Annotated in this window: 105 protein-coding genes, 1 tRNA gene and 1 pseudogene (2 of these 107 cut by a window edge); 55 read left to right on the forward strand and 52 right to left on the reverse strand. The window is 69.3% G+C overall.

Translation table 11 applies throughout. The features are described from left to right. The 3 genes from AC4GY7_RS11125 to dnaK form a co-directional block, all read right to left on the reverse strand. Positions 1–395 carry the 5' portion of a hypothetical protein gene (locus AC4GY7_RS11125; RefSeq protein ID WP_491113897.1) on the reverse strand. Its footprint begins 58 nt before the window's first position, so the window shows 395 of its 453 coding nt (coding positions 1–395); its start codon is at positions 393–395; the stop codon falls past the left edge of the window. A gap of 84 nt (positions 396–479) precedes the next feature. Then, entirely contained in the window at positions 480–1601 is a 1122-nt protein-coding gene (dnaJ, locus tag AC4GY7_RS11130; RefSeq protein WP_443583259.1) for a molecular chaperone DnaJ, read from the reverse strand. A 245-nt stretch (positions 1602–1846) separates the two neighbouring features. Further along, positions 1847–3751 (reverse strand): molecular chaperone DnaK, encoded by a 1905-nt coding sequence (gene dnaK / locus AC4GY7_RS11135; protein WP_443583260.1) that lies wholly within the window; start codon positions 3749–3751, stop codon positions 1847–1849. 185 nt (positions 3752–3936) lie between these two features. Between dnaK and AC4GY7_RS11140 the strand changes: the two genes are divergently transcribed. Together AC4GY7_RS11140 and AC4GY7_RS11145 are read left to right on the forward strand one after the other, a co-directional pair. Continuing rightward, positions 3937–4422 (forward strand): copper chaperone PCu(A)C, encoded by a 486-nt coding sequence (locus AC4GY7_RS11140; protein WP_491113902.1) that lies wholly within the window; start codon positions 3937–3939, stop codon positions 4420–4422. Then, positions 4422–4850 (forward strand): annotated as a pseudogene (locus AC4GY7_RS11145) (vgr related protein); the annotation flags it as partial. The gene AC4GY7_RS11140 and the pseudogene AC4GY7_RS11145, both read left to right, overlap by 1 nt. A gap of 26 nt (positions 4851–4876) precedes the next feature. Here the strand turns inward: AC4GY7_RS11145 and AC4GY7_RS11150 are convergent. Next, positions 4877–6103, reverse strand: coding sequence for a threonine synthase (locus AC4GY7_RS11150; RefSeq protein WP_491113904.1), 1227 nt, complete (start codon positions 6101–6103; stop codon positions 4877–4879). A gap of 72 nt (positions 6104–6175) precedes the next feature. Between AC4GY7_RS11150 and AC4GY7_RS11155 the strand changes: the two genes are divergently transcribed. Both AC4GY7_RS11155 and AC4GY7_RS11160 read left to right on the forward strand, forming a co-directional pair. Next, positions 6176–6334 (forward strand): BrnT family toxin, encoded by a 159-nt coding sequence (locus AC4GY7_RS11155; RefSeq protein WP_491113907.1) that lies wholly within the window; start codon positions 6176–6178, stop codon positions 6332–6334. 82 nt (positions 6335–6416) lie between these two features. Then, positions 6417–6662, forward strand: coding sequence for a BrnA antitoxin family protein (locus AC4GY7_RS11160; RefSeq protein WP_491113910.1), 246 nt, complete (start codon positions 6417–6419; stop codon positions 6660–6662). A gap of 41 nt (positions 6663–6703) precedes the next feature. On the opposite strand, the gene grpE is transcribed toward AC4GY7_RS11160, so the two are convergent. The 3 genes from grpE to AC4GY7_RS11175 are packed head-to-tail and all read right to left on the reverse strand — an operon-like array spanning position 6704 to position 8829. After that, positions 6704–7246: a nucleotide exchange factor GrpE gene (grpE, locus tag AC4GY7_RS11165; protein ID WP_491113913.1), complete on the reverse strand. Its 543-nt coding sequence runs from the start codon at positions 7244–7246 to the stop codon at positions 6704–6706. Between the two features lie 15 nt (positions 7247–7261). Next, positions 7262–8302 (reverse strand): heat-inducible transcriptional repressor HrcA, encoded by a 1041-nt coding sequence (gene hrcA / locus AC4GY7_RS11170; protein WP_491113916.1) that lies wholly within the window; start codon positions 8300–8302, stop codon positions 7262–7264. A gap of 8 nt (positions 8303–8310) precedes the next feature. Next, complete coding sequence (locus tag AC4GY7_RS11175; protein WP_491113919.1) at positions 8311–8829, reverse strand: DUF6438 domain-containing protein; 519 nt, start codon at positions 8827–8829, stop codon at positions 8311–8313. Positions 8830–8911: 82 nt separating this feature from the next. Between AC4GY7_RS11175 and rph the strand changes: the two genes are divergently transcribed. Genes rph through AC4GY7_RS11190 form a run of 3 tightly spaced genes read left to right on the forward strand, consistent with a single transcriptional unit; the run spans position 8912 to position 10889 of the window. After that, the gene (gene rph / locus AC4GY7_RS11180; RefSeq protein ID WP_491113922.1) at positions 8912–9625 is read left to right on the forward strand and encodes a ribonuclease PH; all 714 of its coding nucleotides are present in this window, start codon (positions 8912–8914) and stop codon (positions 9623–9625) included. Continuing rightward, entirely contained in the window at positions 9622–10257 is a 636-nt protein-coding gene (gene rdgB / locus AC4GY7_RS11185; RefSeq protein WP_443583283.1) for an RdgB/HAM1 family non-canonical purine NTP pyrophosphatase, read from the forward strand. The genes rph and rdgB overlap by 4 nt, the downstream gene beginning before the upstream one ends. A gap of 32 nt (positions 10258–10289) precedes the next feature. After that, positions 10290–10889, forward strand: coding sequence for a GNAT family N-acetyltransferase (locus AC4GY7_RS11190; RefSeq protein ID WP_491113926.1), 600 nt, complete (start codon positions 10290–10292; stop codon positions 10887–10889). A gap of 4 nt (positions 10890–10893) precedes the next feature. Here the strand turns inward: AC4GY7_RS11190 and AC4GY7_RS11195 are convergent, their stop codons facing one another. Continuing rightward, positions 10894–11460, reverse strand: coding sequence for a CAP domain-containing protein (locus AC4GY7_RS11195; protein WP_491113929.1), 567 nt, complete (start codon positions 11458–11460; stop codon positions 10894–10896). Between the two features lie 12 nt (positions 11461–11472). Here AC4GY7_RS11195 and hemW point away from each other — a divergent pair, with 12 nt between their 5' ends. Beyond that, positions 11473–12651, forward strand: a complete 1179-nt coding sequence (hemW, locus tag AC4GY7_RS11200; protein ID WP_491113932.1) for a radical SAM family heme chaperone HemW — start codon at positions 11473–11475, stop codon at positions 12649–12651. 13 nt (positions 12652–12664) lie between these two features. On the opposite strand, the gene AC4GY7_RS11205 is transcribed toward hemW, so the two are convergent. Further along, positions 12665–13876 carry a penicillin-binding protein activator gene (locus AC4GY7_RS11205; RefSeq protein WP_491113935.1) on the reverse strand — a complete coding sequence of 404 codons (1212 nt, stop codon included), beginning with the start codon at positions 13874–13876 and terminating at the stop codon, positions 12665–12667. On the opposite strand from AC4GY7_RS11205, the gene rsmI reads away from it, so the two are divergent. The 4 genes from rsmI (at position 13875) to AC4GY7_RS11225 (ending at position 17218) form a co-directional block, all read left to right on the forward strand. Continuing rightward, positions 13875–14732, forward strand: coding sequence for a 16S rRNA (cytidine(1402)-2'-O)-methyltransferase (gene rsmI / locus AC4GY7_RS11210; RefSeq protein ID WP_491113938.1), 858 nt, complete (start codon positions 13875–13877; stop codon positions 14730–14732). The genes AC4GY7_RS11205 and rsmI overlap by 2 nt on opposite strands. A gap of 442 nt (positions 14733–15174) precedes the next feature. Next, positions 15175–15555: a YraN family protein gene (locus AC4GY7_RS11215; RefSeq protein ID WP_491113941.1), complete on the forward strand. Its 381-nt coding sequence runs from the start codon at positions 15175–15177 to the stop codon at positions 15553–15555. Positions 15556–15610: 55 nt separating this feature from the next. Then, complete coding sequence (gene gshB, locus AC4GY7_RS11220) at positions 15611–16591, forward strand: glutathione synthase (protein WP_491113944.1); 981 nt, start codon at positions 15611–15613, stop codon at positions 16589–16591. A gap of 24 nt (positions 16592–16615) precedes the next feature. Beyond that, on the forward strand, positions 16616–17218 hold the full coding sequence (locus AC4GY7_RS11225) for a DedA family protein (RefSeq protein ID WP_443583292.1): 603 nt from the start codon (positions 16616–16618) through the stop codon (positions 17216–17218). A 1-nt stretch (position 17219) separates the two neighbouring features. Here the strand turns inward: AC4GY7_RS11225 and AC4GY7_RS11230 are convergent, their stop codons facing one another. Continuing rightward, positions 17220–18116, reverse strand: a complete 897-nt coding sequence (locus AC4GY7_RS11230) for a tyrosine recombinase XerC (RefSeq protein ID WP_491113947.1) — start codon at positions 18114–18116, stop codon at positions 17220–17222. Positions 18117–18192: 76 nt separating this feature from the next. On the opposite strand from AC4GY7_RS11230, the gene AC4GY7_RS11235 reads away from it, so the two are divergent. From AC4GY7_RS11235 to AC4GY7_RS11245, 3 genes are read left to right on the forward strand one after another with little or no spacing between them, the layout of a single operon-like run. Beyond that, a complete protein-coding gene (locus AC4GY7_RS11235; protein WP_491113950.1) occupies positions 18193–19650 on the forward strand; it encodes a diguanylate cyclase domain-containing protein in 1458 nt (485 codons plus the stop codon). Between the two features lie 41 nt (positions 19651–19691). After that, positions 19692–21863, forward strand: coding sequence for a primosomal protein N' (locus tag AC4GY7_RS11240; RefSeq protein ID WP_491113953.1), 2172 nt, complete (start codon positions 19692–19694; stop codon positions 21861–21863). Positions 21864–21894: 31 nt separating this feature from the next. Then, positions 21895–22887, forward strand: a complete 993-nt coding sequence (locus AC4GY7_RS11245; RefSeq protein ID WP_491113956.1) for a glycosylasparaginase — start codon at positions 21895–21897, stop codon at positions 22885–22887. 237 nt (positions 22888–23124) lie between these two features. Here AC4GY7_RS11245 and AC4GY7_RS11250 read toward each other — a convergent pair whose 3' ends face one another. The 5 genes from AC4GY7_RS11250 to AC4GY7_RS11270 all read right to left on the reverse strand — a co-directional run bounded on the left by AC4GY7_RS11250 (position 23125) and on the right by AC4GY7_RS11270 (position 28058). After that, positions 23125–23376 carry an ATP synthase F1 subunit epsilon gene (locus tag AC4GY7_RS11250; RefSeq protein WP_443583297.1) on the reverse strand — a complete coding sequence of 84 codons (252 nt, stop codon included), beginning with the start codon at positions 23374–23376 and terminating at the stop codon, positions 23125–23127. A 111-nt stretch (positions 23377–23487) separates the two neighbouring features. After that, the gene (gene atpD, locus AC4GY7_RS11255) at positions 23488–24969 is read right to left on the reverse strand and encodes a F0F1 ATP synthase subunit beta (protein WP_443583298.1); all 1482 of its coding nucleotides are present in this window, start codon (positions 24967–24969) and stop codon (positions 23488–23490) included. A gap of 25 nt (positions 24970–24994) precedes the next feature. Further along, a complete protein-coding gene (locus AC4GY7_RS11260; RefSeq protein WP_491113959.1) occupies positions 24995–25900 on the reverse strand; it encodes a F0F1 ATP synthase subunit gamma in 906 nt (301 codons plus the stop codon). Between the two features lie 76 nt (positions 25901–25976). Beyond that, entirely contained in the window at positions 25977–27506 is a 1530-nt protein-coding gene (gene atpA / locus AC4GY7_RS11265; protein ID WP_491113962.1) for a F0F1 ATP synthase subunit alpha, read from the reverse strand. Positions 27507–27509: 3 nt separating this feature from the next. Then, the gene (locus AC4GY7_RS11270; RefSeq protein ID WP_491114665.1) at positions 27510–28058 is read right to left on the reverse strand and encodes a F0F1 ATP synthase subunit delta; all 549 of its coding nucleotides are present in this window, start codon (positions 28056–28058) and stop codon (positions 27510–27512) included. A gap of 219 nt (positions 28059–28277) precedes the next feature. On the opposite strand from AC4GY7_RS11270, the gene AC4GY7_RS11275 reads away from it, so the two are divergent. Both AC4GY7_RS11275 and ada read left to right on the forward strand, forming a co-directional pair. After that, positions 28278–29210 carry a hypothetical protein gene (locus AC4GY7_RS11275; RefSeq protein ID WP_491113965.1) on the forward strand — a complete coding sequence of 311 codons (933 nt, stop codon included), beginning with the start codon at positions 28278–28280 and terminating at the stop codon, positions 29208–29210. Positions 29211–29287: 77 nt separating this feature from the next. Then, the gene (ada, locus tag AC4GY7_RS11280; RefSeq protein WP_491113968.1) at positions 29288–30319 is read left to right on the forward strand and encodes a bifunctional DNA-binding transcriptional regulator/O6-methylguanine-DNA methyltransferase Ada; all 1032 of its coding nucleotides are present in this window, start codon (positions 29288–29290) and stop codon (positions 30317–30319) included. 31 nt (positions 30320–30350) lie between these two features. Here ada and AC4GY7_RS11285 read toward each other — a convergent pair whose 3' ends face one another. Both AC4GY7_RS11285 and AC4GY7_RS11290 read right to left on the reverse strand, forming a co-directional pair. Next, entirely contained in the window at positions 30351–31880 is a 1530-nt protein-coding gene (locus AC4GY7_RS11285; protein ID WP_491113971.1) for a tetratricopeptide repeat protein, read from the reverse strand. Between the two features lie 48 nt (positions 31881–31928). Further along, a complete protein-coding gene (locus AC4GY7_RS11290; RefSeq protein ID WP_491113974.1) occupies positions 31929–33428 on the reverse strand; it encodes a S1C family serine protease in 1500 nt (499 codons plus the stop codon). A gap of 127 nt (positions 33429–33555) precedes the next feature. On the opposite strand from AC4GY7_RS11290, the gene AC4GY7_RS11295 reads away from it, so the two are divergent. Continuing rightward, the gene (locus AC4GY7_RS11295) at positions 33556–35097 is read left to right on the forward strand and encodes a TadA family conjugal transfer-associated ATPase (protein ID WP_491113977.1); all 1542 of its coding nucleotides are present in this window, start codon (positions 33556–33558) and stop codon (positions 35095–35097) included. A 74-nt stretch (positions 35098–35171) separates the two neighbouring features. Next, the gene (locus AC4GY7_RS11300) at positions 35172–36365 is read left to right on the forward strand and encodes an aspartyl protease family protein (RefSeq protein ID WP_491113980.1); all 1194 of its coding nucleotides are present in this window, start codon (positions 35172–35174) and stop codon (positions 36363–36365) included. A 121-nt stretch (positions 36366–36486) separates the two neighbouring features. Here AC4GY7_RS11300 and AC4GY7_RS11305 read toward each other — a convergent pair whose 3' ends face one another. Further along, positions 36487–36672, reverse strand: a complete 186-nt coding sequence (locus tag AC4GY7_RS11305; protein WP_443583307.1) for a hypothetical protein — start codon at positions 36670–36672, stop codon at positions 36487–36489. 10 nt (positions 36673–36682) lie between these two features. Then, positions 36683–37240 carry a polyhydroxyalkanoate synthesis repressor PhaR gene (gene phaR, locus AC4GY7_RS11310; RefSeq protein WP_443583308.1) on the reverse strand — a complete coding sequence of 186 codons (558 nt, stop codon included), beginning with the start codon at positions 37238–37240 and terminating at the stop codon, positions 36683–36685. Positions 37241–37272: 32 nt separating this feature from the next. Here phaR and AC4GY7_RS11315 point away from each other — a divergent pair, with 32 nt between their 5' ends. From AC4GY7_RS11315 to AC4GY7_RS11325, 3 genes are all read left to right on the forward strand, one after another. Beyond that, positions 37273–38340, forward strand: coding sequence for an alpha/beta fold hydrolase (locus tag AC4GY7_RS11315; RefSeq protein WP_491113984.1), 1068 nt, complete (start codon positions 37273–37275; stop codon positions 38338–38340). A 68-nt stretch (positions 38341–38408) separates the two neighbouring features. After that, a complete protein-coding gene (locus AC4GY7_RS11320) occupies positions 38409–39581 on the forward strand; it encodes an acetyl-CoA C-acetyltransferase (protein ID WP_491113987.1) in 1173 nt (390 codons plus the stop codon). Between the two features lie 782 nt (positions 39582–40363). Then, positions 40364–43519, forward strand: a complete 3156-nt coding sequence (locus AC4GY7_RS11325; protein WP_491113990.1) for a TonB-dependent receptor domain-containing protein — start codon at positions 40364–40366, stop codon at positions 43517–43519. Positions 43520–43574: 55 nt separating this feature from the next. Here the strand turns inward: AC4GY7_RS11325 and alr are convergent, their stop codons facing one another. Together alr and AC4GY7_RS11335 are read right to left on the reverse strand one after the other, a co-directional pair. Then, the gene (gene alr / locus AC4GY7_RS11330; protein WP_491113992.1) at positions 43575–44597 is read right to left on the reverse strand and encodes an alanine racemase; all 1023 of its coding nucleotides are present in this window, start codon (positions 44595–44597) and stop codon (positions 43575–43577) included. Positions 44598–44645: 48 nt separating this feature from the next. Next, entirely contained in the window at positions 44646–46703 is a 2058-nt protein-coding gene (locus AC4GY7_RS11335) for a TonB-dependent receptor (protein ID WP_491113995.1), read from the reverse strand. Between the two features lie 127 nt (positions 46704–46830). Here AC4GY7_RS11335 and AC4GY7_RS11340 point away from each other — a divergent pair, with 127 nt between their 5' ends. From AC4GY7_RS11340 to AC4GY7_RS11350, 3 genes are all read left to right on the forward strand, one after another. Continuing rightward, complete coding sequence (locus AC4GY7_RS11340) at positions 46831–47688, forward strand: SDR family oxidoreductase (RefSeq protein WP_491113998.1); 858 nt, start codon at positions 46831–46833, stop codon at positions 47686–47688. A 91-nt stretch (positions 47689–47779) separates the two neighbouring features. After that, positions 47780–48055, forward strand: a complete 276-nt coding sequence (locus tag AC4GY7_RS11345; RefSeq protein WP_491114001.1) for a hypothetical protein — start codon at positions 47780–47782, stop codon at positions 48053–48055. A 93-nt stretch (positions 48056–48148) separates the two neighbouring features. After that, complete coding sequence (locus AC4GY7_RS11350; protein ID WP_491114004.1) at positions 48149–49729, forward strand: aldehyde dehydrogenase (NADP(+)); 1581 nt, start codon at positions 48149–48151, stop codon at positions 49727–49729. A gap of 193 nt (positions 49730–49922) precedes the next feature. Here the strand turns inward: AC4GY7_RS11350 and AC4GY7_RS11355 are convergent, their stop codons facing one another. The 4 genes from AC4GY7_RS11355 to AC4GY7_RS11370 all read right to left on the reverse strand — a co-directional run bounded on the left by AC4GY7_RS11355 (position 49923) and on the right by AC4GY7_RS11370 (position 54009). Beyond that, a complete protein-coding gene (locus AC4GY7_RS11355; RefSeq protein ID WP_491114007.1) occupies positions 49923–50798 on the reverse strand; it encodes an SMP-30/gluconolactonase/LRE family protein in 876 nt (291 codons plus the stop codon). Positions 50799–50869: 71 nt separating this feature from the next. Then, entirely contained in the window at positions 50870–51973 is a 1104-nt protein-coding gene (locus tag AC4GY7_RS11360; protein ID WP_491114010.1) for an NADH:flavin oxidoreductase/NADH oxidase, read from the reverse strand. 33 nt (positions 51974–52006) lie between these two features. Then, entirely contained in the window at positions 52007–53347 is a 1341-nt protein-coding gene (locus AC4GY7_RS11365) for a sensor histidine kinase (protein WP_491114013.1), read from the reverse strand. Continuing rightward, positions 53344–54009, reverse strand: coding sequence for a response regulator (locus AC4GY7_RS11370; RefSeq protein WP_443583320.1), 666 nt, complete (start codon positions 54007–54009; stop codon positions 53344–53346). Before AC4GY7_RS11370 ends, AC4GY7_RS11365 begins: the two co-directional genes overlap by 4 nt. A 110-nt stretch (positions 54010–54119) precedes the next feature. On the opposite strand from AC4GY7_RS11370, the gene AC4GY7_RS11375 reads away from it, so the two are divergent. Beyond that, entirely contained in the window at positions 54120–54731 is a 612-nt protein-coding gene (locus AC4GY7_RS11375; protein WP_491114016.1) for a hypothetical protein, read from the forward strand. Positions 54732–54774: 43 nt separating this feature from the next. Here AC4GY7_RS11375 and AC4GY7_RS11380 read toward each other — a convergent pair whose 3' ends face one another. The 4 genes from AC4GY7_RS11380 to AC4GY7_RS11395 form a co-directional block, all read right to left on the reverse strand. Further along, entirely contained in the window at positions 54775–57132 is a 2358-nt protein-coding gene (locus AC4GY7_RS11380) for a TonB-dependent receptor (protein ID WP_491114019.1), read from the reverse strand. Between the two features lie 414 nt (positions 57133–57546). Continuing rightward, positions 57547–57918 carry a winged helix-turn-helix domain-containing protein gene (locus AC4GY7_RS11385; RefSeq protein WP_491114021.1) on the reverse strand — a complete coding sequence of 124 codons (372 nt, stop codon included), beginning with the start codon at positions 57916–57918 and terminating at the stop codon, positions 57547–57549. Between the two features lies 1 nt (position 57919). Continuing rightward, a complete protein-coding gene (locus tag AC4GY7_RS11390) occupies positions 57920–58126 on the reverse strand; it encodes a TOBE domain-containing protein (protein WP_491114024.1) in 207 nt (68 codons plus the stop codon). Positions 58127–58191: 65 nt separating this feature from the next. Further along, the gene (locus tag AC4GY7_RS11395; protein WP_491114027.1) at positions 58192–61218 is read right to left on the reverse strand and encodes a TonB-dependent receptor; all 3027 of its coding nucleotides are present in this window, start codon (positions 61216–61218) and stop codon (positions 58192–58194) included. Between the two features lie 191 nt (positions 61219–61409). On the opposite strand from AC4GY7_RS11395, the gene AC4GY7_RS11400 reads away from it, so the two are divergent. Next, positions 61410–62822 carry an oligogalacturonate lyase family protein gene (locus tag AC4GY7_RS11400; protein WP_491114030.1) on the forward strand — a complete coding sequence of 471 codons (1413 nt, stop codon included), beginning with the start codon at positions 61410–61412 and terminating at the stop codon, positions 62820–62822. 21 nt (positions 62823–62843) lie between these two features. Here AC4GY7_RS11400 and AC4GY7_RS11405 read toward each other — a convergent pair whose 3' ends face one another. Continuing rightward, the gene (locus AC4GY7_RS11405; protein WP_491114033.1) at positions 62844–63101 is read right to left on the reverse strand and encodes a PepSY domain-containing protein; all 258 of its coding nucleotides are present in this window, start codon (positions 63099–63101) and stop codon (positions 62844–62846) included. A 176-nt stretch (positions 63102–63277) separates the two neighbouring features. On the opposite strand from AC4GY7_RS11405, the gene AC4GY7_RS11410 reads away from it, so the two are divergent. Further along, complete coding sequence (locus AC4GY7_RS11410) at positions 63278–63973, forward strand: MgtC/SapB family protein (protein WP_491114036.1); 696 nt, start codon at positions 63278–63280, stop codon at positions 63971–63973. Between the two features lie 287 nt (positions 63974–64260). Then, on the forward strand, positions 64261–64851 hold the full coding sequence (locus AC4GY7_RS11415; protein ID WP_491114039.1) for a cell wall hydrolase: 591 nt from the start codon (positions 64261–64263) through the stop codon (positions 64849–64851). 54 nt (positions 64852–64905) lie between these two features. Here AC4GY7_RS11415 and AC4GY7_RS11420 read toward each other — a convergent pair whose 3' ends face one another. The 6 genes from AC4GY7_RS11420 to cpdR all read right to left on the reverse strand — a co-directional run bounded on the left by AC4GY7_RS11420 (position 64906) and on the right by cpdR (position 69613). Then, the gene (locus AC4GY7_RS11420; RefSeq protein ID WP_491114042.1) at positions 64906–65250 is read right to left on the reverse strand and encodes a hypothetical protein; all 345 of its coding nucleotides are present in this window, start codon (positions 65248–65250) and stop codon (positions 64906–64908) included. A 13-nt stretch (positions 65251–65263) separates the two neighbouring features. Further along, entirely contained in the window at positions 65264–66670 is a 1407-nt protein-coding gene (locus AC4GY7_RS11425) for an MBOAT family O-acyltransferase (protein ID WP_491114045.1), read from the reverse strand. Position 66671: 1 nt separating this feature from the next. Continuing rightward, positions 66672–67919 carry a GDSL-type esterase/lipase family protein gene (locus AC4GY7_RS11430; protein WP_491114048.1) on the reverse strand — a complete coding sequence of 416 codons (1248 nt, stop codon included), beginning with the start codon at positions 67917–67919 and terminating at the stop codon, positions 66672–66674. Next, complete coding sequence (locus AC4GY7_RS11435) at positions 67916–68875, reverse strand: SGNH/GDSL hydrolase family protein (RefSeq protein ID WP_491114050.1); 960 nt, start codon at positions 68873–68875, stop codon at positions 67916–67918. The genes AC4GY7_RS11430 and AC4GY7_RS11435 overlap by 4 nt, the downstream gene beginning before the upstream one ends. Positions 68876–69097: 222 nt before the next feature. Next, positions 69098–69172: transfer RNA gene (locus AC4GY7_RS11440), tRNA-Val, on the reverse strand. 63 nt (positions 69173–69235) lie between these two features. Then, positions 69236–69613, reverse strand: coding sequence for a cell cycle two-component system response regulator CpdR (gene cpdR / locus AC4GY7_RS11445; RefSeq protein WP_443583334.1), 378 nt, complete (start codon positions 69611–69613; stop codon positions 69236–69238). A gap of 123 nt (positions 69614–69736) precedes the next feature. Between cpdR and AC4GY7_RS11450 the strand changes: the two genes are divergently transcribed. Continuing rightward, positions 69737–70615 carry an N-formylglutamate amidohydrolase gene (locus AC4GY7_RS11450; protein ID WP_491114053.1) on the forward strand — a complete coding sequence of 293 codons (879 nt, stop codon included), beginning with the start codon at positions 69737–69739 and terminating at the stop codon, positions 70613–70615. A 181-nt stretch (positions 70616–70796) separates the two neighbouring features. Here the strand turns inward: AC4GY7_RS11450 and AC4GY7_RS11455 are convergent, their stop codons facing one another. The 3 genes from AC4GY7_RS11455 to AC4GY7_RS11465 all read right to left on the reverse strand — a co-directional run bounded on the left by AC4GY7_RS11455 (position 70797) and on the right by AC4GY7_RS11465 (position 73682). Next, positions 70797–71342, reverse strand: a complete 546-nt coding sequence (locus tag AC4GY7_RS11455) for a cytochrome b (protein ID WP_491114056.1) — start codon at positions 71340–71342, stop codon at positions 70797–70799. Positions 71343–71423: 81 nt separating this feature from the next. Continuing rightward, positions 71424–72191: a SapC family protein gene (locus AC4GY7_RS11460; RefSeq protein ID WP_443583337.1), complete on the reverse strand. Its 768-nt coding sequence runs from the start codon at positions 72189–72191 to the stop codon at positions 71424–71426. Positions 72192–72248: 57 nt separating this feature from the next. Continuing rightward, positions 72249–73682: an FAD-binding oxidoreductase gene (locus AC4GY7_RS11465; RefSeq protein WP_491114668.1), complete on the reverse strand. Its 1434-nt coding sequence runs from the start codon at positions 73680–73682 to the stop codon at positions 72249–72251. 87 nt (positions 73683–73769) lie between these two features. On the opposite strand from AC4GY7_RS11465, the gene AC4GY7_RS11470 reads away from it, so the two are divergent. The 3 genes from AC4GY7_RS11470 to AC4GY7_RS11480 all read left to right on the forward strand — a co-directional run bounded on the left by AC4GY7_RS11470 (position 73770) and on the right by AC4GY7_RS11480 (position 75985). Then, positions 73770–74219 (forward strand): hypothetical protein, encoded by a 450-nt coding sequence (locus tag AC4GY7_RS11470; RefSeq protein WP_491114059.1) that lies wholly within the window; start codon positions 73770–73772, stop codon positions 74217–74219. 120 nt (positions 74220–74339) lie between these two features. Further along, a complete protein-coding gene (locus AC4GY7_RS11475; RefSeq protein ID WP_491114062.1) occupies positions 74340–75758 on the forward strand; it encodes a DEAD/DEAH box helicase in 1419 nt (472 codons plus the stop codon). 14 nt (positions 75759–75772) lie between these two features. After that, positions 75773–75985, forward strand: coding sequence for a DUF1289 domain-containing protein (locus AC4GY7_RS11480; protein WP_491114065.1), 213 nt, complete (start codon positions 75773–75775; stop codon positions 75983–75985). A gap of 161 nt (positions 75986–76146) precedes the next feature. Here the strand turns inward: AC4GY7_RS11480 and AC4GY7_RS11485 are convergent, their stop codons facing one another. From AC4GY7_RS11485 to AC4GY7_RS11495, 3 genes are all read right to left on the reverse strand, one after another. Continuing rightward, on the reverse strand, positions 76147–76767 hold the full coding sequence (locus tag AC4GY7_RS11485; RefSeq protein WP_491114068.1) for a glutathione S-transferase family protein: 621 nt from the start codon (positions 76765–76767) through the stop codon (positions 76147–76149). Between the two features lie 73 nt (positions 76768–76840). After that, positions 76841–77698: a dienelactone hydrolase family protein gene (locus AC4GY7_RS11490; protein WP_491114071.1), complete on the reverse strand. Its 858-nt coding sequence runs from the start codon at positions 77696–77698 to the stop codon at positions 76841–76843. A gap of 68 nt (positions 77699–77766) precedes the next feature. Beyond that, positions 77767–78447, reverse strand: a complete 681-nt coding sequence (locus AC4GY7_RS11495) for a DUF1013 domain-containing protein (RefSeq protein ID WP_443583343.1) — start codon at positions 78445–78447, stop codon at positions 77767–77769. A 214-nt stretch (positions 78448–78661) separates the two neighbouring features. On the opposite strand from AC4GY7_RS11495, the gene AC4GY7_RS11500 reads away from it, so the two are divergent. Beyond that, positions 78662–78928, forward strand: a complete 267-nt coding sequence (locus AC4GY7_RS11500) for a hypothetical protein (RefSeq protein WP_491114074.1) — start codon at positions 78662–78664, stop codon at positions 78926–78928. A 68-nt stretch (positions 78929–78996) separates the two neighbouring features. Here the strand turns inward: AC4GY7_RS11500 and AC4GY7_RS11505 are convergent, their stop codons facing one another. Next, positions 78997–79995, reverse strand: a complete 999-nt coding sequence (locus tag AC4GY7_RS11505; RefSeq protein ID WP_491114077.1) for an NAD(P)H-quinone oxidoreductase — start codon at positions 79993–79995, stop codon at positions 78997–78999. A 78-nt stretch (positions 79996–80073) separates the two neighbouring features. On the opposite strand from AC4GY7_RS11505, the gene AC4GY7_RS11510 reads away from it, so the two are divergent. From AC4GY7_RS11510 to AC4GY7_RS11525, 4 genes are all read left to right on the forward strand, one after another. Then, entirely contained in the window at positions 80074–80268 is a 195-nt protein-coding gene (locus AC4GY7_RS11510; protein WP_443583346.1) for a DUF1192 domain-containing protein, read from the forward strand. Between the two features lie 134 nt (positions 80269–80402). Continuing rightward, entirely contained in the window at positions 80403–82718 is a 2316-nt protein-coding gene (gene clpA, locus AC4GY7_RS11515) for an ATP-dependent Clp protease ATP-binding subunit ClpA (RefSeq protein ID WP_491114079.1), read from the forward strand. A gap of 111 nt (positions 82719–82829) precedes the next feature. After that, positions 82830–83231, forward strand: coding sequence for a hypothetical protein (locus tag AC4GY7_RS11520; RefSeq protein WP_491114082.1), 402 nt, complete (start codon positions 82830–82832; stop codon positions 83229–83231). A gap of 202 nt (positions 83232–83433) precedes the next feature. Further along, the gene (locus AC4GY7_RS11525) at positions 83434–85326 is read left to right on the forward strand and encodes an Svx/AvrXca family virulence/avirulence protein (RefSeq protein ID WP_491114085.1); all 1893 of its coding nucleotides are present in this window, start codon (positions 83434–83436) and stop codon (positions 85324–85326) included. 11 nt (positions 85327–85337) lie between these two features. Here AC4GY7_RS11525 and AC4GY7_RS11530 read toward each other — a convergent pair whose 3' ends face one another. Next, complete coding sequence (locus AC4GY7_RS11530) at positions 85338–85781, reverse strand: NUDIX domain-containing protein (protein WP_491114088.1); 444 nt, start codon at positions 85779–85781, stop codon at positions 85338–85340. 74 nt (positions 85782–85855) lie between these two features. Here AC4GY7_RS11530 and AC4GY7_RS11535 point away from each other — a divergent pair, with 74 nt between their 5' ends. Next, entirely contained in the window at positions 85856–87532 is a 1677-nt protein-coding gene (locus AC4GY7_RS11535; RefSeq protein WP_491114091.1) for a GGDEF domain-containing protein, read from the forward strand. Between the two features lie 65 nt (positions 87533–87597). Further along, positions 87598–87786, forward strand: coding sequence for a hypothetical protein (locus AC4GY7_RS11540; RefSeq protein ID WP_443583352.1), 189 nt, complete (start codon positions 87598–87600; stop codon positions 87784–87786). A gap of 42 nt (positions 87787–87828) precedes the next feature. Here the strand turns inward: AC4GY7_RS11540 and AC4GY7_RS11545 are convergent, their stop codons facing one another. Continuing rightward, positions 87829–89187, reverse strand: coding sequence for an NAD-dependent succinate-semialdehyde dehydrogenase (locus AC4GY7_RS11545; RefSeq protein WP_491114095.1), 1359 nt, complete (start codon positions 89185–89187; stop codon positions 87829–87831). Positions 89188–89262: 75 nt separating this feature from the next. Here AC4GY7_RS11545 and AC4GY7_RS11550 point away from each other — a divergent pair, with 75 nt between their 5' ends. The 5 genes from AC4GY7_RS11550 to queA all read left to right on the forward strand — a co-directional run bounded on the left by AC4GY7_RS11550 (position 89263) and on the right by queA (position 92834). Next, positions 89263–89502, forward strand: a complete 240-nt coding sequence (locus tag AC4GY7_RS11550; RefSeq protein WP_443583354.1) for an exodeoxyribonuclease VII small subunit — start codon at positions 89263–89265, stop codon at positions 89500–89502. Positions 89503–89506: 4 nt separating this feature from the next. Continuing rightward, positions 89507–90397, forward strand: a complete 891-nt coding sequence (locus AC4GY7_RS11555) for a polyprenyl synthetase family protein (RefSeq protein WP_443583355.1) — start codon at positions 89507–89509, stop codon at positions 90395–90397. A gap of 10 nt (positions 90398–90407) precedes the next feature. After that, a complete protein-coding gene (coaD, locus tag AC4GY7_RS11560; protein ID WP_443583356.1) occupies positions 90408–90914 on the forward strand; it encodes a pantetheine-phosphate adenylyltransferase in 507 nt (168 codons plus the stop codon). Positions 90915–91011: 97 nt separating this feature from the next. Continuing rightward, positions 91012–91812 carry a peptidylprolyl isomerase gene (locus AC4GY7_RS11565; RefSeq protein ID WP_491114100.1) on the forward strand — a complete coding sequence of 267 codons (801 nt, stop codon included), beginning with the start codon at positions 91012–91014 and terminating at the stop codon, positions 91810–91812. Continuing rightward, the gene (queA, locus tag AC4GY7_RS11570) at positions 91809–92834 is read left to right on the forward strand and encodes a tRNA preQ1(34) S-adenosylmethionine ribosyltransferase-isomerase QueA (protein WP_491114103.1); all 1026 of its coding nucleotides are present in this window, start codon (positions 91809–91811) and stop codon (positions 92832–92834) included. Before AC4GY7_RS11565 ends, queA begins: the two co-directional genes overlap by 4 nt. A 7-nt stretch (positions 92835–92841) precedes the next feature. Here queA and AC4GY7_RS11575 read toward each other — a convergent pair whose 3' ends face one another. Next, positions 92842–95046, reverse strand: coding sequence for a family 1 glycosylhydrolase (locus AC4GY7_RS11575; protein WP_491114106.1), 2205 nt, complete (start codon positions 95044–95046; stop codon positions 92842–92844). Between the two features lie 116 nt (positions 95047–95162). Here AC4GY7_RS11575 and glf point away from each other — a divergent pair, with 116 nt between their 5' ends. Continuing rightward, entirely contained in the window at positions 95163–97523 is a 2361-nt protein-coding gene (gene glf, locus AC4GY7_RS11580; protein WP_491114109.1) for a UDP-galactopyranose mutase, read from the forward strand. Positions 97524–97582: 59 nt separating this feature from the next. Then, positions 97583–98035 (forward strand): EF-hand domain-containing protein, encoded by a 453-nt coding sequence (locus tag AC4GY7_RS11585; RefSeq protein ID WP_491114112.1) that lies wholly within the window; start codon positions 97583–97585, stop codon positions 98033–98035. On the opposite strand, the gene AC4GY7_RS11590 is transcribed toward AC4GY7_RS11585, so the two are convergent. Next, entirely contained in the window at positions 98032–98208 is a 177-nt protein-coding gene (locus AC4GY7_RS11590) for a hypothetical protein (protein ID WP_491114115.1), read from the reverse strand. The genes AC4GY7_RS11585 and AC4GY7_RS11590 overlap by 4 nt on opposite strands. Before the next feature lie 67 nt (positions 98209–98275). Here AC4GY7_RS11590 and tgt point away from each other — a divergent pair, with 67 nt between their 5' ends. The 4 genes from tgt to AC4GY7_RS11610 all read left to right on the forward strand — a co-directional run bounded on the left by tgt (position 98276) and on the right by AC4GY7_RS11610 (position 103851). Further along, positions 98276–99424 (forward strand): tRNA guanosine(34) transglycosylase Tgt, encoded by a 1149-nt coding sequence (tgt, locus tag AC4GY7_RS11595; RefSeq protein ID WP_491114118.1) that lies wholly within the window; start codon positions 98276–98278, stop codon positions 99422–99424. Positions 99425–99426: 2 nt separating this feature from the next. Beyond that, entirely contained in the window at positions 99427–99615 is a 189-nt protein-coding gene (locus AC4GY7_RS11600) for a hypothetical protein (RefSeq protein ID WP_443583364.1), read from the forward strand. Positions 99616–99833: 218 nt separating this feature from the next. Continuing rightward, positions 99834–102674, forward strand: a complete 2841-nt coding sequence (locus AC4GY7_RS11605; RefSeq protein WP_491114121.1) for a M16 family metallopeptidase — start codon at positions 99834–99836, stop codon at positions 102672–102674. Positions 102675–102798: 124 nt separating this feature from the next. Further along, positions 102799–103851 (forward strand): cell wall hydrolase, encoded by a 1053-nt coding sequence (locus tag AC4GY7_RS11610; protein WP_491114124.1) that lies wholly within the window; start codon positions 102799–102801, stop codon positions 103849–103851. Positions 103852–103864: 13 nt separating this feature from the next. On the opposite strand, the gene AC4GY7_RS11615 is transcribed toward AC4GY7_RS11610, so the two are convergent. Next, positions 103865–105751 carry a S9 family peptidase gene (locus AC4GY7_RS11615; protein WP_491114127.1) on the reverse strand — a complete coding sequence of 629 codons (1887 nt, stop codon included), beginning with the start codon at positions 105749–105751 and terminating at the stop codon, positions 103865–103867. A 111-nt stretch (positions 105752–105862) separates the two neighbouring features. Here AC4GY7_RS11615 and AC4GY7_RS11620 point away from each other — a divergent pair, with 111 nt between their 5' ends. Beyond that, a complete protein-coding gene (locus AC4GY7_RS11620) occupies positions 105863–106024 on the forward strand; it encodes a hypothetical protein (protein WP_443583368.1) in 162 nt (53 codons plus the stop codon). 437 nt (positions 106025–106461) lie between these two features. Here AC4GY7_RS11620 and AC4GY7_RS11625 read toward each other — a convergent pair whose 3' ends face one another. From AC4GY7_RS11625 to AC4GY7_RS11640, 4 genes are all read right to left on the reverse strand, one after another. After that, positions 106462–106860: a glycine zipper 2TM domain-containing protein gene (locus AC4GY7_RS11625; RefSeq protein WP_491114130.1), complete on the reverse strand. Its 399-nt coding sequence runs from the start codon at positions 106858–106860 to the stop codon at positions 106462–106464. An 80-nt stretch (positions 106861–106940) separates the two neighbouring features. Further along, positions 106941–107414 (reverse strand): hypothetical protein, encoded by a 474-nt coding sequence (locus tag AC4GY7_RS11630; protein ID WP_491114133.1) that lies wholly within the window; start codon positions 107412–107414, stop codon positions 106941–106943. A 56-nt stretch (positions 107415–107470) separates the two neighbouring features. Continuing rightward, entirely contained in the window at positions 107471–108511 is a 1041-nt protein-coding gene (locus AC4GY7_RS11635; RefSeq protein ID WP_491114136.1) for a retroviral-like aspartic protease family protein, read from the reverse strand. Between the two features lie 50 nt (positions 108512–108561). After that, entirely contained in the window at positions 108562–108903 is a 342-nt protein-coding gene (locus AC4GY7_RS11640; protein WP_491114139.1) for a response regulator, read from the reverse strand. Positions 108904–109147: 244 nt separating this feature from the next. Here AC4GY7_RS11640 and kdgD point away from each other — a divergent pair, with 244 nt between their 5' ends. The 3 genes from kdgD to AC4GY7_RS11655 all read left to right on the forward strand — a co-directional run. Then, entirely contained in the window at positions 109148–110077 is a 930-nt protein-coding gene (gene kdgD, locus AC4GY7_RS11645; RefSeq protein WP_491114670.1) for a 5-dehydro-4-deoxyglucarate dehydratase, read from the forward strand. 120 nt (positions 110078–110197) lie between these two features. Continuing rightward, complete coding sequence (locus AC4GY7_RS11650) at positions 110198–111085, forward strand: LysR family transcriptional regulator (protein WP_491114142.1); 888 nt, start codon at positions 110198–110200, stop codon at positions 111083–111085. Continuing rightward, positions 111082–111646: the 5' portion of a carboxylesterase/lipase family protein gene (locus AC4GY7_RS11655; protein ID WP_491114145.1), read on the forward strand. It continues 980 nt past the right edge of the window; the window shows 565 of its 1545 coding nt (coding positions 1–565); its start codon is at positions 111082–111084; its stop codon lies off the right edge, out of view. Before AC4GY7_RS11650 ends, AC4GY7_RS11655 begins: the two co-directional genes overlap by 4 nt.

Here is a 111646-nt window from a genome sequence, read left to right on the forward strand (position 1 = left end):
GCGTAAGCGATTCCGGCGGCCACCACCCCCAGCGGCAGCGGCGCCCAGCCGATCCCGCGGTCGAGCGCCAGCCACAGGCCGAGCATGTGCAGCGGCAGGATCACCAGCAGCAAGGCGCCCGTCACCCAGCGGGTGCGGCCGGCACGATAGCCGTTGATGAACATGCCCATCCGCTTGCGATCCCAGCGGATGATCCACGCGATCGCTGCGAAGATGCCGACCAGCACGACGAACCGGAAGGGCAAGGGCACCGCCGGGCTGGCGACCAGCACCCCCATCAGCGCGGCAAAGGCGAGGTGGCGCAGCGGCGGGGTGTCCGCTGCCGCCGCCAGCTTCACGCGGGATTGTTCGATGAATGCCAGCGCCTGCGCTGCGGCTTCGCTATTGGGTTCCACGACGTCACTCCCTTTCCGATATGGAAAGAGAGTGACGCCGACTTTCCAATTCGTCAAGTTATAACTTTCCGCTGTGGAAAGTCGTCACTCGCCGGCGAATACGCCCTTCAGCTTGGCGAAGAAGCCCTGGCTCGCCGGGCATTCGTCGCCCGTCTCGGTCTCGCGGAACAGTTCCAGCAGTTCGCGCTGGCGCGTCGTCAGTCTGGTCGGCGTCTCGACGTCGATCTGGATGACGAGATCGCCCTGCCCGCGCCCTTGCAGCACCGGCATGCCGGCGCCGCGCTGGCGCAGCTGCTTGCCCGACTGGATGCCGGCCGGGATCTTGATCTCATGCGTGCGGCCGTCGAGGCCCGGGATCGACAGCGCCCCGCCCAAGGCGGCGGTGGTGAAGCTGATCGGCGCCCGCGCGAACAGCGTCGTGCCTTCGCGTTCGAAGATCGCGTGCCGTTTGACGTGGAGGAAGATGTAGAGGTCGCCCGGCGGTGCGCCACGCGGCCCCGCCTCGCCCTCACCCGACAGGCGGATGCGCGTGCCCTCGTCGACGCCGGGCGGCACGTTGACGGCCAGCGTCTTGGTCTTGTCGACCCGGCCATCGCCGCGGCAGTCGGGGCACGGATCGGCGATGATCTCGCCCGACCCCTGACACACCGGGCAGGCGCGCTCGACGACGAAGAATCCCTGCTGCGCACGCACCTTGCCGTGGCCGTTGCATTGGCGACAGGTCGAGGCATGCGTGCCGGGCTTCGCGCCCGAACCGTGGCAGGTGTCGCATTGCGCGGAGACGTCGACGGTGATCTCGGTCTGCTTGCCATGGAACGCCTCTTCCAGGCTGACCTCCATGTCGTAGCGCAGATCGGCACCGCGGCGCTGCGGCTGGCGCCCGCCGCCGCGGCCGCCCATGAATTCGCCGAACACCGATTCGAAGATATCGGAAAAGCCGCTGAAATCCTGCGCGCCGCCGCCACCGCCGCCGCCATTCTGGAAGGCGGCATGGCCGTAGCGATCATAGGCCGCGCGCTTCTGCGGGTCCTTCAGGACCTCATAAGCTTCGCTGACCGCCTTGAACTTGGCTTCGCTGTCCTTGCACCCGGCATTCTTGTCGGGATGATACTTCATCGCAAGCTTGCGGTACGACGATTTCAGCGTCGCGCCGTCCGCATCACGCTCGCATTCGAGCAGTTCGTAATAGTCGACTGTGGTGCTCATGCCCGTCCTCTAGCGCGAGACGATATGACGGTCGCACCAAAATCCCGTTCGTGCTGAGCCTGTCGAAGCACGGCTCTCCGCAAGCGGCCCGCTTGGGGCACACGCCCTTCGACAGGCTCAGGGCGAACGGGTTCGGGGTTGGTTACCGTCATATCACCCCACGTTCCACCCCGAAGTCCCCCTGCCGGAAAGTCACAAAAGTCACGCCGAAGCATGTGTTGTGCGGCAGGGGGACGGGGTCGTCCTTACGCCTTGTGGTCGTCGACTTCCGAGAATTCGGCGTCGACCACATCGTCCTTCGGCGCTTCGCCCGCCGCATCACCCTGGGGTGAGGCTTCGGCAGCCTGCGTCTTTTCATAGATCGCCTGGCCGAGCTTCATCGCGACCTGCGCCAGCGCCTGGCTCTTTTCGGTCATCTGGTCGGCATCTCCGCCTTCGACCGCCTTCTTGGCTTCATCGATCGCCGCCTGGATTTCCGACTTGAGCGACTCGTCGACCTTGTCGCCATTGTCGGCAAGCTGGCGCTCGGTGGTGTGGATCAGCGATTCGGCGTTGTTCTTCGCCTCGGCACCGGCACGACGCTTCTTGTCCTCTTCCGCGAACTTCTCCGCGTCGCGGACCATCTGGTCGATGTCGGCATCCGACAGGCCACCGGAGGCCTGGATGCGGATCTGCTGTTCCTTGCCGGTGCCCTTGTCCTTGGCGGACACGTTGACGATGCCGTTGGCGTCGATGTCGAACGTCACCTCGATCTGCGGCACGCCGCGCGGCGCCGGCGGGATGCCGACCAGGTCGAACTGGCCGAGCAGCTTGTTGTCCGCCGCCATCTCGCGCTCGCCCTGGAACACGCGGATCGTCACCGCGCCCTGGTTGTCGTCGGCGGTCGAATAGGTCTGCGACTTCTTGGTCGGGATCGTCGTGTTGCGATCGATCATGCGGGTGAACACGCCACCCAGCGTCTCGATGCCGAGCGACAGCGGCGTCACGTCGAGCAGCAGCACGTCCTTGACGTCGCCCTGCAACACGCCCGCCTGGATCGCGGCGCCCATCGCGACGACCTCGTCAGGGTTGACGCCGGTGTGCGGGTCCTTGCCGAAGAAGTTCTTCACCGCTTCGCGGACCTTGGGCATGCGGGTCATGCCGCCGACGAGGACGACTTCGCTGATGTCGCCGGTCTTGACGCCGGCGTCGGCCAGCGCCTTCTTCATCGGCTCGATCGTGCGCTGGATCAGGCTGTCGACCAGACGCTCCAGATCGGCGCGGCTGATCGTCTTGACGAGGTGCTTCGGCCCGTTCTGGTCGGCGGTGATGAAGGGCAGGTTGACCTCGGTCGAGGCGGCCGACGACAACTCGATCTTCGCCTTTTCCGCGGCTTCCTTCAGGCGCTGGAGCGCGAGCTTGTCCTTGGCGAGGTCGATGCCCTCGTCCTTCTTGAAGCCCTCGGCGAGATATTCGACCAGCTTGTTGTCGAAGTCTTCGCCGCCCAGGAAGGTATCGCCGTTGGTCGCCTTCACCTCGAACACGCCGTCGCCGATCTCGAGGATCGAGACGTCGAACGTGCCGCCGCCGAGATCGTAGACCGCGATCGTCTTGCCGTCCTGCTTTTCGAGGCCATAGGCGAGCGCCGCCGCGGTCGGCTCGTTGATGATGCGCAGCACTTCGAGGCCGGCGATCTGGCCGGCATCCTTGGTCGCCTGGCGCTGCGCGTCGTTGAAGTAGGCCGGCACGGTGATGACCGCCTGCGTCACCGTCTCACCGAGGTAGGATTCGGCGGTTTCCTTCATCTTCTGGAGCGTGAAGGCGCTGATCTGCGACGGGCTGTAATCCTTGCCGCCCGCCTGCACCCATGCATCACCGTTGCCGCCGCGCACGATGTGGTACGGAACCAGCTCGGTGTCCTTCTTGGTGATCGGATCGTCGAAGCGGCGGCCGATCAGGCGCTTCACCGCGAAGATCGTGTTGTCACCATTGGTGACGGCCTGGCGCTTCGCCGGCTGGCCGACCAGGCGCTCGCCATCCTTGGCGAAGGCGACGATCGACGGCGTGGTGCGCGCGCCTTCCGCATTCTCGATCACCTTGGGCTTGCCGCCCTCCATCACCGCGACGCAGCTGTTGGTGGTGCCGAGGTCGATACCGATTACTTTAGCCATGTGTGCTTGCTGAGCCCCTCACGTACGAAAAACGAATAGCAAAAAAGCCATGGAACCTTTGCCCCGTTACGGCAGCGAAAGTTCCCGTGCATGGCGGCGATATAGGAGGGGTTCCGCTTGCCGCAAGACGGCGAGACCCATAGGGCTGATGCGAGAAGGATCCCGTTTCGGGAAGGAGAGCGGCGATGCGGGTAACGGGGCGGGTGACGGGACGCGTGACGGGGCGGGTGGCGGGGCGGGTGGCGGCGCTGGGACTGGCGGCGATGCTGTCGGCGTGCAGCAAACCCGACCGGGTGACGGTGGACGATGCCTGGATCCGCCTGCCCGCCGTCGCCGGGCGTCCGGGCGCGGCCTATTTCACCCTGCACGGCGGCCCCTCCAACGCGACGCTGATCGACGTCGGCGCCGACATCGCGATCCGCGCCGAGATGCACGAGAGCATGACCGGGGCGGGCGGCATGGCGGCGATGAAGCCGCTCGCCAGCGTCGCCGTGCCGGCGCGTTCCGACATCGTCTTCGCCCCCGGCGGGCGCCATGTCATGCTGTTCGACATCAACCCCAAGGCGAAGGCCGGGCGCATCTACAACCTGACGCTGAACTTCGCCAACGGCGGCCGCATCTATGCGCCGGTGACGGTGGTGGGACCGAGCGATCCCGCGCCGGATTTCTGATGTCCCCGCCCCCGTCGCGCGGCCTGACCGAGGGCGAGCGTGCGCTCGCCGCGAGCGTCTTCCACGACGCGATCGACTATGACGCGGTGCGCATCGCGCGGCGGAAATGGGCGTTCTTCCAGCCGCGCGATACCGTGATGGCACCGACCGGCTGCATCCATTTCCACCCCAAGGGCCAGGGCTATCGCGAGGATTTCGCCGCCGCGGCGCTCGCCGACCAGGGGCTCTTCATCCACGAAATGGTGCATATCTGGCAGCATCAACGCGGCATATGCCTGCCGCTCGCCCGCCACCCCTTCTGCCGCTACACCTATGCGTTGAAGCCGGGCCAGCCGCTCAACCGCTACGGCATCGAGCAGCAGGGTGAGATCGTGCGCCACGCCTTCCTGCTCCGCCACGGCGCACGTGTGCCGGGCGCGCCGCCGGTGCCGCTTCCACGTCAGTGGATCAAGCTTCAAAGCGCGGCGAAATCGATCGGGGCGTGGCGGTCGAGCGTCTGCGGGGCGGGCGGCATCGGGTATTTGAGGCCGGTGGCGCAATTGAACAGCACGACGCGCTCGTCCTCGTCGACCTCGCCGGTGCGCAGCGCCTCGCGATAGGCGGCCAGTGTCGCGCCGCCTTCCGGGCAGAGCAGCAGGCCGTCCTTGCGCGCGGCATCGTCCACCGCCTGCAGGATGGCGGGATCGCCGACGCCCAGCGCCTTGCCGCCGCTCTCGCGCACCGCGCGCAGAATCAGGAAGTCGCCCACGGCCCTGGGCACGCGGATGCCGGCGGCGACGGTGTGCGCGTCCTCCCAGCGCTCGGCATGCTCCACCCCCGCCTCGAACGCGCGCACGATCGGCGCGCAGCCCGACGCCTGCACCGCATACATGCGCGGCCGCTTCGCACCGATCCAGCCGAGCCGCTCCAGCTCGTCGAACGCCTTCCACATGCCGATCAACCCCGTGCCGCCGCCGGTCGGGTAGAAGATCGCATCGGGCAGCTCCCAGCCGAGCTGCGCGGCGAGTTCGAGGCCCATCGTCTTCTTGCCCTCGATCCGATAGGGCTCCTTCAGCGTCGAGAAGTCGAACCAGCGCCCCTCGGCGGCCCCCTTGCCCACGATCGCGCCGCAATCGTCGATCAAGCCGTTGACCCGCCACACCCGCGCGCCCTGCATCGCGATCTCGCGGACGTTCACCTCCGGCGTATCCTCGGGGCAGAACACGATCGTCTCGATACCGACGCGCGTCGCATAGGCGGCAAGCGCGGCGCCGGCATTGCCGTTGGTCGGCATGGCGATGCGACTGACGCCTAGTTCCTTGGCCATCGCCACCGCCATCACCAGCCCGCGCGCCTTGAAGCTGCCGGTCGGCAGGCGTCCTTCGTCCTTGACCAGCACGTTACCGCTGCCGGCGCTTTTGGGGATCGGGATCAGCGGCGTCTCGATCTCGCCCAGGCTGACGACATTGTTCGTGCCTCGCACCGGCAGCAGCTCGCGCCAGCGCCACAGGTCGGTCGGCCGCGTCTCGAGCAGGCGCTTGGGCAGGTTGGCGGCGACCGCATCAAGGTCGTAGCGCACCAGCAGCGGCCGTCCGGCGCGCGACAGCCCATGCAGCCGGTCCGCCTCGTAACGCTCGCCGGTCAGCGAGCATTCGAGATGCGTGACGAAGGTCGGGCGATCGGTGGTGAGATTGGGGTTCATGCGACATCCTCTAGCCTTGTCAGAGAGATAGCGTCCACTTGATTAGATGGCTGATTGTAGTTACAATCAGATATGGAGATCGCGTTCGATACGGTGAAAGACGCGATCAACCGCGACAAGCATGGCGTGTCATTGGCTTTCGGCGAGCGGATCATGACCGACCCAAGCCATATCGTTGTTCCTACCGTTCGGCTGGAAGACGAAGAACCCCGTTTCAAGATGATCGGTTAGGTCGGAGGACGATTATGGACGGGCGTTTTCGTATACCGAGAGTCGACGATACGCTTTATCTCAGTTCGAAGGAGTAACGGCAGTGAACGACGGATCCATCATAGCGATTAAAGCAGATCCCCATGATCCCGAGGATCGGGATGTCACGGCCGAAGCATTGGAGCACGCACTCGCCGAACGCCGCGCACGGCTGCGCGGTTTGCAACGCTCACCCACCAAGAAGCAGGTGACGCTGCGCCTCGATCCGGAGGTCCTCGACAAGTTCCGGGCGACCGGTCGCGGCTGGCAGGCTCGGATGAACGACGTGCTGAAGGCGGCCAAGGTCTAGCCGCGGCGAGCGAGGGGAGCCGAGCGGCTCCCCTCGCAGGATCAATCCGGCTTCTTCGCCACGCCAACCAGCGCGGGGCGGAGCAGGCGGTCCTTGATCATATAGCCTGCCTGCATTTCCTGCACGATGGTGCCGGGCTCGGCATCGCTCGGCACTTCCATCATCGCCTGGTGCTTGTTGGGGTCGAGCGCCTGGCCCATCGCCTCGATGCGGGTGATGCCGTTGCGGGCGAAGACGCTGTCGAGCTCGCGGCCGGTCGCCTCGAGGCCGGTGACGAGGCCCTTGAGCTTCTCGTCGCCGCGCAGGTCCGCCGGGATAGCCGACAGGCCGCGCGACAGGTTGTCGGCGACCGACAGGATGTCGCGCGCGAACGAGGTGGTGGAGTAGTTGCGTGCGTCGGCCACTTCCTTTTCGGCACGGCGGCGGACGTTCTGGATCTCCGCCTGCGCGTAGAGCGTCTGCTGCTTCGCGTCGGCCAACTGGTTTTCCAGATCGGCGACGCGATCGTGCTCGGCCACCTCGGGCGCAGCCTCCGCCGTCTCGTGACGCAGGTCGTCCGCGCCGGTCTTCGTCTCTTCGGTCATTCGATTCCCTGTGTTTCAGCCCATCAGTCGGGCGAGCGTTGCCGCCGTGAAATCCACCATGGGCACGACGCGCGCATAGTTCAACCGCGTCGGGCCGATCACGCCGACCACGCCGACCACCCTGCCGCCCGGCCCGCGGAACGGCCGCGCGATCACCGACGAGCCGGACAGCGCGAACAATTTGTTCTCGGCGCCGATGAAGATGCGCGTCGCGTCCCCTGCCCGCGCGCTGTCGAGCAGCTCGGCGATCTCCTGCTTGCCTTCGAGGTCGTCGAGCAGGTCGCGCACCCGGTCGAGGTCGGCGGCCGCCGCCGCATCGATCAGCCGCCCCTGCCCGCGCACGATCAGCACCGGGCGGCGCGTGCCGTCCTCGCTCCACACGGCGAGCCCCGCCTCGACCAGCGCGCGGGCGACGCCGTCGATCGCCGCCTCGCCCTCCGCCAATTGCCGGCCGATCCGTGCCCGCGCCTCGGCAAGGGTCAGGCCGGAGAGGGTCGCGGTCATGTAATTGCCCGCCTCGACCAGGGCGGACGGCGTCATGCCGGCGGGCAGGTCGATCACCCGGTTCTCGACCGAACCATCCTCGCTCACCAGCACCGCCAGTGCCTGCAACGCCGACAGCGGCACGAAACCGATCGAGCGCAGCGCCAGTTCGCGCTTGGGCACCATCACGAGTCCCGCGCAGGCGGACAGGCCGGACAGCGCCGCGGTGGTCGCCGCCAGCGCCTCCTCGACCGGGCCATGGCGGCCGGCGCGCGCCTCGATCGCGGCGCGTTCCTCGGGCGAGGGCTCCAGCGCCTGCATCATGCCGTCGACGAACAGGCGCAGGCCGCGCTCGGTCGGCACCCGCCCGGCGCTGGTGTGCGGACTGGCGAGCAGGCCCAGTTCCTCCAGCTCCTGCATCACGCCGCGGATCGAGGCGGGCGACAGCCGCAGGCCGGCGGCGGCGGCGATCGTCTTCGATCCCACCGGCATGCCGCTTTCGACATAGCCATCGACCACGGCACGGAAGATATCGCGCGCGCGGTCGGTCAGTTCGGTGACCGGCGGTCCCATGATGCCGATTATCTAGGGCGTTGGGGATCGCCGATAAAGGCCGCGATCGGCAGCGCGTCCGGTGCGGATCGCAGCGCATCGCGCATCGCTTGCGGGCCGCAGCCGTAATAGAGGTTGAGATGCTGGCTGGCGCCGCTCGCCTCGCTCCAGACGACATCGACGCTGGGCATGTCCGACACCATCGGGCCGCCGCACAGGGGCGTGCCCATCTGATAGAGCTTCTCGCCCTCGGCCGGTCGATAGGGCGCCAGCCTGGCAGCGAAGCTGTGGTAGGCGGCAGGCGTCGCCTGGAACCGCCTGATCCCGCTCACCGCCGTGAACCTCTTGCCCTCGAACGTCCCGCTGCCGTCCGGCGCGATGGTGACGGCATAGACCGGGCAGGTGCCGAAGCAGGGCGCGGTTTCGTAGCGGATCGTTTCGCTTTCCAGCGCCACCGGGCGGCCGTTGCGCGATGCATCCACCACCACGCAGCCGGACAGCGTGCCGGCCAGTGCCACGGCCGCCAACCCCACGATTACGCTCTTCATGTTCCTGTCCCCTTTGCTGAACACTGGCGCGCGCCAGCGGTGCCGTCTAGGGCTTGGGCTATCGAACCTTGAGGAGAGTTGAATGCGCCCCAGCGGCCGCGCCCCCGACCAGATGCGCACCATCACGATCGAACCGAACTTCACGCGCCATGCCGAAGGATCGGTGCTGGTCGGCTTCGGCGATACCAAGGTGCTGGTGACCGCCAGCCTGGAAGAGCGCGTGCCGCCGTTCCTGCGCGGCAAGGGCGAGGGCTGGGTGACCGCCGAATACGGCATGCTCCCCCGCGCGACGCACACGCGCGGCAGCCGTGAAGCCGCCAAGGGCAAGCAATCGGGCCGCACGCAGGAAATCCAGCGCCTGATCGGCCGCTCGCTGCGCTCGGTGGTCGACATGAAGCTGCTCGGCGAGCGCCAGATCACGCTCGACTGCGACGTCATCCAGGCGGACGGCGGCACCCGCACCGCCGCCATCTCCGGCGCCTGGGTCGCGCTGCGCCTGGCGGTGAACACGCTGCTGGCAAACGGCAAGCTGACCGTTGATCCGATCCGCCAGAAGGTCGCCGCCGTCAGCTGCGGCATCTACCAGGGTACGCCGGTCCTCGACCTCGATTACCTCGAGGATTCGGGCGCGGATGCCGACGGCAACTTCGTCCTCCTCGAAAACGGCAACATCGCCGAGGCGCAGGCCACCGCCGAGCACGCGACCTATGACGAGGAAGCGCTGCTGCGCCTGCTGCGCCTCGCCCGCATCGGCTGCGGCGAAATCTTCGCCGCACAGGATCGCGCGGTCCGATGAGCGGCCAGGACGAACGCGGAGAAGGCCGCCAGGCGATCCGCAAGCTCGCCCCCGGCCGGATCGTCATCGCCAGCCATAATGCCGGCAAGGTGCGCGAGATCGCCGAACTGCTCGGGCCGTACGGCATCGAACCCGTCTCGGCGGGCGAGCTCGACCTGCCCGAGCCCGAGGAGACCGGCACCACCTTCGTCGCCAATGCCGAGTTGAAGGCGTTGCAGGCGGCGGACCTGTCCGGCCTGCCCGCGCTCGCCGACGACAGCGGGCTGTGCGTCGATGCGCTGGGCGGCGACCCCGGCATCTTCTCGGCGCGCTGGGCCGGCGAAGCCAAGGACTTCGACCTCGCCATGCGGCTGGTCGAGGATCGGCTGGGCGAGGAACCCGGCAGTCCGCGCGATGCGCATTTCGTCTGCGCGCTGGCGCTGGCCTGGCCCGACGGTCATGTCGAATGGTTCGAGGGGCGGGTCGACGGCACGCTCGTCTGGCCGCCGCGCGGCGCCAACGGTTTCGGCTATGACGCGATGTTCCTGCCCATCGACGGCACGGAGACGTTCGGCGAGATGGAGCCCGCCGCCAAGCATGCGGTGAGCCATCGCGCCGACGCCTTTCGCCAGCTGGTGGACGCCGTCCTCTGATCGAACCGGCCCCGCGGATCGACGCCGGCCTGGTGCGCGGCTGGCTGGCCGCGCGCTCGCTGTCGCGCGGCCTGCCGATGCCGGTCGCCGACAGCGGCGGCTGGCGGGTCGATACCGGCAGCGAGGCCGAACGCCGCCGCTACGTCTTCGCCGACGCCGGGCCGGGACTGACGCGCCTGCTCGCTACGATCACCGAGCCGCGCGTGTTCGTGAAGCTGTGCGCCGATGCCGCCACCTACGGCGCACTGCTGCCCGCCGGCTGGGCGATCACCGATGCCAATGGCATGATGGTGACCGATGCGGTCGTCGGCGCCCAGCCCCTGCCCGCCGGCTATCGGCTGACGGTGGATAGCGCGGGCGACGTGACCCATGCCGTCATCATCGCGCCCGACGGCGGGCAGGCGGCGAGCGGCTATGCCGCCGCGCTCGACGGTATCTTCGTCTACGACCGGATCGTCACCGACGAAGCGCACCGCCGCCGCGGCCTGGGGCGAGCGCTGATGGCAACGCTCGGCGCACGACGCCCGGCGCATGCCCGCCAGGTGCTGACCGCGACGGCCATGGGCGAGGCGCTGTACGCGACGCTCGGCTGGCGCCGCTACACGGCCTATACCACCGCGACGCTGGCCTGAGCGGTCAATAGACCTTGACGCCGAACAGGTTGCCGGGCGGCGCATAGCGGCAGACCAGATAATCGTCGGTGGCGCTGCTCGCCAGCGCGCAGCCGACCTCCGTCGTGCGGCGCGAGACGATCTGGCCATAATGGCTGACGTCCTGCCAGCGGCCGGTGCGGCTGAACTGCGGCACCGGCAGGTTGATGAAATCGGGCCGTTCCCCCAGCCAATGGGCGACCATCTCGTCATAGCGATAGGCGCCGCGGGTGCCCGTCCACAGATTCTCGCCTTCGCGATCGAGGCCCATCGACTGCGGCGCATGTTCGAAGCGGCCGGTGCGCGCCATCGTCTCGGCATAGGTTCGGGCCGACGCGGCGAGGCGATCGCTCCACGCCAGCGGCGCCAGCCCGCGGTCGGCGCGCTCGCGGTTCTGCGCCGAGAGCATCGCGGTGCGCAGCAGCACCGATCCGCGCGGCGCCGGTTCCGCGCTCGTCCGCGCCTCCACGACCCGCTCCGGACCCTGCGTGCAGGCGGCGAATGACAGCAGGAGGGCAAGCCAGCGGTGGCGTTTCGGGATCATCGCCGCCATATCGGCCACATCATGATCCCCGACAAGTCGCCGCTCGCCCTGTACGTCCATTGGCCGTTCTGCGTCTCCAAATGCCCTTACTGCGACTTCAACAGCCACGTGCGCGACCATGTCGACCAGCAGCAATGGCGCGACGCGCTGCTCGCCGACCTGGCGCACGAGGCGCGCGCGCTGCCGGGTCGCACGCTGGGATCGATCTTCTTCGGCGGCGGCACGCCGTCGCTGATGCCGCCCGCCACCGTCGCGGCGATCCTGGAGGCGGCGCAGCGCCACTGGACGCCGGCGCCGGACATCGAGATCACGCTGGAGGCGAACCCGTCGTCCGTCGAGGCGGCACGGTTCGCCGATCTGGCCGCGGCGGGGGTCAACCGCGTGTCGCTGGGCCTGCAGGCGCTGGACGATGCCAGCCTGCGCTTCCTCGATCGCGCGCATGACGTGCACGAGGGGCTCGGCGCGCTGGCGGTGGCGCAGCGCCATTTCGCGCGCGTCAGCTTCGACCTGATCTACGCGCTGCCTGCGCAGAGCCTTGCCGCATGGGAGGCGGAGCTGGCGCAAGCGCTGGCACTCGGCACCGAGCATCTGTCGCTCTACCAGCTGACCATCGAGCCCGGCACGCGTTTTGCCACCGAAGCGGCCAGGGGGCGCCTGACCATCCCCGACGAAGATACCGCCGCCGACCTGTTCGAGGCGACGCGGGCGATGACCGCGGCGGCGGGGCTGCCGGCCTATGAAACCTCCAACCACGCCCGGCGTGGCGCGGAGAGCCGGCATAACCTCACCTATTGGCGCTACGGCGACTATGCCGGCGTGGGGCCGGGGGCGCATGGCCGCCGCGACGGGCTAGCCACGCAGCGCCACCGGAAGCCCGAGAACTGGCTCGCCGCGGTGGCGCGCAACGGCCACGGGTTGCAGGTGGAGGATCCGCTTGCGGCGCATGACCGGGGAGCCGAGGCGCTGGTGATGGGGCTGCGGCTGGTGGAGGGTGTCGACCTTGCCCATGTCGCGGCGGTGGCCGGCGGCAGCGCGCCGATCGACTGGGCGGCGGTGGCGCGGCTGGAGGCGCAGGGGCTGGTCGCGCGCGCGGGCGAGCGGCTGCGCGTCACCGAAGCGGGCGCGCTGCTGCTCGATGCGATCCTGCCGATGGTGGTGCGCGATGCCCCTGCCCCTTCCGCCACGCCGCAGGTGACGTGACGGCAGGGGCCGCTTACCCGCCGAAGCCGGTCGGGGCCGGCGACACGGTGACGATCGTGCCGTTCTGGATCTCCTGCACCTCCAGCGCGCGTTCGGCGACGCCGTCGCGGCCGAAGCGGAAGGCGCCGTCGATGCCGGCGAAACCGTCCGCATCGCGTAGCCGGTTTTCGGGGAAGCGCCGCCCCACCGGCCAGTCGCGCGCGATCCGCACCGTCAGCAGCACCGCATCATAGCCCAAGCTGGACAAGCGGTAGGGCGCGGCATTGTAGCGCGACCGGTATTTCGCGGCATATTGGCGGTAGAGCGTGTTGCCGACGCTGGCGAACCAGGCGCCGTTCAGCGCCGGCTTGGCCGCGAGGTTGCTTTCGGAATTCCACAATTCGGTGCCGAGAATGTGCGTCGAGGCGCCGCTGCCGCGCTTGATGAGCGGTGCCGCGACCGCAGCCGGGGTGCCGGCATCCGCGACCAGCACCGCGCCATAGGGCGCCTTGGCATTGAGCCGCGTCACCGCGCCGGTGATGCCGCCCGCGGTGCGGCCATAGGTCTGCAGCGATACGACCGATCCACCCGTGCCCTCCACCGAGCGCAGGAAAGCGGTGGAGGCGCGCTCGCCGTACAGGCCGTTGGGGATGAGCCCGGCAAAACTGGTGACGCCGCGGCTGCTGGCGTAGCGCACGACGCGGTCGATCGACTGCGCCGGCGCATAACCCATCAGATAGACGCCATTGCCGGCGACCGAGGCGTCGTTGGAAAAAGCCAGCACCGGCACGCCCGCCGCCCGCGCGATCGGCGCGACCGTGCGCACGTCCTCCGACAGGAGCGGGCCGAGGATCAGCTGCGCGCCCTCCGCGATGGCGCGCTGCGCGGCGGCGGCGGCACCGGTGGCGGTGTCGTAATTGGTGATGCGGACCTTGTCGGTGCCGGTGTCGAGCACCGCCAGCATGGTCGCATTGGCGATCGAGCGGCCGACGCCGGCATTGCTGCCCGACAGGGGCACCAGCAGGGCGACACGGTTGCGCTGGGTATCGCGCGGCAGGCCGGTCTCGACCGGCTCGGGCCGTTCGGCCTGCGGACGCTGCGGGCGGGTCGGCGCCTCGACGGGACCACGCGGCACGACGGTGGAACAGGCGGCGAGCATCGCCGCGGCGGCCAGCGCGGCCCAGCGCCGCACGCCTGGCCACGACCGCCCCGTCCACGGCTGTCCAAATGTTGCTGCCTCTGCCATGACGTCCCCCGTGGCCATTACCGAACCTCTCGCACCCGGACTCTATATCGTCGCGACGCCGATCGGCAATCTTGCTGACCTATCGCCGCGCGCCGCCGACATCCTCGGCCGCGCCGACGTGATAGCGGTGGAGGACAGCCGCGTCACCGCCGGACTGCTCCGCCATATCGGCGTCAAGCGCCCGATGCTGCCCTATCACGACCATAACGCCGAAGGGGTGCGGCCGGGGCTGATCGCCCGGATGGCGGGCGAGGCCGTCGCGCTCGTCTCCGACGCGGGTACGCCGCTAATCTCCGACCCCGGCTACAAGCTGGTGCGCGACGCGCGCGCCGCCGGCCATGCGGTGGTGACGATTCCCGGCCCGTGCGCCGCGGTCGCCGCGCTGACGCTGGCCGGGCTGCCGACCGACCGCTTCCTCTTCTGCGGCTTCCTGCCGAGCAAGGCGCATGCGCGCAGCGCCGCCATCGCCGAGATCGCCGCGATCCGGGCGACGCTGGTCCTGTACGAATCCGGTCCGCGCCTTGCCGCCTGCCTGGCGGCGCTGGCGCAAGGCCTCGGCGACCGCGAGGCGGCGGTGACGCGCGAGATCACCAAGCGGTTCGAAGAGGCGGTCACCGGCACATTGTCCACCCTCGCCGCCCGCTATGCCGACGCTGCCCCCAAGGGCGAGATCGCCATCGTCGTCGCCCCCCCCGGCGAGGCGCCGCCGCCGGCGATCGAGGATGCCGACGCCGCCCTCGCCGAAGCACTCACCCGCCTGCCGGTCGCCAAGGCGGCGGGCGAGGTGGCGAAGGCGTTCGGGCTCGACCGCAAGACGCTGTATGCGCGGGCGCTGGCGATGAAGGGCGAGGGGTGATCGTTTCGAGAGCGATCACATCCAAGGCTGCTTCTTCCTTCCCTCTTTCCTTGGACAGAAGCGAGGAAGGCGCAGTCGGTTCAGCGAGACAACCTTCTATTCCAACGACGACCGATGATTAGCAACGCTATCGGTGTGATATAGAACCACGCCGCGATCACAGCCCAAGTTGCGATACCCTCAGCAGTGCTATCTGCACTGGAATTCGGCCAAAAAGGCAGCTCCAGAAGCAAAACGCTCAGCAAGACGATCGGGATTGCGGTCGCAATCCAGACAGCTGCAATGAACCGGAACAACCAGAGTTTGGCTTTTGCGAAATCCTGAACCACCACGATAATATGTCGGCGATTGGGCTCGGAGTCCACCAATCCTGATGGCCGTCTGTTGAATGACTATGCCTTATCATCTTGCCTCCCCGCTCCACGCAACGCACACTCGACCCATGCCCCGCCCGCCCCGCCGCCCGACCACCCACGCCCGCCAGGCCGCCGATGCCGCCGGGCGTCGGGGCGAGCGGCTGGCGGGGTGGTGGTTGCGGTTGAAGGGGTGGAGCATCCTCGATCGGCGGGTGCGCACGCCGGCGGGGGAGGTCGACCTCGTCGCGCGGCGCGGCAGCCTGATCGCCTTCGTCGAGGTGAAGACGCGGGCGCGGGCGGGCGAGCTCGACTTCGCGATCGACGAGCGGCGGCTTGCCCGCGTCGCGGCGGTGGCGGAGATGCTGATGCCGCGCTATGCCGGGCCGGGTGACGATATCCGGATCGACGTGATCCTGCTCGCCCCCGGCACCCGGCCGCGGCACATCGAGAATGCGTGGATAGGGTGACTTTGCGGCGGTCACGCCCTACGTCCCGCCGCATCTTGCCAATCGGAGCGCGCCCATGTCCCTCACCGTCGCCGTCCAGATGGACCCGCTCGAGAGCATCGCCATCGCCGGCGATTCCACCTTCGCGCTGATGCTGAGCGCGCAGGCGCGCGGGCACCGGCTGTTCCACTATCTTGCCGAAGACCTCAACTATCGCGACGGCCGCGTCTGGGCGCAGGCACGCGCCGTGACCGTGCAGCGTGTCGCGGGCGATCACTTCCGCGCCGAAGCGCCGGTCAGCCTCGATCTGGGCACGGAGGCGGACGTGGTGCTGATGCGGCAGGATCCGCCGTTCGACCTCGGCTATATCACCGCGACGCACCTGCTCGAACGGATCGCCGAACAGACCCTGGTGGTGAACAACCCGCGCAGCGTGCGCAACGCGCCCGAAAAGGTGTTCGTGCTCGACTATGCGCAGTTCATGCCGCCGACGCTGGTGACGCGCAGCCTGGACGAGGCGCGCGCCTTTTTGGCGGAGCATGGCGAGATCGTGGTGAAGCCGCTGCACGGCAACGGCGGCAAGGCGATCTTCCGCGTCGGCAGCGACGGCGCCAACCTGTCGGCGCTGATCGAGGTGTTCAACCAGACCTGGCGCGAACCGCACATGATCCAGGCGTTCCTGCCCGCGGTGGCGGAGGGCGACAAGCGCATCGTGCTGGTCGACGGCGAGGTCGCGGGCGCGATCAACCGTCTGCCCGGCGCGGGCGAGATCCGGTCCAACCTGGCGGTCGGCGGATCGGCGGTGAAGACCGAACTGACGGCGCGGGAACGCGAGATCTGCGCCGCGCTGGGGCCGGAACTGAAGCGCCGCGGGCTCCTGTTCGTCGGTATCGACGTGATCGGCGGCGAGTGGCTGACCGAGATCAACGTCACCTCGCCCACCGGCATCGTCGCGATCGAGCGGTTCGACGGCACCGATGTCGCCGGCCTCATCTGGGACGCGATCGAGCGGCACATCGGGGAGCGGCAATCCCAAGGCGCGGCGGAACGGGGCTGAGGCCCCCGCCGTTACCAATCCCGCATGACCGACTTCATCCTCAACGGGATCGCCTGGGGCGGCTATGTCGGCATCTTCCTGCTGATGGCGCTGGAGAACATCGTGCCGCCGATCCCGTCGGAGGTCATCATGGGCCTGGGCGGCATGGCGGTGGCGCGCGGCGACATGGCGATGGTGCCGCTGGTGCTGTGGGGAACGGCGGGCACCACCGCGGGCAATTACTTCTGGTACTGGGTCGGCCGGCACCTCGGCTACCAGCGCTTCCGCCCCTTCGTCGAGCGGCACGGCCGCTGGCTGACGATGGAATGGGAGGATGTCGAGAGGCTGCATCGCTTCTTCGTCCACCACGGCGGCTGGGTGGTGTTCGTGTTCCGCTTCATGCCGACCTTTCGCACGATCATCTCACTGCCCGCCGGCATCACCTGCATGCCCCTGTGGCGATTCCTCGTCTGGACGTTCGCGGGCAGCCTGATCTGGAACACGATCCTCGCCGCCGCCGGCCTGTATCTGGGTTCGCGCTTCGGCGAACTCGACCGTTATGTCGGACCGCTGGCGGTGGCGATCACGGTGCTGATCGTGCTCGGTTATCTGTGGCGGGTCGTCACCTGGAAGCCGCGCGCCCGCTGATTCACGCCCGCGGGTGCGCGTTGCGATAGACGTCGAGCAGATGCGCGGCGTCCACTGCGGTATAGACCTGCGTCGAACTGAGGCTGGCGTGGCCGAGCAGCTCCTGCAAGGCGCGCAGGTCGGCACCGCGGCCGAGCAGATGCGTCGCGAAACTGTGGCGCAGCGCATGCGGCGTGGTGCGGTCGCCAAGGCCCAGTCGCCCGCGCGCGCCCTGCACTGCGCGGCGGATCAGGCTTGGCGCCAGCGGGCCGCCCTTCGCGCCGCGGAACAGCGGCGCCGCCGGATCGAGCGCCCAGGGTACGGCGCGCGCATAGGCCTCGATCGCGGCGCGCACCTGCGGCAGCAGCGGCACGATGCGCGTCTTGTCGCGCTTGCCCGTCACCACCAGCGTTTCGCCGAGCGGCAGGATGCGCGCGGGGAGCGCGATCGCCTCGCCGATGCGCAGGCCCGCACCGTAGAGCAGCAGCAGCACCGCCCAGTCGCGTGCGCCGATCCACGGCTCCACCGCCTCGTCCGCCACCTCCTGCGCCAGCGCCACCGCCTCGGCCGGAGCGATCGGTCGCGGCACGCCGGTCTTCACCCGCGGACCGCGCAGTCGCGGGCGATCCGCATCCGGCGCGGCGAAGGCGAGGAAACCGCGCACCGCGGACAATTCCCGCGCCGCCGAGACGTTGGTCAGCCCCTCCGCCCGGCGAACCGCCAGGAACGCCCTGAGGTCGGCCGCGGTGACGCGCGCCAGCGCCGCGGCATCGGCCGGGCCGCCCCAATGGCCCTGCAGAAAAGCGGTCAACCGCTCCGCCGTCGCCTGATAGGCGCGCACGGTGTGCGGCGAGCGCCGCCGGTCACGTGCCAGATGCGCGGCCCATTGCATCGATAGCGGGAGGGGGGCGTCGCTCATTCCACCGCATCTGTGCACCTGCCCATCGGTACGGAAAAGCCAATTTTAACGTCTTTTCCGGCATGAGGGCGCCGCCATGAGTGATCCTGCGTCCCCTGCCGGCCTGCCCTATGACGAGACGAGCCGGCTTGCCGCGCTGCATGCGCTGGCCCTGCTCGACAGCGAACCGGAACGCGAATTCGACGCGGTCGTCGCGCTCGCCGCGGACCTGCTCGGCTGTCCGACGGCGATGCTGACGCTGATCGACCGCGACCGGCTGTGGATCAAGGCGAGTACCACGCCCGGCGCGCGCGAACTCGATCGCGACATCGCCTTTTGCGATCGGACGATCCGCCAGCAGACGCCGCTGATCGTCGACGACCTGAGCGACGATCCGCGCTTCCGCGACAATCCGCTGGTGACGGACAGCGGGCTGCGCTTCTACGCCGGCACCGCCATCCATGTCGCCGATGGCGCGGGCGTGCGCCAGCCGATCGGCACCCTGTGCGTGCTCGATTCGAGCCCGCGCTCGCTCAACGCCGCGGGCGATGCCGCGCTGAAGCACCTCGCCAGCCTCGCCGAGGCGCTGATCGCCGCGCGGCGCACCGCGCTGGAGGCGATCCGCATCGCCACCACGGGCGAGGAGCTGGTCGGGCAGCTCGCCCGCAAGGATCGCATCTTCCGCCAGGCGGAACGGATTGCGATGATCGGATCGTGGCGCGTGTCGCTCGACGGGCCGACGCTGGAATGGTCCGACAACGTGTTCCGCATCCACGGACTGCCGGTCGGCGAGGTGCCGCCGCTGGAGCGCGCGCTCGATTACTACCCGCCACATGCGCGCGACATGGTGTCGGAAACGATCGCCCGCACGATCAGGACCGGCGCCCCGTTCGAATTCGAGACCGACCTCGTCACCGCCGATGGCCGCCACCGCCGCGTGCGCGCCGCCGCCGAGGCGGAGATGGTCGACGGCCACGTCCACGCGCTGGTCGGCGTGTTCCAGGACATCACCGAACGCCATGGGCTGGAGACGCAGCTGCGTCGCTCGGCAGATACCGATGCGCTGACCGGCATCGCCAACCGCGCCGCCTTCGACCGCGAACTGGACATGGCGATGCGCCGCGCCCGCAGCGAAGGCACGCCGCTGATGCTGGTGCTGATCGACCTCGACGGGTTCAAGGGGATCAACGATTCGCTCGGCCACGATGCCGGCGACGAGGTGCTGCGCCTGACCGGCGCGGCACTGACCCAGCCCTGGCTGCGCGATTGCTTCGCCGCACGCATCGGCGGCGACGAATTCGCGATCATCGTCACCGATCCCGCCACGATCGCCCGTGGCGAACAATTGCGCTGCGATATCGAGGCGGTGCTGCGCGTACCGGTGGAGGCGGGCGGCATCACCATGACCAGCGCCGGCTCGGTCGGCATGGCGCTGTTCGACGCGAGCTACCGGTCGCTGCGCGATTTCGCGCGGGCCGCCGATTCGGTGCTCTATGCCGCCAAGCGCGCCCGCGTCGGCATCCGACAGCCCGAGGCGTCGCGCAAAGCGGCATAACGCTTCACGCCGAGTCGCCGAGCCCCCATATGGGGCGTGTCATGTCTTCGCGCGCCCGCGTCCTCGTCCTCAATTCCGCGCTCGGCCCGCTCGACTATCGCGTGCCGGCGGGCATGCACGTCGAGCCCGGATCGATCGTCATCGCGCCCTTGGGGCCGCGCCAGCTGCTCGGCGTCGTCTGGGAGCCCGAGCGCCTGCCGTCGGATGCCGAGGTCGGCGACAACCGTCTGCGCCCGCTGCTCGGCACGGTGGACGTGCCGCCCCTCGCCGCCCCCTTGCGCCGGCTGGTGGAATGGACCGCGGATTACTACCTCGCGCCGCCCGCCGCGGTCGTGCGGATGGCGCTCGCCTCCACATCGGCGCTGGAGGGGGCGCGCACCGCGACCGAATATCGCGCCACCGGCACCGTGCCGCCCCGCCTCACCCCGCAGCGCGAACAGGCGCTGGAGCGGATCGGCGACCGGCAGGGGCTGATCCGCGAACTCGCCGGCATCGCCGACGTCTCCGACGCGGTCATCCGCGGCCTCGTCAAGAGCGGCGCGATCGAGGCGGTGGAGGTGGATATCGACAGCCCCTATCCGCATCCCGATCCCGCCTTCGGCGCGCCGACGCTGGCCGGCGAACAGCAGGCCGCCGCCGACACTTTGGTCGCGCACGTCGCCGCCCGCGCCTTTCACCCGACGCTGCTCGACGGGGTCACCGGATCGGGCAAGACCGAGGTGTATTTCGAGGCGGTGGCGGAGGCGATCCGCGAGGGGCGGCAATGCCTGGTGCTGCTGCCCGAGATCGCGCTGACCGAACCGTTCCTGAAGCGGTTCCACGACCGCTTCGGCTGCGAACCCGTCGCATGGCATTCGGGCCTGCGCTCGACGCAGCGCCGCCGCGCATGGCGAGCGATCGCGAGCGGCGAGGCGCTGGTGACGGTCGGCGCGCGTTCGGCTTTGTTCCTGCCCTATCGCAACCTCGGCTTGATCGTCGTCGACGAGGCGCACGAGACGAGCTTCAAGCAGGAAGAGGGCGTCCATTACCACGCCCGCGACGTCGCCGTGATGCGCGGCAAGTTCGAGGGTTGCCCGGTGATCCTCGCCAGCGCCACCCCGGCGATCGAGACGCGCCAGCAGGTGGCGCTCGGCCGGTACGAGGAATTGAAGCTGCCCGGCCGCTACGGGCCGGCCGAGATGCCGACGATCGAGGCGATCGACCTGATCCAGGCGCCGCCCGAGCGGGGGCGCTGGATCGCGCCCAGGCTGGTCGCCGCGCTGGAGGAGACGCTGGGCAAGGGCGAACAATCGCTGCTGTTCCTCAACCGTCGCGGCTATGCGCCGCTGACCCTGTGCCGGACCTGCGGCCACCGCTTCCAATGTCCCAATTGCACCGCTTGGATGGTCGAGCACCGGCTGACCCGGCGGCTCGCCTGCCACCATTGCGGCCATGTCATGCCGACGCCGCGCGCCTGCCCGGAGTGCAAGGAAGAGGACAGCCTGGTCGCCTGCGGCCCTGGCGTCGAGCGGATCGCCGACGAGGTGACGGCGCTGTTTCCGAACGCCCGGGTCGCCATCGTCACCTCCGACACGATCTGGTCGCCGGCCAAGGCGGCGGAGTTCGTCGGGCGGATGGAGGCGGGCGACATCGATATCGTCGTCGGTACGCAATTGGTTACCAAGGGCTATCACTTCCCCAACCTCACCCTGGTCGGCGTCGTCGATGGCGATCTGGGGCTGGAGGGCGGCGACCTGCGGGCGGCGGAGCGCACCTTCCAGCAGATCCGCCAGGTGTCGGGACGGGCCGGGCGCGGGAGCAAGCCGGGCCACGTCTTCATCCAGACCCACAGCCCCAAGGCGCAGGTGATGCAGGCGCTGGTGACCGGCGATGCCGATGCCTTCTACGAAGCGGAGACGGAGGCACGGCGCGATGCCGGCGCGCCGCCGTTCGGCCGCTATGCGGCGATCGTCGTGTCGTCGGAGGAGCAGACCTGCGCCCATGAGGTCGCACGGCTGGTCGCCCGCACCGCGCCGCAGGTGGAGGGCATGGCGGTCTATGGCCCCGCCCCTGCCCCGCTCGCGATGCTGCGCGGGCGCCATCGCTATCGGCTGCTCGTCCATGCCCGCCGGGCGCTGGACGTGCAGGACGTCATTCGCGACTGGCTGGGCGATCTCGACTGGCCGGCAAAAGCGCGCGTGACGGTGGACGTGGATCCCTATAACTTCCTGTAGCAGACCAATTCAGGTCCAGGAGGTTTCGGACATGACGACGCGGCGCGGCTTTCTGGGGGGCATGGCGGCGGCCGGCGGGGTGGCGACGGTAGCCGGCGCGGCGGCGCCCGTGCGCGATCCGGCGATGATCGTCTCGACCTGGGATTTCGGCGCCGCCGCCAACGCCGCCGCGTTCGCGAAGCTCAAGGCGAGCGGCAGCCTGATCGATGCGGTCGAGGCGGGCGGCATGGTGCCGGAGGCGGACCCGACCAACCATTCGGTCGGCTATGGCGGCTATCCCGACCGCGACGGGCATGTGACGCTGGACGCGGTCATCATGGACGATCGCGGCGGCGTCGGCGCGGTAGCGGCGCTGGAGGATACGGTGCACGCGATCTCGGTCGCGAGGGCCGTGATGGAAAAGACGCCGCACACCTTCATCGTCGGCGAAGGCGCGACGCGATTCGCGCGCGATCAGGGCCTCCCGAAGGTCGATCTGCTGACCCCGGAGGCGGAGAAGGCGTGGCGCGACTGGCTGAAGACGGCGCAGTACAAGCCGGAAGCCAATATCGAGAACCGCCGCATGCCGAGGGGCGGCGCGCTCGACCACGACACGATCGGCCTGCTGGCGCGTGATGCCTCCGGGCGAATGGCGGGGGCGTGCACCACGTCGGGCATGGCATTCAAGATGCGCGGCCGGGTCGGCGATTCGCCGCAGGTCGGCAGCGGGCTGTATGTCGAGGCGGGCGTCGGCGGGGCGACCTCGACCGGGCTCGGCGAGGAGGTGACGCGGATCGCCGGCACGGCGCGGGTCGTCGCCTCGATGCGGGCCGGCCTGTCGCCGCAGGCGGCGTGCGAGGAGGTGGTGCGGCATATCGCCCGGCTGCGCGGCGACGCGATCAAGGGCGTGCAGGTCGGCTTTCTGGCGCTGTCGCCGCAGGGCGAGGTCGGCGCCTTCTGCCTGCTGCCGGGGTTCACCTATGCGGTGACCGATATGGCGGGGCGGACGGTGGTGAAGAAGGGGGCGTCGCTGTTTGCGGCGTGAGTGGGTTATCTGGCCCCGTTCGTGCTGAGCGTGTCGAAGCACAGGTGAGATTCATGCCCTTCGACAGGCTCAGGGCGAACGGCGAGGCTGGGTCGAGCTGACGTCAGCCTGTCGTTGGCAAGGATGAGAAAGAGCCGGATAACTCCGGCTCTTTGCTCGTTTGGGCGGATGTAGGACAGACCGGCGCGATTTCGCCGGGCTGCTCAACCCGTTACCGGGCTGACGATCCAATCGGCATCAGGCGGCGCGTTCCGCCAATACGGTCAGGCCTTTGGCGTTGACCTCCGCGAAGCCGCCCTGGATCGCGATCGTTTCCGGCTGCGCGCCCTGCGTGCGGTAGACCGACAGTGCGCCGTCGCGCACCGTCGACATCAGCGGCGCATGGCCCTCCAGCACGCCGAAGTCGCCTTCGGTGCCGGGGACGACGACCATATAGACCTCCTCCGAGCGGACGAGCTTTTCGGGCGTGACGAGTTCGAAGTGGAGCATCGTTCTTTCTCCCCCCTCCCGCTTGCGGGAGGGGTCGGGGGAGGGCCTGTAAGGAGAGCGCCGGTTCAGGCCCTCCCCTAACCCCTCCCGCAAGCGGGAGGGGAATAACCGTTACGCCTCTGCGGCCAGCTTCTCGGCCTTGGCGACGACTTCGTCGATGCCGCCGACCATGTAGAAGGCCGCTTCGGGCAGGTGATCGTATTCGCCGTCCACCACCGCCTTGAACGAGCGGACGGTGTCCTCGATCTGCACGAATTTGCCGCTGATGCCGGTGAAGACCTCGGCGACGTGGAACGGCTGGCTGAGGAACTTCTGGATCTTGCGCGCCCGCGTGACCGTCAGCTTATCCTCCTCCGACAGTTCGTCCATGCCGAGGATCGCGATGATGTCCTGCAACGACTTGTAGCGCTGGAGCAGCGACTGGACCGCGCGGGCGGTGTCGTAATGCTCCTGGCCGACGACGCGCGGTTCGAGCACGCGGCTGGTCGAATCGAGCGGATCGACCGCCGGATAGATGCCGAGTTCCGAGATCGCGCGGTTGAGCACGGTCGTCGCGTCGAGGTGGGCGAACGACGTCGCCGGGGCCGGATCGGTAAGATCGTCCGCGGGAACGTACACGGCCTGCACCGAGGTGATCGAGCCCTTGTTGGTCGAGGTGATGCGCTCCTGCAGCGCGCCCATGTCGGTCGACAGCGTCGGCTGATAGCCCACCGCCGAGGGGATACGGCCGAGCAGTGCCGACACCTCTGCGCCCGCCTGGGTGAAGCGGAAGATGTTGTCGACGAAGAACAGCACGTCCTGCCCTTCCTGATCGCGGAAATATTCGGCGATGGTCAGGCCCGACAGCGCGACGCGGGCGCGGGCGCCCGGCGGCTCGTTCATCTGGCCGAACACCAGCGCGACCTTCGATCCTTCGCTGATCGGATTGCCCTCGGCATCCTTGGCGATGACGCCGGCGTCGAGGAATTCGTGATAGAGGTCGTTGCCCTCGCGGGTGCGCTCGCCGACGCCCGCGAACACCGAGGTGCCGCCGTGGCCCTTGGCGATGTTGTTGATGAGTTCCTGGATCAGCACGGTCTTGCCGACGCCGGCGCCGCCGAACAGGCCGATCTTGCCGCCCTTGGCATAGGGCGCGAGCAGGTCGATCACCTTGATGCCGGTGACCAGGATGGCGCTCTCGGTCGACTGGTCGACGAACAGCGGGGCGGAGGCGTGGATCGGCGCGCGCAGATCGGTCTGCACGGGGCCACGCTCGTCGATCGGCTCGCCGACGACGTTGAGGATGCGGCCGAGCGTCGCCGGGCCGACGGGCACGGAGATCTGCGTGCCGGTGTCGCGCACCGTCTGGCCGCGGGTCAGGCCCTCGGTCGCGTCCATGGCGATGGTGCGCACGGTGTTCTCACCGAGGTGCTGCGCGACCTCGAGCACCAGGCGGTTGCCGTTGTTGTCCGTCTCCAGCGCCGACAGGATGGCGGGCAGGTTATCGGGGAAATGCACGTCGACGACCGCGCCGATGACCTGCGCGATGGTGCCGGTGGTGTTGCTGCTGCCCGTCGACTGGGTCGGGCGGATGTCGTCTGCGGCGGTTGCCATGGCGGTTCTTCCTGCTTCGGATTCGTTAGAGCGCTTCGGCGCCGGAAATGATCTCGACCAGCTCGGTCGTGATCGCGGCCTGGCGGGTGCGGTTGTACTGGATCGACAGGCGGTTGATCATGTCGCCCGCGTTGCGCGTCGCATTGTCCATCGCGTTCATGCGGCTGCCCTGTTCGGAGGCGCCGTTTTCCAGCATCGCGCGGAAGATCTGGATCGCGACGTTGCGAGGCAACAGGTCGGCGAGGATCGATTCCTCGTCGGGCTCGTATTCGACCACCGCGCCCGCGCCGGAGCCTGCGGAAGTTGGCGAAGTTGCCACTACGTCCCCCTTGGAATCGCCCACCGCGACCGGGATGATCTGCTGGCCGACGGGCTCCTGCACCAGGGCCGAGACGAACTTGGCGTAGAACAGGTGCGCGACGTCGAACTCGCCGGCGGCATAGCGGGCGAGCAGGTCGTCGGCGACCTCGCGGGCCTGGGTGAAGCCCAGCGCCTTGTGGCCGCCCAGCTCATGGTCGGCGAGGATCGCGTTCGAGTAGAAGCGCTTGAGCACGCGCCCCTTCTTGCCGGCGAGATAGAAGCGCACGGTCTTGCCCTGCGCCTCCAGCTCCTCGGCCTTGCGGCGGGCGGCGCGGACGATGTTGGTGTTGAACGCACCGGCAAGGCCGCGCTCAGAGGTCGCGACGACGAGCAGATGCACCTGGTCCTTGCCGGTGCCCGACAGCAAAGGCGAGACGTTGGCGCCGCCGGCGAGCTGACGCGACAGGCTGGCGACGACCGCCTCCAGCCGCTCGGCATAGGGACGGCCGGCCTGCGCCGCCTCCTGCGCGCGGCGCAGCTTGGCGGCGGCGACCATCTTCATCGCCTTGGTGATCTTCTGGGTCGACTTGACCGAGTTGATCCGAACTTTGAGGGCCTTCAACGACGCCATTGTGGTCCTTCATGTGTCCCCGCGAAGGCGAGGACCCAGTACTGGGCTCCCGCCTTCGCGGGAGCACATTGCACGGTTACGCGAACGTCTTCGCGAATTGGTCGAGCGCGGCCTTCAGGCCGGCCTTCGCCTCGTCGCCGAGATCGCGCGTCTCGCGGATCTTGGTCAGCACGCCGGCGTGATTGGCGCGCAGGTCGGCGAGCATCGCCGCCTCGTAGCGCACCACGTCCTGCACCGCGACGGTATCGAGATAGCCGTTGGTGCCGGCGAAGATCGACGCGGTCTGCTCCTCGAAGGGCATCGGGTTGAACTGCGCCTGCTTCAGGAGCTCGGTGAGGCGCGCGCCGCGGTTCAGCAGCTTCTGCGTCGAGGCATCGAGGTCCGAGCCGAACTGCGCGAACGCCGCCATCTCGCGATACTGGGCGAGCTCGAGCTTGATCGAGCCCGACACCTTCTTCATCGCCTTGGTCTGCGCGGCCGAGCCGACGCGGCTGACCGACAGGCCGACGTTGATCGCCGGGCGGATGCCGGCGAAGAACAGGTCGGTTTCGAGGAAGATCTGGCCGTCGGTGATCGAGATCACGTTGGTCGGGATGTAAGCCGACACGTCGCCCGCCTGCGTCTCGATGATCGGCAGCGCGGTGAGCGAGCCCGAACCGTTCGCCTCGTTCATCTTCGCCGCGCGCTCGAGCAGGCGGCTGTGCAGGTAGAAGACGTCGCCCGGATAGGCTTCGCGGCCCGGCGGACGGCGCAGCAGCAGCGACATCTGGCGATAGGCGACCGCCTGCTTCGACAGATCGTCATAGACGATCAGCGCATGCATGCCGTTGTCGCGGAAATATTCGCCCATCGCGCAGCCGGTGTAGGGCGCGAGGAACTGGAGCGGCGCGGGGTCCGACGCGGTCGCGGCGACGACGATGGAATAGTCCATCGCGCCATTCTCTTCCAGCGTGCGGACGAGCTGCGCCACCGTGGAACGCTTCTGGCCGACCGCGACGTAGACGCAGTAGAGCTTCTTCGATTCGTCCGACCCGGCGTTGACGCCCTTCTGGTTGATGAAGGTGTCGATGGCGACGGCGGACTTGCCGGTCTGGCGATCGCCGATGATGAGCTCACGCTGGCCGCGGCCGACGGGAACGAGCGCGTCGATCGCCTTGAGGCCCGACTGCATCGGCTCGTGCACCGACTGGCGCGGGATGATGCCCGGCGCCTTCACCTCGACGCGGCTGCGCTGGTCGCTGACGATCGGCCCCTTGCCGTCGATCGGGTTGCCGAGACCGTCGACGACGCGGCCGAGCAGGCCCTTGCCGACCGGCACGTCGACGATGGTGCCGGTGCGCTTGACGGTGTCGCCCTCGCGGATCTCGGCGTCCGAGCCGAAGATCACGACGCCGACGTTGTCGGCTTCGAGGTTGAGCGCCATGCCCTGCACGCCGTTGGCGAATTCGACCATCTCGCCCGCCTGGACGTTGTCGAGGCCGTAGATGCGCGCGATGCCGTCACCGACCGACAGCACCTGACCGGTTTCCGAGACCTGGGCCTCGGTGCCGAAGTTGCTGATCTGGTCCTTGATGACCTTTGAGATTTCTGCGGCGCGGATATCCATGGATTAGCCTTTCATCGCGCTGGCAAGCGCATTCAAGCGGGTGCGGATCGAGGAATCGATCATCTGGGAACCGATGCGGACGACGAGGCCGCCGAGCAGCGAGGGATCGACGGTGAGGTCGACCGACACGTCGCGGCCGACGCGCTGGCGCAATTGCTGCTTCAGCTCGGACACCTGATCGTCGGTCAGCGGATGGGCGCTGGCGACCTCTGCGGTGGTTTCGCCGCGATGGCGGGCGGCAAGCTGGCGGAAGGCGCGGATGATCGCGGGCAGCTGGCCAAGGCGGCGATTCTCGGCGAGGACGCCGAGGAAATTGCGGGTGGTAGCGTCGAGCCCGAGCGTATCGGCGGTGGCGAGCACCGCCTTCACCGCGGCGCCGCGCGCGACCAGCGGGCTGACCGTCAGCTCGCGGAAGTCGGCGCTGCCGGCGAGCGCATCGCGGACCTGCGCCAGGCTCGCCTCGACCGTGTCGATGCTGCGGGCGTCGCGCGCCAGCTCGAACAGGGCGAGCGCATAGCGTCCGCCCAGGCTCGCCTGGATACCGCCGCTCAAATTACCGGTGGATGTCTCCACGGAGTCGAAGTCCTCGTGCCGAATGTTGGCCCATGGGGAAGAGGGCGCGCAAACGCGCACCTTTTATGGGTGGCGGGCGGCTAGCATGGGGGGGGCGGGAAGGCAAGTCGAGCGAGTCGAGGGGACGCACGACAGTTTGCGCAGGACTCGTTCAGGATCGGGGGCGTAACGATGATGGCGGCACGAGGAGAGGCGATCATGCGGTGGTGGCTGGCGTTGGGGATCGGTGCGATGCTGTCCGGCCCGGCGGCGGGCGAGACGCTGCGGGTCGAGGGCGTGTTCGCGGCACAGGCGCGCGAGGCGAGCTTCCTGCCGACGATCGCGGTCGGCCCGATCGGCGGGCGCGAGGGCGAGGCGCTGGGCGAGGCGATCGAGCGGCAGCTCGGCAAAATGGGGGCGGACGGCCTGCCGCATGTGCAGCTGGTCCCGCCGTCGCTGCGCCCGGACGGGCTGCTGACCGGCGATACGGGGATCGACGTCGACGACAGCGACTATACCGAGGCCCGCGAACGCTGCACCGAGAAGAAGGACGGCAAGTGCGTGGCGAAGCAGAAGTATCGCGTCGCCTGCGTACGGCGGACGATCGCGTTGCACGCCGACCTGCGCATCGCGCGGACGGGCGGCCCCTCCCCCTACAGCACCACCAAGACTCGCGAGGACCGGTCCGACTGGTGCGCGGATCGCGGCGTCGCCACCGATGTCGGCTTCACCGCGGGATCGATGACCGAATCGATCGCCGCGGAGGTGCGGCTGGACCTCGCACCGCACGCCGAACGCTACACGATCCGCGTGCAGGAATCGCGCGACGGCCTGCCGCCCGATGCGGCGGCGCGGTTCCGCGAGGCGGTGCGGCTGACCAAGCACGATCCGCAGGCGGCCTGCGCCGCCTTTGCCGAGGTGGACCGGATGGCGCCCGACCATGGATCGACGATGTTCAACCTGGCGCTCTGCGCCGAAGCCGCCGGCCGCTATGCCGAGGCCGGCGACCGCTACGCCCGCGCCCGGCTGTTCGCGCCCAAGGCGGGCAGCGAGGTGAGCAAGGGGCTGGGCCGCGTCGGGGCGCTCGCGGCAGGGGCGGAGGATGTCGCCGCCCTGCGCAGGCGGCCGCCGGTGCGCGGCACCGGCTTCTGAGCCGCCGGCGCGGGGGGAAAGCTTTTGAACGCAAGACGCGGGATGAGGCGGCCGCGGCGGCCTGCTAATCACGGGGCATGAGCGAGATCGATCAGGATGCGGCCTGGGCCGCCTTCGCCCGGCGCGACCGGGAACGCGACGGCAGCTTCGTCGCGGCGGTGCGGACCACCGGCATCTATTGCAAGCCGAGCTGCCCCGCCCGCCATCCGCGGCGCGAGAACGTGCATTTCCTCGACGATGGCGCGGCGGCGCGGGCGGCGGGCTATCGCGCCTGCCTGCGCTGCCAGCCCGATGCGGTGGCGCGCGACAGTGCGGCGGTGGCGCGCGCGGTGGCGCTGATCGAGGCGGCCGACGGCGGCGTCGCGCTCGCCGACCTGGCGGCGGCGGTCGGCTATGCGCCGCATCATTTCAGCCGGCTGTTCAAGCGCGCGACCGGCGTGACGCCGGCCGCCTATGCGCGCGGCCAGCGGGCGGCGCGGGTGGCCGATGCCCTGGGACAGGAGGGAAGCGTGACCGATGCGATCTACGCCGCAGGCTATGGCGCGGCGAGCCGCTTCTATGCCGATGGCGCGCGGCGGCTGGGGATGAGCCCCAGTGCCTGGGCGGGCGGCGGCGCCGGCGTGACGATCCGCTGGACGATCGCCGCCACCAGCCTCGGCCCGCTGCTGGTCGCGGCAACCGACAAGGGGCTGTGCCGCGTAGCCTTCGACGAGGATGACGGCGCGCTGGCGGCGCGATTCCCCCGCGCGACGATCGTGGCGGGCGATCCGGCCCTGGAGGCCTGGGCCGCGGCGGTGGTGGCGCTGGTCGAGACGCCCGGCCGCGATGCCGCGCTGCCCCTCGACGTGCGCGGCACCGCCTTTCAGGAGGCGGTGTGGCAGGCGTTGAAGACGATCCCCGCGGGTGAGACGCTAAGTTATGCCGAGCTCGCCGCCGCCGCCGGCCGCCCGGGTGCGGTGCGCGCGGCGGGAACGGCGTGCGGCGGCAATCCGCTGGCGGTGGTGGTGCCGTGCCACCGCGTGACGCGCGGCGACGGCGCGGTCGGCGGCTATGCCTGGGGGCCGGAGCGCAAGCAGGCGCTGCTGGAGCGGGAGCGGACGCGGGGGTAGCGCACCGGCGCTGACGGACGGAGAGGTGCCGTCAGTCCCCCGCGTCGGTCGGCCGTTTCATGCCCGCCGCACTCATCGCGGCGGTGCCCGACTTGCCGGCATCCAGCTGCTTCAACAGCCTGACCGCGGGATTGTCGGCGCCGCTGTGCGCCGAATAGGCGAGCGGGCGCAGCGCGGTGCGCGCCTGTTCGGTCTTGCCGTCGACGAGCGATTGCATGGCATAGGCATAGCCGACGCTTTCGTCCTGCGGCACCAGTTCGTGCGCGCGGGCGAGCGCGGCCTTGGCATTGTCGGTCGGCACCACGCCGGCCATGCCGAAACTGGAGTAATAGAGCAGCAGCGCATAGGCGTCGTCGGTGTCGAGCTTGTTCGCCTTCAGCAGCCAGCTGCGCGCTTCGCGCCAGACCTCCGGGTCCTTCGCCTTGGCCGCGCGCGCGCGGCGCAGGTGCACCTGCGCCTTGTAGACTAGGGCCTGCGCCGAATTGGAATCGAGCGCCAGCGCCCGGTCGGCGGCAGCCTCGGCCAGGTCGTTGCGCCCCGCGTCCAGCGCCATCTCGGCAAGCCAGCCCTGCACCACCGGATCGTCGGGATAATGGTCGCCGATCGGGATCGCCTTGGCGAGGATCGGCTGCGCCGTCTCGCGGTTGACGCCGCGATCGGAGCGCATGCGCAGGCCGATCATCTCCTTCTCGCCCGGCCGTAGCGGGCGCATCGTCACCTGCGGCGCGGGCAGGCGTTCCAGCGGGATCCTGTAGGCGGGCAGCGTTGACTTGCCGAGATAGCCGTCGAGCGCCTTGTTCAGCGCGCGCAGGTCGCCGAACGCGGCGGTGGCCGCCTCGGCGCCGGGTTTCCCCTGATTGAGCGCCTTGAGGTACGTCATGAATTGGGCGCGCCGCTCGGGGTTGAGCGTGATGTAGTGGGTGAGCAGCCAGCCGCGCGCATAGAGCGACGAGACCTGATCCTCCGACATCTTCGCCCGGTCCATCGCGAACAGCTGCTGCGCGGACAGGCCCCTTTGCTGGAGCAGGCTGTACGCGCGATGCTGCGCGGCGGCGCCGACCCAGACGACGTCCTTGTCGAAGCGCGCCGTCGACAGGAACTCGGCATAGCCCTCCGCATACCAGGCGGGCAGCGCGGTGTTGCTGTTCCCAAGCAGGATGTGATGGGTATATTCGTGGAACAGCACGATCTGTGGCTTGAGATCGTCGTCGCTACCGCGCGCCGGCGTAAAGGCGACCGAGCCGCTGGCGCGGCCATCGTAGAAGCCGGCGATGTTCTGCCCCCCTGCCCCGAACAGGCGCTGCACCGCCGCGTCGTTGCCGACGACATAGACGGTCAGCTTGTTCGAGCCGTCCTCTTCCCGATCGGGCATGGCGTGGAAATAGCGGATCAGGCTGTCGAACCGCTCCAGCTGCTCGGCTTGGCGGCGGACGGAGCCGGCATCGCCGTTGGCATAGAGGACGAAATGCTTCGACGATGCCTCATACCATTCCGCATGCCCCGGCGCCGCCATGGCCAGCGCCGCTGCCGCACCCGCGATTCGCCACCCCTTGAACCCCATGCAACCCCTCCCCCAATTCGGACAGGTTAGCCGCAGGCGTGAAGGCTGTCAGCCCGCCGGGCGGCAGGCGTAGACGAGTTTTTCGTTGGGCAGCGGCGGCAGGGCGGCGCGGATCGCCGCCTGGGTCTGGGCGAGCCGGTCGATCGTGGCGGGATCGATGCTGCAGCGGTCGGCGGCGGGTTTGCCGGCGAGGTCGCGCAGCTGCCGCATCGCCTGCGCGCCGAGCATGTAGCGCGTGTCGGTGTAGCGGCGCGTGACCGGATCGAAGACCTTTACCGACACCGTCTGTTCGTCCTGCGGCACGCTGATCCGTTCCCACGTCTCGCCGGCGGGGCGATATTGCACCCGGCCGTCCGCGCAGCCGCTGCGCCCCCAGCGCAGCGGCACGTCGCCGGTCGACGACACGGTGACGCGGCTGCTGTCCGGCTGGAACACGCAGACCAGCTTGCCCAGCGGGGCGTTGGGCACCGCCTGGCGGGTGACGGAGGCGGCCGGCGGCAGTTCGGGCTCGCCCGAGGGGCGCAGCACGAACACGATCACCGCCACGACCATGCCGAGCCCGCCGGCGCTCGCCGCCCACAGCGCATGGCGGCGGCGGCCGCGCGATTCGAGCAGTCCCGCGCCGCCGACGCCGAGCGCGCCGAGCACCAGCAGCACGCCGGCGATCGCCATCACATTCTCGCGCCGGGTCTGCGCCGCATCGCGGGCGCGCGACAGCGCGGCCTCGCGCAGCGCGGTCGCCTGCGCCGCGGCATCGCGCTGGCGGCCGAGGGCATCGGCGCGCGCTCGCGCCTCCGCCTCGCCATCCTCGCGCAGCCGCTCCTCGATCGAGGTGCAGGGGGTGCCGACCGTGGCGAAGGGCTGCTTGGCTTCGCGCAGGAAGGCGGCGAGCTGGGTGTCGGCGATCGCGAAGCCGAACGGGCTGTCGCCGTCCTCGCCGCGCGTGATCGCCGAGTTGATGCCGATCACCCGGCCGCAGCGGTCGAGCAGCGGCCCGCCCGAATTGCCGCGCGCGATATTGGCGGTGTGCAGCAGCACCTCGACGCCGGTCAGGCTGCGCCGGCCGGAAAAGACGCCCTCCGATCGTACCGGCGAAGTCGGCCGGATGTAATCCGCGGCCGATCTGGCGGTGGCGAGGTCGACGTTGCCCGGATAGCCGAGCGCCACCACCGGATCGCCCTCGCTCACCGGCCCGGTATAGAGCGTCGCCGGCGGCAGCGTCGCGCCGGTGAATTCGATGAGGGCGAGGTCCGCATGCGAATCATAGGCGATGACGCGCCCCTGGTAGCTCTTGTCGCCTTCCGACGGCACGACGCCGACGACGACATTGTCCGGATAGCGTTCGGCCAGGTCGACGACATGCGCGTTGGTGACGATGCGGTTGGGCGCGATCGCGACACCGCTGCCGTGGCCGAAGCCCACCACCTGCCCGTCGACCACCGCGATGGTGACGACACGCACCACGCCGCGCGCGGTCGCGCCGATATCGTCGGCGAGCGCCGGACCGGCCCAGCATAATGCGAAAAGGAGAAGCAGGAGCCGCCGCATGGCGTGCCCTCCGAACGGCAGCGCGTCGCCGCTGTCAAGCCGGGCCGCACCGGCCGCGGGCGGGTTTGGTTAGGAAAATGTCAAACTCTGCCCCGTACCCCTCCGCACAAGGTTTGCGAGGTAAGGCATGAGCGCGTTCGGACGCCGCAGCAACATGGGCAGCAATATCGGCGGCGCGCAGCCCGCGCGTCCGGCGTTCGGCGTCGCACGCCCGATGCAAGGCGGCGGCATCCAGCGCCCCGACGAGCCGGCACCCGGCAGCCAGTTCCCGCCGATCGAGGCGCTGCCGCTGCCCGGCGAGGACATGCTGCCCGGCACGATGCCCGCCGGCACGCTGGACGCGATGCAGCGCCTGACCGACCGCCAGAACGCCAGCGGCGAGGCGGGCAACAGCCGCGGCGAGGGCTTCGAGGCGTCGATCCACAAGATCAAGGAACAGGTGCTGCCGCGCCTGCTCGAACGCGTCGATCCCGAAGCCGCCGCGACGCTGGGCAAGGACGAGCTGGCCGAGGAATTCCGGCCGATCATCGGCGAGGTGCTCGCCGAGCTGAAGCTGACGCTGAACCGGCGCGAACAGTTCGCGCTGGAAAAGGTGCTGGTCGACGAACTGCTCGGCCTGGGGCCGCTTGAGGAGCTGCTCGCCGATCCGGCGGTCAGCGACATCATGGTCAACGGCCCAGACCAGACCTATGTCGAGCGCAAGGGCAAGCTGGAGCTCGCGCAGATCCAGTTCCGCGACGAGGAGCATCTGTTCCAGATCGCGCAGCGCATCGTCAATTCGGTCGGCCGCCGCGTCGACCAGACGACGCCGCTCGCCGACGCCCGCCTGAAGGACGGGTCCCGCGTCAACGTCATCGTGCCGCCGCTGTCCCTCAAGGGCACGGCGATCTCGATCCGTAAGTTTTCCGCCAAGCCGATCACGCTCGACATGATGGCGGGCTTCGGCAGCATGTCGCCCAAGATGGCGACCGCGCTGAAGATCGCGGGCGCCAGCCGGTTCAACGTCGTCATCTCGGGCGGCACCGGCTCGGGCAAGACGACGATGCTCAACGCCCTGTCCAAGATGATCGACCCGGGCGAGCGCGTGCTAACGATCGAGGACGCGGCCGAACTCCGCCTGCAGCAGCCGCACTGGCTGCCGCTGGAAACCCGGCCCGCCAACCTCGAAGGGCAAGGCGAGATCAGCATCCGCGACCTCGTCAAGAACGCGCTGCGTATGCGCCCGGATCGCATCATCCTGGGCGAAATCCGCGGCAGCGAATGTTTCGACATGCTCGCCGCGATGAACACCGGCCATGACGGATCGATGTGTACGCTCCACGCCAACTCCCCGCGCGAGGCATTGGCCCGCATGGAGAACATGGTGATGATGAGCGACATCAAGGTGCCCAAGGAGGCGATCAGCCGCCAGATCGCCGATTCGGTCGAGCTCATCATCCAGGTGAAGCGCCTGCGCGACGGATCGCGCCGCGTCACCAACGTCACCGAGGTGATCGGCATGGAAGGGCCGGTGATCGTGACGCAGGAACTCTTCAAGTTCGAATATCTCGACGAGAGCGCCGACGGCAAGATCATCGGCGAATACCGCTCGATGGGCTTGCGCCCCTATACGCTGGACAAGGCGAAGCAGTTCGGATTCGACCAGGCGTTTCTGGAGGCGTGCCTGTAGGGGCGCACGCGCCCTCTCCCACCCCGGAAGCCGGGATGGCCCTGCGGCCGTGAACCAGTCTAGGGATGGACGCGATGCGTTTCCTCCTGCCGCTCGCCCTGTTCGCCAGCCTTGCCGCCCCCGCCGTCGCGCAGGGGCAGCGGGAGGGCGTCGTCACGCTGTCGGCCGACAGCGAGGCGCGCTGGGTGCCGTTCGACCTGACGCCCGGCAACCAGATCCGCTTCGCCGCGACGCTGGATGGCCGGCCCGTCACCGCGATCCTCGATACCGGCGTCAGCTATTCGGTGCTCGCCAAGGGCTCCGCCGCCGCCGATGCCGCTCGCACCACCGCCAATGGGCAGGCGACCGCGATCGGCGGGGCCGGCAACGGTGCCGTGGCGATCGGCTGGCAGGCGACGCGCACGCTCGGCATCGGCGGGCTGACGCGGACCGGCGGCGGGGTGACGGTCGCCGACCTGCCCGCACTCGCCACCGGCAGCGCGCGGGCGGTCGACCTGCTGATCGGGCGCGACGTCACCGGCGGCCAGGCGCTCGACATCGATTATGCCAACCGCCGGTTCCGGCTGATCCCGTCGGGCCGGCTGCCGTTCGTCGGTGCGCTGGCGCCGCTGTCGGTGTCGGCGGGGCGGCGCGTGTACGAAAGCGCGGTGTCGATCGGCGGCAGCCGGGTGGCGCCGGTGATCGTCGACACCGGCGACGGCTCCGCGCTGACCCTGTCAGCCGCGGCGGCGAAGACCGCGGGCGTCGACCGGCTGCCGGCCACCACCACCGTGTCCTTCGGGCTTGCCGGCGAGACGGTGAGCACGCTCGCCATCCTGCCGGCGGTGACGATCGGCCAGCAGACGATCCGCAACGTCGAGACGCGCGTCGAGCCGGCGGGCGGATTTTCGGAGATGATCGGCGTCGCGGGGCGGATCGGGTCGGGACTGTTGCAGAATTATCGGGTGCTGCTCGATCCCGCGGCCGGACGGATGGTTTTGCAACCCGGCCCCAAGGCGGACGAGGCGCCGCTGCGTTCGACCAGTGGCCTGCTCGTCGGGCTGGAGCGCGATCGGCTGAAGGTATTGCACGTCATGCGCGGCGGGCCGGCCGCTGCGGCGGGCTGGCGGCCGGGCGACCTCATCTGTCGCATCGACGGCCAGCCGATCGGCGCCGATTATCCGACCAGCGCGCTCGCCAAATGGTCGATCGGCGCGCCGGGGACGGTGGTGCGGCTGGGCCTGTGCGACGGATCGACGCGGCTGCTGACGCTGGCGCGGTTCTACTGAGCAAGCTTGGTTGACGCGAAGACGCGAAGAGGCTGGGGCGCGAGAGCTGCTCGTCCACCTCTTCGGTCGACGAGACGCTTCGCGCAGCAAAACCTCTCTGCGCCTTCGTGCGATCTCGAAGCTACCGCGTATGCAGCCCTATGCTCACCAGCAGGATCGTCGCGAGCAGCGCCGCCATCTGCACGGTGCGCCAGTCGACCCAGCCGACCCGGTCGGGATCGTGCCGCAACCGGCGGCGGCGATCGGCAAGGGCCGCGACGACCGCCAGCAGCAGCGCCGCGCCGGCGCTCCAGAACATCACCGGCATCGGGTGGTGCTCAGCCGAGCTTCTCGACCTTGTCCTGCAACCGCGTCAGCTCGGCCTTCAGCGCGGCGATCTCGTCGTCCTTGCTGGCGGCGGGTTGCGGCGCAGCAGGCGCGGCAGGCACGGTCGGGGTCTGGAAGGCATGCGCCGCCGCCTCGAACATCTGCATGTTGCGCTTGGCGATCTCGGCGAAGGGGGAATGGGCGAAGGCACCCTCGACCGCGGACTTGAACTGTTCCTGGTTGCGGCGGAAACTGTCCATCGACGCTTCGAGATAGCCCGGCACCATCGCCTGCATCGAATCGCCGTACATCGCGATCAGCTGGCGCAGGAAGCTGACCGGCAGCATCGTCTGGCCGCGGCTTTCCTCTTCCATGATGATCTGGGTGAGCACGTTGTGGGTGATGTCGTCGTCGGTCTTGGCATCTACGACCTTGAAGTCGCGGCCTTCGCGGGTCATCGTCGCGAGATGCTCGAGCGTGATGTAGGACGAGGTTTCGGTATTGTAGAGGCGCCGGTTGGCGTATTTCTTGATGATGACGACGCCGTCGCTCGGCTGCTGCTTCTTCATACGGCTCCCCTACCCGTAACGGTATCCGGTCCATGACCGATCCCGATGCTACGCCTCAATTTTCTGCACCGCAACACGGGCCGCGGCCGCTGCCCCTGTTCCTCGACATGCTGCGCAGCGAAACCGCAGCAGAACCCGACCGGATGAGCGCGGCGATGGCGGGGCTGCGCGCGTATCAGAACGCCCCCCGCCCCGCCCCGCCGGCACCGATGCCGGCGCTCGCCACTGCCGGCCGTGCGACCTTGCGCTATTATGGCGGGCGCGGGCGGATGGTGGTGTTCGTGCCCTCGCTCATCAACCCGCCCGCGATCCTCGACCTGGGCGAGGCATCGCTGGTCCGGTGGATGGCGGCGCAGGGTTTCCGCGTCGCGCTGGTCGATTGGGGCGCACCGGGCGCCGCCGATCGCGACATGGACATGACCGCGCATATCGAGGCGCTGCTGGCGCCGCTGATCGAGCAGCTGGACGCACCGCCCGTGCTGGTCGGTTATTGCCTGGGCGGCACGATGGCGCTGGCGGCGGCCGCGGCGACGCCCGTCGCGGGGCTCGCGACGCTCGCCGCGCCGTGGCATTTTGCCGGCTATGGCGCCGCCAGCGGCGCGATGCTGAAGATGTGGGAGGCGGCGCGACCGACCGCCGAGGCGCTGGGCGTGCTGCCGATGGAGGTGTTGCAGGCCGGCTTCTGGCGACTCGACCCGGCGCGCACCGTGGCCAAGTACGAATCCTTCGGCCGACTCGATCCCGACGGTGCGGCGGCGCATGCCTTCGTCCGGCTGGAGGATTGGGCCAATGCCGGCGAGCCGCTGCCGCTGGGTGCGGCGCGCGACCTGTTCGATCGCTTCGTTGCCAGCGATGCGCCGGGAAAGGGCGCCTGGACGGTGCGCGGAACGGCGGTTTCGCCGCACGTGCTCGCCTGCCCCGCGGTGGAATTCGTCTCCGCCACCGACCGTATCGTTCCCGCGGCCACCGCCGCCGGCCTCGCCGACCGCCGCGACCTGGCGCTCGGCCATGTCGGCATGATCGTCGGCGGCCGGGCACGGGCGATGCTGTGGGAGCCGCTGGCGCACTGGATCGCGAGCCTGCCCGCGGCTAGGGTCTGATCCACTGACGTGGAAGATCCAGCTGAGCTGGATCGGACCTACGAATCGCCCCGCACAAGGAGAGCATCATGACCGAGATCGTCGTCACCGCCGCCAAGCGTACCCCTGTCGGCAGCTTCCTGGGCGCCTTTGCCGCGACGCCGGCGCACGAGCTGGGCCGGATCGCGATCCAGGCGGCGCTGGAGCAGGCGGGCGTCGCCGGCGAGGACGTGTCGGAGGTGATCCTGGGCCAGGTGCTCACCGCGGCGCAAGGGCAGAACCCGGCGCGCCAGGCATCGATGGCGGCTGGCATTCCCAAGGAGGTGCCGGCCTGGGGCGTCAACCAGGTATGCGGGTCGGGCCTGCGCGCGGTCGCCCTCGCCTGCCAGGCGATCCAGACCGGCGATGCGACGATCGTCGTCGCCGGCGGGCAGGAGAGCATGTCGCTGTCGCCCCACGCGCAGACGATGCGCGGCGGCACCAAGATGGGCAACGTCAGCCTGGTCGACACCATGGTCAACGACGGCCTGACCGACGTCTTCAACGGCTATCACATGGGCATCACCGCGGAGAACCTCGCCGAGCAATATCAGGTGACGCGCGGCGAGCAGGACAGCTTCTCGGTCGCCAGCCAGAACCGCGCCGAGGCGGCCCGCGCCGCCGGCCGCTTCAAGGACGAGATCGCGCCGGTCACGATCAAGGGCCGCAAGGGCGACACGGTCGTCGCCGATGACGAATATATCCGCGCCGGTGCGACGCTGGACAGCGTCAGCGGCGTGCGGCCCGCCTTCAAGAAGGACGGCACCGTCACCGCCGCCAATGCCAGCGGCCTCAACGATGGCGCCGCGGCGCTGGTGCTGATGAGCCGCGAAGAGGCCGAGGCGCGCGGCGCCCCCGTGCTCGCCACCATCCGCAGCTGGGCGAGCGCCGGCGTCGACCCGTCGGTGATGGGCATCGGCCCCGTGCCCGCCAGCAGGAAGGCGCTGGAAAAGGCGGGCTGGGGCGTCGCCGACCTCGACCTGATCGAGGCCAACGAAGCCTTTGCCGCGCAGGCGCTGTCGGTGTGCAAGGAACTGGGCCTCGACCCCGACAAGACCAACGTCAACGGCGGCGCCATCGCCATCGGCCACCCGATCGGCGCGAGCGGCGCGCGCGTGCTGACCACGCTGATCTACGAAATGCAGAAGCGCGATGCCAAGAAGGGCCTGGCGACGCTGTGCATCGGCGGCGGCATGGGCATCGCGATGTGCGTGGAGCGGTAAGAGGCGCGCTGCCCCGTCCTGTCCTGACCGCCGCCCGATGACGGCGGATCGGCAGGCCGGCCTTACCGCAACCGTTTGAAATGCTTCGGGCAAGACCGGCATCGGGGATGCCCGTCTTCCCGTTTCGATGCACCCGATGGCGGCCGCGCCGGAATGCCGCGGCCGCCGTCTCGCCCGATCGGGCGGCATCAGCCTCGACCGGGCTTCGACAGACTCGGCATGCATGGCTGCCTGTGCGTTGCGGGGCAGCCGCCGTGCGGCACGATCGTGCGCAGCATTGATTTGAGCGCATGAGCGCCGACCGGCCCCGACGCTTGCCTATGCGGTACGGCTGAACGGCTTCGCGATCCGTAGCGCATTCGCCGCCTTGGCGCGTCGCGCCGACCAGCAGGAATTTCACCGTTCTTCGACCGTCTCGCCGCGGCCACGGGCTGAGGTGGTTGCCGGCCTCAGCCGCCCGCAACCTCGCAGCCGCTAAACGACGGATTATGACAATAGCCCTTCTGTAATGTTGCAGTGCGAACACAACCGACGGGAAAAGTGTATTTTTTTATTGCACGGCCGGGTTAGAACGTTGCGAATTAGGTCAATATCCGGTCAGATGCCCTTCTTGGTAGCGCGCGAACAATGTGCGCCCCAACAGGGGGATATCCATGATTTCTAGGTACCTTACGGCCACGGCGCTCGCGTCCCTGACGCTCCTGGCGGCGCCGACGTTTGCGCAAGAAGTACAGACCCAATCCGGCACGGCAGCAACCTCGCCGACCTCGCCGGACGCAGGCGTGGATCAGCAGCAGAGCGATCAGGCGACCGAACAGACGAACGACAAGGAGATCATCATCACCGGCTCGCGCATCCGCGTGAGCAACAAGTTCGATGCGGCGATCCCCGTCGAGACGGTGACCACGGCGGAACTGCTCGGTACGCGCGGCGACATTTCGCTGGGCGACGCGGTCAGCCAGCTGCCGCAGCTGCGCACCACCTTCACGCAGGCGAACTCGACCGGCAGCATCGGCACCGCCGGCCTCAACCTGCTCGACCTGCGCGGTCTCGGCACGTCGCGTACGCTGACCCTGGTCAACGGCCGCCGCGTCGTCACCGCCGTTCCGGGCAGCTACACGCCCGACGTCAACACGCTGCCGTTCGATCTGGTGGATCGCGTCGATCTCGTCACCGGCGGCCAGTCGGCCGTTTACGGTTCGGACGCAATCTCCGGCGTCGTCAACTTCATCCTCAAGCGCGATTTCGAGGGCACCCGCGTGCGTGCGCAGGGCGGCGCCACCGGCTATGGTGACCGCGGCACCTACCTGCTCAGCGGCATCACCGGCTCCAACTTCGCCGACGGCCGCATGAACCTCACCGTCTCGGCCGAATATTCGCGGTCGAACCCGGTGTTCTACGAGGATCGCCCGTACCTGGGTGCGTACGGCGGCACGCCCGGCTTCATCACCACCCAGTCGACCGCCGCGCCCAACCGCAACTTCGACGGCGTGCCCAACACCGGCTTCGTCAACCGCGGCATCGTGTTCGGCAACCGTTCGATCGGCGGCACCGTCGTCACCACCTGCCCGACGACTGCCACGGCGGCCAATGCCGCGCAGCGCGCCGCCATCTGCACCGGCCAGACGTCGCCGACCGGCGGCGCGATCGCCTACAACTATCTGTTCCAGCCCGACGGTTCGCTGCTGCGCGATTCGCCGTCGACCACCGGCCTCGTCGACAATCGCGCGATCGGCGGCGGCGTGCTCTTCGGCGGCACCGCGACGGGCGTCGAGGGTGCGATGCTGCTCCCCGGCCTGGACCGCTTCCTGGCCAACATCCTGCTCAACGGCGACTTCTCGCCTGCGTTCAAGCCGTTCGTCGAGTTCAGCTTCGCCAACATCAAGGCGACGCAGCAGTCGACGCAGCCGAGCTTCACGGGCGGCACGCTGACCAGCACGTTCAGCGTCAACAACCCGTTCCTGTCGCCGGCCGCACGCGCGACGCTGGGCACGATCCTGGCACCGGGCGCGACTTCGTTCACGCTCAACCGCTTCAACAACGATCTCGGCACCCGCGCCGAGTTCCACACCCGCCGCACCTATCGCGGCGTGATCGGCGCGCGTGGCGACATCAGCGAATGGGGCAACATCGCCTACGAGGTCGCGGCCAATTACGGGCGGACCGAAAACTATTACCGCACCGGCGGCAACGTGCTGCTAGCCAATTACGGACGTGCGGTGAATGCGGCGCTGGCGCCGGCGGGCTACAGCGGCTCCAACTTCGTGCTCAATTCGCAGAACCAGCGCGTGGTCTGCGCGGTCAACGCCAATGCCAGCACGGCGGACGACGATGCGAACTGCGTCCCGCTCAACCTGTTCGGCCAGAGCGCGGCCGATCCGCGGGCGACCAACTACATCCTCTATACCTCCAGCCGGAACCAGTGGGCCGAGCAGATCGATGCGACCGCCTTCATCTCGGGCGACACCAGCGGCTTCCTGAGGCTGCCGGGTGGTCCGATCTACTTCTCGGTCGGTGGTGAATACCGTCGGGAAGACGCCTTCTCGGGCCAGGATCCGGTGACCGCCTCCGGCGCCACCTTCCTCAATCCGGCGGCGACCTTCGATCCGCCGGCGGTGAACATCAAGGAAGCCTATGGCGAATTGCGCGTGCCGCTGCTCGCCAACATCCCCTTCATCCACGAACTGACCCTCGAAGGGGCGGGTCGCGTCTCGGATTACGGCGGTCAGACGGGTTCCGTCTGGGCGTGGAACGCCGGCGCGATCTGGGCTCCGGTGCGCGACCTGCGCTTCCGCGGCACGTTCTCGCGTTCGGTGCGCGCACCGAACCTGACCAACCTCTACGCCTCGCAGGCGCAGACGTTCGTCAGCGTCGCCGATCCGTGCGACCAGCCGGGCGGCACCAATTCGGGCAACAACATCACCGCCAACCCGAACCGCGCCCGCAACTGCGCCGCCGCCGGCATCCCGACGACGATCACCTTCACCGATCCGACCTCGGGTGCGCAGCTGATCCGGCCGTGGACCAACCAGTCGCCGTCGACGATCCCCGGCGTCAACCAGGGCAACATCGGCCTGGTCCCGGAAATCGGCTACAGCTTCACGGCCGGCATGGTCTATCAGCCGCAGCAGGTTCGCGGCCTGACGTTCAAGGTCGATTACTACAACATCCGGATCAAGAACGTCATTTCCGGCCTGACCGGGCAGCAGATCATCAACCGCTGCTATGACGACGCGAACGGCATCAACAACTCGTTCTGCGCCGCGGTCTTCCGCCGTCAGTCGTCCGACCCCGTCCAGAACAACACGTTCCTGGGCCAGACCGGCCGTACGATCGACCAGTCGCAGTTCACCTTCGACCGGGCAGGCAACGGCATCAGCTTCATCAACCAGCCGTTCAACTTCGCCCAGCTGAAGACCAAGGGTATCGACTTCGACACCAGCTATTCGCATCGCTTCAACGAAAGTGCCTCGCTGAACGTCAACCTGACGGTCAGCTATGTCATGGATCGCCTGAACTATGCGTATATCGCCGAACCCAACCGGTATGATCGCCTCGACAGCACGCTGGGCGACCCGAAGTGGCAGGGCCGCTTCAACGTCAACGGCAAGCTGGGCATCATCGATTTCGGCTACACCGCGCGCTACATCGGCAAGCAGATCGTCTCCGGCCTCACCTACGAGACCTTCTTCGCGTCGCAGGGCCGCCCGGCGCTGAACCCGGATGCCCGTCCGTTCGTCTATTATGATCCGGTCATCTATCACGATGCCCGCATCGGCCTGAACGCGACGGACAAGTTCCGCTTCTACTTCGGCATCGACAACATCTCGAACGAGCTGCCGCCTTACGATGCCACGGGTATCGGCTCGATCGCGGGCGACGGTGTGTTCCCGAACATCGGCCGCTTCTTCTACGCGGGCGTCGAAGCACGCTTCTGATCGATCCGATCATCGACCATCAACTGGAGCCGCCTCGCAAGAGGCGGCTCTTTTTCTATCCCCACACCCGCGCGTAGCGCTGGCCCAGGCCGGTCAGCAGCTCGTATTGCGAGAGGCCGCTCGCCGCCGCCGCGGCCGGCAGGGCATAGTCGATTGCCACCCAGTCGCCCTCGGCGAGCGAAGGGGCGGCGCTCACGTCCAGCGCTACCAGGTCCATCGAGACGCGACCGATCACCGGCAGGCGCCCCCCTTCGGCGGTGCCCCGGTCGGAGAACGCGCGCAGGTAGCCGTCCGCATAACCCAGGTTGACGATGGCGACCGCCGTCTCGCGCGGGGCGGTCCAGGTGGCGTTGTACCCTACCGTCGCGCCGGCGGGCACGGTGCGGCGCTGGAGGATCTGGGTTTCGGGCACGACGACCTGGCGGATCGCCGCCATGCCCTCGCTGCGCGGCACGCCGCCGTACAGCGCGAGGCCCGGACGGGTGAGATCGAAGGCATAACCGGGGCCGAGCGCGATGCCGGCGGAATTGGCGAGGCTCATCCGCTGCGCGCGCGTGACGCCGGCGAGGCTCGCGAAGGCGGCGCGCTGGGCCGCGTTCATCGGGCTGTCCTCGTCGGCGCAGGCGAGGTGGCTGAGCAGCGTATGCATCGCCAATCCGTCGAGCAGGCCGGCGCGCACCCCGTCGGGCGACACGCCCAGCCGGTTCATGCCGGTATCGACCATCACGTCGCAGGCGCCGCCGCCCGCCGCGCGCCAGCGCGCGACCTGCGCGTCGGTGTTGAGCACCGGGCGGGCGATGCCGGCAAGCGCGAGCGGCATGTCTTCCGCGCGGACGCCGTGCAGCACCGACAGCGGCAGGCGCAGCGGCGCGAGCCGCTCGGCCTCGGCCCAGGTGGCGACGAAGAAGTCACGGCAGCCTGCGGTGGCGAGGTGCTGCGCGACCTCGGTGGCGCCGAGGCCATAACCATTGGCCTTGATCGCCGCGCCGCAGGCGGCCGCCCCGCTCATCCGGTCGAGGGTGCGCCAATTGTCGGCAAGCGCGGCGGCGTCGAGGCGGAGGCGGAGAGGTGCGGTCACGCCCACGCGCATAATCGCGCCGACGCTGCACGTCGATGCTTGGCGGGATCAGTCGATCCTGGCGTTCAGTCCGATCCACAGGGTGCGCGGGCTGGCGCGCTCGACGATGCCGTTGCCGCTGATCCCCGCCTCGATCCGGGTATCGGTGACGTTCTCGGCGCGCGCCTCCAGCGTCAGCCGGTGGGTGAGCGGCAGGGCGGCAAAGCCGTCGAGCGTCGTCGCGGGGGCGAGGCTGCGGCTGTTCTGGTCGTCGTCGAACTGGCGGGCGACGTGGCGCAGCGTCGCCGACAGGGCCGCCCGCTCGCGGCGCCAGCCGAGCGTCGCCGACACGATGTCGCGCGGGCTCTGCGCCGGGCGGAGGCCGTCGAGCGCGGCGGCCGCGCCGCTTGCCCGAACCCGCGCATCGACGTGGCTCCACGAGGCGAGCGCCTCGATCGCGCCGAGGGTGTAGCGCGCATCCACCTCCAGCCCGGTCGAGCTGATCGCATCCAGGTTGCGCCGCACGCGCGAGGCGCTGGTCGGCGTGGTCGAGAGGGTGACGTTGGCGATGCCATCCTCCAGCCGGTCGTGGAACACGGTGGCGGCCAGGCTGACGCGCGCGGCGGGCGCCAGCGTCAGGCCGGCTTCGATGCCGGTCAGCCGCTCGGGCGCGAGCGCGGCATTGGCGGCGGTGACGTCGTTGCCGACGCGGAACGGGCGGTAGAGTTCGTTGAGCGTCGGCAGCCGCCAGCCGCGGTAGCCGGCGGTGCGCAGCGTCACGCCGGGCGTCACCCGCCATGCCGCGCCGATCCGGCCGGTGAAGGCGCTGCCATTGCGGTTCGCGAAGCGGGTATCGGTAAGCGCCGCCCCGCCGGCGATCGGCGTTTCGCGCAGGAAGCCGTTATCGATCCGCCACCGGTCGACGCGCGCGGCACCGGTGAGCAGCAGATCGCCGATCGCGACGCTGCCGTCGGCGAACAGGCCCTGCGTCAGCGTCTCGCCACCCGCGATACGCAGCCGGGTCGGGGTGCCGGCGACGAAGGTGAAGCGCTCCTGCGTCCGCCCCGACACCGCGCGCGTATCCGCACCCAGCCGCAGGTCGACACCGCTGCCGACCGGCGGGCGCAGTTCCAGCCGGGCGCCCGATCCGGTCGCCGGGGTATTATACTGGTCGAGCGACTGGCTGACGGTGGTCCGGCTCGCGTTGACGCTGGCGAAGCTGGAGGCGAAGGTGCGGGTCTGGAGATAGGCGAGCGCCGACCAGCCCCAGCGGCCGCGCCCGACGAGGCGCAGGCTGGCATCGGCGCCCTCCGACCGGTTTTGCGTGAAAGCGGTGCCGCGTTCGCGATTGTCGGTGAAGCCGCTGACATTGGCCTGCAATTCGGTGGCGGGGGCGATCGTCACCACCGTGCGCAGCGCGGCAGACGCCTGTTCGTAGGGTGCGCGCCGGTCCACCGGGCCGCGGCTCTCGGCCACCGTCGGCACGAAGCCGTCGCCGCGGGCGTAGGCCGCCGACAGCGTCGCGAAGCCGGCATCGCGGACCAGCGCGGCGGAGCCCTGCGCCTCCACCGAATCCCGGCTACCGTAGAACAGCCGTGCCTCCAGCGGCGCAAGATCGCCGGGCGCGGCGCTGTCGAGCTCGACGGTGCCGGCAAGCGCGCCCGGCCCGAAATAGCCGCTGCCGCCGCCGCGCGTCACCCGCACCTGCCCCAATCGCCCGGTCGCATAGGCGGGGAAGGCGACCCAGCCGCCGAACGGATCCGCCTGCGGCACGCCGTCGAGGATCAGCAGCGCCCGGCTGGACGCGTTGCCGCCGAGGCCGCGCAGGTTGATCCCCTGGCTGGTGGGATTGGCGCTGCGGCTGTCGGAGCGGCGGAACTGTTGCAGGCCGGCGATATCGGCGAGGACGCTTTCCAGGCGGGCGCTGGCATTCGCCTGCAACCGGTCGCGATCGATCGTGACGACGGCGAGCGCGCGTTCGCCCGGCGACGCGGGCAGGCCGCGTCCGGTGACGACGATATCCGGCCCGGCGGGTGCGGCCGTGGGCGCGTCGGTCTGTGCCGCCGCGGGTACGGCGATGAGGATGACCGGGGCGGCCAGCAGGGCGGCGGGGAGCGGAGGGCGCATCGCGCCTCCCATGCCGCTTTTGCCTCGCGCCGCAACCGGAAGGCTGCAAAAACCTCGTTAACCCATATCGATGCCGGGAACGGGGCGGCACGCGATCGGTTGGCGGGGCGTACCCCAGGAGCTTGCCATGACCGATCGCCCCACCCCGCCCTATCCCGAGCAGCAGCAGGCCATTCCCGGCCGCACCGATGCCATGGATCCGCGCCCGGACCATGGCGAGACGAGCTACACCGGATCCGGCAAGCTGACGGGCAAGGCGACGATCGTCACCGGCGGCGACAGCGGCATCGGCCGCGCCGTCGCACTCGCCTTCGCAAGGGAAGGCGCCGACGTGCTGATCGCCTATCTCGACGAGCATGACGATGCCGCCGAGACGCAGGCACTGATCGAACAGGCGGGGCGGCGCGCGTTGCTGGTGCCGGGCGACCTGTCGGACGCGGCGCATTGCCGCAACGTCATCGACCAGGCGGCCGACGCCTTCGGGAGGATCGACGTGCTGGTCAACAATGCGGCGCACCAGCGCACCTTCGAGAAGCTGGAGGACATTCCCGACGACGAATGGCAGCTGACCTTCGCCACCAACATCCACGCGATGTTCTATCTCGCCAAGGCAGCCGTCGCGCACATGGGCGAAGGCGCATCGATCATCAACACCACCTCGATCAATGCGCAGGATCCAAGCCAGCAGTTGCTCGCCTATGCGACCACCAAGGGCGCGATCTACAATTTCACCGCCGGCCTCGCCCAGATGCTCGCCGATCGCAAGATCCGCGTCAACGCGGTGGCACCGGGGCCGGTATGGACGCCGCTGATCCCGTCGACCATGCCGCCCGAGGCGGTGAAGACCTTCGGCCAGAATACGCCGCTTGGTCGCGCCGCGCAGCCGGCAGAACTGGCGCCCGCCTATGTGCTGCTGGCGAGCGACGAGGCGAGCTACATCACCGGCGCGACGATCCCGGTCACCGGCGGACGCCCGTTTCTGTGATCGCGATCGGGCCGGAGCGGGAACGATCCGGCCGCTGCCGCGCTTGGATCATGGTCAGGAGACGCCTGCCCATGACCCCCGCGATGCCCCGATGAGCCGCCCCACCCTCGGTCCTGCCGCCCTGCGCGACGAACTCAACCAGGCGGCACTGCGGCTGTCGATGGATAGCGAGGGGGCGAAGATCGAGTTCATGCTGCCGACCATCGCCGACCTGGGCGGCGGGATCGGGCATAATTGGGACGTGCAGGCCTATTGTCCCGAGCCGCTCGACGGCATCGCGCGCAAGGCGGTGGAAGAGGTCGCGGCGGTGTGGGACCTCGACCCGCATGCCACCGACGGCGAGGCGGCGGACCAGCCCGAGGGATAGGCCGCCGGCCCCTCGCCGCGGGCAGAGCCCCTTGGCACCCTGCGCGCCAGCGCCTACTATTGGTCAGACATTTTCCCCGAGAGAGGTTGAGACATGATCGACGGCGCCCTGCTGATCGGCGGCGAAGCACGCCAGGCCGCGAACCGCTTCACCGCGGTGAACCCCGCCAGCGGCGAGACGCTGACCCCGGACTTCTCCTCGGCGGGCACCGATGCGGTGGCCGAGGCCTGCGCGCTCGCCGACGCCGCCTTCCCGATCTATGCGGCGACCGACCCGGCGACGCGCGCCGCCTTCCTGGAGGCGATTGCCGACAACATCGTGGCGATCGGCGACCCGCTGATCGAACGCGCGATGGCCGAGAGCGGCCTGCCGCGCGCGCGGCTGGAGGGCGAGCGCGGCCGCACCGTCGGCCAGCTCAAGCTGTTCGCCGGCGTCGTGCGGCAGGGCGACTTCCTCGATGCGACGATCGATCCGGCCCAGCCCGATCGCGCACCGCTGCCGCGCCCGGACCTCAGGCGCATCAACCTGGCCGTGGGGCCGGTGGCGGTGTTCGGCGCCTCCAACTTCCCGCTCGCCTTTTCGGTGGCGGGCGGCGACACCGCCTCGGCGCTCGCCGCCGGCTGTCCGGTGGTGGTGAAGGGCCATCCCGCGCATCCCGGCACCGGCGAACTCGTCGCCCGCGCCATCCAGGCGGCGGTGAAGGCCGCGGGCCTGCCCGAGGGCGTGTTCTCCTACCTGCCCGGCGAAACCAACGAATTGGGCGCTGCACTGGTGTCCGACCCGCGCATTCAGGCGGTGGGCTTCACTGGATCGCGCGGCGGCGGGCTGGCGCTGGTCCGCATCGCGTCGGAGCGGGCCGAGCCGATCCCCGTCTATGCCGAAATGTCGAGCATCAACCCCGTGGTCCTCTTCCCCGCCGCGCTCGCCGCGCGGGGCGAGACGCTGGGGCGCGAATTCGTCGCCTCGCTGACCATTGGTGCGGGCCAGTTCTGCACCAATCCCGGCTTGGTTCTGGCGATCGACGGCCCCGACCTCGATGCCTTCGTCACCGCCGCGGCGGCGGCGCTGACCGACAGCCAGCCGATCACGATGCTGACGCCGGGCATCCACGCGAGCTTCGAGCAGGGCGTCGATGCGCTTGCCAGCCACGATGCGGTGCACACCGTCGCGCGCGGCAAGGTGGGTGATGGCGTCAACCAGGCCGTAGGCGCGATCTTCCAGACCGATGCGCAGGCGTTCCTCGCCGACACGGCGTTGAGCCACGAGGTGTTCGGGTCGTCGTCGGTGGTGGTGCGCTGCCGCGACATGGCCGAGATCGCGGCGGTGATCGCCGGACTCGAAGGCCAATTGACCGCGACGCTGCAGATGGACGCCGCCGACGAAGCCGATGCGGCGAAGCTGGTGCCGGTGATCGCGCGCCGCGTCGGCCGCATCCTGGCCAACGGCTGGCCGACCGGTGTCGAGGTGGCGCCGGCGATGGTCCATGGCGGCCCCTTCCCCGCGACCAGCGACGGGCGCACGACATCGGTCGGTACGCTCGCCATTGCCCGCTTCCTGCGGCCGGTATGTTTCCAGAACCTCGGCGCAGCGCTGCTGCCGGCGGGGCTGGGTGACGACAATGCGTGGGGCATCGCGCGGCAGGTCGACGGCCGGCGCGAGGCGAGCCCGCGGTAACGGCAGGCTGCGGCATCACACTCCGGGAGGCGATCCCTCCCTGGTTCTCCCAGAGAAGGAAACCCCTGCGGGGTAACGACAATCCAATCCGTCATTGCGAGCGTGGCGAAGCAATCCAGAGTTGGACCAGGACGCCCTGGATTGCTTCGCTACGCTCGCAATGACGGCTGAATATGCCTTCTGTGATCCCGTTCTACCGGGCCACCGGGGTCACCGGCAGGCCGGCGACGCCGGGGTCGAAGGCGAAGAGGTTGCCCGCCTCCGGCTGTTCCGCCAGGGCCGCGGCGTCCAGGCCCTTGCGGGCGCTGGTCGCGTAGGCGGTGCGCAGGTCGGCGCCGCCGAACGCGATCTTGGTGATGTTGGATGCCGGCAGCGTGACGGTGCCGATCAGCTTGCCCGCGGGATCGTAGCGGCGCACGCCCCATCCGCCCCATAGCGCGATCCAGACGCAGCCTTCCGCGTCGACGACCGAGCCATCCGGATGACCGGCGCCGTCCTCGATCGTCACGAAGCGTTCCTCCGGCCCCAGCGTGCCGTCGTCGCGGATCGCCGCGCGCCACACCGTCTTGCCGAGGGTGTCGGTGTGATAGAGCGTCGCGCTCGGCCCGTGGATCGCCGGGCCGTTGGTGATGCACACCGGGGCAAGGCCGCTGTCCGCGACCGCGCCGCCCCCGAAGCGGAACAGCCGGCCGCTGGCCTCGCTCTCGGCATCGTCCATCGTCCCGAACCAGATGCGCCCGGCGCTGTCGGTCGCCGCATCGTTGAGCCGGTTGCCCTGCGGATGCCCCTCCGGCTGCGCGACGAAGGTGAAGCGGCCGTCGGCGGGATCGAAGCGGTGCAGGCCGGTCTTCAGCCCGGCGATCAGCCCGCCGTCGGCCGCGGGCAGCACCCAGCCGACCTGATCGGGCGCATCCCAGCGCTGCGCCGCGCCACCGGCGGGATCGAAACGGTGGACGTGGCGCTGCTTGATGTCGACGAACCACAGCGCGGCATCGCTGCCGATCCACACCGGCCCCTCGCCCAGCGTCGCCTGGACGGGCAGGACGGTTCGCACGTTGTGATCGGTCATGGCAGCGCTCCTCTCGAATTCGTCGCGCTACATCCCCCGTCCGGGCCGCGCCGTCTAGTCCGACAAATGGATCACACGTCGAACAGGTCGCGGTATCGGCGCGGCTGCGAGCGCAGGTACTGGTCCGGCGCCTTCACCCGCGCGCCGAGATGCGCCGCGGCGTGCCACGGCCAGCGCGGTTCGTAGAGGATGGTGCGGGCGAGCGCGATCATGTCGGCATCGCCCGTGCCGACGATCGCCTCGGCCTGCTCGTAATCGGTGATGAGACCGACCGCCACGACCGGCAGGCCGCAGCCCTGCTTCACCGCGCGGGCGAGCGGCACCTGATAGCTGGGGCCGACCGGGATCGACTGGCGCAGATCGAGGCCGCCGCTCGACACGTGGATCGCGGCGCAGCCCCGCGCCTCCAGCGCGCGGGCGAAGGCGACGGTCTGTTCGGCATCCCAGCCGCCCTCCACCCAGTCGCTGCCCGACACGCGCATCGTCACCGGGCGATCCGCCGGAAAGGCCGCCCGCACGGCGTCGAACACCTCGAGCGGGAAGCGCATGCGGTTGTCCAGGCTGCCGCCGTAATCGTCGTCGCGGCGGTTGGAGAGCGGCGACAGGAACTGGTGCAGCAGATAGCCGTGTGCGCCGTGGATCTGCACCGCATCGATGCCGAGCCGCGCCGCCCGCCGCGCCGATGCGGCGAAGGCGTCGCGCAGCGTCGCGAGGTCATCGATCGACAATTGGGTCGGCGCGTTCTCGCCTTCAGCGAACGGCAGCGGCGAGGGCGCGACCGTCTGCCAGCCATCGGCGTGATCCGGCGCGATCTGCTTGCCGCCGTGCCACGGCAGGTCGGTCGACGCCTTGCGGCCGGCATGGGCGAGCTGGATCGCGATGGGCATGTCGGAATGGCGGCGGATCGCCTCCACCACGCGCGCCATCGCCGCCTCGGTCGCCTCGTCCCACAGGCCGACGTCGGCATAGGTGATCCGCCCCTCCGGCACGACAGCGGTCGCCTCGATCGTCAGCAGCCCGGCACCCGACAGCGCTAGATGGCCGAGGTGGATCAGGTGCCAATCGGTCATGCAGCCGTTCTCGGCGGAATATTGGCACATCGGTGCGATGACGATGCGGTTGGGCAGCGTCAGTCCGCCGACGCTAACGGGTTGGAACAGCGCGGGGTTGCTCATGGCGGCCTCCTGGCAAGCGACTGGGAGGACGCGTTACGCGCGGGCGCCGTTTTGGTGCCGTGCCGGCAGGGTGACGCGTGCTTCCAGCCCGCCGCCCTGCCGCTCGGCGAGGGTCAGGCGGCCGCCGTGCAGCTCGACGAGTTCGCGGACGATGGCGAGGCCGAAGCCATGGCCCTCGCCGCGCTCGTCGAGCCGCACGCCGGGCCGGGTGGCGCGTTCGCGCTCTTCGGGGGCGATGCCGGCGCCGTCATCGGCGACGACCAGATCGAGCCAGCGCGCGTCCGCCGCCGGCGCCACCGATACGATGACCTGCGCTGTCGCGTGACGTGCGGCATTGTCGAGCAGGTTGCCGAGCAGTTCGTCGAAATCCTGCGCATCGAGTGCGGCGACGGGATCGCCCGCCACCGTCTGCCCGATGGCGACGCCGCTGTCGGCGTGCAGCCGGCCGATCGCGGCGACCAGATCGGCGACGGCGGGCACGACGCGGGTGCCGGCACGCACATCGACCGCCCCCGCCCGCGCGCGACCGAGATGGTGGCGAATCGTCGCATCGATCCGCGCGACCTGCCCCGCCGCCGCGGGATCGTCGCGCACCGCCAGCGCCAGCGTGGCCACCGGCGTTTTGAGCGCATGCGCGAGATTGGCGGCGGACTGGCGCGCGGTGGCCAGCGCCGCGATGCGATCGGCGGCGAGGGCGTTGAGTTCGATCGCCAGGCCGCGCAGCTCGGCGGGCTGATCCTCGTCCACCCGCTCCGCGCGACCGGCACGGATGGCGGCGACCGCATCGCGCATGCGGGCGAGCGGCCTGAGGCCGAGGTGCAATTGTATCCAGGTGGAGGCGATCAGCAGCACGCCGAGGATGGCGAGCGCCACCTGCAACGGCACCAGCGCCTCCCGCAGCGGCCGATCGATCACCGCGCGCGGTGCGGCGGCGGTCAACGTCACCGGGCCGCCGGCGGTGGCGAGCGTCACCCGCCGGGCGTGGGCGTCGCGGCCGTCGAGCGCCTCCGGCCCCTCGTCGTGCCGGTCGCGATCGGGATCGGGCTCGGGGTGGGGATGCGGACCTTCGTGCAGGTCGGGCAAGTCGCCCGAGCCGATCGTCCCGCCCGGCGCCTCGATCCGCCACCGCCAGCCGCGCCCCGCCTCCAGCGCCCCGCGCCGGTCGGCCAATGCGGTGCGATCGACGCGGCCGTCGCGATCCACCGTACTGGCGAGCAAGGCGATCTGCGCATCGAGCCGACGATCGATCCCCTCCGTCACCACGCGTTCCAGCACGCCGGCGATCGCCCAGCCGGCGATGGCGAGGGCGGCGAGGATCGCGACCAGCGCCAGCAGCAGCATGCGCCGCTGGATCGATCCCGTACGCCCGCTCATCCCGCCCCGCAGGTCAGGCGATAGCCGCGGCCGCGCACCGTCTCGATCATCTCCGCGCCGATCTTGCGGCGCAGCCGGCCGACGATCACCTCCAGGCTGTTCGAATCGACATCGGCATCGCCTTCGTAGACGCGTTCGAGCAGGTCGAGCCGCTCGATCACCGCCTCGCGGCGCAGCATCAGTGCGGACAGCACGCGGAATTCGAAGGCGGTGAGCTTCAGCGGCAGGCCGTCGAGCTCGAAATGGCCGATCTGCGTATCGAAGGCCAGTCGCCCGCAGGTCAGCACCGGCTGGGCGTGGCCGGCGGCACGGCGGACGAGGGCGCGCAGCCGCATCACCAGTTCCTCGACGCGGAACGGCTTCACCATGTAATCGTCGGCGCCCGCCTTGAAGCCTGCCACCTTGTCCGACCAGCCATCGCGCGCGGTGAGGATCAGCACGGGCAGCTGGCGCCCCGCCGCGCGCCATTCGCGCAGCACGGTGATGCCGTCCTTGCCGGCGAGGCCGAGGTCGAGCACCGCCGCGTCATAGGCCTCCGTTTCGCCGAGGTGGCCGGCATCGACGCCGTCGGCGACGAGGTCGACCGCGCAATGTTCGCCGCGCAGCGCGCGGGCGATGGCCGGTCCCAGTTCGTGATCGTCCTCGACAAGCAGGATGCGCATCGCCGTCGCCTAGCCCTTGCCCGTAAACCGAAACTGAACCGCGCGGTTCAGCGGGCATCGGGTGCCGGGGTGTAGATCGGCTTCATCGAACCACCAAATGGAGAAGACAGATGAAACGGATCCCCTTCGGACGGCGCCAGCAACTGGGCCTCGGCGCGGCGGTGCTGCTGGCGGTCGGCGCGGCGGGCGGTGCGGGCGCGGTGGCGCTGACCCGGCCGAGCATCGAGATGGCGCCGACGATCGCCACCCCGATCGCCAGGCTGCCGGCGAGCAGCGGCATCGTGACGGTGAAGGGCCGCGTCGCGGAAGTCTATGGCGACCGCTTCGTGGTGCAGGACGGCAGCGGCAAGGCGATGATCGACGCAGGGCGCGACGGCGCCGGCACGGTGACGCCGGGCAAGGCGGTGCTGGTGCAGGGCCGCTACGACGACGGGCAGCTGCGCGCGCACTTCCTGGTCGGCCCGTCGGGCCAGGTCGAGGCGGTCGGCCCGGCGCATGGGCCGCGCGGCCCCCACGGCCCGGCTGGACCAGGTGGCCCTGGTGGTCCGGGCGGACCGCGGGGTCATGGGCCGGACGGCCCTCCCCCGCCGCCGCCGCCCGGCGGCCCCGATGGCGCAGCGCCGCCGCCGCCGCCGGCCGGTGCCGGCCCGGACCGGGCACCGCCGCCGCCGCCCGCGGCAGGTGCTCCGGCGCCTGCCCCGACGGCGACGCCGGCCCGCTGAAGGCATGACGGGGACCGGCCGCACCAGCGGTCGGTCCCTTCGTTTAGCGGCTGAAGCGCAGCGTCACGCCGATCGTGCGCGGGTCGCTGGGCGTCGCCAGGATCAGGCCGGAATTGCCCGCCTGCACCGTCACGTTCTGGATGTAATCGGCGTCGAGCAGGTTGCGCGCGAACACCGCCACCTCCAGCCCGTCCTCGAAGCGGTAGCCGAGGTTCGCGTTGGTCAGGTTGTAGCCGCGGATATAGGTGGCGCGCGACAGGCTGGGATCGCCGTTGAAGCCGCTGCGCGAAGCGGTGTCGACGTGCAGGAACACCGGCCCGCGCCGGTAATCGAGCCCCCCGGTCACTGCGAAGCGCGGCAGCGAGGCGAGCCGGCGGCCGGAGAGGTCGCACGCCGCGGTCGTCGCGGTCTGCACCTCGAGCGGGCACGGACCCGCCGGATAGTCGCTGTAGCGCCCGTCGGCATAGGCGAGGCCGGCGCGCATGGTCAGCCCGCGCAGCGGGATCAGGCTGGCATCCGCCTCGATCCCCTTCACCGTCACCTGCGGGATATTGGACAGATAGCCGCGCAGCGCCACCGTCTGGCTCGAATCGACCAGCGTCGCCTGGAAATCGCGTACTTGCGTCCAATAGCCGTCGATGGTGAAGACGAGCCGGCGATCCCAGCCCTGCGCCTTCAGCCCGACCTCATAGGTCGTGTTGCGCTCCGGCCGGACGACGGCGGTGGCGAGCACCGGCCGGTTCTGGTTGTCGAGCGGCAGGCCCGACATATTGATGCCGCCCGATTTGAAGCCGCGCGCAAAGCTCGCATAGCCGAGCATGCCGTCGGTGATCTGCCACGCGATATTGCCGCGTCCCGACAGGCTGCCGTCGCTGTCGTGCGCGGTGTAGCTTTGCGGGCGCAGGATCGACAGCTTGGCAGCGACCAGCGCGGCGTTGGTCGTGGCGAGGCCGCCGGCGACGGTGGTGGCGTAGGACCCGTCCTTGTCCTCATGCGTGTAGCGCAGGCCGCCGGTCAGCGTCACGCGCGGCACGATCCGCCAGTTGACCTCGCCGAACGCGGCATAGCTCTGGGTGCGGAAGTCGGTGCGGCCGTCCTGCCCATAGCCGTCGAGCAGGCCCGCGGGCACCGGCGTCGCATTGGCTCCCGTGGTCGGCCCGATCAGCCAATAGGCGGCGGCGGGGCCGTAGATGCTGATCGGCCGCCCAGTGATCCGCTGGCGAAAGCCGTAGAGGCCGACGACATAGCTGAGCGCCCGGTCGCCGTCCGAGGCGAGGCGGAGTTCCTGGCTATATTGATCCTGCCGCGATGGGATGTGCTGCGACAGCTGGATGGGCAGGCCGATATAGTCGCGGTCGTTCTCCGCATCCCAGTTCCAGAAGCGCCAGGCGGTGACCGAGGTCAGCGTGCCGAACGGCAGCTTCACGTCGGTGATCGCGCTCACCCCGCCTTCGTTGGTGTCGGAGCCCAATGGCCCGTCGACATCGGTCACCCGGTCGTAGGGGTTCGTGCTCGGCACGCGATAGCCGATCCCCGCCGCCAGCGCCGCATATTGCCGCGCGACGGGCCGACGGCTCGCCGACACGCCGTAATAGACCTGGGTGCAGCAATAGGCCTGGAAATTGGTGATATCGGCGCTCAGCCGCATGCTGATCGTATCGTCGGGCTTGAACAAGAGCTGCCCGCGCACCGCCTGCGTGCCGAGCGTGTTGGCCTCCCGCCCGGTGCGGACGTTGTCGATCACCCCGTCGCGGCGGGTGGAGACGAGCGACAGGCGATAGGCGACGGCGTCGCTGATCGGCCCGGATACCCAGCCGCGCGCCTGCACGAAGTTGCGCTCGCCATAGGACAGCTCCGCGAAACCTTCCGGCGTGAAGCTCGGCGCGCGCGTGGTGATGCTGATCGCGCCTGCGGTGGTGTTCTTGCCGAACAGCGTGCCCTGCGGGCCGCGCAATTCCTCGACCCGCTCGACATCGGCGAAGTCGAACGCCGCCGTCGCCGGCCGCGCATGGTAGACCTGATCGACGTAGAAGCCGACGCCCGGCTCCAGCCCGTCGTTGGACTGGCTGACCGCGACGACGCTCGACCCCAGGCCGCGGATGGTGAAGGCGGTGTTGCGCGGATTGGCGGAGCTGTAGTTGAGGCTGGGAATCAGCGTCGTCAGCCCCTGCGTGTTCACCGTGTAGCTGCGGTCGAGCAAGGCCCCGTCGACCACCGACAGCGAAGTCGGGATCGACTGCGCGCTTTCGGGACGGAGGCGCGCGGTGACGATCACGTCGGGGACGGCATCGTCGTCCGTAGCCGCGGCTGGGGGCGACGTGTCGCGCTGCTGCTCCTGCGCCAGGGCCGGCGGGGCGGCGAGGAGGGCGAGCGCCATCGCGGTGGCCGTGTCGATACGCATGTGCAGGTCCCCTGTCAGGCCGTTCGGCCGATTCTCTATATCCTGTGATATACACAGGGGCAGATGCAGGGATAGCTGCGATCTACGGTGGCGAGGCGAAGGGTGCGGTTGCGGTTGCGGTTGCGGTCAGAATTGGTGGGCACGTCTCCGCCAAGGAGACACCGCTACGAAAGTCCACTCCGTCATGCAGGACGTGTTCCGGCATCCACCGTGCCGCGTGCTCGCCAGCCGTTGATTGCGCGGATCGGTGGACCCCGGAACAAGTCCGGGGTGACGGATCAGATGGGATTCGGCGAAGGATCTTTCACGCAGGCATGAGCCCGCCCGAGGCTGCGCCTCATCCCCAGTTCGACACCGGCGGCGGTTCGCGTTCGAAGAAAGCGGCGGTCAACCCGACCGAAATCGACGTGCCGCTCAGCCCGGATCGAGCGGCACGTCGCGCAGGGCGGCAGCGAGGCGGCGGTAGGCGGGGTGATCGGCGACGGTGGCGGTCACCGCCTCCAGTTCGCGATAATCGGCGAGCATCGCCGTGCCCGCCGCGGTCAGGCGCGCGCCGCGCTCGCGGCCGCCGCCACGCAGCGTCTCGACCAAAGGAGTCGCGAAGCAGCGGTTCATTTCGTCGACCAGCAGCCAGGCGCGACGATAGCTCATGCCGAGCGCCCGCCCCGCGGCGGAGATCGAACCATCGCGCCCGATCGCGTCGAGCAGGTCGGCCTTGCCCGGCCCGAGCGCGAAACTGTCGCCGCAGGCCAGCTGCAGCTTCAGCTTGAGCGCACCGACCTGCATGTCACTTGCCGATCAGCACGTCGCTCGCCTTGACGACGACGGTGACGCGGTCGCCCTCCGCCAGCGCGAGGTCGGCGATCGCCTCTTCGGTGATGCTGGAGGTGACGATGATGCCGTTGCCGATATCGACCTTGACCGTCCCGTTGACCGCACCGGGCGTGATGCCGACGACGGTACCGGGGATCTGGTTTCGTGCGCTGAGCTTCATGATGTTTCCCTCCGATGCGGGCGACGATAGGCGCTCGCGCCCCTGTCGCCAACATCGGACGGGCATCAGAATTTGTAGCGCGCGCCGATGAAGAACTGGCGGCCGGTCGAGCTGTAGACCTGCTGGTCGCGCAGCGCGGCACCGTCCCAATAGCTGGTCGGCTGGTTGGTGAGGTTGATCGCGTCCACCGTCAGCGTCAGGTGGTCGCCGATCTTGTACGAGGCCGAGGCATCGAGGTTCGTGGTCGAATAGGACCCCGTGGTGTCGGCCAGTCCCGACCGCAGCGGCACCTGGCGCAGATACTGGTCGCGATAGGCGAGGCTGGCGCGCACCGAGAAGCGCTTGTCCTCGTAATAGAGCGTCGCGTTGGCGGCGTTGGGCGACACGTTGACCAGCGGCGCGATCAGCGTCGGGCCGGCGGCGTTGGTGGTCAGGATGTAGCTGATGTTCGACTTGATGCGCGTGTAGTTGAGCAGCGTGCCGAGGTTCTTGAGGAACCCAGGCAGGAAGGTGAAGGGCTGCTGGTACTGCACCTCGAAGCCGTTGATCTTGCCGCCCTTGGTATTCGCATAGGAGGTGATCGAGGTCAGCGTATTGGGGTCCTGCGAGGCGGTGAGCAGGCTCAGCGGCAGGCCGGCGGCGGCATAGGTCGTCTGCGTCGACAATTGCTGGACGAAGCTGTCGACGTCCTTGTGGAAATAGGCGATCGACAGCACCGCGCCGGGCTGGAAATACCATTCCGCCGTCGCGTCGATGTTGGTCGCGCGATAGGGATTGAGGTAGGGATTGCCGACCGTCGCGGTGAACGGCGGGTTGGCGGTGCCGATCGACCCGCCCGGCGTCAGGAAGCCGAGCGAGGGACGCGACATCACGCGTGCGGTCGCCACGCGCAGTGTCACCCGGTCGGTGACGTCGAGCGCCATGTTGAGCGCCGGCAACCAGTCGTCGTAATCGCGCTTCACCTGCAACGCCGTGCCGATGCCGACGAAGCCGTTGGAGGTCTGGTTGGTTTTGGCATAGCGCACGCCGGCATCGCCGCGCAGCGTCATGTCGCCCAGCGGCACCTTGAAATCGAGCTGGATATAGGGGCTGATATCCTGTTCGATCACCGAACGGTTGTCGCCCTGCGAACCCGTGCCGATGCTGCCGATGCGGAAGTCGCCATATTGGTTGACGCAATAGCAGTCGACGCCGAACGCGCTCATGATCTTGTCGATATCGGGCACGATGAAGCTGTTCGACGCGCCGCTCGGCAGACCGATCGTGTCGATGGTGATCGGCTTCAGGCTGACGTCCGCGATCGTCAGCCCGGCCGACGCCAGCGACGGGATCGACGCGGTGGAGGCGATACGCTGCTGGCGGGCGGAGATGAAGTTGAAGCGCTTGGCGGCGATACCCGCCTTGATCGTATATTCGTCGTTGAGGTCGTATTTGAAGTCGACCTTCAGGTTGCGCAGGCGGTTGGTGACCTTGGCCGTGAATTCACGGATCTGGTCGTAGCCGTTCTGATATTGCCAGTTGTTGGGATTGGTCGCGTCGAAGCCGTAGAGCAGCGAGGGCCGGTTGCGATCCTGGCGCGCGTCGAAGACGAAGCCGTCGCTGTCGAAGCGGCTGAAGGTGACGAGGCGCGAATAGGGATTGTCGAACACCGAATCCGACTGGCCGTACAGCACCTCCAGCTTGCCGCGGTCGCCCAGCTGCTGCTCGATCTTGATATCCGCCTGGTAGAAGGTGGTGGTCGAGATATCGTGGCTGTTGGTGACCGAGAAATCGGTGTCGTCGAACACGCCGTAGACGAGATAGCCGTTCGCATCGACCTGCGCGTCGCGGATCTTCATGTTCGGCCGGCCCGACAGCTGCGCCGCGGTCAGCCCCGCCGCCGCCGCGCCGTTCGCGCGGTTGAGGCTGATCGGGTTGGTGGCGAGGTCGTTGCGATCCTGGCGGAAGCGCGAATAGGCGCCGTCGATGGTGATGATCGACGTATCGGTCAGCTTCGCCTGGAAGGTGCCGGTGAGGCCCAGACGCTCCTGCCGGTTGGTGAAGCGGCCATAGCCCGGCAGCTTGGCGACGAACACGCCTGGCTGGTTGACGGTGTTGTAGGCGGACGGCGTCGACCCCGGCACGGCGCCGGGCGCGGGGATGCAGAGCGTCGCGCGTGGCGCGGTGCCGACCAGCGGGTTGACCGGTGTCGTCTGCGATCCCGGCACCACCGGGCAGAAGCCATTGTTGACGTCGCTGAAGTCGGCGAGCGCGGTGTTGGAATAGGCGTCTTCCTGCACCGTGCGCTTGTTGTAGGCGGCCGACAGCAGCAGGCCGAAACGATCATCGTCCCACGTCTTGCTGATGAGGCCGACGAGGCGCGGCGCCGTGCTCTTGTTGATGTCGTAGTACGCGCCCTGCGCCGAGATCGCCGCCTGGAAGCCGGGATTGTCGAACGGCCGGCCGGTCTGGAGGTCGATGGTCGCGCCGAGCGAACCTTCGTCGACCTCGGCCGACTGGGTCTTGCGGACGACGATCGAGTTGAACAGTTCGGAGGCGAAGACGCTGAAGTCGAAGCTGCGGCCGCGGTTGACGCCGGCGCCGAGCGTCGAGCCGGTGGTGGCGGAAATCGCCTCCAGCCCGTTGAAGCGCGTGCGGCTGAAATCGCCGCCGAGGCCGCGGACGGTGACGGTGCGCCCCTCGCCGCCGTCGCGCTCGATCGAGATGCCGGGGATGCGCTGCAGCGAATCGGCGAGGTTCGCGTCGGGGAAGTCGGCGATGTCCTGCGCGTTGATCGCATCGACCACGCCCGCCGACTGCTTCTTGACGCTGAGCGCTGACTGAAGGCTGCGGCGGAAGCCGGTGACGACGATGTCCTCGCCCTGATCGCCGGTGGCGACCGGCGCCGCGGCGGCGGCATCCTGGGTCGTGGTCGTCTGACCGCCCGGCTGCGCCGCGGCCGGCGTGACGGGCGCGTCGACCGGGGCGGCCGGAGTCTGCGGCGCCGTCTGCGCCGTCGCGATGCCGGGCAATGTCGCAGCCGCCGCGAGCGCGAGCAGCGAGGTACGGATCAGCAGCGAGTGCGCGCGCGGGATTGGCATGGGGCCGGGCATCGACATCCTCCATCGTCCACATTGTGGGACTGGTTCTTGCGAATTGAAACTGTCCGCTTTGGCGGTCGGTGTCAAGAAGGCTGACGTTTTTTACTGGCAAATTATGGATCATCGCATCAGGATATGAAACATAAAGTCGAACGGCTGCGACGAACCGAGTGGCGGCGCCCCGACGCAATGAGAGGATCGCGATGAAGACCGCCCTGTGGACCGCCCCGTGGACGCTGGCTGCCCTGGCGCTCACCCCCGCCGCTGCAACCGCGCAACAGGCTCCGCCTGTCCTCGCCGCCAAGCCGAATGCGCAGGCGACGCCGCCCAAGGCGTGGATCGACGCCACCACCGGGCACCGCATTGTCCGCATTTCCGACGAGCCGGGCAGCAGCAGCAACTATTTCAACGTCAACAGCTACACGCCCGACGGGCGCTGGATGGCCTATAGCTCGCCGAGCGGCATCATGGCGCTCGACCTCAAGACCTTCCGTTCGAAACTGATCGTGCCGGGCAAGGTCAGCCTGCAATTCGTCGGCCACCGCACCGGCACCGTCTATTATCTCACCGCCCTCGAACAGACGCAGGGCCACGACGCCAATTCCGCCTTCGTGCCGGGCGCCAAGGCACGCGCCGGCGCGGAGGCGGCACGCGGGCTGCGCGCGATCATGGGCTATGACATCGCGAGCGGTAAGAGCCGCCGGATCGCGACGCTGGAGCCCGGCTATTCGATCGCCACGATCAACGCCGACGAAACGCTGTTCGCCGGCGCCCGCAACACCGACGCAAACGCGGCCATCAGTCCGTCGAGCGTGATGGCCAACCGCGATCCGGCGAGCGAAACCGGCCCCAATGGCGAGAAGCTGACCTATGCCGAGGGGCGGGAGGTCCAGATCAACCGGCGGCTGATGATGAAGATCCCGATGGAGATCTTCACGATCAACATCGCCACCGGCGCCAGGAAGACGATCACCGCCTCCACCGACTGGCTCAATCACCTGCAATTCTCGCCGACCGACCCCAATGTCCTGCTGTATTGCCACGAGGGCAATTGGCACGTCGTCGACCGGCTATGGCTGGTCCGCGTCGACCGGCCGGATACGCCCAAGCTGCTGCACAAGCGGACGATGAACATGGAGATCGCCGGCCACGAATGGTGGAGCCACGACGGCAAGACCGTGTGGTACGACCTGCAGACCCCGCGCGGCGAGGATTTCTGGGTGGCGGGCTATGACATCGGCACGAGCAAGCGCCGCTGGTATCACCTCGACCGCAATGCCTGGGGCGTGCATTTCAACAGCTCACCCGACGGTGCGCTGTTCGCCAGCGACGGCGGCGATCCCGAGATGGCCGCGCACGCCCCCGACGGCAAATACATCCAGCTGCTCAGGCCCCGTGCCATCCCCGATGTCGCGGGCATCCATGCCGCGAACAGCACCGACCTCATCACGCCGGGCGCATTTGACCCCGAACGACTCGTGGACCTCAGGAACCACGATTATCGTTCGGAGCCGAACGCGAGCTTCACGCCAGACAGCAAATGGCTGGTATTCCGGTCGAACATGTGGGGGCCGGGCCACGTCTATGCCGTGGAGATCGCCAAGGCGGCGCGGTGAACCGGGCGAGCGGCGCGCTGCTCAGTGCCGATCGTGATGCTTGGGCTTGACGCTGGTCAGCTTGCCCGAGCGCGGATCGGCGTGGAATTCGTACAGGGCACCGCGCTTGGTCATCTCGCCTTCCCAATGGCCATCGTCGGCCTCGACCTTGGTCATGCGATACCCCTGCTTCGCCAGCGCGGAGCCGAGCTTCGCCTGGCTGATCCAGCCGCGGCCCGGCTGATCCGCATAGGCCGGCGTCGCAACCAAGCAGATCGCCGCGATCATCAATCGTTTCATGACAAACTCCTCGATAAGGCCATGAAAACTCCCGGCCGCAAGCAAGGGTTGCAGCCTCACAATTCGAAACAATCGACAGGTATTTCATTGCCTTAACTGTGCAACTCGCCGAATCGGCGACGATTGTCGCTGTCCTGCGCGCGGAACACGGTGGATGGATCGCGGGTTGCCCAGCCATGATCTCGGACGGCGACATCGTTCTTCGCCTGCTCGCCGCCGCAGCGGTCGGCAGCGCGATCGGCTTCGAACGCGAACGGCTGCTGTGGGCGGCCGGGATCCGCACGCACATGCTCGTCTGCGTCGGCGCATGCCTGGTGATGATCGTGTCGGCCTATGGCTTCGAACACGCCACACAGGCGCCGCATGTCGTGCTCGACCCTTCGCGGGTAGCGGCGCAGGTGGTGTCGGGGGTCGGCTTCCTCGGGGCGGGCGCGATCCTGCTGCGCGGCAACACCGTCCGCGGCATGACCACCGCGGCGAGCATCTGGGTCGTCGCCGCGCTCGGCCTGGCGGCAGGCGGCGGGCTGTATTTCGCCGCCGGCGTGGCGACCGTCGTCATCCTGGTGATCCTCGCCGGGCTGAAGCCGATCGAAGAGGCCTATCGCGCCCGTATCCAGAGCTATGCGCTGCGCGTCCGTGCCGAACGCAACGCGCTGACGCCGGAGGACGTGAAACGCCTGTTGCGCGTGCGTGGCGGGCAGATCAAGCGCCTGACCCAGACTCTGGCCGAGGACGGCATGGAGGATCACACCATCCAGCTTGCGCGCGTCTCGCGTGCCGATGTCGGGCTGGGCGCCAAGCAGCTCGGCAAGCATCCGGGCGTGCATTCCGTCAACGTGCGGCGGCGCGGCGGGGGCGGCGAAGCGGGCTGAACCGGCCCGCCTCGACTCGCCGGCGGCGCCTGTGATCGCCTGCGTCTATCGATACGAGTCCCGTCATCCGGTGCCTCCGATCGACCCGGCCGCGTAACGGTTGGTCGATTCCGACTGGCGGCGAACCGCGGGATGCGTATGCGGCCGCATCGGTTCAGTCCTGGACCGGGCGGCCGCGTGCCGTGCCCGAGCATCCGGACGAGACGTGGGAGGAAGACGGCAAGCCTTTTCTTCAAGCGTTCCCCAGCGCTTGTCGTGGCCCTCTTGCGCATTGGTGAATGTGATGAATGACGAAGTACGACGGTAAGTTGCTGTCGCGGGCCGTGGCTGCGGGTGCAGCCTTGTTCTGCACGCACATGGCCTTCGCCGCCGGCCCGGCCATGCCGCAGGAGCAGCAGCTTGCCCCGCTCGGTGCGCAGATCGCACCGACCCTGATGCCGGCGGTCCTGTCCTCCGGCCCGACGATCCAGCCCCTTCCCGCCGCGCCGGCCGCAGTCCCTGTCGATGCCCCTGACGCCGCGATCGACCCCCGCCAGATCGAATGTATCGCCAAGGTCATCCGGCACGAGGCGGCCAACCAGCCTGTCGACGGCCAGGTCGCCGTTGCCCAGGTCATCGTCACCCGCATGCAGGATGGCCGCTTCCCCACCACCCCCTGCGGCGTCGCCCGCCAGCGCGGCCAGTTCTTCGACATCGACGCCTATGACCCGCCGCGCAACGATGCGCGCTGGGCGCTGGCGGTCCGCATCGCCACCGACACGCTGGAAGGCGACAGCGACAACCCCGCCGGCGGCGCCTTGTTCTTCCACTCGGGTGGCGTCGGCATGCCGGGCCGTACCCGCGTAACGCAGATCGCCGACCACACCTTCTACCGCTAACGCGCGCCGGCTGCCGCCGGCCTGCCCCCGTTATCCCGTGAGGCGGCGGGATCGTCAGCCTGCGCCGGGTTCGCCGGGATGTTCGTCGCCGAAGCGCGCGGCGCGGGCGGCGTCCCACCATCGGTGCATGCGCGTGCGCAGCGCGTCGAGGTGGAGCGCCGCCGTCGTCCGCTGCCACTGCTCGATCGGCGCGCGCAGCCGCTCGGTGGTGGCGGTCGGCGTGCGCTCGTCGAGCCAGCCGGTCAGTGCCACCGCATTGCAGAGCGCCAGCAGCGCGGCCGCGATGCCGATGGCGATTGTCGTCCAGCGCCACGCATGGCGCCGGTCCACCGGATCGGCGGGAACCATCACCGGCGATCCGACCTCGGCGATCTCGCCCTGCTCTGCGCCCGTCGTCATGCGGCCCTCATGCTCAGAACTGATAATAGATGAAGGGGGCGACCCCTTCGGGCCGCATCGCATCGACGATCAGGATCAGCGCGCCGAGCGCGATCCCCACGGCCGGCGCCGGCCAGCGCCGCACCCGTACCGCGATCGCCGGCAGCAGGTTCGGCGGCACGAAGTGGATGGCGAGGCCGATCACCACCAGCCCCAGCGACAGCGGCGTCACCAGGGTGTTGTGCCAGCCACCGGTGGCGAGCGCATGCAGATAGGCGAATGCCGAGGCGATGTCCGGCGCGCGGAAGAAGATCCAGCCGAGCACGACGATGTGGAAGGTGACGAGCCCCGCCGCCCAGACGGGCGCCAGCGGCCAGCCCGCCGGACGATGCCGCGCCCAGAATCGCTCGATCCCCAGCCACAGCCCGTGCAGCGATCCCCACACCAGGAAGGTCCAGTTGGCGCCATGCCACAATCCGCCGAGGAACATGGTGAGGAACAGGTTGAGATAGGTGCGCGCCGGCCCACGCCGGCTGCCGCCGAGCGGGATGTAGAGATAGTCGCGCAGCCAGCTCGACAGGCTGATGTGCCAGCGCCGCCAGAATTCCTGCAGCGAGCGCGACCGGTAGGGCTGATCGAAATTGCGCGGGAAGCGATAGCCGAGCAGCGCGGCGAGGCCGATCGCCATGTCGGAATAGGCGGAGAAATCGCAGTAGATCTGCATCGCATAGCCATAGGCGCCGAGCAGCAGGTCGAAACCGGTGCGGCTGGCGGGATCGAAGAAGGCCGGATCGACCAGGCTGCCGGCGAGTTCGGAGGCGATCACCGCCTTCTTGAACAGGCCCCAGACGATCAGCAGCAGCGCCGCCGCCACCGCGCCCCGTTCCAGCCGCGGCGCGTGGCGGAACTGCGGCAGCAGGTCGGAGGCACGCACGATCGGCCCGGCGACGAGATGCGGGAAGAACGACATCAGCAGCATCAGGTCGAGCAGCCCCGCCGCCGGGACGCGGCGTTTATGGACGTCGACCAGATAGGAGATCGCCTGGAAGGTGAAGAAGGATACGCCGACCGGCAGCAGCACCTGCATCAGCGGCAGGTCGCGCGCGAAGCCGAGGCCGCGTAGCAGGAGCGCCATCTGTTCGAAGAAGAAGCCGGCATATTTGAAATAGCCGAGCACGGCGAGGTTGGCGGCCACGCCCAGCGCCAGCAGCCCGCGCCGCCGCCCCTCCGCTTCGCTTGCCGCGATGCCCCGCGCCAGCGCCCAATTCACCGCGGCGGAGGCGAACAGCAGCGCGACGAAGCGTCCGTCCCACGCACCGTAGAAGAACCAGCTCGCCATCAGCAGCGCGATCTTGCGCCATTCGTTGGAGCCGTTGAGCGCCCAGATCAGCGCATAGACGACGAGAAAGAACAGGCCGAAGCCGAGGGTCGGGAACAGCATGTCAGGGCAGCGGCTGGATGGTGGCGGGCGCGATGGACGGTGTCGTCAGCCCCGCGGCAAGGTCGAGGTCCTGCTGGAGCAGGCCCGCGATCACGTCGGCACCCGGACGCGTGAAATGGACATGGTCGCCGCGCATCCGCCCGGCGCGCGACCAGCCATCCGCGGTGCAGCGGCCGCCCATCCTGGTGCCCCAGTCCCAATAGGCGATGCCCAGGTCGTGCGCGCGGCGGCGCTGGATCGCCTGCACCTGTGCCAGCGCCGCGGGCGGCGCCCAGCCCGACTGCCCGGAACAGCTCGACAGCTCACCCGCCTCGCCACGCTGGAGTGCGGGCATGCTGGTCGCGCTGTCGGGGGCGCCGAGCAACAGGATCGGCACGCCGGGCGCCAGCCGACGGATGCGGCGGATGCCGCGTTGCAGGGTGGCGTCGTAATCGGCGGCGGAAAAGTTGGGCTTGAACGCCTCGTTGGTTCCGAAGGCGACGACGATCAGGTCGGGACGGGCGACTGCCAGTTCGCTCGCCAGCAGTCGCTCGTCGGTACGCTCGAAATGCACGAGTTGCGCGCCGACCACGCCCAGGTTGGAAAGCGTCACGCCGCCCGCCGCACGGCGCTCCACGGTCCATGACGTCAGCGTCACCGGGCCGCGCGTCACCTTGATCTCGGCATTGGTCGTCACGCTGCTGGTTTCGACGGTGTGGCAGGCGGGGCGCGGCACCAGCGCGTCGAGCGACCAGCTGACGCTGGTGGCGCCGACCGTTATCTGCACCGCCCCCGCGCCGGGCGCCGCCCAGCCGCAGAGCGTCAGCCGGTCGAACGCCTGCGTGGGCGTGTCGGCCGACAGCGCCAGCCACGCGCCGGGTGCAGCGGCACTGAGCGCATAACCCGACAGCCCGAGCGGCACGGTGGAGGCGGAGGAATAGCTCGAGCCGAAGATGCCACGCACCGACCAGTCCGGCGATTGCGCCGCGGTGACGCCGCGGGTGAGATAGCCCTGATACGGCCGGCCGGGCGCCAGCATGCCGCGCCCGGCACTGCCGTAGCGCGCCTGCAAGATGGCGCGCCACGCGCCGGTCACCTGATCGCCCGCAGTGTGGCTGTCGCCGATCTGCAGGATGCGCACCGGCTCGCCGCCCTGCCGGGCCGCCGCCAGCCGCGCGAACACCGGCCGCAGCCGGTCCGCGTCGCACAGGGCGGCCGTGCAGGGCGTCGCGGCCTGTGCCGCGGCGAGCGCCAGCAGGCCGGCGATCATGCGCCCTTCCCCTCGCCGGCGGGCGTGCGATGCGCCGCAGCGAACGCGCGTTTCGCGTAATCGCGGATGCGGGTCACCACGTCCGGCACGATCCGCTGATAGCCGATGCCGATCATGTGGATGCCATCGCCGGTGCGCACCAGCCGCGGCGTCCCCGATACCGGATCGGGCAGGTGGCTGGCATAATGCCCCTCCGCATCCACCGACCGCGCGCGCGTCGGGATGAACGGCACGCCGAGCGCCTTGGCGCGGGCGGCGAAGAAGGTGTTGAGCGCCTGCACCTTCGCATCCAGCGCCGGATCGCGCATCGCCGGCAGGCCGACCCAATAGACCTGCGCACCGGTGGAGCGCGCCACCGCCACGAACGCATCGACCCGCGCGCCGATGACGCGTTTCCAGTCATCGCTCATGAAGGTGTAGAGCTTGCCTTCCCACATGTCCTGCGCGTCGTTGACGCCGATGCTGATGACGGCGACGTCGATCGGATCGGCCGCCACTTCGTCCTTCGCGTGGGCGGTGAGGTCCATCACCCGGTAGCGGGTGAAGCCCGTCGCCTCGCGGCCGAAACGCAGCACCTGATAGCCTTCGGATTCGGGCAACAATCGGTAGAGCGCATCCCACACGCCGATACCGAAGCTGTCGCCGAAGACGCCGACATGGATCTTGCCGGTCCGGGCGACGCGGGCGACGACGCGCGGGTCGATGCCCTGCGGCGCAGCGGCCGGCGGATCGGCCACCGGCGCTTCGGCGGGAGCGGTCACCGCGGTGGACGCACCGGCCCCACTACCCGGCTGCACCGCGACCGGCGCCGGCGCGGGCGCGAAGCACAGGCCGACCGCGAACCCCGCCGCCAGCCCGACGACCAGCACCGCGGTACGATCCGCGATCAACCGCAGCGGTCCGGATGCGGCGACAGGTTCGGCGGATGGGCGAGCGTGATGATCGATGTCGGCCATGGTTCGTGCGATTCGCGTAAGGATGACGCCGGGCGGCCAGCGGTTGCGCGGAGGATCGCTCCGTCCGATGCTGTCCTGTCGGCGCACATACACGATGGCCTTCGCCGCACAACGTGGATCAAAGCGGCGATGGATCAAAAGTGCCGAACGGCCGACGGATGCCGCTCCAGGACGACCAGACAGCAAAAACCCCGCCAGCCCAAGGACTGGCGGGGTTTTCGATGGTGGGCGTGGCAAGGATTGAACTTGCGACCCCTGCGATGTCAACACAGTGCTCTACCACTGAGCTACACGCCCGCCGGAGGTGCGCCATTAGCCGGGCTTTTCAGGCCATGCAAGCGGTCAATTGCGCGAGGGCCCTCAATTCAGCCCGCTGGCGTTGCCGACCTCGAACACCCGATCCACCTCGGCGACGAGATCGCGCAGGTGGAAGGGTTTCGACAGGACGCGGGCATTGGGCATCTCGCGCCCCGCCTTCAGCGTCACCGCGGCAAAGCCGGTGATGAACATCACGCGCAGGCCCGGCACCATCTCGGCGGCGCGGCGGGCGAGTTCGATGCCGTCCATCTCGGGCATGACGATGTCGGTCAACAGCAGGTCGAACCGCTCCGTCTCCAGCAGCGGGATTGCCGCGGTGCCGCGATCGACCGGCGAGACGGCATAGCCGGCCCGCTCCAGCGCCCGCGTCAGATATTCGCGCATGACCTGATCGTCTTCGGCCAGCAGGATTCGGATCATCGCTCAATCGGTCCCTTGACGCGGAGCCCGACCGGTCGCGGCACCGCTGCGGCGACTTATGACGACGAGGGGTAAAGATTTCCAGCGCGCCCACCGTGCAAAACCGGTAAGGCGTATTCGCAGATGGACGCTTCGTTCGACCGGATCGACGATGCGGCGCCCGGCGGCGCAGCGGCCGGCGTGCCTGCCAGCCCGGTCGTGCTGTCGGTTCCCCACGCCGGCCGCGACTATCCGCTGGCGCTGCGTGCCGCGTTGCGGCTGCCCGCCGCCGCGCTGGTCGTGCTGGAGGATCGCTACGTCGACCTCGTCGCCATCGCCGCCCGCGGCACGCAGACGATGCTGGTGCAGCGCCGCGCCCGCGCGTGGATCGATCTCAACCGCGGCGAGGGCGAACGCGACCCCAAGGTCGACGAGGGCGTGCGACCCCAGGCCCAGCCCGCACCATCCACCAAGCTGCGCAGCGGCCTGGGCCTGGTGCCGCGCCGCGCGGGTGCGGCGGGCGATCTGTGGTCCCGCCGGTTCAGCGATGCGGAAGTGACGGCACGGATCGCGGCGGATCATCGCCCCTACCATCTTGCGCTGGAGCAGGCGCTGGCGGCGGCACGGGCACGTTTCGGCATCGCAGTGCTGCTCGACGTGCATTCGATGCCGCCGGTCGGCGACCATGCGCGGATCGTGCTTGGCGATCGCTTCGGCCGCTCGGCCGCCAGCCGTTTCGTCGCGCGGCTGGAGGCGGCGGCGGCGGACGCAGGGTTCTCGACGGCGCTCAACACCCCCTATGCGGGCGGCCACATCCTCGAACGGCACGCCGCCCCCGCCCGCGGCATCCACGCCGTCCAGATCGAGATCGATCGCACGCTCTACCTGGATCATGCGCTCGACGGTCCCGGACCGGGGCTTGCCCGCACCACCGCATTGCTGCGGCGGATGATCGCTGCGGTGGAGGATGAAGCGCGCCGCGCCTCCGATTGGCCGGACGGCATCGCACTCGCCGCCGAATAGCACAAAAAAACCACCCCGTGCTGAAAGCACGGAGTGGCCAAGGTTCAGGGAGGAGATACACCCGAGGGTGTATCATACGGCCTCGCGAAAGGGGGGACACGACGCCGTACAGAATACAAAATAGGCGAGCGGAGATTTGGTTCAACCCCCGCCCCGCCCGGAGGTGAATTTTTTCTTGCCGTCAGCGCCGCAGCACTGGCGCCATCCTGGCAAGAACCGTGTCGCGCAGGATCAGATGGTGGCGCAGCGCGGCGGCGATATGCAGCACGACCAATGCCGCCATCAGCCAGCCGAGCAGCCCGTGCGCATCGTGGCCCAGGTCCGCCAGCCGCTTGCCGACCGGCAGCCTCGGAATGTCGAACAGCCCGAACCAGGTCAGCGGCCGCTGCGGGCCGGGCGCGGACACCATCGCCCAGCCGGTCAGCGGCATGGCGATCATCAGGAGGTAGAGCGTCCAGTGGGTGGCGTGGGCGGCGCCCTTTTCCCAGGCGGGCGTGCCGGCGGGCAGCGGCGGCGGACGATGCGCCACCCGCCAGGCGACCCGCCCGGCGGTGAGGACGAGCACGGTGATGCCGATCGCCTTGTGCGCACCCATCAGCGCGCGCAGCGCCGGAATGCCGTCGTGGCCGATGCCGATGACGAGGTTGACGATCACCAGCAGCGCGATCGTCCAGTGAAAGGCGATCGCCACGCCCGAATAGCGGGTCCCGTAATCCAGCCGTGCCATGCCCGTCCCCCCATCGTGAGGACGGGACAGTCGGCGCGGGCGGGCGGGGGGTCAAGCCCCCGCCTCACCCGCCTGGCCGGCTCAGCCGAACTGCGGCTGCGGCTGCACCACCTTGCCCTGCTGCGCCTGGCGGCCGAACAGCTCGCGCATCAGCGACAGCGAGAAGAGGTGCGCATAGAGCAGCGGCAACATGCCCGACTGCGACATCTTGCGCAGCTGGTCGCCGCGCAGGCCGGCGAGTTTTTCCTCGTTGATCATCTGGAAACCGCGATAGACGAAGGGCTGCTGGTTCTCCTCCATCTGGATGGTCACCTCGCCATCCATCAGCAGTTCCTGCTCGCGCAGCTCGTTCATGAAGTTCTGCGTGCGGGCGCCAGCCTGTTCGAACTGTTCGGCGAAGTCGAGGATCGCCTTGGTCACCTGGCTGGGCTGGCCGTTCTCGAACAAGGCGTCGCCTTCGTCGAACGGGCCGATCGCCTCCGACGTCGGGTCGAAGCACAACGACAGCTCGTCGGCATCGGGACGCAGGCGGGCAAGCATATAGGGATAGCGGCGGACATAGGCCGGAACGTAGAAGTTCGGCTCGACCAGCTTGCCGTCGTCGCCGATGAAGACGTTGACGCCTTCGTTGAGGCCCATCAGCGCGAGCGGGATCGCATCGTCGCCGACCGAGAAGACGATCGGCATGTGACGCTGCACCAGCGGGAATTCGTCGGTGGTGATCGGGATGGCATGCTGGCCGACCAGGAAGGGCGCGCTGTCCTGCTGGCGGATGCGCCAATTGGCATGCGTTTCGCTGGAGAGCGGCTCCAGGCCGTTGTAGAACAGGGGAAGCGGCGCGCTGGCCATGGGAACTCTCTCCGTGGTCATGGGTTTCGCGGCGCAGCCGCGGGTTGGCGCGCTGCTCTATTGGCCCGGAGCGGCAGGCGCAAGCGCGACGAGCTTTCCAGGATTGAGGATGCCGAGCGGGTCGAACGCGCCCTTCACCGCGCGCAATGCCGCAAGCCGCGCCGGCGAGGACAATCGCTCCAGCTCGCCCAGCTTCATCTGGCCGATGCCGTGCTCCGCGGCGATCGAGCCGCCCGCCGCTATGACGAGGTCGTCGACGAAGCGGGTGACCACCGGCACATCCTCGGCATACCAGCGCGCCGGGTCGGTGCCGGGGGCGGCGCGGACGTGGAAATGGACGTTGCCGTCGCCCAGGTGACCGAAGCCGCTGGCATGCGTGCCGGGGAAGCGCGCCTCGCACGCCGCCGCCGCCTCGACCATGAAACGCGGCATCGCCTCGACCGGCACCGACAGGTCGTGCTGCGAGGCCGGACCCAGCGCCCGTTCCGAATCGGAGATCGATTCGCGCAGGCGCCAGAAATCCGCGGCCTGCGCCTCGCTCGCCGCGATCGTCGCATCGGCGACCAGCCCATCGGCGAGTGCATCGGCCAGCACCCGTTCCATCAACGCCGTGCCCCGGTCATCGGTATGTTCGATCAGCAGCTGCCAACGGTGATCGCCCGCCAGCGGCGCACGGCTGCCCGGCACATGCGCCAGCACCGCGGCGAGCGATTCGCGCGGCAGGATCTCGAAGCTTTCCAGCGCCTCGGTCGCCGCCTGGAAGCGGCGCAGCAGCGCCAGCGCCGCCTGCGGGTCGGCGGTGGCAGCCCAGGCGGTGGTCCACCCCGCCGGCAGCGGCACCAGACGCAGCGTCGCCGCGGTGACGACCCCCAGCGTGCCCTCCGCGCCGACCAGCAGCTGGGTGAGGTCGTAGCCGCGATTGTCCTTCTTCAGCGCAGCGAGGCCGTCGTGCACCTGGCCGTCGGCTAACACCACCTCCAGCCCGGCGACGAGGCCGCGCATCGAGCCGAAGCGCAGCACCTGCGTGCCCCCGGCGTTGGTCGACACGAGTCCGCCGACCGTCGCATTGCCCTTCGCACCCAAGGTGAGGGGGAAGCGCCGCCCCGCCGCCAGCGCGGCATCGTGCAGGTCGGCCAGGATCACCCCGGCCTCCGCCACCACCAGCCCGGCGGCGGCATCCATGCGGCGGATGCGGTTCATCCGCCGGAGCGACAGGATCAGCGCCGAACCATCGGCAGGCGGCGTCGCGCCGCCGACCATCGAGCTGTTGCCCCCCTGCGGCACCAGCGGCACGTGGTGCCGCGCGGCGGCGGCGACCACCGCGGCGACCTCCGCGGTCGTCGCCGGCGCGAGCAAAGCGGGGGCATCGCCGTGGAAACGACGGCGCCAGTCGGTTTCCCACGGGGCAATATCCTCGCGCGCGGTGACGATCCCCTTGGGGCCGAGCATCCCGGTAAGCGTTTCGAGCATGGCGGTCTGGGCGGGCGTCATCACGGCCGCCGCGCTACCCCGAGTTCATCGCCTGTTCAACGAGCGCACGTATGCGCAATGCCTGTCATGCTGCAATCCGCGCTTCCCATGTCGCTGCTCGCCCTCGCCGCGCCCGCCGTCGCGGTGGCCGGCGATTCGTTTGGCCAGCTGGACGGCGTCGAGCTGGCGCAGATGACCATCCACGAACGAATCGTCATCCGCGTGCCGCGCATGGCGCCGGCCCGCGCCGCGGCGAGGACGCCGATCGTCCCCGCCACGGTCCGCTTCAAGGAGAAGAAGGGGCCGAAATGCGTCGCCGTTGCCGACATGGGTGGCGCGCTTGTCGCCCAGCAGGGGGCGATCGACCTGATCCTCACCGGCGGCAAGCGGCTGCGCGCACGGCTGGACGACGATTGCGGACCGATGGATTTCTACAACGGTTTCTACCTGCGGCCCGCGGCGGACGGCAAGGTCTGCTCAGGACGCGACGTGATCCGCATGCGATCCGGCGCGAGCTGCCAGATCACCCGTTTTCGGACGCTGGTCGCAGCGCGCTGAGCGCGGCTTTTCAAACGTCTTCGCGCCTTTTCTTGACTTTCGCGAGGGAATCCGCAAGCGCCAGAACGCCGTCGCCGCGTGCGGCCGCATTGATCCGGACCCTTGCATGAGCCTTTTGGCATGAGCTTCGCCGACCTCGGCCTCTCCGACGAACTGCTGACGGCGGTCACCGACGCCGGCTATACGGAGCCGACGCCGATCCAGGCCTCCGCCATCCCCAGCGTGCTGATGATGCGCGACCTGATCGGCATCGCCCAGACGGGCACGGGCAAGACCGCCGCGTTCGTGCTGCCGATGATCGACATCCTAGCCCATGGCCGCAGCCGCGCGCGCATGCCGCGCAGCCTGATCCTGGAGCCGACGCGCGAACTCGCCGCACAGGTCGCGGAGAATTTCGAGAAATACGGCGCCGGCCACAAGCTCTCGATGGCGCTGCTGATCGGCGGCGTGTCGATGGGCGACCAGATCAAGGCGCTGGAAAAGGGCGTCGACGTGCTGATCGCCACGCCCGGCCGGCTGATGGACCTGTTCGGCCGCGGCAACATCCTGCTCACCGGCTGTTCGATGCTGGTGATCGACGAGGCCGACCGGATGCTCGACATGGGGTTCATCCCCGATATCGAGGAAATCTGCACCAAGCTGCCCAAGCAGCGGCAGACGTTGCTGTTCTCGGCGACGATGCCGGCGCCGATCAAGCGGCTCGCCGACAAGTTCCTGGAAAACCCCAAGACGATCGAGGTCGCGCGGCCCGCATCGACCAACATCAACATCAAGCAATGGCTGGTCCCCGTCGCCGGCACCGCGTTCAAGAAGCGCGAGGCGCTGCGCCGGCTGCTGCGCGGCGACGACGTGCGCACCGCGATCATCTTCTGCAATCGCAAGACGACGGTGCGCGAGCTCAACAAGAGCCTGAAGAAGCACGGCTTCCAATCGGGCGAGATCCATGGCGATATGGAACAGCCGCAGCGGCTCGCCGAGCTCGACCTGTTCAAGTCGGGCAAGATCAATATCCTGGTGGCGAGCGACGTCGCCGCGCGCGGGCTGGACATCAAGGGCGTCAGCCACGTCTTCAACTTCGATGCGCCCTGGCACCCCGACGATTATGTCCATCGCATCGGCCGCACCGGCCGCGGCGGCGCAACCGGCGTCGCCTATACGCTGATCACCGCCGAGGATGCCGAGAACATCCAGAATATCGAGAAGCTGACCGGTCAGACGATCGACCGGCTGGACCTGGGCGATGCGCCGGAGGCGGAAGCCCCCACCGCCGTCGCCGAGGAACCACGCCGCGCGCGTCGCGAGCGCAGCCGCAGCGACCGTCCGCGCCGCGAGCGCGAACCCGAGCGGGAGGCCACGGCCGACCAGCCGCGCAGCGAGGCACGCGGTCGGCCGCATGCCGCCGCCGAGCGCAACGACGATCGCCGCCGCCCCCGCCACGCCCCGCGCGACCAGCAGGACGGGCCGGACGAAGGCTGGAACGGCCCGATCCCCGACTTCCTGTCGGTGTCGTTCGGCCTGCGCGAGCCGGCCGACGCCTGACCGGCGACGCGTCGATGATCGAACGGGTGCCGCCCCAGCCTGCGAGCCTGGCCTCGCCCTGCGTCAACGTCTGCACGCTCGACGCGGCGACCGGCTGGTGCCAGGGCTGCGGCCGCACGATCCGCGAAATCTCCAACTGGAGCGCCAAGCCCGCCGACGAACGCCGCGCCATCCTCGCCGCGCTGCCGCCGCGCATGGCGATGCTGCGGGAGCGGTTGGCGGGCTGAAGCACGATGCTTCCGGGTTGATCCACGCGCGCCGTTTGCCCTGAGCTTCGAAGGGCTTGAGTCGCACCGTGTTTCGACAAGCTTAGCACAACAGCGCCCGACGGCATTACGCGCCGCCAAGGCTCCTGGGCGGCCGCAATCCCCAGTTCCCGTCTGGCCGCTTACCCTTCCTGCGCCGGGATCAGCGCATCGTCGATCGCACTTGCCCGTGCATAAGCCGGGCGGTCGGCGAGGCGGGCGATATAGGCCATGACTGAGTCGCTCTTCGGCAGCAGGCCGAACTGGGTGTACCACATCGCCGACGAGCCGACATACACGTCGGCGGCGGTGAAGCGGTCGCCGGCGATATAGGGGTGACGCGCCACCGCCTCGGCAAAGACGCCTGCGACGAGATCGAAATGGCCGTAGCCCGCCATCTGCTGCTGCCGCGCATTGGGTTCGACGCCCATCGACTTGTTGACAATCGCCGCCTCCAGCGGCCCCGCCGCGAAGAACAGCCAGCGATAGTAATCGGCGCGCTCGTCCGCCGTGGGAGCAAGGCCGGCGTCGGGGAACGCGTCGGCCAGATAGGCGCAGATCGCCGCACCTTCGGTCACCACATGCCCGTCGTGGCGGATCGCCGGCACCTTCATCATCGGGTTGATCGCGCGATAGGCGTCGCCCTTCATGCTGGTGCCGTAATCGAGCACCACCGTGTCGTAGGGCGCGCCGACTTCCTCCAGCATCCAGCGGGCGATGCGGCCGCGCGACATGGGGTTGGTGTAGAAGGTCAGGTCCGCCACGGCATGTCTCCCTCGATTCGCTACGAACAAAGGTGGAACATGACGGCGGCGGCGGGTCAAGGCCCGTGCCGGATCAGAGCGTCCGCTTGAACAGGTCGAGCATCCGCCCCCATGCGCGTTCGGCCTGCGGCGGGTTGTAGACCTTGCTGTCGATCACGCACCAGCCGTGCATCGCTCCCTCGTACACCTCGATCTCGGCGGAGCGCTTGGCGGCGGTGAAGGCGTCGCGCAGCGCCGTCTTGTCGCCGGGGCTGCGCGCATCGTCGTTGGCGGCGATGGCGATGAAATAGCCGCCGCGCAGCTGCGGCACGAGGCGGTGCGGACTGTCCGGCTGGTCGGTCACCAGACCGGCGCCGTGGAAGGACGCACCGGCATGGACCCGCGCCGGCACGGCCGCTGCGGTGCGCAGCACCATCGGTCCGCCCATGCAATAGCCGGCGCTGCCCATCGGCCGCTTGGCGTCGACCTCTTTCTGCGCGTCCAGGAAGGCGGCGAACGCCTTGCCGTCCCTCACCGTCGCGGCCGGCGTCAGCGCCGCGCGCCAGGGCATGATCCGCTCACGCACCGCCGGCTGGTCGAACGATTCGCCCGGCTGGACGATCGGCGATGGGGCGGAGCGGTAGAATTGATTGACCACCAGCACCGCATAGCCGCTCGCCGCCAGCCGATCGGCCATGGTGCGGAACGCGGGGCGCAGGCTCATGATGTCAGGCCACATCAGCACCGCAGGGTGCCGGCCATCCGCGGGCGCGGTGAAATAGGCGTCGCAGCGGCCATCCGGCGTCACGATGGCCACATCGCGGCCCTGCACCGGCTTGGCGTCGGCGGCGACGGGCAGCATCATGCCGACACCGACGGCGCCAGCGGCAGCGCCGAACTGGCGGCGCGAGAGATGCGCGGCCGTGTCCTCAGCGGTCAGTTCGTCGCACATCGCCTAGTCTCCCAAAGCTGTGTCAGGAGGTTAGCCGAGCGAAACGCCGACCGCCAGAGGGGGCGGGATCAGCGCTTGAACGGATCCTGGAACAGCGCCGCCGCGGCCGCGGCCGGGTCCTGCTCGCCCGCGTCCACGTCGCGGCTCGCCGCCTCGCGCTCGGCACGCAGCGACGCGATCAGCGCCTCGCGATCGCCCTCCAGCCGGCTGTCGGTGGCGACCGCCTCGTTGCCGCTGCCCTTCGATGCCTTGGCCACCGCCGCGTCGAGTTCGCGCTGGGTGGTAAGGCCCAGGGTCACCGGATCCTTGGGCGTGATGTTGCCGATGTTCCAGTGGCTGCGATCGCGGATCGCGGCGATCGTGGTGCGGGTGGTGCCGATCAGGTTGCTGATCGCGCCGTCGCTGATCTCCGGGTGGTTGCGGATGATCCAGGCGATGCCGTCGGGCTTGTCCTGGCGCTTGCTGACCGGCGTGTAGCGCGGCCCCTTGGTGCGGCGGACCTGCTCGGGGCCCTTGATCATCTGCAGGCGATAGGCGGGGTTCGCCTGGCCCTTGTCGATCTCGTCCTGGGTCAGTTCGTGCGCGCGCACGGGGTCGCGCCCGGTCAGCTTGGTCGCGGCGGTATCGTCGGCGATCGCCTGCACCTCCAGGATGTGGAGGCCGCAGAAATCGGCGATCTGGTCGAACGAGAGCGAGGTATTGTCGACCATCCACGAAGCGGTCGCATGAGGCATCAGGGGCTGGGCCACGGGGGAACTCCGTCCGAAATAAATAGGGCCGCCCCTTACCGGAGCGGCCGTGTCATAGCCTACGATGTACCGTGCGTGTTGCCGAAGGGCAACCCGCACGGCATTTTCCATGGGTCACGTTGACGCAACTGTCACAAATCCTGACTATGGCCGCCGTTCGATCCCCCTAAGCCGTTCACGCTTGGGCGGTTTCGCATGAAAAGGGAGATTTTCGATGACCAAGTTCAAGGGCGCGCTCGCCGCCCTGTCCGGCGCCGCGCTGCTCGTCGCGCCGATCGCTGCCCAGGCGGCGCCGACCGCCGCGCCGGCCGCCAATCCGGCCGCGTCGCTGTCGGTCGCACGTGCCGCCGCGCCGAGCGCGGGCAAGAACAACCTCGGCGCGTCGGTGCCGGGTACCACGCTGATCAGCATCGGCATCCTCGCCGCCCTGGTCGTGGGCGTGCTGGTTGCCACCGGTGGTGACGATTCGGACAGCAACTGATCGTCGTCGCTCCGGCGTCAGGGGAAGGGCCTCGTCACCCAAAGTGACGGGGCCCTTTTCCGTTGGGGTCACACCGTCAGCACGATCTTGCCGACATGGTCCCCCTCCTCCATCCGCGCATGCGCCGCCGCCGCCTGGCCAAGCGGGAAGGTGCGGTCGATCACCGGGCGCAGCCGCCCCGCCTCGACATGCGGCCAGACGGTGCGCGCGATCTCGTCGGCGACCAGCGTCTTGAACGCGGTGTCGCGCGGGCGCAGCGTCGATCCGGTCAGCGTCAGCCGGCGGCGCATCACCTCGAACACCGGGATCGTCGCGGTCGCGCCGCCCTGCACCGCGATCGAGACGTGGCGGCCGTCGTCCGCCAGGCACTGGAGGTTGCGCGCGACATAGTCGCCGCCGACCATGTCGATCACCGCCGTGACGCCCTTGCCGCCGGTGATCGCCTTTACCCGTTCGACGAAGTCCTCGCTGCGATAGTTGATCGCATGCGTCGCGCCGAGTTCCAGCGCACGGGCACATTTCGCATCGGAGCCCGCCGTGACGATGATCGTCAGCCCGAACAGGCCGGCAAGCGCGATCGCCATCGTGCCGATGCCGCTGGTGCCGCCATGCACCAGCACGCTGTCCCCCTCCGTCGCGAAGGCGCGTTCGAACAGGTTGGTCCAGACGGTGAAGAGCGTTTCGGGGATCGCCGCCGCCTCGACCATCTCCAGCCCCTCCGGCACCGGCAGGCACTGGCCGGCGGGCGCGACCGCATATTCCGCATAGCCGCCGCCGGCGAGCAGGGCGCAGACCGGCTGGCCGAGCATGGTATCCTCGACGCCTTCGCCCAGACCGACCACCGTGCCGGCGATCTCCAGCCCGGGGATCGAGGGCGCACCCGGCGGCGGCGGATAGCCGCCCTTGCGCTGGAGCACGTCCGGCCGGTTGACGCCCGCCGCGGCGACGCGGATCAGCACGTCGCCGGGCCCGGGCTGCGGCACCGGCCGCTCGACCAGGCGCAGCACCTCTGGCCCGCCCGGCGCCTCCGGGTCGATCGCCTGCATGACAGTCGGCACTTCGCTCATCCGCAATGCTTCCCCGTTCGTCGCCCGCCCCGCGCGCCTTATTGACATCGCCGGGGCAAGGGTCAACGTTGCACCGCAATGGATGCGGACGACACCCCCTCGCGCGGCCATGACGCTCTGGCCGAGCTGCTGCGGCAGGACCTCGATCCGCTGTCGGTCGCCGAGCTGGAGGCGCGAATCGCCGCGCTGGAGGGCGAGATCGCCCGCACCCGCGCACGGATCGAACGCTCGGTTAACCACCGCGCAAGCGCCGACGCGCTATTCAGGCGATGATCCGCCACCGTATCGGAGGGGCGACACGCCCGATGCCTCCGATGCGCGGCGCGGTGCTTGATGCGGGCGGCCCGGATACCGACATAATCGGCAAGGGCGGCGCATCGCGACCCGGCCCGACTGGAGTAATCTGAATGCCATCCTTCGCACCCGCGCTCGAGACCACGCTGCACAAGGCGCTCGAGGCCGCGTCCTCGCGTCGGCACGAATATGCGACGCTCGAACATCTGCTGCTCGCGCTGATCGGCGACGAACACGCCTCCAAGGTGATGGAGGCGTGCCATGTCGACCTCGGCGAACTCAAGACCACCGTCGCGCATTATCTCGATACCGAACTCGACGCGCTGAAGGTCGCCGCCGCCACCGATCCCTCGCCGACCAGCGGCTTCCAGCGGGTGGTGCAGCGGGCGATCCTGCACGTCCAGTCGTCGGGCCGCGACGAGGTGACCGGTGCGAACGTGCTCGTCGCCTTGTTCAGCGAGCGCGAAAGCTATGCCGTCTATTTCCTGCAGCAGCAGGACATGAGCCGCCTCGATGCGGTCAGCTTCATCAGCCATGGCGTCGGCAAGGGCAGCGCGGCCGCCGAAGCCGCGACGCCCAAAGGCGCCGAGGAAGAGAAGCCGGCAAAGGGACAGGAGAAGGGCAAGACGGAAAGCGCACTCAAGCAGTTCACCGTCGACCTCAACGAAAAGGCGAAGATCGGCAAGGTCGATCCGCTGATCGGCCGCGGGCCGGAGGTGGATCGCACCATCCAGATCCTCTGCCGCCGCAGCAAGAACAACCCGCTGTACGTGGGCGATCCCGGCGTCGGCAAGACGGCGATCGCGGAAGGCTTGGCGCGCAAGATCGTCGAGGGCGAGGTGCCCGACGTGCTCAAGGAGGCGGTGATCTACAGCCTCGACATGGGCGCGCTGCTGGCCGGCACCCGCTATCGCGGCGATTTCGAGGAGCGGCTGAAGGCGGTCGTCAACGAACTCGAGAAGCTGCCGCATGCGGTGCTGTTCATCGACGAGATCCACACGGTGATCGGCGCCGGCGCGACCAGCGGCGGCGCGATGGACGCGTCCAACCTGCTGAAGCCCGCGCTGTCGGGCGGCACGATCCGCTGCATCGGCTCGACCACCTACAAGGAATTCCGCAACCACTTCGAAAAGGATCGCGCGCTGCTGCGCCGGTTCCAGAAGATCGACGTCAACGAGCCGACGATCGAGGATACGATCAAGATCCTCGCCGGCCTGCGTTCGGCCTTCGAAGAGCATCACAGCGTCAAATATACGCCGGATGCGATCAAGTCGGCGGTGGAACTCAGCGCGCGCTACATCAACGACCGCAAGCTGCCCGACAAGGCGATCGACGTGATCGACGAAGTCGGCGCGATGCAGATGCTGGTGCCGCAGAACAAGCGCAAGAAGACGATCACGGCCAAGGAGATCGAGGCGGTGATCGCCACCATGGCGCGCATTCCGCCGAAGTCGGTATCGACCGACGACAAGGCGGCGCTCGAAAGCTTGGAAACCGATCTGAAGCGCGTCGTCTTCGGCCAGAATGCCGCGATCGAGAAGCTCGCATCCGCGATCAAGCTGGCGCGCGCCGGCCTGCGCGAACCCGAAAAGCCGATCGGCAATTATCTGTTCACCGGCCCGACCGGCGTCGGCAAGACGGAGGTCGCCAAGCAGCTGTCGTCGATCCTGGGCATCCCGCTCCAGCGTTTCGACATGTCCGAATATATGGAGCGCCATTCGGTCAGCCGGCTGATCGGTGCGCCGCCGGGCTATGTCGGCTTCGACCAGGGCGGCCTGCTGACCGACGCGGTCGACCAGAACCCGCATTGCGTGCTGCTCCTGGACGAGATCGAGAAGGCGCATCCCGACCTGTTCAACATCCTGTTGCAGGTGATGGACAACGGCCGCCTGACCGACCAGCACGGTAAGACGGTCGATTTCCGCAACGTGATCCTCATCATGACCACCAATGCGGGCGCGTCCGACATGGCGCGCGAGACGGTCGGCTTCGGCAACCTCACCCGCGAGGGCGAGGACGAGCAGGCGGTGCAGCGGATGTTCTCGCCGGAATTCCGCAACCGGTTGGATGCGATCGTGCCGTTCGGCTATCTGCCGACGGAGGTGGTCGCCCGCGTCGTCGACAAGTTCATCCTCCAGCTCGAATTGCAGCTCGCCGACCGCAACGTCCACATCAACCTGGACGATGCCGCCAAGGCGTGGCTGACCGAGAAGGGCTATGACAAGCTGTACGGCGCGCGTCCGATGGGCCGCCTGATCCAGGAGAAGATCAAGCAGCCGCTCGCCGAGGAACTGCTGTTCGGCAAGCTGGTCCATGGCGGCGAGGTGACGGTGAAGATGAAGGACGGCGCGCTGTCGTTCGCGATCGAACCCGCCGCACCCAAGAAGCCGCGGAAGAAGGGCAAGGCGGAACCCGCCGGCGCGGAATAAATCCATAACGGACGGAAAATGGTGCCTTTAGGTCCGTTTCCGTGTTAGCTCGGGTGCGTGACGACACCCGAGCTTCCCCTTCAAAGCAGCGATGATGACGACGGTGACGCCTTGGCGGCGCTCGCCGATGTGCGTGCCGGCCGGCTGGTCGACAGCGACCAGGTCGCAAGGCGCCTCGGCGGATGGCCGTTGGCGATGCTGGACAGCACGGCGGCACCCGGCGCCGCTGCGTTCCGCGCAGCCCGTGATGGCGTCACCCCGGTCACATGGACCGAAAGTGCCGTCGCCGAATGCGAGCGTATCCGTGCGATCCTCGCTGGGATGAACGACGAGGCGGGACAGCGCTTCGCAGCGGTGCTGCTCGCCACGCTCATCCGCCTGATCGTCGATGGTCACTACGGTCCGCCCGGCATCGCGACGATCCCGGTCTTTCCGACGCTGTCGCTGCGCCTTCTCGCCCGGGACGGGCGGCTGATCGTGCTCGATCTGCATCCGACGGCGGCGATTACCTGAATATCCGCCGCCCGCCGTCGGTTCGGCGGCGTACGCGCTCCGGGCTCAAGCCATGGCGCGGGACGGTCGCCTGGAAAGCCGGCGCGACGCTCCGACCCGCATGGCAACGATATATCCATTATTGACCATCATGGTGCCGGCCCGGTAACGCATCGCGTTGGGAGAGCGGCGAATGTTCGGGAAACGGTGGACGGCGGCGGCGATGGCCATCGCGCTGACGGGATGCGGCGGGGGTGAGGCGCCGGTCAGTGCTCCCGCGCCGACTCCGTCGCCCGCGGCTCAGCCGTCGCCTTCGCCCGCCCCGACGTCGAGCGCCGCCTATCCTACGTCCAACGCGCAATGCGTGGCAGGCAGCTGGGCGGTCGTCGCGCCCGATCCCAACGACGGCGTCAACCGCGACATGCCGGTCCGCTATCAGACGGCGCATTTCACGTTCCGCTGGTACGACGGCGTGGCCGACGAGGCAGCGGCCAAGGCGGCCGGTGACCATCTGGAGATGGTCTGGGGCCAGTTCATCACCACGCTCGGCATGCTGCAACCCTCCTGCACGCTGACCGCGAAGCGCAAGGTCAACGTGTTCGTCGGTGCCGGCTACGGCCTGTCGGGCGGCATCGATGGCGCCGGCAATCCCGGCATGTGGCTGGGGCCGGGCGGGCTGCGCGATCATTGGGGGCTGGCGCATGAATTCGGCCATGCGCTGCAGGGCGGCACCGGCGGATTGCAGGATTCGCCGTTCACCGGCTGGCTGTGGGAGGATCATGCCAATTGGATGACCCACCAGCTGCCCGAATTCCGTGGCGACACGCATTGCTCGGTCTTCCAGGTCAACTACCCGCATCTGTATTACGGCACCACGCGGATGCGCTACTGCAGCTGGCAGTTCCTCGAATATATCAAGGACCTGTACGGGTATCAGGCGGTCGCCGACATCTGGAACAAGGCGCCGCGCCATGGCGACGCCGGCCAGCGCACCGCCGATCCGCTCGAAGTATTGATGACGAATCAGGGCTGGACGCTGGCCCGGCTGAACGACGCGTTCGGCGACTGGGCGATGCGCAACGCCAATTGGGACTATACCAATCCCGACGGCAGCGATCAGGGCATCGTCTATCGCCGCAACTATGGCGGCTACGAGCCGCAGGCGAACGACCGCCTGTTGCGCTCGACCATCCTCGATCCCATCGATCTCGCCGCCCGCCGCTTCGCGGTGCCCGCGGAATGGGCGCCGCAACGCTGGGGCTACAACATCGTCCGCCTGCACCGCGATGCCGGCGCCACGAGCGTGACCGTGGATTTCCGCGGCGTGGTGCAACAGGCGCCGGCGACGACGACGCTGCCGGGCTTGGACAACGAGCCGGCGGCGGTCGACCAGCCTTCCTCCGACTGGCGCTGGGGGATGGTCGCGGTCGGCAGCGACGGCCGCAGCCGCTACACGCCGCTGCAACGCGGCGCGGACGGCCGCGCGACGCTGGCGGTGCGCAGCGGCGATACCGGTCTGTACCTGATCGTGATGGGCACGCCGACCAGCTTCCACCACATCCGCTGGGATCAGCCCTATTACTCGCTCTATCGCTATCCCTGGATGGCGCAGTTCACCGGCGCGTTGCCCGAGGGGTATCAGCCGAACGCGCCGACGCTGGTCGCCAACGGGCACCGGCATGCCAACGGCGGCGGCTGGGTCGCCGCCGATGCCAGCGTCGATGCGAGTGCATACGTCGGCCCCTATGCCCGCGTGCTGGCCGGCAGCGTGCGCGGCAATGCCCGGATCGAGGATCATGCCGTCGTCTATGGCGGCACGGTGCAGGACCGCGCGCGTGCGTCCGGCCTGTCGGTGATCCGCGGCAACACGCTGCTGCGCGACGATGCACGTACCGCGACCACCTTCCTGGGGATCGGCGAATACGAGCAGGGCATCGTCCTGTCCGGCACCGCCCGCTTGATCGGCGATGTCGAGGAACGCGGTGTCTCCGCGGCGAAGGGCGTGTTCTACGGCATCGTCCTGGGCGACACGGTCACCAACCCGCGGGCCGGCGCCGACCTGACCGCGCCGGTGCCGGAGGTGACGGCGGCGCCGGACTATCGCTGGCGGCCGTAGCGCCGCCGGCGTCAGCCCCGGGCGGCCGGGAACCGCGGCGCACCGGCCAGCGCCGCCACGGCGACCCGCGTCGGCGTCGTCAGCCGGTCGGGCAACGCATCGAGGGCGAACCAGACGGGACCTTCATGCTTGTCGGGCTCGACGTTGCGCGGGCTCCCGGTGAAGGAGCGGACCAGATAGACCGGCGCCACCCAATGCGTGCCCGCGCTCCGGTCGATCTGGTCGACGAAGCACAGCAGCTCGGCCGCACCGACGACGATGCCCAGTTCCTCCGCCACCTCGCGCCGCATCGCCGCTTCGGCGGTTTCGAACAGGTCGATCTTGCCGCCGGCAAGGCCCCAATGGCCCGCCTCCGGCTCACGCAGGCGGCGCAGCAGCAGGATGCGTTCGTCGGCGACGATCGCCGCGCCGCAGCCCGCCCGCGGTTCCGTCCCAGTCGCCGTCCCAGTCGCCATGATGCCCCCGCTCGCCCGGATGGCTGCGATAGCGTTTACCAAAGCTTTGGACAAACCGCGCTAAAACCAACGTCATGCCGAACGGGTCCATCGTCGGGCGCGGCCTTGCCGTCCTGCTGCTGCTGCTGCTGGCGAGCCTGTGCGCGACGCCGGCCGCCGCCGTCGGCACCCCGCTCGCCGTCTGCATCCTGCCCGCCGCCGCGGGGCAGGCCCCTGCCGCATTGTTCGCCGCCCCTGCCCGCTTCGATTGCACGCGCAAACAGACCGATTACGGCACCGGCGATTTCTGGGTGCTGTCGCAGCCGCTGCCCGGCGGCGTCGGCCAGGACACGCTGCTGCGCCAGGCGAGCCTGTGGCAGGATCGGGTCACGCTACACGTGCTTTACGCCGATGGCGCCATCCGCCGCACCGGCTTCGACAGCGTCACCGCCGGCCGTCACCTGCAACTGGGCGCGGTCGTGCAATTGCCGCTGCCACGCCACCATGCCCGCGCGGTGCGCCTGCTGTGGCGGGTGGAGGGCTCACTCAACCGCCGCGGCATCCTGATCGGCCCGACCATCGCCAGTCCCGCCGCCGCCGCACGTGCCGAGATCGAGATGGCGGCGCTCTATGCGGCTTTCACGGGCATGTGCCTTGCACTGCTGATCTACAATCTCGCGCTCTGGGCGGCGCTGCGCCAGGCGTTCCAGCCGGCCTATTGCCTGATGGTGCTGAGCCTGCTCGGCTATGCCTTCACCTCGTCGGGGCTGCTCGGGCAGCTGACGGGAATCGACAACAACGACCGCCAGCGGCTGAACTACGTGCTGCTCGCCTGGTCGGCGGCAGCGGCGGTGGTGTTCGCGCGCGCCTTCCTCGAACGGCGCGTGTTCGACGGCTGGCTGCGCCCATACAGCACGGCGGTAATCGCCTGCCTGCTCGTCGCGACGGGCAGCTATGCGCTGTTCGCCCCGCACTTCGCCGCGATCACCGATACGCTCAGCACCGCCGGCTATCTGCTGGTGCTGACGCTGCTCGGGCCGGTGCTGTTCCGCGCCTGGCGGCGGCGCAGCAACTTCCTGTGGGTATTCGCGCTCGCCTGGGGCGCGCCCGTCGCGATGGCGGGGGTACGCGTGCTCGCCGCGTTCAACCTTATCGGCTGGCAGCTGTGGATCGACAATTCCACCCTGCTGGCGATGGCGCTGGAGGCGGCGCTGTCGTCGCTCGGCGTCGCCTATCGTATCCGCCTGCTCAGCGTCGAGCGCGACGTGGCACGCGAACAGGAGATCGCCGCCCGCCTGCTCGCCGCAACCGATCCGCTGACCGGCCTGCTCAATCGCCGCGCCTTCCTGGACGATGCGATCGGCCGGGCGGGCGAGCATCAGCTGGTCCTGGTTGATATCGACCATTTCAAGAGCATCAACGAAACCATCGGCCATGACGGCGGCGACGAGGTGCTGCGCGTGATCGCCCGCGCGCTGCGGGCCTCCGCGGCACCCGATGCGCTGGTGGCGCGGGTCGGCGGCGAGGAATTCGCCATGCTCGCCCCGCGCGAGGCGCCGCTCGACGCGCGTGCCGTGCTCGACCGCTTGCGCATGGAGCGCATGCCCTTCGACCTCACCGTCACCGCCAGCATCGGCACCTGCGTCGGCCCGCTCGCGCGCGAAACGGACTGGAAGGCGATGTACCGCTGCGCCGACCGCGCGCTGTTCGAGGCCAAGGCCGCCGGTCGCGACCGCGTGCGCAACGGCGAGACACTCGCACACGCCGCCTGACCGGTTGACCGCCACTGGCGGGGCGAACCGGTATATGCTACTGGGTCGCCACGAAAGGGAGCGGCATGACGGACCGTCGGAAATGGGCAATCGCGGCGCTGACCGCCGTGGCCATCGTCGCCATGCGTCACCCGACGCCCAATATCCGCCTGCTTACCCATGACATCGGCGATCCGCGTCCGCACCGCGTCCAGGCGGCGGTCGACCTCGGCCTCGTCGGCGTGTCGGTGCTCTACACCTGGACTGCACGATAGGGAACGCACGATAGGGACTGTGCGATAGGCTCAGCCTCACCGTCAGCCGAACACCGTCTTCAGGTTCATGAATTCGTGCAGGCCATAAGGCCCCAGTTCGCGGCCGTGGCCTGACCGTTTGATCCCGCCGAACGGCGCCTCGGGGCTGGACGCGAGCATCGCGTTCACCGCGGTCATCCCTGCCTCGATATCCCGTTCGAACCGTTCGCGCTCGGCGGGGTCGTTGGTCCACACCGACGATCCCAGGCCGAACGGCACGTCGTTGGCGAGCGCGATCGCCGCGTCGATGTCCGCGGCCCGGAATACCATCGCCACCGGGCCGAACACTTCCTCCTGCGCCGCCGGATGATCGATCGGCACGTCGACCAGCACGCCGGCCGACATATAGGCGCCCTTCCCCGGCAGCGCCTCGCCGCCGAACAGCAGCCGCCCGCCGGCCTGCTGGATCGCCGCCAGCTGGTCGAGCGTCGTCTGCCGCTGCTCCTCGCTCGACAGCGGCCCCATGTCGGTGTCCGCCGCCATCGGATCGCCCGCCTTCACCGCGCGCATGGCCGTGCAGAACCGGTCGAGGAAGGCGTCGTAGACATCGGCATGGACGATCATCCGCTTGGCGCAGATGCACGATTGCCCGCTATTCTGGACGCGTGCCGTCACCGCCTGCTCCACCGCGCGGTCGAGGTCGGCGGAGGGCATGACGATGAACGGATCCGATCCGCCGAGCTCCAGCACCACCTTCTTGAGGTGGCGCCCGGCGGCCTCGGCGACCTTGATCCCCGCGCCTTCGCTGCCGGTCAGCGTCACCGCGACGATGCGCGGGTCGGCGATCAGCGCATCGACCTTGTCCGACCGGATGGCGAGGTTCTGGAACAGGCCCGCCGGCGCGCCGGCGGCGACGATCATCCGCTCGACCGCCGCACCGCAGCCCTGCGTCAGCGAGGCATGCTTGAGCATCCCGACATTGCCGGCGAGGATCGTCGGCGCCGCGAAGCGCACCACCTGCCAATAGGGGAAGTTCCACGGCATCACCGCCAGCACCGGCCCCATCGGCAGCCAGCGCGCGGTGGCCGGGCCGGCGGGCGTGTCGAAGGTGGCAGGGGCCAGCATCCCCGGGCCGTTCTGCGCATAGTGGCGGAACGCGGCGGCGCATTTCTCCACCTCGGCCAGCGCGGACTTCAGCGTCTTGCCCATTTCGCGCGTCGCGATCTCGGCCAGTTCGCGGGCGTTCGCCTCGAACTGTTCGGCGATCCGTTCGAGCAGCGCGGTGCGCTCGTCCAGCGTCGTCGTCCGCCACGTGCGATAGGTGGAGGCGGCGCGCGCCAGTCTTTCCTCTATCTCGGCGGCGGTGAGTTCGGGGATGCTGGCGCCGGGCCGGCCGGTCGCGGGATCGATACTGGTGAACATCGCGCCCGAACGCATGGGCGGGGCCGCGCGATCCGCGTTCTTGCGCCTCGGCAGCCCGTGCCGCATAGCGCGCACATGGATACGCCGATCGAGAGCCTGTCGTTCGAAGACGCACTCAAGGAACTGGAACGCATCGTCAGCCGGCTGGAAAGCGGCGAGGCGACGCTGGATGAATCGATCGGGCTCTACGAGCGCGGCGACCGGCTGCGCCAGCGCTGCGCCGAACGGCTCGATGCGGCGCAGGCGCGGATCGAGGCGATCCGCCTCGACGGCGAGGGCAAGGCCGCCGGCACCCGCCCCTTTGCCGCGGGCTGAGCCGGTGACGACGCCGCTCGAAGACGCCCTCGCCCGCATATCGGGCGATATCGACGCCCGCTTCGACCGGTTGCTCGCCGTTCCCGACGATCCGCGTGCCGACCTGTATCGGGCGATGCGCCATGCCGCGATCGGCGGCGGCAAGCGGCTGCGCCCGCTGCTCGTCTGCGCCACGGCCGACCTGTTCGGCGTTGCGCGCGATTGCTCGGGCGATGTCGCCATGGCGGTGGAGGCGATCCACGTCTATTCGCTGGTCCACGACGATCTGCCGGCGATGGACGACGATGACCTGCGCCGCGGCAAGCCCACCGTCCACAAGGCGTTCGACGAGGCGACCGCCATTCTGGCGGGCGATTGCCTGCATGCCCTCGCCTTCGAGATCCTGGCCGATCCCGCGACGCATCCCGACCCGTTCGTCCGCGCCGATCTCGTCCTCGAACTGGCGCGCGCCTCCGGCCCTTCGGGCATGGCGGGCGGGCAGATGATGGACCTCGTTGCCGAGCGTACGACGTTCGACCTCCCCACCGTCACCCGGCTCCAGCAGATGAAGACGGGCGCGCTGATCGGCGTGTCGGTGGAACTGGGCGCGATCCTCGGCCGCGTGCCGCCGGAGGGGCGGCTCGGCCTGCGCGGCTATGCGCACGACCTCGGCCTCGCCTTCCAGATCGCCGACGACCTGCTCGATGCCGAGGGGGACGAGGCGGTCGTCGGCAAGGCGCTGCGCAAGGACGGGGCGGCGGGCAAGGAAACGTTCCTGTCGCTGCTCGGGCTCGAGCGCGCGCGCGAACAATGCCGCATGCTGGTCGACCAGGCGGTGCAGCACCTGCACGGCTACGGGCCGGAGGCGGACGTGCTGCGCGCGGTCGCCCGCTACGTCGTCGAACGGGATCGATAAGGGGGCAGCGATGGCAGAGCGGATCGGCGTCTATCCCGGCACTTTCGACCCCATCACCCTCGGGCACATGGACATCATCCGCCGCGGCGCCAAACTGGTCGACCGGCTGGTGATCGGAGTCACGACCAATCCGTCGAAATCGCCGATGTTCAGCCTCGACGAACGGATGGCGATCGTCCGGCGCGAGGTGGCCGATATCGCCGGCGCGGTCGACGTCGTCGCCTTCGATTCGCTGCTGATGGACTTCGCCGAGCGCGAGGGCGCGCGGGTCATCATCCGCGGCCTGCGCGCCGTCGCCGATTTCGAATACGAATATCAGATGGCCGGCATGAACCAGCAGATCAATCCGCGGGTCGAAACCGTCTTCCTGATGGCCGACGTCGCGCTGCAACCGATCGCCAGCCGGCTGGTGAAGGAGATCGCGCTGTTCGGTGGCCCGATCGGCAAGTTCGTGACCCCGGCGGTATGCGAGGAAGTGGTCGCCCGCGTGGCGGTGCTGGGCCGCAAGGGAAGCTGAGCGTCCGCTTGCTGCCGGGTGGCCCACCCAACGTTCAGTTTGGTGCAATCGCGGATTTGCTCTAAGCCCGCGCGGCATCACCTTGTTTGGGAATCCCATGCGCCCGTTCGCCCGTCTGTTCGCGTTTCTCGTCTGCCTGACCGCCACGCCGGCGCTCGCCCAAACCGCCCCGGCGCCCGCACCTGCACCTGCCCCGGCCGAAGCGCCTGCCGCGCAGACCTCCCCCGCTCCCGCGCTCACCGAGGCGGCAGCACCTGCGCAGGCCGCACCGGCGGCGGCGACCGATCCCGCAGTGCGCGCCACGCCGCCGCTCATCACCGACAAGGAAAACCTCTGGCTGCTCGACCTGTCGGACGGCGGACGGGTGACGATCTGGCTGCGCCCCGATGTCGCGCCCAAGATGGTGGAGCGGATCAAGACGCTGACGCGCCAGCATTTCTACGACGGCCTGCTGTTCCACCGCGTCATCGACGGCTTCATGGCGCAGGGCGGCGATCCGAAGGGCGACGGCACCGGCGGCTCGACGCTGCCCAACGTGCCGGCCGAGTTCAACTATCTGCCGCACGTCCGCGGCGCCGTATCGGCCGCGCGTGCCGATGACGAGAACAGCGCCAACAGCCAGTTCTTCATCGTCTTCCAGCCGCGGCTGAACCTCGACAAGAAATACACCGTCTTCGGCCGCGTGCTGGACGGCATGCCCTATGTCGACGCGATCCAGCGTGGCGAGCCGCCCTCGGACCCGACGCGCATCCTCCACGCCTATATCGCCGCCGACAATCCGCCGCCCTACACGCCTGCCGCCGCGCCAGCGCCGGTGACGCTCGGCGCGCCGGTGACGCTGCCGGGTGCGGGCCCGGCGGGCAAGGCCGCGCCCAAGAAGGCGCCTGCCAAGAAGTGAAGGTCGATCTATTCGATTTCGTGCTGCCGCCGGAGCGTATCGCGCTTCGGCCGGCGGTACCGCGCGATTCGGCACGGCTGCTGGTGCTCGACGGCGCGGCGACGCGCGACCTGACGGTAGGCGACCTGCCCGGCCAATTGCGCGCGGGCGACTGCCTGGTCTTCAACGATACGCGCGTCATCCCGGCGCAGCTCGAAGGACGGCGCGGCGATGCCACGATCGGCGCCACCCTGCACAAGCGCGAAGGGCCGCGGCGCTGGCGCGCCTTCATCCGCAACGCCAAGCGGCTGCGCGACGGGGACCTGGTGGATTTCGGCGCCGGCGTCACCGCAACGGCGAGCGACCGTGCCGAGGATGGCAGCTTCGCGCTCGATTTCGCCGGCGACGAGTCGGTCGAGCTGCTGCTCGAACGCGCCGGCCGCATGCCGCTGCCGCCCTATATCGCCGCCAAGCGCCCGACCGATGCGCAGGATGCCGACGATTACCAGACGATGTTCGCCGCCGAACCGGGGGCGGTCGCCGCCCCCACCGCGGCATTGCATTTCACGCCCGATCTGGTCGCCGCCCTCGCCGCCGCGGGGATCGGCCACGAGACGCTGACGCTGCACGTCGGCGCCGGCACCTTCCTGCCGGTGAAGGCCGAGGATACCGCCGATCACCGCATGCACGCGGAATGGGGCCGCATCGATGCCGCCACCGCCGACCGGCTCAACGCGGTGCGCGCCCGTGGCGGCCGGGTGATCGCGGTCGGCACCACCTCGCTCCGCCTGATCGAAAGCGCTGCGCTCCCCGACGGCACGATCGCGCCGTTCGAGGGCGACACCGCCATCTTCATCACGCCCGGCTACGCCTTCCGCGGCATCGACGGCCTGCTCACCAATTTCCACCTCCCCAAATCCACCCTGTTCATGCTGGTATCGGCGCTGATGGGGCGGGAGCGGATGCAGGCGGCCTATGCCCATGCCATTGAGAATGGCTACCGTTTCTACTCCTACGGGGACGCCTCGCTGCTCTTGCCGTGACGGGTCGTCAGGCGGCCCGGCGCGGCCGTCGTCGTTCGCCGAGGTCACGTGCGAAACGGGCGATGGCGTCATCCAGCGGCAGCAGCGGTGCGCAACGCGTGCTGGCGAGCCCGGCATAACGCGGGCGCGGCGCGGCGAGCCCCAATGAGGCCGTCGGCACCGCCTCGATCGCGCAGGGATCATGGCCGAGCGCCACCGCGACGCGGGTGGCGAAATCCGACCAACTCACGGTGTCGGCGCCGGCGAGGTGACAGATGCCTTCCATCCCGTCGATCAGCAGGTCGAGCGCGGCATCGACTAGCGCCGGTACGAAGCTCGGGTTGATCATCTGGTCCGCCGCGGCGCGGAACGGGTGCCCTGCCGCCAGCGTATTCGCCACCGCCATCGCGAAATTGTGGGGATCGTCGGCGGAGAAGAAGGCGGCGGTGCGGATCACCAGCGCGCCAGGCAAAGCGGCGCAGCCTGCCTCCATCGCCGCCTTGCTGCGGCCGTATACATTGCATGGCGCGGGCAAATCGGCCTCCACGTGCGGCCGGGCTCCGTCGCCGTCGAAGACGAGGTCGCTCGAAAAGCCGAGGCTGGCGATCCCCGCGTCGGCGCAGGCACGGGCGAGCGCGATCGCACCCACGGCGTTGACGCGGTGGCACGCCGCCTCCTCCGCCTCCGCTTCGTCCACCCGCACCCAGCTGGCGGCATTGACCACGCCCCAAGGCCGCAGTGCGCCAAGCGTCGCGGCAATCGCCGCGGGCCGTTCGAGATCAATCGTCTCGCGCCCGACCAGGCGATGGACGATGCCGCGGCGCTGGCAGGCGCGGGCGAACGCCCGGCCCAAGGTGCCGGTGACGCCGCAGATCAGCAACGGCCGGTCCTTCCCCTCCCCGCGCAACCCGCCAGGCGATCGGGCCGGATGGGGCAGCGGCGGATAGGACAGCCGATCGGGTCGCCGCCACCATCCCGCCGCCCGGACCACCGGATGCCGCGCCGCCTCCACGGGCAGGCCCTGCCATAATCCGGCAAGCGCCGTGGCACGGGGCACGCCGGTGGCGACATCGAAGACGCCGGGCTCGTAAGCGCCGGGGCGGGTCAGCAGGGTATCCCAGCCGTGGCTGCCGAGCAGCGACCAGGCCGTCACCGCCCGCACCTCGACCCCCTCCGCGCGCAGGGCGATGCAGCTATCCCACGCCTCCGCCGCCCAGCGCAGCTGTTCCTCGCGGGTGCAGCCATTGTGCACCTCCGTCACCGCGAGCGGCGTCCCGTAGCGCTGCCACGCCTCGCGCAGTGCGCCGGCGAGGCCCGGCGGCGGCGGGTCGAGCACGCGCACCGCCTCCACATCGGCATAGGCGCGGCGCGTATTGCCGCCGTGGGTATGCGCGGGATAGCGCTGCAGCCGGTGATCGAGGAAGCGGTCGCTGGTGAGATAATGGTTCACGCCCACCACATCGGGCGGGCACGGATCGTCGGCGATGGCGCGCAGGCGGTCGCCGAGCCCGTAACCGGCAAGGCGCTGCCAGAGCGGATGGTGCGGCGTCACCCGGCCGAACAGCAGGTCCCAGCCTGCCCAGCGCCGCAGATTGTCGAACGCTGCCTGCTCGCCCAGCATCGTCGTCGCATAGGTGCGGCCGAGATCGTCGGTCTGGATCAGGCGCGCGGCGGGCTGCACGTGCCGGATCGCCCGCATCGCATGCCGGGTGCCGTCCACCTGGTTGAGCAGCGTGCGCCAGAACAGCCCCTCGTCGCGCGCATGCGGATACCAATGGCCGTACAGCGCCGCGAAGCGGGCGGTGGTCAGGGGTTCGTTGACCGGGGTCCAATCCTCGATCCACGGATAGCGCGCGGCGACCTGCGCGGCGTAATCGCCCAGGCCGCTCGCGAAGCCGTCGTCGAGCAGATGGGTGTGCGCCGGCCCGCTGCCGTGGTGGACCAGCCCGGCGATCGGCCGGATGCCCAGCGCGCGCAGTCGATCGAGCCGCGCATCGGTCCAAGCCCAGTCGGGCGTGACGCCGTCTGGCATCACCCGTTCCCACACTATCGGGTAGCGCAACGCCGCCAGTCCCATCTGCGCGAACAGGTCGAGGTCGGCGATCCGATCGTGGTGGCCGCTCAGCCGCACCTGATCGCCGAAGCCCGCGGCGGTCCGGTTGACCGTGCATTCCACGCCGCCCCACAGTTGCAGATCGTCCATCCGCGCCTCCCGCCCGGTCAACGGCCCCATCCCGGCAACGTTCCCGGGAAGTGACTAATTTACATTGTAAATCAATATCTTATGCGGAACTTGCCAAAGCGGCGGTGTGTTTCCCCTTGGTAAACAGCGATGAAGAGGGAGCATCCGTGACCGCCCAGCAGCCGACCGCCGCCCACCCGGATACGCCCGTCTACCATCATCGCGCGCGATCGACGCTGATCTGCTTTAGCCATCTGCGCTGGGCCTTTGTCTTCCAGCGTCCGCAGCATCTGATGACGCGCTTCGCCGCGAGCCAGGACGTGCTGTTCTGGGAAGAACCAGAATACCGTCCCGGCCCGCCCGCATTGCAGCACCGCACCTGCCCCGACAGCGGCGTGGTGGTCCTTACCCCGCAGCTCGATGCGGCCGCGCGGGAAGATGAGGACATCGTACTCGCCGCGCTGCTCGATGCCGAGCTGGCGGGCGTGAAGGGCGATGTGATCCGTTGGTACTACACGCCGATGATGCTGCCCTTTTCGGACCATGTGCCGGCCGCCTGCATCGTCTACGACTGCATGGACGAACTGGCCGCGTTCAAGGATGCGCCGCCCGAACTGCTGTCCCGCGAGGCGCGCCTGCTCGAACGCGCCGATCTGGTCTTCACCGGCGGCACCAGCCTGTACGAGGCGAAACGCAACCGCCATTCCAATGTCCACGCCTTTCCTTCCAGCATCGATGCCGCCCATTTCGGCCGCGCGCGTGGCATGCCCGCCGAGCCGGAGGATCAGGCCGCCTTGCCCCGCCCGCGGCTGGGCTTCGCCGGCGTGGTCGACGAGCGGATGGACCTCGACCTGCTCGCCGCGCTTGCCGATGCGCATCCCGACTGGTCGCTGGTCGTGATCGGCCCCGTGGTGAAGATCGCGACGAGCGACCTGCCGCGCCGCGCGAACATCCATTACCTCGGCGGCCGCCCCTATGCCGCGCTGCCCGACTATATGGCGGGTTGGGACGCCGCGCTGATGCCGTTCGCGATCAACGCGGCGACCCGCTTCATCAGCCCGACCAAGACGCCCGAATATCTCGCCGCCGGCCTGCCCGTCGTCTCGACGCCGATCGCCGATGTCGTACGCCATTACGGCGACCTTGCCGGCGTGACGATCGCCGACACGGCGAATGCGTTCGTCGCCGCCTGCGAGGCGGCGCTCGCCCTGCGTGCCGGCGATACCGGCTGGCGCGATGCGGCCGATGCGCAGCTGGCGCGCGGATCGTGGAGCAGTACCGCGCTCGAGATGACGGCGCTGATCGAGGCGGAGATCGCCGGCCGCCACCGCCACGAGCCCGTCGTATCCCCGGTCACTTGGCCGCCGCAGCGGGCGCATTATGACGTGATGGTGGTCGGCGCGGGCTTTGCCGGCGCGGTGATGGCCGAGCGCATCGTCGCCGATGGCGGCAAGCGCGTGCTGGTGGTCGACCGGCGCCCGCACGTCGCCGGCAACGCCTACGACCGGCACGATGCGGCAGGCATCCTGATCCACCAATACGGGCCGCACATCTTCCACACCAATTCGGGCGAGATCTTCGACTATCTGTCGCGTTTCACCGCGTGGCGGCCCTACGAGCATCGGGTGCTCGCCGATGTCGACGGCAAGCGCGTGCCGATGCCGATCAACCGCACCACGCTCAACCTGCTCTACGGCCTCGACCTGGCCAGCGATGCCGAGGTGGAGGCGTTTCTGGCGAGCCGCGCCGAGCCGGTCGATCCGATCCGCACCTCGGCGGACGTCGTCGTGTCCAAGGTCGGGCGCGAACTCTACGAAACCTTCTTCCGCGGCTATACGCGCAAGCAATGGGGCATGGACCCGTCGGACCTCGACAAATCGGTCACTGCGCGCGTGCCGACCCGGACCGGCACCGACGACCGCTATTTCACCGACAGCCATCAGGCGATGCCGGCGGACGGCTTCACCCGGATGTTCGAGGCGATGCTGGATCATCCCAACATCGACCTGCTGCTCGGCGTCGATTATGCCGAGGTGCGCGAGGCCTATCCACACGACCATCTCGTCTTCACCGGCCCGATCGACGAATATTTCGGCTATCGCTACGGTCGCCTGCCCTATCGCTCGCTGCGCTTCGAGCATCGTACGCTGGACGTCGCGCAGCACCAGCCGGTCGCCGTCGTCAATTATCCGGACGAGGCGGTGCCCTACACCCGCGTCACCGAATACAAGCATCTGACCGGCCAGGTCGCCGATCGGACCAGCGTGACCTACGAATATCCCAGCGCCACCGGCGATCCCTATTACCCGATCCCGCGCGACGAGAACCAGGCGCTCTACAAACGCTACGAGGCGCTGGCGCTGGCCGAGCCGCACGTCAGCTTCGTCGGGCGGCTCGCCACCTACCGCTATTACAACATGGACCAGGTCGTCGGGCAGGCGCTGGCCACCTGGCGGCGGCTGAAGGCGAGCTGGGCAGAGGCCGCGCCGTCCGAGGCGGTGATGGCGGCCAGCCCGCACGCGGCTTGAACCGGCGCGGCTGATTGCGCCCACTGGCGGTCGGGCGGCCATGCTGGCACACCGGTGCCATGCTGCTCGCCCTCCTCCTCCAGGCTGCCATCCCCGCGACTCCCGCCGTCCCCGGCCAGCCGCCGGCGACCTTCGTCGTCGAGCCGGTCGGCATGGCCATCGCCGGCTTCGACAGCGATGGCGATGCGCGCACCAGCCGCGCCGAGCTGGAGGCGGGCGTCCGGCGCAGCTTCGCCGGCGTCGATCCGGGCAAGACCGGCGCGGTCGGCTATATCGCCTTTGCCGACTGGGCGGAGCGCTGGCTGGGGGACCGCAACGCGCTGCCGAGCCCGTTCGAGGTGGATGCCGACGGCGACAATCGCATCACGCTCGCCGAACTCGAAGCGGCTTTCGCGCGCATCTTCGCCAGACTCGATGTGGATCGCGACGGCTTTGTCAGCCGCAAGGAACTGCTGACGATCCGTGCCACGGCCGGCCGCACGCTGGGGCCGCCGGGCAAGCGCAAGCGTTAGCCGCCGCCGATCCCCTCGATCACGATGCCCGTGCCGTCGCAGGTCGGGCAGCTGCCATCGTCGATCCGCCCGCTGCCGTTGCAGCGCGGGCAGACGTTCTCGCCGGTGCCGGGCGTGCCGGCGGGGGCCTGATCCCCCGGAACCATCGAAGGGCTCGCCATAGGCTGGGTCATCGTCTCATCTCCTTCGCGCGTCCAACGCTCGACACCGCCCCCAGGCTTCGCCAAAGCGCGGCGGATCATGTCCGTATCCTCATCCCCGCGCTTCGCCTTCACCATCGCCGCCACCGACGGCCGCGCCCGCACCGGTCAGATCGCCATGCAGCGCGGGGTGATCCGCACGCCCGCCTTCATGCCGGTCGGCACCGCCGCGACCGTGAAGGCGATGAAGCCTGCCGACGTGGCGAATGCAGGTGCGGACATCATCCTCGGCAACACCTATCATCTGATGCTGCGCCCCGGCGCGGAGCGGGTGGCGCGGCTCGGCGGCCTACACCGCTTCATGGGCTGGGATCGGCCGATCCTCACCGATTCGGGCGGCTATCAGGTGATGAGCCTCGCCGACCTCACCAAGCGGTCGGAAGAGGGCGTGTCGTTCAAGTCGCACCTCGACGGCACGCGCCACCTGCTCAGCCCGGAACGCTCGATCGAGATTCAGCGGCTGCTCGGCAGCAACATCGTCATGGCCTTCGACGAACTGGTGCCGACCACCTCGACGCGCGAGGTGCAGGCGGCGGCGATGGAGCGGTCGATGCGCTGGGCCAAGAGGTCGCGCGACGCCTTCGATGCAGGCGGCGCCCATGCCGCCGACAATGCGATCTTCGGCATCCAGCAGGGTGCGCTCGACGAGGGATTGCGCAAGGCCTCGGCCGATGCGCTGATCGATATCGGCTTCGACGGCTATGCCGTCGGCGGGCTGGCGGTCGGCGAGGGGCAGGCGGCGATGTTCGGCTGCCTCGACTTCGCGCCGGGCCAGTTGCCCGCCGACAAGCCGCGCTACCTGATGGGCGTCGGCAAGCCCGACGATATCGTCGGCGCGGTGGAGCGCGGCATCGACATGTTCGACTGCGTGATGCCGACCCGCTCCGGGCGGACGGGGCAGGCCTTCACCCGCGACGGGCCGATCAACCTGCGCAATGCCAAGTTCGGCGAGGACCAGGGGCCGCTGGATCCCGAATGCGGCTGCCCGGTGTGCGGCACCTGGAGCCGCGCCTATATCCACCACCTCGTCCGCGCGGGCGAGATCCTCGGCGCGATGCTGATGACCGAACACAACATCTGGTTCTACGAAGCCTTGATGGCGGACCTCAGGAGCGCCATTGCAGGCCAAGCGTTGACCTCGTTCGCCGACGCGTTCCGCGCGCGATACCAACGGGCCAAGGGAGAGTGAGCATGTCGGACCAGCCCAACGAGATCCTCGAAGCCGCCGCCGCCGCCAAGGCGCAGCAGGACGCCGTGGCCAAGACCAAGGACCCGTCCACCAAGAGCCACTGGCCGATGCGCATCATCGGCGTCGGCATCGGATCGGCCGCTGTGGCGGCGGCGGTGCTGTTCGCCAATTCGGGGAAGAAGAAGGACTAAGGGAAATAACGCCCTTCTTCCGTCATCCCGGCGTTCGCCGGGATCCATGGAGGGGATGGGACAAGCGTCGGCGCGCGCCACTGGTCGCCCGCATCCGTGAATACCGGCGTTCGCCGGGATGACGATATCAGGATGCGCAGGTCGTAACGATTGACACCACCTCCAACCTCCGGTTCAACCGCGCGCATCCTTTCCGCCAGAGCCGGAGCCGAAAACCCATGCGCCTCGTTCGTGCCGCCCTGATGCTCGGGGCCGCGCTGCTGCCTCTCGCCGCCACCGCCCAGACGGCGCCTGCACCCGCTCCGGACGCCGCCACGGTGAAGCCGATCGCCTATACCGAGCGCACGCTCGCCAACGGCCTGCGCGTCTATGCGCTGCGCGACACCAGCACGCCCAACGTCGCCGTGCAGGTCTGGTACGATGTCGGGTCGAAGGACGATCCCAAGGGGCGTTCGGGCTTCGCCCACATGTTCGAGCATCTGATGTTCAAGGCGACGCGCAACCTCGTGTCCGAACAGATGGACCGGTTGACCGAGGATGTCGGCGGCTACAACAACGCCTCCACCGGCGACGATTACACCAACTACTACGAGGTCGTGCCGGCCAACCACCTGCAACGGCTGCTGTTCGCCGAGGCCGACCGGCTGGCGAGCCTGGTCGTCGAGCCCAAGAGCTTCGCCAGCGAGCGCGACGTGGTGAAGGAGGAACTGCGCCAGTCGACGCTGGCGCGGCCGTACGGCAAGCTGTTCTCCACCTATCTCTCCGCCGCCGCCTACACGACGCATCCCTATGCGCGCTCGACGATCGGCAGCATCGAGAATCTGGAAGCGGCATCGATCGATGACGTGCGCGCCTTCCACGCGACCTATTACCGGCCCGACAATGCGATCCTGGTGGTCGCCGGCAATTTCGATCCCCAGCAGCTCGACGCCTGGGTCGACCGCTATTTCGCCGGCATCAAGCGGCCGACCACGCCGATCCCCCGCGTGGCCGTGACCGAACCCAAGCGCACCAAGGCGGTGAGCTACACCGTCTACGAACCCAACACGCCGCTGCCTGCGGTCCTGATGAGCTGGCACGTTCCCGCCGACCGCAACGCGGACATCCCGGCCCTCACCGTGCTCAACACCATCCTGTCGACCGGCGAGAGCAGCCGGATGTACGAAAGCCTCGTCTACCGCGACCAGCTGGCGCAGGATGCCTCCTCGTTCCTCGACAGCAAGCAGGGGACGGGCAACCTCGTCGCCTATGCGATCCTGGCGGGCGGCAAGACGGTGGACCAGGGCGAGGCGGCGCTGAAGCGTGAGATCGCCCGCTTCCGCGACACGACCGTCAGCGCCGCCGAACTGGCCGAGGCGAAGAACGAGATCCTGACCGCGGCGATCAAGAGCCGCGAAACGGCCGAGGGCAAGGCGCGCATCCTCGCCCAGTCGGTCATCATCGATGGCGATCCGCGCGCCGCCGATCGTCAGCTCGCCGAGATCGCGCGGGTGACCGCCGCCGACGTGCAGCGCGTCGCGCGCACCTATCTGCAGGACAGCGAATCGGCGACGATCCGCTACCTGCCCGACAGCGCCAAGCCTGCCGGCCAGAGTGGCGACACGATCGCCGTCGCGCAAACGGTCCGCACCGAGCCGCTGGCCGCGCCGGCGAACATCGCGATCGTCACGCCCGCGCCCGAGGGCGAGCGGATCCAGCCGCCCGCGCCCGGCGCGCCGGTCAAGGCCAACCTGCCGCAGCCGGTCGAGACGCGCCTCGCCAACGGCCTGCGCGTCATCACCGTCGAACGGCACGACCTGCCGATCGCCACCGCCTATCTGGTCGCGACCGGCGGCGAGGTGCTCGATCCGGCGAACCGTTCGGGCGTCAGCAGCCTCGCCGCGACGCTGATGACCAAGGGGACGACCACACGCTCGGCGACGCAGATCGCGCGCGAGGTCGAAAGCCTCGGCGGATCGATCGGCGCGGATGCGGCGAGCGAGGGCGGCAGCGTTGCGGTGACGGTGAAGTCCGATCAACTCGCGCCGGCGATGACCATCCTCGCGGACGTGGCGACGCACCCCGCCTTCGCGCCCGAGGAACTGGAGCGCGCCCGCGCGCAGCAGGTCGATGCGGTCACCGTCGCGTTCAAGAACCCCGCGCAGCTAGCCGCGCTGGTCGCCGATCGTGCGACCTTCGGTGCCTCGCCGTTCGGCGCGCCCGGCAGCGGCACGCCCGCTTCGCTGAAGGCGATCACCCGCGGCGACGTGACCGCCGCTTATGCCCGCACCTGGCGCCCGGATCGCGCGGCGCTGATCCTGGTCGGCGACGTGACGCCCGCGCAGGCACGCAGCCTTGCCGAGGCGCAGCTCGGCAACTGGCGGGCGCCTGCCGGTGCCGCCGCCGCACTGCCCGCCGCCGGTGCCCTGCCTACGCCCCGAACGGTGGTGGTCGACATGCCCGGCGCGGGCCAGGCCGGCGTGGTGGTCGAGCGGCCGGCGATTCCGCGTTCGGACGCGCGCTATTACCCGTTCGCGGTCGCCAACACCGTGCTCGGCGGCGGCTTCTCCTCGCGCCTCAACCAGGAGGTGCGGATCAAGCGCGGCCTCGCTTACGGCGCGAGCAGCGGCATCGACGCGGCCCGTACAACCGGCAGCTTCGCCGCGCGCACCCAGACCAAGAACCAGACCGCGGCAGAGGTGGTCGCGCTGATGACCGCTGAAATGGCGAAGATGGGGGCAGCGCCCGTGCCGGAGGCGGAACTGGCGACGCGCAAGGCGGTGCTGGTCGGCAATTTCGGCCGCACCGTGGAGACGACCGGCGGCATCGCCGACATCCTCGGTGAGTATGTGCTCGATGGCGTGCCGCTGGGCGAGTTGCAGAGCTACACTGCCAAGGTGGAGGCGGTGACTCCGGCAGCGGTCCAGTCCGCCGCTGCGACCTTGCTCGATCCCAAGGCGGCGAGCGTGGCGGTGGTCGGCGACGCCAAACAGTTCATCGCGCCGCTGAAGGCCGCCCGCGCCGATGCGGAGACGCTGACCGAATCGCAGCTCAACCTGGATAGCCCGACGTTGCGGTAACGGGCGATTGCCTGCCGGCCCGCAACGCGCCGCTAAAATCCTAACTACGCCCCGCTCCGTCCCACGCCGGGACGGGGCGGAATCCCCGGCGGACGGTATGTCGCGTTTGCGCTATGCGGCGGCCATGCGGGTGCCGATGCAGACGATCCGGACGATGACGCGCGTGTGGCTGTCGCTGGTCGGGCTGGGCCTGATCCTCATCCTCGCCCTGTCGACCGCCGCCGCCTGGCGGGCGATCGTCGCGCACGATGCACCCGGCGGGCCGCCGCTGCCGGCCGCCACCGGCTACGAGGTCGAGGAGCACTTCCCCGGAGCGGCGCTGCTCTACGCGAACGCCGCGCCCGACCCCGCCGTCGACACGGCCGCGCCCGCACAGGGCGTCACCGGCACCGCCGCGCTACCCGCGCTGCCGGTGTCGGCGGCCGCCGCGAACGCCGCGATCCGTGCCGATGCCGGCATCGCCGCCGCCGCGCCCTTCGCCACCCGCTTGGCCAGCACGCTCGATCGCGACCGTGCGCTCCAATGCCTGACGGCAGCGATCTATTACGAGGCGGCGTCCGAGCCGGATGCCGGCCAGTCCGCGGTGGCGCAGGTGATCCTCAACCGCGTGCGCCACCCCGCCTTTCCCGCCACCGTCTGCGGCGTCGTCTATCAGGGATCGGAGCGCGCCGGCTGTCAGTTCAGCTTCGCCTGCGACGGGGCGATGGCCCGCATCCCGTCGCGCACCGCATGGGCACGCGCGGCACGCCACGCCGCGATGGCGCTCGCCGGCTATGTCTATGCGCCGGTCGGTCTGGCGACGCATTACCACACCTATGCGGTGACTCCGGCCTGGAACCGCGGCCTGGTGCTGACCGACGTGGTCGGCGCGCACCTGTTCCACCGGTGGAAGGGCTTCTGGGGCACGCGTGCCGCCTTCGCGCAGGTCTATCGCGGCGGCGAGCCCCTGCCCGGGCCGCATGCTCCTCCCGCCGCACCGGCTGTCACGCCCGCAGCCACGCTGATCGCCGCTGCCGCGCCTCTGCCCGTCGCATCGGCTCCGGTGACCCGCGCCCCTGACATGCCTCCCGGCCATGCCGACAGCGGCAGCCCCCTCACCAAGCCGCAGCCCGACAGCCTGCCCCCCGCCGCGACCGTGCTCGACAAGTGGAAGGATTCGGGCAAGCCGCTGTTCTGACCCCACGCGGGATCTATCGCGCGTTCTTCACATAGCGATCGAACCACGCGACGGTCCGGCGCCGCACGTCGGGTTCGCCGGGCACGCAATGGCCCGCATCCGGATAGATCACCAGGCTGACCGGCACGCCATTGTCCTTCAGCGCGTGCCACCATTCGATCGATTGCGTCGGCGGCACCTCGATATCGCGTTCGCCGACGTAGATGAAGGTCGGCGTCTTCGCCTTCTTCGCCTGATACACCGCCGACACGTCCTCATAGGCCTTCATGTCGTCGTACATCGTCTTGCCGAAGAACGGCAGCATCCACTGGTCGATGCCGTTGGTGCCGTAATAGCTGACCCAGTTCGACAGGCCGGCACCCGCGACGATGCCCTTGAAGCGGTTGGTCTGGGTGTTGGCCCACATCGCCATGAACCCGCCATAGCTGCAGCCGCTGAGGCCCAGGCGATTGTCGTCGATCGGCGCGATCCGCTCCACCGCATCGATCCCGGCGAGGATGTCGCGCAGGTCGCCGCCGCCGAAATCGCGCTTGTTGGCGGCGGTAAACGCCTCCCCCTGACCGAAGCTGCCACGGGGATTGGGCATGAACAGATAATAGCCCGCCTTCACCATCTCCGCGATGCCCGATTCGGGTGCCACATAGGTCGGCATCGACACCGCCGACGGCCCGCCGTGCACGACGGTAATCATCGGTGCCTTGCCCTGCGCGGCCTGCGATGGCGCGATCAGCCAGCCCTGGACGTCATAGCCCTCGTTCTTCCAGCTGACGCTGCGCGCATTCACCAGCGCGGGCGCGGCATCGTTGTCGTGGGTGACCTGACGCACACTGGCGATCGGCCCGGCGTAGATGGCGGGGGCGTGGCTGAAATCCTGCACCACCGCCGCGGCGATGCGCCCGTCGGCGGAGAACACCGCGCGGCCATCGCCGGCGGAGGCGGTCGCGGGCTTGGCGAAGCCGGGGACGACGGGCTGCCCCGGCGTCAGCGTGCCGAACTGCACCCGGTCGCCCGCCACGGTGACCGTGCGCAGGCCGCCCCGTGTCCAGGCGATGGTGGTGACGGTGGATTTCGCCCCCTGGGTCACGTTGCGCGGATCGCCTCCGGCGAGCGGCACGGTGAACACGTCGCCGCCGATCGAGCCGAAATCGCTCATCAGCCCGCCGATGTAGGCGACCGTCCGGCCATCCGGCGACACGCGCGGCTGGTTGATCTGCGTGGTCGGTCTGGCGATCTGTCGGACGGCGCCGCTCTGCGCATCGATCGCGTCCAGCGTCGCCACCCACCAATTGGCATCGCCGTTGCCCAAGGCCGTCGTCGCGACGAAGCCGCGGCTGTCCGGCGTCCAGTCATATTCGTAGACATAGCGGCCCGCCGGAGACAGCGGCGTCACCACGGTCGTCGTGCCCGCGACGTCGAACACGGCGAGCCGCTGTTCGTCGTTCTTCTCGCCGATCTCGCCGACCATCCGCGCGCCGACCTGGGTCGCACCGGGCTGCTTGGCGGCGCCCAGCGTCACCAGCGCCGCGATCCGCTTGCCGTCGGGCGACACGCGCGGCGTCTGGACGATGCCGTCCACCGTCGCGACGGTGCGGGCGCCCTTCGCGTCGGCATAGAACAGGGTCGTGCCCTTTGCCGCGCCCCGTGCCAGGAACACGATGTCGCCGTTCGGCGCGAACGTCGGATTGCTGTACGAGCAGGTCTCGCACGGATCGATCGTCCGCAGCACGCGCCCGTCGGCGACGCTGCGCACCGTGACGAGGCCACGGCCGCCGGCATATTCGACATCGACGATCCGGTCGCCGGCCGGAGCCAGCGCCAGCCCGGCATAGGAGCGCAGATCCTGCGCGACGGCGGGCGCGGCGGCGGCAAGCAACAGGGCGGCGGCAAGGGTCAGGCGCATCGGAACTCCGGCATGAGACGGTGTATCACCTTAGCGGCTGCCCATGTCACCGCAAGCGGAACGGCGCCACCATCCCGTCCGTTGATCCGCCATGTTGCGATGGAGCCGACAATGAAGGACGATATCAAGCCGACGACCGAAACTGACAGCCCCAACCTGTCGACCGAGCATCAACGCCCCGGCGATGCCCGCCGCCCGAGCGAGACGCTCGACAAGGGCCAGCCCAAGGGCGAGACGATCCCGCGCAAGTCATCGCTGCTCGATAACGACTGACACCAAGCGACGATGCGGCGGTCGGGAGGGAAGCCGGCGCGACGGAAGCCGTCTGGCCTGTCCGGCCCGCTTACCACTCCTGCTTGCCCTGAGCTTGTAAGGGCCGCCACCCACAGGCACTGCGTCCGAAGGAACCGAATACCTTTCGACAAACAGTCAGGCGTCGGCAAACGCCTGACTACTCGGCAATGCCTCCCGGGCGATCGCATATGGCTAGGACGACTGCCGGGCTCGGGCGAAGGGGGATACTACCCTATGATTCTTCGTCACCCCGGACTTGTTCCGGGGTCCACCGTGCCGCAAAACCAATAGCGTATTGGTGTGCGGCACGGTGGATGCCGGACCAAGTCCGGCATGACGGAATGTCAAAGAACACCACCCCGGATCCAGAGAGCCCATGTGCGATAGCCCTACGGGCGATCGGGGTTCGGATTCACCTACCGGCAGCGCACGTTGTTACGGTCGACCGAACGGCCGACCGCAGCGCCGGCCGCGCCGCCCAGCAGCGTTCCGAGCAGGCCCGAACCACCCGGCGCGATGATGTTGCCGAGCACGCCGCCTGCGACGCCGCCGACGATCAGGCCGGTGGTGCCGTCGTTGCGGCGGCAGTAATATTGCCCGTTCTCACCACGGTAGATGCGATCGCGGTTCGACAGGCGACGCTCGCGATACCGGGCATTGTCGACATAATAGCGGTCGGCATAATAGCCGCCATAGGCCGGATCGACCCGATCATAATCGTAGGACGAATAGCCCCGGTAGCGGCTGTCGCCGCCGTAGGTGGCGCAACCGCTCAGCGTGGCTGCCGCGGCGATGGCGATCAAGGGTGCACGCATCGGATCCTCTCCTGATATGGCTCAATGATCTGGAGAATGCGCGCGCACCCAATTGGTTGCGCCATGGAAACGACGATGGTTCAGGCCGCGCCCGTCGCCTCGCTGAAGCCGCTGCCGCGATCGGCGACCAGCGTCGGCGCGGGGCCGGTGGCGGGGCGCAGCGCCTCCTTCCCCTCGTCGGTCGGCACCGCGGTGGGATCGGGGCGGAACGCCTCGACCGCACGGGTATCGTTGCCCGGATGGGCATCGCCCATCAGGTCGGTCGGCACGTGCTCGGCGGCCGGATTGGCGGGACGCTCCTCGAAATGCTTGTCGGTTTCCGCCATGCCGACGGGCGCCGCCGCCATCGTCGCCGGACGTGGTGCAATCGGGCTGGTCGTGCTGTCGCCGGGAACCGCGCCGACGCCGGAGCCAGCGCTGGACCCGGCATCGTCCGACCCGCTCCCGCCCTTGCGCGGGTTGGGGCCAAACGCCGCCGCCGCCGCGGTCCAGGCCGCCGCGCCGGCGACGAAAGCACCGAGGCCGAAGCCGATCTTCTTGTAATCCATCATCATTATCCCGGTCTGCTGGCTTTGTCCTGCCCAACGGCAGGGCTCCGCCAGGGTTCCGATCAGCGCCTGGGCGATGGCCGGGGCGGGCATCCACCGGCTGGTTCGCCGCCCAGACGCACCGATCGCCAGCCGGTGTCGGCGACGGGCGCGATCTGGCAGCGGCGCAGCTGGAACCGCACCTTGCGCGCGCCGAAATCGAGCGAGACGCGGCGGAAATTGGCCATCAGGTCCGTTCCCAGCATCATCGCCGGCGTGTCACGCAGCCCGAACAGGGCGAACGGCGGCAGGTCGGCGAACCCGACGGCGACGTTGCGCATGGTGATGCTGCCGACGCGCATCTCCGGCACGATCGCCAGCGGCACCACCATCGTCTCGCCCGTCACGCTGACCAGCGTCGCCGGCACCATGTCGGGCGGTGTGCGGCGGCGATACAGGGCGTCGCGCAGCGCGAGATTGCCGATGGTCAGCTGCGATCCGGTGTCCACCACCGCGCGGATGCCGACCCAGCCGGCGCGTGCCTGGGTCAGGATCAGCTGCCCGCCACGGCGGCGCGCGGTGACGACGATCTCGTCGGCGCGCACCTGTACCGGACGACGCGTATCCTCGACCGTGATCGCATTGGTTTCGAAATCGAGCATCAGCCGCTGCCCGCGCAACGCGTCGATGCCGATCAGCCCGCGGGCACCCAATGCGCTTTCGGGCAGCACCGGTGCCGCGATATCCTCCACCACGCTGCCGCCGATCCCCAGCCGCGCGATCATGGCGGTGTCGCGACGGCTCGACCCGGCCATGCCGTGCAGCATCACGGACCGCCCCGCCGGCAGCTGAAGGGCACGCGCCAGCCGCTCGCCGATCACCGAGCGATCGGCTCCGCTGTCCACCACGAAGCGGTACGGCCCGCGGCCGTCCACCGTCACCCCCACCGCCATGCGCGTGTCCAGCTGTTCGCCGGCGATGCTGTCGCCCGTGATCTCCAGGGCATCGTCGATCTGCGCTTCGCCCGGCGCGATCCGCGGCGGCGTATCGGGCACGCGCTGCGGCGGCCGCGCCGCGCCCAGCGACAGCACGCCGGCAAGCCAGACGAGGCGCCACGCGACCATGGCCGATCGTAGCACCGCCCGGCGGCGGACGCCAACCGGCGCGCCGATGGTTACCGCGTCAACCGGCTCAGCAGCGCCGCGACCTCCGCATCGCGAAACGGCTTGGCGATGGCCGGGCACGCGCGAAACCGTTCGGGCAGGTCCTCCGCCCGATTTGCCGTGATGAAGGCGAAGGGAACACCGTCCGCCGCCAGCCGGTCGGCCACCGGATAGGAGAGGTCGTCCGCCAGCCGCACGTTGAGCGTCGCCGCATCGGGCAGCTCGGCGAGGCCGTCCAGCAGCATCAGCGCCGCCTGCACGGTCGCCACCGGGCCGATCGCCGTGCCACCTGCATCCTCCACCACGTTGCGCAGATGCTCGGCGAGCAGCCATTCGTCCTCGACCACCAGCACCCTTTTTCCCTGCAACACGCCGGCCCCGTCCACCTCGACACTCCATCGCCACTGAAAAACCCGGCCACAACCGCCAGGCGGCAACAGCGATCCCGCCGGATCAAGTCCTTGGCCCGATCGAGCCAAGCCGTGCATCGATCCATCGCGGCTTTGGTTTGGACGCCCCCCGCCCCGCCCCCTACCCAGCATGGCGAGACCCGCGTCGCAGCGACGGCGCCGACAGGAGAGACAGCCAGTGACGACGATGAGCCCCGCCGACATGGCGCGCCACCTGGGCGGCGGCCTGCTGTCCTTCCCCGTCACCCATTTCGACGCCGACGGGCAATTCCTCGAAGGGCCGTATCGCGAACATTGCGCCTGGATGCTCGGCCACGAGCTGACCGGCCTGTTCGCCGCCGGCGGCACCGGCGAATTCTTCTCGCTCACCCCGGCCGAGGTCGCGACCGTCGTCGCTGCCGCCGTGAAGGAGGCGAACGGACGGCTGCCGGTGATCTCCGGCTGCGGCTACGGCACCGCGATCGCCACCGGCATCGCCCGCGACGCCGAGCGCGCGGGCGCCGACGGCCTGCTGCTCCTCCCTCCCTATCTCGTCGGCGCCAAGCAGGAGGGGCTGGAACGGCATATCGAGGCGGTGTGCCGCGCCACCGGCCTCGGCGTCATCGTCTACAACCGCGACAATGCGGTGGTCGACGACGAGACGCTCGCCCGGCTGTGCGAGCGCAACCCCAATCTCGTCGGCTTCAAGGACGGCGTCGGCGACATCGAGCTGATGACCCGCATCTATGCGCGGATGGGCGACCGGTTGACCTATATCGGCGGCCTGCCGACCGCGGAAACCTTCGCCACGCCCTATCTGACGATGGGCGTCACCACCTATTCCTCGGCGATCTTCAACTTCATGCCCGAATGGGCGCTCGCCTTCTACAAAGCGGTGCGTGCCGACGATCGCGCCGAGGTGCTGCGCCAGCTGCGCGATTTCGTGCTGCCCTATATCACCTTGCGCAACCAGGGCCGCGGCTATGCGGTATCGATCGTCAAGGCGGGCATGCGCATCGTCGGGCGCGACGCCGGCCCGGTCCGCTCGCCGCTCACCGACCTGTCGCACGACGAGCACGAGCGGCTGCGCGTCCTCATCGAACGGGTCAATCCGCAGGCCCTCGCCGCCGCGGCCTGACCTTTCGTCATTGCGAGCGCAGCGAAGCAATCCAGGGCGTCGCGCGTGGCTCTGGATTGCTTCGCTGACGCTCGCAATGACGGTGATTGCTACTGCGTCAGCCCCTTCTAGGGTGTAGCCATGTTCGAACTCAGCCAGCTCCGCTGCTTCGTCGCCGCCGCCGAGGAACTCCACTTCGGCCGTGCGGCGCAGCGGCTCAACATGACGCAATCGCCCTTGAGCCGGCAGATCCAGCTGCTCGAGCGCATCCTCGACGTGACGCTGCTCGAACGCACCAGCCGCAACGTCGCGCTCACCCCTGCGGGCCGCGTCTTCCTGATCGAGGCGCGGCGCATCGTCCGGCTCGCCGAAAGCGCGCAATTGTCCGCGCGCCGCGTCGCCAAGGGCGATGCGGGCAAGGTCGCGATCGGCTTCACCGCGGTGTCGGGCTACAACCTCGTGCCCCAGATCGTCGCGCAGGCGCGCGCGGCCCTGCCCAACATCGATCTCGAATTGCGCGAGATGGTGACCACCGATCAGGTCGATGCGCTGCTCACCGGCCTGATCGACATCGGCTTCATCCGCCCGCCGATCACCCGGCAGGAATTCGACACCGCGCTGGTGCTGCACGAACCCCTGGTCGTCGCCCTGCCGGCGGGCGATCCGCGTGGCGCCAAATCGGTGCTGGAGCCCGCCGACTTCGACGGCCAGCCGCTTATCATGTATGCGCGGCAGGGCGCGGGCTATTTCCACGACATGCTGATCCGCCTGTTCGACGAAGCCGGCGTCAGCCCGCACTACGTGCAGCACGTGACTCAGATCCATTCGATGCTCGGCCTCGTCCATGCCGGGCTCGCCGCGGCGATCGTGCCCGAATCGGCATCCGGCCTGCACCTGATGGACGTGCAATACCGCCGCCTCACCACCGAGCCGGAACGACCCGTCGAACTGTTCATGGCGTGGCGGCGCGACAATCATAATCCGGCGCTGCCGCCGATGCGGCGCCTGTGCACGGAGATGGCGGGATGATCGATCGTCGCAGCCTCCTCGCCGGCATCGCCGCGCTGCCGGCCGCGGCGGCGCGCGCGCGGGGCGGCGATCCGATCGCCACCACCCGGCATGGTCGCGTGCGCGGCCTGCGCGAGGACGGCGTGCTGGTCTTCCGCGGCATCCGCTACGGCGCCGACACCACGCCGCGCCGCTTCCGCCGCGCCGTGGCACCGCAGCCATGGCGCGATATCGCCAATGCCACCCGCTACGGTGCCGCCGCGCCGCAGACGCGCGCGGACGAGGCGACCAGCGAGGATTGCCTGTTCCTCAACGTGTGGACGCCCGCGCTCGACGCCGGGCGTCGGCCGGTGATGGTCTACCTGCACGGCGGCGCCCACGCGCACGGATCGGGATCGGACCCGCTGTACGACGGCGGCCGCCTCGTCCGCCGTGGCGACGTGGTGGTGGTGACGCTCAATCACCGGCTCGCCGGCCTCGGCTACGCCTATCTCGCGCAGGCCGGTGGACCGGCGGAGAGCGGCAACGTCGGCAACCTCGACATCGTCCTCGCGCTGCAATGGGTGCGCGATTCGATCGCCG

The sequence above is a fragment of the Sphingomonas sp. SP5 genome (genome assembly GCF_058313455.1).

Coding starts and splice junctions, on each gene's coding strand:
- atpD (WP_443583298.1), bottom strand. CDS start 24,969: ATGGCAACCGCCGCAGACGACATCCGCCCGACCCAGTCGACGGGCAGC.
- AC4GY7_RS11500 (WP_491114074.1), top strand. CDS start 78,662: ATGACCAAGTTCAAGGGCGCGCTCGCCGCCCTGTCCGGCGCCGCGCTG.
- AC4GY7_RS11600 (WP_443583364.1), top strand. CDS start 99,427: ATGTCGGACCAGCCCAACGAGATCCTCGAAGCCGCCGCCGCCGCCAAG.
- AC4GY7_RS11275 (WP_491113965.1), top strand. CDS start 28,278: ATGCGGTGGTGGCTGGCGTTGGGGATCGGTGCGATGCTGTCCGGCCCG.
- clpA (WP_491114079.1), top strand. CDS start 80,403: ATGCCATCCTTCGCACCCGCGCTCGAGACCACGCTGCACAAGGCGCTC.
- AC4GY7_RS11335 (WP_491113995.1), bottom strand. CDS start 46,703: ATGCGCCCTCCGCTCCCCGCCGCCCTGCTGGCCGCCCCGGTCATCCTC.
- AC4GY7_RS11385 (WP_491114021.1), bottom strand. CDS start 57,918: ATGCAGGTCGGTGCGCTCAAGCTGAAGCTGCAGCTGGCCTGCGGCGAC.
- AC4GY7_RS11625 (WP_491114130.1), bottom strand. CDS start 106,860: ATGCGTGCACCCTTGATCGCCATCGCCGCGGCAGCCACGCTGAGCGGT.
- ada (WP_491113968.1), top strand. CDS start 29,288: ATGAGCGAGATCGATCAGGATGCGGCCTGGGCCGCCTTCGCCCGGCGC.
- AC4GY7_RS11565 (WP_491114100.1), top strand. CDS start 91,012: ATGCGCCCGTTCGCCCGTCTGTTCGCGTTTCTCGTCTGCCTGACCGCC.
- AC4GY7_RS11315 (WP_491113984.1), top strand. CDS start 37,273: ATGACCGATCCCGATGCTACGCCTCAATTTTCTGCACCGCAACACGGG.
- AC4GY7_RS11400 (WP_491114030.1), top strand. CDS start 61,410: ATGAAGACCGCCCTGTGGACCGCCCCGTGGACGCTGGCTGCCCTGGCG.
- AC4GY7_RS11295 (WP_491113977.1), top strand. CDS start 33,556: ATGAGCGCGTTCGGACGCCGCAGCAACATGGGCAGCAATATCGGCGGC.
- AC4GY7_RS11390 (WP_491114024.1), bottom strand. CDS start 58,126: ATGAAGCTCAGCGCACGAAACCAGATCCCCGGTACCGTCGTCGGCATC.
- kdgD (WP_491114670.1), top strand. CDS start 109,148: ATGAGCCCCGCCGACATGGCGCGCCACCTGGGCGGCGGCCTGCTGTCC.
- dnaK (WP_443583260.1), bottom strand. CDS start 3,751: ATGGCTAAAGTAATCGGTATCGACCTCGGCACCACCAACAGCTGCGTC.
- AC4GY7_RS11245 (WP_491113956.1), top strand. CDS start 21,895: ATGACGACGCGGCGCGGCTTTCTGGGGGGCATGGCGGCGGCCGGCGGG.
- AC4GY7_RS11415 (WP_491114039.1), top strand. CDS start 64,261: ATGACGAAGTACGACGGTAAGTTGCTGTCGCGGGCCGTGGCTGCGGGT.
- AC4GY7_RS11455 (WP_491114056.1), bottom strand. CDS start 71,342: ATGGCACGGCTGGATTACGGGACCCGCTATTCGGGCGTGGCGATCGCC.
- AC4GY7_RS11215 (WP_491113941.1), top strand. CDS start 15,175: ATGCCCCGCCCGCCCCGCCGCCCGACCACCCACGCCCGCCAGGCCGCC.
- AC4GY7_RS11545 (WP_491114095.1), bottom strand. CDS start 89,187: ATGTTCACCAGTATCGATCCCGCGACCGGCCGGCCCGGCGCCAGCATC.
- AC4GY7_RS11430 (WP_491114048.1), bottom strand. CDS start 67,919: ATGATCGCCGGCCTGCTGGCGCTCGCCGCGGCACAGGCCGCGACGCCC.
- AC4GY7_RS11420 (WP_491114042.1), bottom strand. CDS start 65,250: ATGACGACGGGCGCAGAGCAGGGCGAGATCGCCGAGGTCGGATCGCCG.
- AC4GY7_RS11140 (WP_491113902.1), top strand. CDS start 3,937: ATGCGGGTAACGGGGCGGGTGACGGGACGCGTGACGGGGCGGGTGGCG.
- AC4GY7_RS11230 (WP_491113947.1), bottom strand. CDS start 18,116: ATGAGCGACGCCCCCCTCCCGCTATCGATGCAATGGGCCGCGCATCTG.
- AC4GY7_RS11370 (WP_443583320.1), bottom strand. CDS start 54,009: ATGCGCATCCTGCTTGTCGAGGACGATCACGAACTGGGACCGGCCATC.
- AC4GY7_RS11240 (WP_491113953.1), top strand. CDS start 19,692: ATGTCTTCGCGCGCCCGCGTCCTCGTCCTCAATTCCGCGCTCGGCCCG.
- phaR (WP_443583308.1), bottom strand. CDS start 37,240: ATGAAGAAGCAGCAGCCGAGCGACGGCGTCGTCATCATCAAGAAATAC.
- AC4GY7_RS11535 (WP_491114091.1), top strand. CDS start 85,856: ATGCCGAACGGGTCCATCGTCGGGCGCGGCCTTGCCGTCCTGCTGCTG.
- AC4GY7_RS11410 (WP_491114036.1), top strand. CDS start 63,278: ATGATCTCGGACGGCGACATCGTTCTTCGCCTGCTCGCCGCCGCAGCG.
- AC4GY7_RS11635 (WP_491114136.1), bottom strand. CDS start 108,511: ATGGTCGCGTGGCGCCTCGTCTGGCTTGCCGGCGTGCTGTCGCTGGGC.
- AC4GY7_RS11350 (WP_491114004.1), top strand. CDS start 48,149: ATGATCGACGGCGCCCTGCTGATCGGCGGCGAAGCACGCCAGGCCGCG.
- AC4GY7_RS11340 (WP_491113998.1), top strand. CDS start 46,831: ATGACCGATCGCCCCACCCCGCCCTATCCCGAGCAGCAGCAGGCCATT.
- AC4GY7_RS11380 (WP_491114019.1), bottom strand. CDS start 57,132: ATGCGTATCGACACGGCCACCGCGATGGCGCTCGCCCTCCTCGCCGCC.
- AC4GY7_RS11490 (WP_491114071.1), bottom strand. CDS start 77,698: ATGTGCGACGAACTGACCGCTGAGGACACGGCCGCGCATCTCTCGCGC.
- atpA (WP_491113962.1), bottom strand. CDS start 27,506: ATGGATATCCGCGCCGCAGAAATCTCAAAGGTCATCAAGGACCAGATC.
- AC4GY7_RS11530 (WP_491114088.1), bottom strand. CDS start 85,781: ATGGCGACTGGGACGGCGACTGGGACGGAACCGCGGGCGGGCTGCGGC.
- rsmI (WP_491113938.1), top strand. CDS start 13,875: ATGACGTCCCCCGTGGCCATTACCGAACCTCTCGCACCCGGACTCTAT.
- AC4GY7_RS11375 (WP_491114016.1), top strand. CDS start 54,120: ATGAAACGGATCCCCTTCGGACGGCGCCAGCAACTGGGCCTCGGCGCG.
- hrcA (WP_491113916.1), bottom strand. CDS start 8,302: ATGGGACCGCCGGTCACCGAACTGACCGACCGCGCGCGCGATATCTTC.
- AC4GY7_RS11505 (WP_491114077.1), bottom strand. CDS start 79,995: ATGAGCGAAGTGCCGACTGTCATGCAGGCGATCGACCCGGAGGCGCCG.
- AC4GY7_RS11360 (WP_491114010.1), bottom strand. CDS start 51,973: ATGAGCAACCCCGCGCTGTTCCAACCCGTTAGCGTCGGCGGACTGACG.
- AC4GY7_RS11345 (WP_491114001.1), top strand. CDS start 47,780: ATGAGCCGCCCCACCCTCGGTCCTGCCGCCCTGCGCGACGAACTCAAC.
- AC4GY7_RS11480 (WP_491114065.1), top strand. CDS start 75,773: ATGATCGAACGGGTGCCGCCCCAGCCTGCGAGCCTGGCCTCGCCCTGC.
- AC4GY7_RS11475 (WP_491114062.1), top strand. CDS start 74,340: ATGAGCTTCGCCGACCTCGGCCTCTCCGACGAACTGCTGACGGCGGTC.
- cpdR (WP_443583334.1), bottom strand. CDS start 69,613: ATGATCCGAATCCTGCTGGCCGAAGACGATCAGGTCATGCGCGAATAT.
- dnaJ (WP_443583259.1), bottom strand. CDS start 1,601: ATGAGCACCACAGTCGACTATTACGAACTGCTCGAATGCGAGCGTGAT.
- AC4GY7_RS11550 (WP_443583354.1), top strand. CDS start 89,263: ATGGATACGCCGATCGAGAGCCTGTCGTTCGAAGACGCACTCAAGGAA.
- gshB (WP_491113944.1), top strand. CDS start 15,611: ATGTCCCTCACCGTCGCCGTCCAGATGGACCCGCTCGAGAGCATCGCC.
- AC4GY7_RS11195 (WP_491113929.1), bottom strand. CDS start 11,460: ATGGCGGCGATGATCCCGAAACGCCACCGCTGGCTTGCCCTCCTGCTG.
- AC4GY7_RS11425 (WP_491114045.1), bottom strand. CDS start 66,670: ATGCTGTTCCCGACCCTCGGCTTCGGCCTGTTCTTTCTCGTCGTCTAT.
- AC4GY7_RS11630 (WP_491114133.1), bottom strand. CDS start 107,414: ATGATGATGGATTACAAGAAGATCGGCTTCGGCCTCGGTGCTTTCGTC.
- AC4GY7_RS11205 (WP_491113935.1), bottom strand. CDS start 13,876: ATGGCAGAGGCAGCAACATTTGGACAGCCGTGGACGGGGCGGTCGTGG.
- AC4GY7_RS11175 (WP_491113919.1), bottom strand. CDS start 8,829: ATGAAGAGCGTAATCGTGGGGTTGGCGGCCGTGGCACTGGCCGGCACG.
- AC4GY7_RS11540 (WP_443583352.1), top strand. CDS start 87,598: ATGACGGACCGTCGGAAATGGGCAATCGCGGCGCTGACCGCCGTGGCC.
- AC4GY7_RS11150 (WP_491113904.1), bottom strand. CDS start 6,103: ATGAACCCCAATCTCACCACCGATCGCCCGACCTTCGTCACGCATCTC.
- AC4GY7_RS11585 (WP_491114112.1), top strand. CDS start 97,583: ATGCTGCTCGCCCTCCTCCTCCAGGCTGCCATCCCCGCGACTCCCGCC.
- AC4GY7_RS11320 (WP_491113987.1), top strand. CDS start 38,409: ATGACCGAGATCGTCGTCACCGCCGCCAAGCGTACCCCTGTCGGCAGC.
- AC4GY7_RS11450 (WP_491114053.1), top strand. CDS start 69,737: ATGGACGCTTCGTTCGACCGGATCGACGATGCGGCGCCCGGCGGCGCA.
- AC4GY7_RS11590 (WP_491114115.1), bottom strand. CDS start 98,208: ATGACCCAGCCTATGGCGAGCCCTTCGATGGTTCCGGGGGATCAGGCC.
- AC4GY7_RS11435 (WP_491114050.1), bottom strand. CDS start 68,875: ATGGCCGACATCGATCATCACGCTCGCCCATCCGCCGAACCTGTCGCC.
- tgt (WP_491114118.1), top strand. CDS start 98,276: ATGTCCGTATCCTCATCCCCGCGCTTCGCCTTCACCATCGCCGCCACC.
- AC4GY7_RS11465 (WP_491114668.1), bottom strand. CDS start 73,682: ATGACGCCCGCCCAGACCGCCATGCTCGAAACGCTTACCGGGATGCTC.
- AC4GY7_RS11395 (WP_491114027.1), bottom strand. CDS start 61,218: ATGCCCGGCCCCATGCCAATCCCGCGCGCGCACTCGCTGCTGATCCGT.
- AC4GY7_RS11460 (WP_443583337.1), bottom strand. CDS start 72,191: ATGGCCAGCGCGCCGCTTCCCCTGTTCTACAACGGCCTGGAGCCGCTC.
- AC4GY7_RS11235 (WP_491113950.1), top strand. CDS start 18,193: ATGAGTGATCCTGCGTCCCCTGCCGGCCTGCCCTATGACGAGACGAGC.
- AC4GY7_RS11575 (WP_491114106.1), bottom strand. CDS start 95,046: ATGGGGCCGTTGACCGGGCGGGAGGCGCGGATGGACGATCTGCAACTG.
- AC4GY7_RS11260 (WP_491113959.1), bottom strand. CDS start 25,900: ATGGCGTCGTTGAAGGCCCTCAAAGTTCGGATCAACTCGGTCAAGTCG.
- AC4GY7_RS11305 (WP_443583307.1), bottom strand. CDS start 36,672: ATGCCGGTGATGTTCTGGAGCGCCGGCGCGGCGCTGCTGCTGGCGGTC.
- AC4GY7_RS11355 (WP_491114007.1), bottom strand. CDS start 50,798: ATGACCGATCACAACGTGCGAACCGTCCTGCCCGTCCAGGCGACGCTG.
- AC4GY7_RS11155 (WP_491113907.1), top strand. CDS start 6,176: ATGGAGATCGCGTTCGATACGGTGAAAGACGCGATCAACCGCGACAAG.
- rdgB (WP_443583283.1), top strand. CDS start 9,622: ATGAGCGGCCAGGACGAACGCGGAGAAGGCCGCCAGGCGATCCGCAAG.
- AC4GY7_RS11300 (WP_491113980.1), top strand. CDS start 35,172: ATGCGTTTCCTCCTGCCGCTCGCCCTGTTCGCCAGCCTTGCCGCCCCC.
- AC4GY7_RS11510 (WP_443583346.1), top strand. CDS start 80,074: ATGGATGCGGACGACACCCCCTCGCGCGGCCATGACGCTCTGGCCGAG.
- AC4GY7_RS11650 (WP_491114142.1), top strand. CDS start 110,198: ATGTTCGAACTCAGCCAGCTCCGCTGCTTCGTCGCCGCCGCCGAGGAA.
- coaD (WP_443583356.1), top strand. CDS start 90,408: ATGGCAGAGCGGATCGGCGTCTATCCCGGCACTTTCGACCCCATCACC.
- AC4GY7_RS11470 (WP_491114059.1), top strand. CDS start 73,770: ATGTCGCTGCTCGCCCTCGCCGCGCCCGCCGTCGCGGTGGCCGGCGAT.
- AC4GY7_RS11610 (WP_491114124.1), top strand. CDS start 102,799: ATGCGGGTGCCGATGCAGACGATCCGGACGATGACGCGCGTGTGGCTG.
- AC4GY7_RS11225 (WP_443583292.1), top strand. CDS start 16,616: ATGACCGACTTCATCCTCAACGGGATCGCCTGGGGCGGCTATGTCGGC.
- AC4GY7_RS11365 (WP_491114013.1), bottom strand. CDS start 53,347: ATGAGCGGGCGTACGGGATCGATCCAGCGGCGCATGCTGCTGCTGGCG.
- AC4GY7_RS11290 (WP_491113974.1), bottom strand. CDS start 33,428: ATGCGGCGGCTCCTGCTTCTCCTTTTCGCATTATGCTGGGCCGGTCCG.
- AC4GY7_RS11250 (WP_443583297.1), bottom strand. CDS start 23,376: ATGCTCCACTTCGAACTCGTCACGCCCGAAAAGCTCGTCCGCTCGGAG.
- AC4GY7_RS11615 (WP_491114127.1), bottom strand. CDS start 105,751: ATGCGCCTGACCCTTGCCGCCGCCCTGTTGCTTGCCGCCGCCGCGCCC.
- rph (WP_491113922.1), top strand. CDS start 8,912: ATGCGCCCCAGCGGCCGCGCCCCCGACCAGATGCGCACCATCACGATC.
- AC4GY7_RS11285 (WP_491113971.1), bottom strand. CDS start 31,880: ATGGGGTTCAAGGGGTGGCGAATCGCGGGTGCGGCAGCGGCGCTGGCC.
- hemW (WP_491113932.1), top strand. CDS start 11,473: ATGATCCCCGACAAGTCGCCGCTCGCCCTGTACGTCCATTGGCCGTTC.
- grpE (WP_491113913.1), bottom strand. CDS start 7,246: ATGACCGAAGAGACGAAGACCGGCGCGGACGACCTGCGTCACGAGACG.
- AC4GY7_RS11620 (WP_443583368.1), top strand. CDS start 105,863: ATGAAGGACGATATCAAGCCGACGACCGAAACTGACAGCCCCAACCTG.
- AC4GY7_RS11605 (WP_491114121.1), top strand. CDS start 99,834: ATGCGCCTCGTTCGTGCCGCCCTGATGCTCGGGGCCGCGCTGCTGCCT.
- AC4GY7_RS11525 (WP_491114085.1), top strand. CDS start 83,434: ATGGCCATCGCGCTGACGGGATGCGGCGGGGGTGAGGCGCCGGTCAGT.
- AC4GY7_RS11405 (WP_491114033.1), bottom strand. CDS start 63,101: ATGAAACGATTGATGATCGCGGCGATCTGCTTGGTTGCGACGCCGGCC.